This is a genomic window from Chryseobacterium sp. CFS2 (assembly GCF_036543225.1).
GTDB lineage: Bacteria > Bacteroidota > Bacteroidia > Flavobacteriales > Weeksellaceae > Chryseobacterium > Chryseobacterium culicis_A.
The window spans coordinates 230,687-346,029 of sequence record NZ_JAZHQU010000004.1 but is presented as its reverse complement, the minus strand read 5'-3'; the positions used below and the strand labels follow the sequence as shown (position 1 = coordinate 346,029).

At 37.6% G+C, this 115,343-nt stretch carries 97 protein-coding genes (2 of these 97 running past the window's edge); 41 read left to right on the top strand and 56 right to left on the bottom strand.

Annotated elements, in window-relative coordinates:
- Positions 1–860 carry the 5' portion of an L-glutamate gamma-semialdehyde dehydrogenase gene (pruA, locus tag ODR02_RS11455; RefSeq protein ID WP_209788591.1) on the bottom strand. The gene continues 766 nt to the left of window position 1, outside the view, so 860 of the gene's 1,626 nt are visible here — the first part of the coding sequence; its start codon is at positions 858–860; the stop codon falls past the left edge of the window.
- A gap of 406 nt (positions 861–1,266) precedes the next feature.
- On the opposite strand from pruA, the gene ODR02_RS11450 reads away from it, so the two are divergent.
- The 13 genes from ODR02_RS11450 to ODR02_RS11390 all read left to right on the top strand — a co-directional run bounded on the left by ODR02_RS11450 (position 1,267) and on the right by ODR02_RS11390 (position 13,108).
- Positions 1,267–1,632: a hypothetical protein gene (locus ODR02_RS11450; protein ID WP_105680949.1), complete on the top strand. Its 366-nt coding sequence runs from the start codon at positions 1,267–1,269 to the stop codon at positions 1,630–1,632.
- Positions 1,633–1,784: 152 nt separating this feature from the next.
- On the top strand, positions 1,785–2,087 hold the full coding sequence (gene ureA, locus ODR02_RS11445) for an urease subunit gamma (RefSeq protein WP_105680948.1): 303 nt from the start codon (positions 1,785–1,787) through the stop codon (positions 2,085–2,087).
- Between the two features lie 12 nt (positions 2,088–2,099).
- The gene (gene ureB / locus ODR02_RS11440) at positions 2,100–2,468 is read left to right on the top strand and encodes an urease subunit beta (RefSeq protein ID WP_047378418.1); all 369 of its coding nucleotides are present in this window, start codon (positions 2,100–2,102) and stop codon (positions 2,466–2,468) included.
- A 1-nt stretch (position 2,469) separates the two neighbouring features.
- Entirely contained in the window at positions 2,470–4,191 is a 1,722-nt protein-coding gene (gene ureC, locus ODR02_RS11435) for an urease subunit alpha (RefSeq protein ID WP_309512528.1), read from the top strand.
- 165 nt (positions 4,192–4,356) lie between these two features.
- Positions 4,357–5,004, top strand: a complete 648-nt coding sequence (locus ODR02_RS11430; RefSeq protein WP_309512527.1) for a hypothetical protein — start codon at positions 4,357–4,359, stop codon at positions 5,002–5,004.
- Positions 4,994–5,503 carry an urease accessory protein UreE gene (ureE, locus tag ODR02_RS11425; RefSeq protein WP_209788600.1) on the top strand — a complete coding sequence of 170 codons (510 nt, stop codon included), beginning with the start codon at positions 4,994–4,996 and terminating at the stop codon, positions 5,501–5,503. The genes ODR02_RS11430 and ureE overlap by 11 nt, the downstream gene beginning before the upstream one ends.
- A gap of 1 nt (position 5,504) precedes the next feature.
- Positions 5,505–6,194: an urease accessory protein UreF gene (locus ODR02_RS11420; protein WP_209788603.1), complete on the top strand. Its 690-nt coding sequence runs from the start codon at positions 5,505–5,507 to the stop codon at positions 6,192–6,194.
- 115 nt (positions 6,195–6,309) lie between these two features.
- Entirely contained in the window at positions 6,310–6,948 is a 639-nt protein-coding gene (gene ureG, locus ODR02_RS11415) for an urease accessory protein UreG (protein WP_105680942.1), read from the top strand.
- The gene (locus tag ODR02_RS11410; RefSeq protein ID WP_209788606.1) at positions 6,949–7,737 is read left to right on the top strand and encodes an urease accessory protein UreD; all 789 of its coding nucleotides are present in this window, start codon (positions 6,949–6,951) and stop codon (positions 7,735–7,737) included. It begins immediately after the preceding gene.
- Between the two features lie 65 nt (positions 7,738–7,802).
- A complete protein-coding gene (locus ODR02_RS11405) occupies positions 7,803–8,504 on the top strand; it encodes a hypothetical protein (protein WP_105680940.1) in 702 nt (233 codons plus the stop codon).
- A gap of 158 nt (positions 8,505–8,662) precedes the next feature.
- Complete coding sequence (locus ODR02_RS11400; protein WP_309512526.1) at positions 8,663–9,568, top strand: urea transporter; 906 nt, start codon at positions 8,663–8,665, stop codon at positions 9,566–9,568.
- A gap of 177 nt (positions 9,569–9,745) precedes the next feature.
- Entirely contained in the window at positions 9,746–11,992 is a 2,247-nt protein-coding gene (locus tag ODR02_RS11395) for a TonB-dependent receptor (RefSeq protein WP_309512525.1), read from the top strand.
- A 225-nt stretch (positions 11,993–12,217) separates the two neighbouring features.
- Entirely contained in the window at positions 12,218–13,108 is an 891-nt protein-coding gene (locus ODR02_RS11390; RefSeq protein WP_209788615.1) for an AraC family transcriptional regulator, read from the top strand.
- Between the two features lie 128 nt (positions 13,109–13,236).
- On the opposite strand, the gene ODR02_RS11385 is transcribed toward ODR02_RS11390, so the two are convergent.
- On the bottom strand, positions 13,237–14,343 hold the full coding sequence (locus tag ODR02_RS11385; RefSeq protein ID WP_309512524.1) for a DNA topoisomerase IB: 1,107 nt from the start codon (positions 14,341–14,343) through the stop codon (positions 13,237–13,239).
- A gap of 199 nt (positions 14,344–14,542) precedes the next feature.
- Entirely contained in the window at positions 14,543–14,980 is a 438-nt protein-coding gene (locus ODR02_RS11380) for a DUF6526 family protein (RefSeq protein ID WP_209788618.1), read from the bottom strand.
- 217 nt (positions 14,981–15,197) lie between these two features.
- Between ODR02_RS11380 and ODR02_RS11375 the strand changes: the two genes are divergently transcribed.
- From ODR02_RS11375 to ODR02_RS11360, 4 genes are all read left to right on the top strand, one after another.
- Positions 15,198–16,967, top strand: a complete 1,770-nt coding sequence (locus ODR02_RS11375; protein ID WP_209788620.1) for an aminopeptidase P family protein — start codon at positions 15,198–15,200, stop codon at positions 16,965–16,967.
- A gap of 558 nt (positions 16,968–17,525) precedes the next feature.
- A complete protein-coding gene (locus ODR02_RS11370) occupies positions 17,526–18,092 on the top strand; it encodes a Crp/Fnr family transcriptional regulator (protein ID WP_209788623.1) in 567 nt (188 codons plus the stop codon).
- 53 nt (positions 18,093–18,145) lie between these two features.
- The gene (locus ODR02_RS11365) at positions 18,146–19,168 is read left to right on the top strand and encodes a saccharopine dehydrogenase (RefSeq protein WP_309512523.1); all 1,023 of its coding nucleotides are present in this window, start codon (positions 18,146–18,148) and stop codon (positions 19,166–19,168) included.
- Positions 19,165–19,743, top strand: a complete 579-nt coding sequence (locus ODR02_RS11360; protein WP_209788628.1) for an NAD(P)H-dependent oxidoreductase — start codon at positions 19,165–19,167, stop codon at positions 19,741–19,743. Before ODR02_RS11365 ends, ODR02_RS11360 begins: the two co-directional genes overlap by 4 nt.
- A 105-nt stretch (positions 19,744–19,848) precedes the next feature.
- Here ODR02_RS11360 and ODR02_RS11355 read toward each other — a convergent pair whose 3' ends face one another.
- The 3 genes from ODR02_RS11355 to ODR02_RS11345 form a co-directional block, all read right to left on the bottom strand.
- A complete protein-coding gene (locus tag ODR02_RS11355) occupies positions 19,849–20,571 on the bottom strand; it encodes a siderophore-interacting protein (RefSeq protein ID WP_105680930.1) in 723 nt (240 codons plus the stop codon).
- An 87-nt stretch (positions 20,572–20,658) separates the two neighbouring features.
- The gene (locus tag ODR02_RS11350; RefSeq protein WP_209788630.1) at positions 20,659–21,522 is read right to left on the bottom strand and encodes a helix-turn-helix domain-containing protein; all 864 of its coding nucleotides are present in this window, start codon (positions 21,520–21,522) and stop codon (positions 20,659–20,661) included.
- Between the two features lie 175 nt (positions 21,523–21,697).
- The gene (locus tag ODR02_RS11345; protein ID WP_309512522.1) at positions 21,698–22,333 is read right to left on the bottom strand and encodes a LysE family translocator; all 636 of its coding nucleotides are present in this window, start codon (positions 22,331–22,333) and stop codon (positions 21,698–21,700) included.
- A gap of 207 nt (positions 22,334–22,540) precedes the next feature.
- On the opposite strand from ODR02_RS11345, the gene ODR02_RS11340 reads away from it, so the two are divergent.
- The 4 genes from ODR02_RS11340 (at position 22,541) to ODR02_RS11325 (ending at position 25,294) form a co-directional block, all read left to right on the top strand.
- Positions 22,541–23,254, top strand: a complete 714-nt coding sequence (locus tag ODR02_RS11340) for a hypothetical protein (RefSeq protein WP_209788635.1) — start codon at positions 22,541–22,543, stop codon at positions 23,252–23,254.
- Between the two features lie 94 nt (positions 23,255–23,348).
- Entirely contained in the window at positions 23,349–23,885 is a 537-nt protein-coding gene (locus ODR02_RS11335; protein WP_123864406.1) for a hypothetical protein, read from the top strand.
- Between the two features lie 113 nt (positions 23,886–23,998).
- Entirely contained in the window at positions 23,999–24,604 is a 606-nt protein-coding gene (locus tag ODR02_RS11330) for a sensor histidine kinase (RefSeq protein ID WP_209788637.1), read from the top strand.
- A gap of 9 nt (positions 24,605–24,613) precedes the next feature.
- A complete protein-coding gene (locus tag ODR02_RS11325; RefSeq protein WP_209788640.1) occupies positions 24,614–25,294 on the top strand; it encodes a response regulator transcription factor in 681 nt (226 codons plus the stop codon).
- A gap of 66 nt (positions 25,295–25,360) precedes the next feature.
- Here the strand turns inward: ODR02_RS11325 and ODR02_RS11320 are convergent, their stop codons facing one another.
- The 11 genes from ODR02_RS11320 to ODR02_RS11270 all read right to left on the bottom strand — a co-directional run bounded on the left by ODR02_RS11320 (position 25,361) and on the right by ODR02_RS11270 (position 29,885).
- On the bottom strand, positions 25,361–25,624 hold the full coding sequence (locus ODR02_RS11320) for a RebB family R body protein (RefSeq protein ID WP_047378387.1): 264 nt from the start codon (positions 25,622–25,624) through the stop codon (positions 25,361–25,363).
- Between the two features lie 82 nt (positions 25,625–25,706).
- Positions 25,707–25,964: a RebB family R body protein gene (locus tag ODR02_RS11315; protein ID WP_047421299.1), complete on the bottom strand. Its 258-nt coding sequence runs from the start codon at positions 25,962–25,964 to the stop codon at positions 25,707–25,709.
- 85 nt (positions 25,965–26,049) lie between these two features.
- Positions 26,050–26,307: a RebB family R body protein gene (locus tag ODR02_RS11310; RefSeq protein ID WP_309512521.1), complete on the bottom strand. Its 258-nt coding sequence runs from the start codon at positions 26,305–26,307 to the stop codon at positions 26,050–26,052.
- A 61-nt stretch (positions 26,308–26,368) separates the two neighbouring features.
- Entirely contained in the window at positions 26,369–26,626 is a 258-nt protein-coding gene (locus tag ODR02_RS11305) for a RebB family R body protein (protein WP_228421494.1), read from the bottom strand.
- A 78-nt stretch (positions 26,627–26,704) separates the two neighbouring features.
- Positions 26,705–26,962: a RebB family R body protein gene (locus ODR02_RS11300; protein ID WP_047378383.1), complete on the bottom strand. Its 258-nt coding sequence runs from the start codon at positions 26,960–26,962 to the stop codon at positions 26,705–26,707.
- 463 nt (positions 26,963–27,425) lie between these two features.
- Entirely contained in the window at positions 27,426–27,653 is a 228-nt protein-coding gene (locus ODR02_RS11295) for a hypothetical protein (protein WP_309512520.1), read from the bottom strand.
- A 19-nt stretch (positions 27,654–27,672) separates the two neighbouring features.
- Positions 27,673–28,056 (bottom strand): hypothetical protein, encoded by a 384-nt coding sequence (locus ODR02_RS11290; RefSeq protein WP_309512519.1) that lies wholly within the window; start codon positions 28,054–28,056, stop codon positions 27,673–27,675.
- A 29-nt stretch (positions 28,057–28,085) separates the two neighbouring features.
- Positions 28,086–28,913: a hypothetical protein gene (locus ODR02_RS11285; protein ID WP_309512518.1), complete on the bottom strand. Its 828-nt coding sequence runs from the start codon at positions 28,911–28,913 to the stop codon at positions 28,086–28,088.
- Positions 28,910–29,098, bottom strand: a complete 189-nt coding sequence (locus tag ODR02_RS11280) for a hypothetical protein (RefSeq protein WP_209788652.1) — start codon at positions 29,096–29,098, stop codon at positions 28,910–28,912. Before ODR02_RS11280 ends, ODR02_RS11285 begins: the two co-directional genes overlap by 4 nt.
- 38 nt (positions 29,099–29,136) lie before the next feature.
- Entirely contained in the window at positions 29,137–29,652 is a 516-nt protein-coding gene (locus tag ODR02_RS11275; RefSeq protein ID WP_309512517.1) for a hypothetical protein, read from the bottom strand.
- Positions 29,653–29,669: 17 nt separating this feature from the next.
- Positions 29,670–29,885 carry a RebB family R body protein gene (locus ODR02_RS11270; protein ID WP_047433885.1) on the bottom strand — a complete coding sequence of 72 codons (216 nt, stop codon included), beginning with the start codon at positions 29,883–29,885 and terminating at the stop codon, positions 29,670–29,672.
- Between the two features lie 579 nt (positions 29,886–30,464).
- Here ODR02_RS11270 and ODR02_RS11265 point away from each other — a divergent pair.
- Positions 30,465–31,922 carry a hypothetical protein gene (locus ODR02_RS11265; protein WP_309512516.1) on the top strand — a complete coding sequence of 486 codons (1,458 nt, stop codon included), beginning with the start codon at positions 30,465–30,467 and terminating at the stop codon, positions 31,920–31,922.
- Between the two features lie 92 nt (positions 31,923–32,014).
- Here the strand turns inward: ODR02_RS11265 and ODR02_RS11260 are convergent, their stop codons facing one another.
- Entirely contained in the window at positions 32,015–32,887 is an 873-nt protein-coding gene (locus ODR02_RS11260) for a type II CAAX endopeptidase family protein (RefSeq protein ID WP_309512515.1), read from the bottom strand.
- A 188-nt stretch (positions 32,888–33,075) separates the two neighbouring features.
- On the opposite strand from ODR02_RS11260, the gene ODR02_RS11255 reads away from it, so the two are divergent.
- From ODR02_RS11255 to ODR02_RS11245, 3 genes are all read left to right on the top strand, one after another.
- Entirely contained in the window at positions 33,076–33,648 is a 573-nt protein-coding gene (locus ODR02_RS11255) for a helix-turn-helix domain-containing protein (protein WP_309512514.1), read from the top strand.
- An 87-nt stretch (positions 33,649–33,735) separates the two neighbouring features.
- Entirely contained in the window at positions 33,736–35,223 is a 1,488-nt protein-coding gene (locus ODR02_RS11250; protein ID WP_309512513.1) for a serine hydrolase, read from the top strand.
- A gap of 90 nt (positions 35,224–35,313) precedes the next feature.
- On the top strand, positions 35,314–35,742 hold the full coding sequence (locus ODR02_RS11245; RefSeq protein WP_309512512.1) for a DUF3592 domain-containing protein: 429 nt from the start codon (positions 35,314–35,316) through the stop codon (positions 35,740–35,742).
- A 51-nt stretch (positions 35,743–35,793) separates the two neighbouring features.
- On the opposite strand, the gene ODR02_RS11240 is transcribed toward ODR02_RS11245, so the two are convergent.
- From ODR02_RS11240 to ODR02_RS11210, 7 genes are all read right to left on the bottom strand, one after another.
- On the bottom strand, positions 35,794–36,690 hold the full coding sequence (locus ODR02_RS11240; protein ID WP_309512511.1) for a cyclase family protein: 897 nt from the start codon (positions 36,688–36,690) through the stop codon (positions 35,794–35,796).
- 32 nt (positions 36,691–36,722) lie between these two features.
- Entirely contained in the window at positions 36,723–37,331 is a 609-nt protein-coding gene (locus ODR02_RS11235) for a Crp/Fnr family transcriptional regulator (RefSeq protein ID WP_309512510.1), read from the bottom strand.
- Positions 37,332–37,413: 82 nt separating this feature from the next.
- Positions 37,414–37,959, bottom strand: coding sequence for a hypothetical protein (locus tag ODR02_RS11230; RefSeq protein ID WP_309512509.1), 546 nt, complete (start codon positions 37,957–37,959; stop codon positions 37,414–37,416).
- A gap of 144 nt (positions 37,960–38,103) precedes the next feature.
- On the bottom strand, positions 38,104–39,672 hold the full coding sequence (locus ODR02_RS11225) for an ABC transporter permease/substrate-binding protein (RefSeq protein WP_309512508.1): 1,569 nt from the start codon (positions 39,670–39,672) through the stop codon (positions 38,104–38,106).
- The gene (locus ODR02_RS11220; protein ID WP_209788686.1) at positions 39,669–40,589 is read right to left on the bottom strand and encodes an ABC transporter ATP-binding protein; all 921 of its coding nucleotides are present in this window, start codon (positions 40,587–40,589) and stop codon (positions 39,669–39,671) included. Before ODR02_RS11220 ends, ODR02_RS11225 begins: the two co-directional genes overlap by 4 nt.
- A gap of 10 nt (positions 40,590–40,599) precedes the next feature.
- Positions 40,600–41,769, bottom strand: a complete 1,170-nt coding sequence (gene egtB / locus ODR02_RS11215) for an ergothioneine biosynthesis protein EgtB (protein ID WP_309512507.1) — start codon at positions 41,767–41,769, stop codon at positions 40,600–40,602.
- A gap of 86 nt (positions 41,770–41,855) precedes the next feature.
- Complete coding sequence (locus tag ODR02_RS11210) at positions 41,856–42,839, bottom strand: L-histidine N(alpha)-methyltransferase (protein ID WP_309512506.1); 984 nt, start codon at positions 42,837–42,839, stop codon at positions 41,856–41,858.
- Between the two features lie 115 nt (positions 42,840–42,954).
- Here ODR02_RS11210 and ODR02_RS11205 point away from each other — a divergent pair, with 115 nt between their 5' ends.
- Entirely contained in the window at positions 42,955–43,086 is a 132-nt protein-coding gene (locus ODR02_RS11205) for a hypothetical protein (protein ID WP_309512505.1), read from the top strand.
- A gap of 72 nt (positions 43,087–43,158) precedes the next feature.
- On the top strand, positions 43,159–44,208 hold the full coding sequence (locus ODR02_RS11200; RefSeq protein ID WP_309512504.1) for an alpha/beta fold hydrolase: 1,050 nt from the start codon (positions 43,159–43,161) through the stop codon (positions 44,206–44,208).
- A gap of 127 nt (positions 44,209–44,335) precedes the next feature.
- Here the strand turns inward: ODR02_RS11200 and ODR02_RS11195 are convergent, their stop codons facing one another.
- From ODR02_RS11195 to ODR02_RS11165, 7 genes are all read right to left on the bottom strand, one after another.
- On the bottom strand, positions 44,336–45,478 hold the full coding sequence (locus ODR02_RS11195; RefSeq protein ID WP_309512503.1) for a 1-acyl-sn-glycerol-3-phosphate acyltransferase: 1,143 nt from the start codon (positions 45,476–45,478) through the stop codon (positions 44,336–44,338).
- A gap of 498 nt (positions 45,479–45,976) precedes the next feature.
- Entirely contained in the window at positions 45,977–46,297 is a 321-nt protein-coding gene (locus tag ODR02_RS11190) for a GIY-YIG nuclease family protein (protein WP_309512502.1), read from the bottom strand.
- A gap of 847 nt (positions 46,298–47,144) precedes the next feature.
- Entirely contained in the window at positions 47,145–47,738 is a 594-nt protein-coding gene (locus tag ODR02_RS11185; RefSeq protein WP_309512501.1) for a suppressor of fused domain protein, read from the bottom strand.
- Positions 47,739–47,821: 83 nt separating this feature from the next.
- Positions 47,822–51,214: a DUF6443 domain-containing protein gene (locus ODR02_RS11180; protein ID WP_309512500.1), complete on the bottom strand. Its 3,393-nt coding sequence runs from the start codon at positions 51,212–51,214 to the stop codon at positions 47,822–47,824.
- A gap of 5 nt (positions 51,215–51,219) precedes the next feature.
- Entirely contained in the window at positions 51,220–54,648 is a 3,429-nt protein-coding gene (locus ODR02_RS11175; RefSeq protein ID WP_309512499.1) for a hypothetical protein, read from the bottom strand.
- A gap of 16 nt (positions 54,649–54,664) precedes the next feature.
- Positions 54,665–56,317 carry a T9SS type A sorting domain-containing protein gene (locus ODR02_RS11170; protein WP_309512498.1) on the bottom strand — a complete coding sequence of 551 codons (1,653 nt, stop codon included), beginning with the start codon at positions 56,315–56,317 and terminating at the stop codon, positions 54,665–54,667.
- A 1,815-nt stretch (positions 56,318–58,132) separates the two neighbouring features.
- Positions 58,133–58,642, bottom strand: coding sequence for a hypothetical protein (locus ODR02_RS11165; protein WP_309512497.1), 510 nt, complete (start codon positions 58,640–58,642; stop codon positions 58,133–58,135).
- Positions 58,643–58,942: 300 nt separating this feature from the next.
- On the opposite strand from ODR02_RS11165, the gene ODR02_RS11160 reads away from it, so the two are divergent.
- The 5 genes from ODR02_RS11160 to ODR02_RS11140 all read left to right on the top strand — a co-directional run bounded on the left by ODR02_RS11160 (position 58,943) and on the right by ODR02_RS11140 (position 64,345).
- A complete protein-coding gene (locus tag ODR02_RS11160) occupies positions 58,943–59,350 on the top strand; it encodes a helix-turn-helix domain-containing protein (RefSeq protein ID WP_309512496.1) in 408 nt (135 codons plus the stop codon).
- A 224-nt stretch (positions 59,351–59,574) separates the two neighbouring features.
- The gene (locus ODR02_RS11155; protein ID WP_309512495.1) at positions 59,575–60,486 is read left to right on the top strand and encodes a DNA adenine methylase; all 912 of its coding nucleotides are present in this window, start codon (positions 59,575–59,577) and stop codon (positions 60,484–60,486) included.
- 8 nt (positions 60,487–60,494) lie between these two features.
- A complete protein-coding gene (locus tag ODR02_RS11150) occupies positions 60,495–61,649 on the top strand; it encodes a metallophosphoesterase family protein (protein ID WP_309512494.1) in 1,155 nt (384 codons plus the stop codon).
- Positions 61,650–63,431 carry an ORC-CDC6 family AAA ATPase gene (locus ODR02_RS11145; RefSeq protein WP_309512493.1) on the top strand — a complete coding sequence of 594 codons (1,782 nt, stop codon included), beginning with the start codon at positions 61,650–61,652 and terminating at the stop codon, positions 63,429–63,431.
- A complete protein-coding gene (locus tag ODR02_RS11140) occupies positions 63,428–64,345 on the top strand; it encodes a hypothetical protein (protein ID WP_309512492.1) in 918 nt (305 codons plus the stop codon). Before ODR02_RS11145 ends, ODR02_RS11140 begins: the two co-directional genes overlap by 4 nt.
- Before the next feature lie 209 nt (positions 64,346–64,554).
- Here ODR02_RS11140 and ODR02_RS11135 read toward each other — a convergent pair whose 3' ends face one another.
- From ODR02_RS11135 to glsA, 15 genes are all read right to left on the bottom strand, one after another.
- The gene (locus ODR02_RS11135; protein ID WP_309512491.1) at positions 64,555–67,311 is read right to left on the bottom strand and encodes a COG1470 family protein; all 2,757 of its coding nucleotides are present in this window, start codon (positions 67,309–67,311) and stop codon (positions 64,555–64,557) included.
- Between the two features lie 41 nt (positions 67,312–67,352).
- Complete coding sequence (locus ODR02_RS11130; protein ID WP_309512490.1) at positions 67,353–68,381, bottom strand: hypothetical protein; 1,029 nt, start codon at positions 68,379–68,381, stop codon at positions 67,353–67,355.
- Positions 68,374–69,177: a fimbrial biogenesis chaperone gene (locus tag ODR02_RS11125; RefSeq protein WP_309512489.1), complete on the bottom strand. Its 804-nt coding sequence runs from the start codon at positions 69,175–69,177 to the stop codon at positions 68,374–68,376. The genes ODR02_RS11130 and ODR02_RS11125 overlap by 8 nt, the downstream gene beginning before the upstream one ends.
- A gap of 75 nt (positions 69,178–69,252) precedes the next feature.
- A complete protein-coding gene (locus ODR02_RS11120) occupies positions 69,253–69,777 on the bottom strand; it encodes a hypothetical protein (RefSeq protein ID WP_309512488.1) in 525 nt (174 codons plus the stop codon).
- Positions 69,778–70,092: 315 nt separating this feature from the next.
- Entirely contained in the window at positions 70,093–70,509 is a 417-nt protein-coding gene (locus ODR02_RS11115; protein WP_309512487.1) for a hypothetical protein, read from the bottom strand.
- Positions 70,510–70,555: 46 nt separating this feature from the next.
- The gene (locus ODR02_RS11110; protein ID WP_209788763.1) at positions 70,556–71,386 is read right to left on the bottom strand and encodes a helix-turn-helix domain-containing protein; all 831 of its coding nucleotides are present in this window, start codon (positions 71,384–71,386) and stop codon (positions 70,556–70,558) included.
- 207 nt (positions 71,387–71,593) lie between these two features.
- Positions 71,594–72,142 carry a hypothetical protein gene (locus tag ODR02_RS11105; RefSeq protein ID WP_309512486.1) on the bottom strand — a complete coding sequence of 183 codons (549 nt, stop codon included), beginning with the start codon at positions 72,140–72,142 and terminating at the stop codon, positions 71,594–71,596.
- Positions 72,139–73,392: a phthiocerol/phthiodiolone dimycocerosyl transferase family protein gene (locus ODR02_RS11100; protein ID WP_309512485.1), complete on the bottom strand. Its 1,254-nt coding sequence runs from the start codon at positions 73,390–73,392 to the stop codon at positions 72,139–72,141. The genes ODR02_RS11105 and ODR02_RS11100 overlap by 4 nt, the downstream gene beginning before the upstream one ends.
- The gene (locus tag ODR02_RS11095) at positions 73,389–74,660 is read right to left on the bottom strand and encodes a condensation domain-containing protein (protein WP_309512484.1); all 1,272 of its coding nucleotides are present in this window, start codon (positions 74,658–74,660) and stop codon (positions 73,389–73,391) included. The genes ODR02_RS11100 and ODR02_RS11095 overlap by 4 nt, the downstream gene beginning before the upstream one ends.
- Before the next feature lie 15 nt (positions 74,661–74,675).
- Positions 74,676–77,078: a glycosyltransferase gene (locus ODR02_RS11090; RefSeq protein WP_309512483.1), complete on the bottom strand. Its 2,403-nt coding sequence runs from the start codon at positions 77,076–77,078 to the stop codon at positions 74,676–74,678.
- Complete coding sequence (locus ODR02_RS11085) at positions 77,071–77,853, bottom strand: alpha/beta fold hydrolase (protein WP_149832975.1); 783 nt, start codon at positions 77,851–77,853, stop codon at positions 77,071–77,073. Before ODR02_RS11085 ends, ODR02_RS11090 begins: the two co-directional genes overlap by 8 nt.
- Complete coding sequence (locus tag ODR02_RS11080; protein WP_002977699.1) at positions 77,844–78,143, bottom strand: acyl carrier protein; 300 nt, start codon at positions 78,141–78,143, stop codon at positions 77,844–77,846. Before ODR02_RS11080 ends, ODR02_RS11085 begins: the two co-directional genes overlap by 10 nt.
- Entirely contained in the window at positions 78,131–82,387 is a 4,257-nt protein-coding gene (locus ODR02_RS11075) for a beta-ketoacyl synthase N-terminal-like domain-containing protein (protein ID WP_309512482.1), read from the bottom strand. Before ODR02_RS11075 ends, ODR02_RS11080 begins: the two co-directional genes overlap by 13 nt.
- Positions 82,388–82,406: 19 nt before the next feature.
- Positions 82,407–89,432, bottom strand: coding sequence for an SDR family NAD(P)-dependent oxidoreductase (locus tag ODR02_RS11070; protein WP_309512481.1), 7,026 nt, complete (start codon positions 89,430–89,432; stop codon positions 82,407–82,409).
- 946 nt (positions 89,433–90,378) lie between these two features.
- Positions 90,379–91,392: a glutaminase A gene (glsA, locus tag ODR02_RS11065; protein ID WP_209788806.1), complete on the bottom strand. Its 1,014-nt coding sequence runs from the start codon at positions 91,390–91,392 to the stop codon at positions 90,379–90,381.
- 532 nt (positions 91,393–91,924) lie between these two features.
- Here glsA and ODR02_RS11060 point away from each other — a divergent pair.
- The 3 genes from ODR02_RS11060 to ODR02_RS11050 all read left to right on the top strand — a co-directional run bounded on the left by ODR02_RS11060 (position 91,925) and on the right by ODR02_RS11050 (position 99,578).
- Positions 91,925–96,793, top strand: coding sequence for a PKD domain-containing protein (locus ODR02_RS11060; protein ID WP_309512480.1), 4,869 nt, complete (start codon positions 91,925–91,927; stop codon positions 96,791–96,793).
- A gap of 71 nt (positions 96,794–96,864) precedes the next feature.
- The gene (locus ODR02_RS11055; RefSeq protein ID WP_309512479.1) at positions 96,865–98,730 is read left to right on the top strand and encodes a T9SS type A sorting domain-containing protein; all 1,866 of its coding nucleotides are present in this window, start codon (positions 96,865–96,867) and stop codon (positions 98,728–98,730) included.
- A gap of 149 nt (positions 98,731–98,879) precedes the next feature.
- Positions 98,880–99,578 (top strand): DUF1826 domain-containing protein, encoded by a 699-nt coding sequence (locus ODR02_RS11050; RefSeq protein ID WP_309512478.1) that lies wholly within the window; start codon positions 98,880–98,882, stop codon positions 99,576–99,578.
- A 91-nt stretch (positions 99,579–99,669) separates the two neighbouring features.
- Here the strand turns inward: ODR02_RS11050 and ODR02_RS11045 are convergent, their stop codons facing one another.
- Positions 99,670–100,518: a sialate O-acetylesterase gene (locus ODR02_RS11045; RefSeq protein WP_309512477.1), complete on the bottom strand. Its 849-nt coding sequence runs from the start codon at positions 100,516–100,518 to the stop codon at positions 99,670–99,672.
- Positions 100,518–101,075, bottom strand: a complete 558-nt coding sequence (locus tag ODR02_RS11040) for a TetR/AcrR family transcriptional regulator (RefSeq protein WP_309512476.1) — start codon at positions 101,073–101,075, stop codon at positions 100,518–100,520. The genes ODR02_RS11045 and ODR02_RS11040 overlap by 1 nt, the downstream gene beginning before the upstream one ends.
- Positions 101,076–101,295: 220 nt before the next feature.
- On the opposite strand from ODR02_RS11040, the gene ODR02_RS11035 reads away from it, so the two are divergent.
- A complete protein-coding gene (locus tag ODR02_RS11035; protein WP_309512475.1) occupies positions 101,296–101,886 on the top strand; it encodes a DUF4840 domain-containing protein in 591 nt (196 codons plus the stop codon).
- Positions 101,887–101,945: 59 nt separating this feature from the next.
- Here the strand turns inward: ODR02_RS11035 and ODR02_RS11030 are convergent, their stop codons facing one another.
- Both ODR02_RS11030 and ODR02_RS11025 read right to left on the bottom strand, forming a co-directional pair.
- Positions 101,946–103,205, bottom strand: a complete 1,260-nt coding sequence (locus ODR02_RS11030) for a hypothetical protein (RefSeq protein WP_309512474.1) — start codon at positions 103,203–103,205, stop codon at positions 101,946–101,948.
- A gap of 231 nt (positions 103,206–103,436) precedes the next feature.
- Positions 103,437–103,856, bottom strand: coding sequence for a winged helix-turn-helix transcriptional regulator (locus ODR02_RS11025; RefSeq protein WP_309512473.1), 420 nt, complete (start codon positions 103,854–103,856; stop codon positions 103,437–103,439).
- Positions 103,857–103,939: 83 nt separating this feature from the next.
- Here ODR02_RS11025 and ODR02_RS11020 point away from each other — a divergent pair, with 83 nt between their 5' ends.
- Positions 103,940–104,548 carry an FMN-dependent NADH-azoreductase gene (locus ODR02_RS11020; RefSeq protein ID WP_309512472.1) on the top strand — a complete coding sequence of 203 codons (609 nt, stop codon included), beginning with the start codon at positions 103,940–103,942 and terminating at the stop codon, positions 104,546–104,548.
- A gap of 787 nt (positions 104,549–105,335) precedes the next feature.
- Entirely contained in the window at positions 105,336–106,337 is a 1,002-nt protein-coding gene (locus ODR02_RS11015) for a hypothetical protein (RefSeq protein ID WP_309512471.1), read from the top strand.
- Between the two features lie 36 nt (positions 106,338–106,373).
- Here the strand turns inward: ODR02_RS11015 and ODR02_RS11010 are convergent, their stop codons facing one another.
- From ODR02_RS11010 to mnmE, 4 genes are all read right to left on the bottom strand, one after another.
- Positions 106,374–107,783, bottom strand: coding sequence for a hypothetical protein (locus ODR02_RS11010; protein WP_309512470.1), 1,410 nt, complete (start codon positions 107,781–107,783; stop codon positions 106,374–106,376).
- Positions 107,784–107,806: 23 nt separating this feature from the next.
- Positions 107,807–109,117: a 5-methylcytosine restriction system specificity protein McrC gene (locus ODR02_RS11005; RefSeq protein ID WP_309512469.1), complete on the bottom strand. Its 1,311-nt coding sequence runs from the start codon at positions 109,115–109,117 to the stop codon at positions 107,807–107,809.
- Positions 109,114–111,099 carry an AAA family ATPase gene (locus ODR02_RS11000; RefSeq protein ID WP_309512468.1) on the bottom strand — a complete coding sequence of 662 codons (1,986 nt, stop codon included), beginning with the start codon at positions 111,097–111,099 and terminating at the stop codon, positions 109,114–109,116. The genes ODR02_RS11005 and ODR02_RS11000 overlap by 4 nt, the downstream gene beginning before the upstream one ends.
- 199 nt (positions 111,100–111,298) lie before the next feature.
- Entirely contained in the window at positions 111,299–112,684 is a 1,386-nt protein-coding gene (mnmE, locus tag ODR02_RS10995) for a tRNA uridine-5-carboxymethylaminomethyl(34) synthesis GTPase MnmE (protein WP_309512467.1), read from the bottom strand.
- Between the two features lie 427 nt (positions 112,685–113,111).
- On the opposite strand from mnmE, the gene ODR02_RS10990 reads away from it, so the two are divergent.
- Positions 113,112–114,113 (top strand): hypothetical protein, encoded by a 1,002-nt coding sequence (locus tag ODR02_RS10990; RefSeq protein ID WP_309512466.1) that lies wholly within the window; start codon positions 113,112–113,114, stop codon positions 114,111–114,113.
- 17 nt (positions 114,114–114,130) lie between these two features.
- Complete coding sequence (locus ODR02_RS10985; RefSeq protein WP_309512465.1) at positions 114,131–114,646, top strand: hypothetical protein; 516 nt, start codon at positions 114,131–114,133, stop codon at positions 114,644–114,646.
- Positions 114,647–114,721: 75 nt separating this feature from the next.
- Here ODR02_RS10985 and ODR02_RS10980 read toward each other — a convergent pair whose 3' ends face one another.
- The gene (locus ODR02_RS10980) at positions 114,722–115,192 is read right to left on the bottom strand and encodes an Lrp/AsnC family transcriptional regulator (RefSeq protein ID WP_309512464.1); all 471 of its coding nucleotides are present in this window, start codon (positions 115,190–115,192) and stop codon (positions 114,722–114,724) included.
- 142 nt (positions 115,193–115,334) lie between these two features.
- Between ODR02_RS10980 and ODR02_RS10975 the strand changes: the two genes are divergently transcribed.
- Positions 115,335–115,343, top strand: the beginning of a protein-coding gene (locus tag ODR02_RS10975) for an MFS transporter (protein WP_209788887.1). It continues 1,380 nt past the right edge of the window; the window shows 9 of its 1,389 coding nt (coding positions 1–9); its start codon is at positions 115,335–115,337; the stop codon falls past the right edge of the window.

Here is a 115,343-nt window from a genome sequence, read left to right as displayed (position 1 = left end):
TATGTTCTGTAGTTGTGGATATTGTCTCCGATCATTTTCCACATTCCCTGGAATACTTTTGTAGAACCTGTGAAGTGAAGACCTGCAAAATCACGGTGTGCCAATACTTTTTCAGCAGTTTCTTTTCCATCTGTAAAGATCATGTTGATAACACCTGCAGGAAGACCAGCTTCGATTAATACATCCATGATTACTTTTGCAGAATATACCTGCTTGTCAGAAGGTTTCCAAACCACTACGTTTCCTAACATTGCCATACAAGTCGGAAGGTTTCCGGAAATTGCTGTAAAGTTGAATGGAGTTACTGCAAAACAGAATCCTTCTAATGGTCTGTATTCCACGCGGTTCCAGATTCCATTGTCAGAAACTGGCTGCTCAGAATACATTTCTGTCATGAACTCAACGTTGAATCTTAAGAAGTCGATGAACTCACAAGCTGCATCAATTTCAGCCTGGTGTACATTTTTAGACTGTCCGATCATTGTTGCAGCGTTGATCACATCTCTGTAAGGACCAGCCAAAAGATCAGCTGCCTTTAAGAAAATTGCTGCACGCTGTTCCCAGCCTAGTTCATTCCATTCTTTTTTAGCTGCCAATGCCGCATTGATAGCGTCATCCACATGCTGCATACCACCCTGATAGTAGAATCCGAAATCATGAGCATGATCCTGTGGAGACTGAAGCTGTACTTTTGTATCCGTTTTTACTTCCTTTCCGTTGATGATCATTGGGATTTCTACCTTTTCAGCCCACATTTTTTTATAAGTGTCGATAAGGCTTTTAACTTCCGGAGATCCCGGTTCATAAGAATTTACCGGCTCGTTTACCGCTAATGGTACTTGCGAAATTGCTTTTGACATATTACGTTTTATTATTTTATTAAATTAAATAAGATGTGTATACAAATTTACGATAATTATAAGGAAAGAAAAAAATACCGCCTGCTTTTATGGAATAAACTTGATTGTTGAATAATCATTAATGGATAACGGTTTTTTAACATATGAAATTGAGAATACAAGATGTATTTATTCGATTTCTTAAATAGAAGGAAAAGATGAGATGAACAATCAGAATTATGGGAATGGGGACAATTAAATATTTGTCATAGTTTATAAATAGTGCTTATGTATTGTAAATAAGGGATTTATAGTGGAATGTTAAAAATACATAAAATTGCATTTGTTGCGATTTTGAACATTTTAAATAATTTTTTTGATAGCCTGGGTTTTAAGATTGTTCTAATTTTACACCATTATTAACAGTATGAAAAAAAGAGTCTTATTTTTCTCTTTTGTGATATTTTTCTCAGCGTTGTGTGCAGGTCTTTTTGCACATACAGGGAAAACTCAACCATACTCTGATATTCTTTCAAAAATTCATCTCCTTCAGCAGAAATCTGATCAGCAGACCCAGCCTGAAATGTATAGCTTTTCAGATGCACAGGATGTACAGGATTCCAACGACTGGGAGAAAGTGAAGTTTGACTATTCGATACTTGCACAGCAGTGGTTACACTATTTCTTTGCAGATTATACTTACAATACACGTGTTGCGGCCGTTCAAACCCGTATTTATATTACCGAACCAAGATACATTCTGTATCATTCCCTGCAGATAGCACGCTGCTAAATCTTTTAAAATTTTAATGATTCGTTATGATTTGTATTCATGTCAATACAAGTCCGTAAAAATCATTCCCATTTTACATTTCTGAACATTTCTATTTGCCTTTGCAGAAAGGCGAACGGGATTCTGTTTGTCCAATTTTAAATAAAAATATTATGCACTTAACACCGAGAGAAACGGAGAAGCTTATGCTATTTCTGGCAGGCGAGCTCGCTCTAAAAAGAAAGGCAAGAGGCCTTAAATTAAACTATCCGGAATCCATAGCACTCATCAGTCATTTTTTGCTTGAAGGAGCAAGAGATGGAAAAAAAGTAGCCGAATTGATGCAGGAAGGCGCTCATCTTCTTACTAAAGAGGATGTAATGCCTGGCGTGGCAGAAATGATCCACGATGTTCAGATTGAAGCCACTTTCCCGGATGGGACTAAACTTGTAACCGTACACAATCCAATCCGTTAATACCTACTGATTATGATACCAGGAGAAATTTTTGTAAAAGAAGGTACAATTATCTGTAATGAAGGCAGAGAAACTGTAAAAATAAAAGTAACAAATACAGGAGACCGTCCTATTCAGGTAGGTTCACACTTCCATTTTTTCGAAGTTAATAAAGCCATGAGTTTTGACCGTGAAAAAGCTTTCGGAAAGAGACTGAATATTGTAGCAAGTACTGCCGTTCGATTTGAGCCGGGAGAAGAAAAAGAAGTGGAATTGGTAGAAATAGGAGGAACTAAAAAAGCAATGGGTTTCAACAACCTTGTCGATGGGCAGGTGGATTCTGAAGAACAGAAAAAAGCAAGCCTTGCAAAAGTTGAAGAATTAAACTTTAAAAATCACTAAGATGAGCTTACACGTAGACAGAAAACAATACGCCAATATATTAGGTCCTACAGCCGGAGACAAAATCAGACTAGGGGATACTGAAATTATTATTGAAATTGAAAAAGATTTCACGCACTACGGAGACGAAGCCGTTTTCGGAGGAGGAAAAACAGTCCGTGACGGAATGGGACAGAATGTTACTGCTAAAAGAGACGAAGGTGTTTTGGATCTTTGTATCACTGGAGCCGTAATTATTGACCACTGGGGAATCGTAAAAGGGGATATCGGAATCAAAGACGGAAAAATTGTAGGAATCGGAAAAGCCGGTAACCCTGATACAATGGACGGAGTGACTCCCAATATGATTATCGGAGCTTCCACGGAAGTTCATGGTGGAAAAGGGTATATCGTAACAGCAGGAGGAATTGACACCCACATTCACTACATCTGCCCTCAGCAGATTGAAACATCCTTATACAGCGGAATCACAACAATGATTGGCGGAGGTACAGGTCCAAATGATGGAACGAATGCCACAACTGTTACTCCGGGAAGATTCAATATGCAGAAAATGCTTGAAGCCGCTGAAGAATATCCTATGAACCTTGGATTTTTCGGAAAAGGGAACTGCTCGGCAGAAGAACCTATTGAAGAGCAGGTAGAAGCAGGTGCTTTGGGAGTAAAAATCCACGAAGACTGGGGAGCAACTCCTGCAACCATTGATGCAGCCTTGAAAGTAGCGGATAAATATGACGTTCAGGTTGCCATCCACACCGATACTCTGAATGAAGGAGGATTTCTTGAAGATACCATGAGAGCAATCAACGGAAGGGTAATTCACACCTTCCACACAGAAGGAGCAGGTGGAGGTCATGCTCCGGATATCATTAAAGCGGCCATGTATCCAAACGTATTGCCGGCTTCTACAAACCCTACACGTCCTTACACGGTTAATACCATTGATGAGCATTTGGATATGCTGATGGTATGCCACCACTTGAGTAAAAATATTCCTGAAGATGTGGCGTTTGCAGACTCTCGTATCCGTCCTGAAACCATTGCCGCAGAAGATATCCTTCATGATATGGGTGTTTTCAGCATCATGAGTTCGGATTCCCAGGCGATGGGAAGACCCGGAGAAGTGATCACAAGAACCTGGCAGACGGCAAGTAAAATGAAGGAGCAGAGAGGTGATTTGGCTGAAGATAAGGACAGTGGAAACGATAACTACCGTGCAAAAAGATATGTAGCTAAATATACCATCAACCCAGCTATTGCACACGGTATTTCAGAATATGTAGGATCAATTGAAGAAGGGAAATTGGCAGATTTGGTCATCTGGAAACCTGCATTATTTGGAGCAAAGCCGGAAATGATTGTAAAAGGCGGATTTGTAATTGCTGCTAAAATGGGAGATCCGAATGCATCCATTCCTACGCCTCAGCCTATTATTTACAGAAATATGTTTGGAGCTCATGGAAAAGCTAAGTTTGGAACTTGTGCCAATTTTGTTTCTCAGATCTCTATCGACAACGGAACTATCGCTTCCTATAAATTAGAGAAAATGATTCTTCCGGTGAAAAACTGTAGAAATATTTCAAAAAAAGACCTTATCCATAACGATAAGACTCCTCTGATTGAAGTGAATCCTGAAAACTACAAAGTAACAGTAGATGGTGAGTACATCACTTGTGAACCGGCAGAAAAACTTCCTTTAACCCAGTTGTATTTCTTATTCTAAGATAAATTTAAAGTACAGTATCTGAAAGCGAAATTATTTGGTTCTGTCATTCTGACGAAGGAAGAATCTCGCAGGAATCCTTTCGTTCAGAATGACACTTTCAGGTACTCCTTTATCCCAGGTTTACTCACTGAATGTAAAATAATTATAGAACGAAGGTTAAAAATGAAATATTTAAATAAAACAGTTTTTTCTCTTGCTGTAGCCGGAATGTCTGTGCTTTCAGGAAATCTGGGCGCTCAGTTTCTTGGCGGACATAGGCTTAAAAGTGATGAAGAAGGACCCAAAGGGCAGTTTATGGTGTACGGTTCATTAGACTACTCTAAAATTACAACACCATCAAGCAGCAGCAGTACAGTTTCCAGCGCACCGCTTGGAGTGGGATACTTCATCAATAATAATGATCTTATTGGAGTCAACTATGCCTACTCACAGAATACGGTAGACCATAACGTTGTTTATAAGCAAAATGAGGCCGGTATCTGGTACAGTCCGTCAGTAATGCTTGGGAAATACTTTGTATTAATCGGGCAGGTGGATGCTCATTATGTTTGGGGACAGCAACTTTCAACGGCTGCTGATGCTATGCAGAACTTTAATGGATTCCGTCTTCGTGCCTATCCTTTGATCGGGATTTTGCTGGGTGGAGGCTGGGCATTGAAATTCAAATTTGCTGAGCTTTCAATGCTGCAAACCAAAATGAAAGAAGAAGGCTGGACAAAAAGCTATGTAGCAGGAATCAGCGGTTCAACATTCGGGGTAGGCATTTCCAAAAACTTAGACTTCAGAAAAAAATCTAAAAATGATAATTAATCAAATCATAGGCAATCTCTCTGAAAATTCTTCAGATAAAACCATAGACTATCTCGATTTGGAATGGTTTGAAACCACCAAAAGAATTCAACGTAAAAAAACCAGAAAAGGAACTGATATTGCGATCAAGTTTCTAAGAGAGGGACAGCGTTTGCGTGAAGGAGATATTCTTTTTGAGGATGCAGAAAAAATAATTGCAGTAAACGTTCTCGAAACAGAAGCGATTGTGATGTCGCCTGCTTCACTGTTAGAAATGGGTACCGTGTGCTATGAGATCGGAAACAAACACATTCCGCTTTTCATTCAGAATGATAAAGTATTGCTTCCTTTTGAAATGCCCATGTTCAGATGGCTGGAAGCAAGTGGTTTCAGACCGGAAAAACAATCTGTAAAACTGCTGAATCTTCTTAAATCGAATGTAGAACCTCATGGACATGGAAGTCTGGGCTCAACAATCTTTACAAAAATCCTAAAAATGGCCGCCCCAAAAGATGAATAATATGAACATAAACTTCCTGTCGGGACTGCTTCATCTTGCAGATCCTACACTTCCCATCGGAGGATATACCCATTCCAACGGACTTGAAACGTATGTTCAGGAAAGAATTGTACATAATGCAGATACGGCAAAAGAGTTTGTGCAGAATATGCTTCAGTACAATCTTAAATTCAATGATGGAGCTTTTGTAAAACTGGCTTATAAAGCTGCAGAAAAAGGAGATTTAGAAACATTGATACTTCTCGATAATGAATGCAATGCAATAAAATGCCCGAGAGAAATCCGCCAGGCCAGTCAGAAATTAGGGCTCAGACTGATTAAGATTTTCAAAAGACGGGAAAGTTTCCCTTTTATGGAGGCTTTTGAAAAAGCAGTTCAGCATAAAGAAGCCAATTCTCATTACTGTATTGTATTCGGAGTATATGCTTACTTAATGAAGATTCCTTTGTATGAAGCTCTTTTGGGATTCTATTACACCTCTGTTGCAGGAATGATTACCAATGCGGTAAAGCTCGTTCCTCTCGGACAGCTGGATGGACAAGATATTTTATTCTCACTATATCCCGTAATGGAAAAAACAGTATGGGAAACAATGGAAATGGACCGGGATATGGTGGGACTTTGCAACACTGCCTTTGATATCAGGTGTATGCAGCATGAAAGACTGTATTCAAGACTTTATATGTCCTAAAAGATAAAAGAGCAAATTGATGAATTGCCCTCTGCTGAGTGAAACACCTTTACGATCGTAAAATATTCTCAATCAAAAAAACTTAGCGCTCTTAGCGTTAAAAAAAATAAAAAAAATGGAAAATAGAAAATACATAAAAGTAGGAGTAGCAGGACCTGTAGGTTCAGGAAAAACTGCACTATTAGAACGTTTAAGCAGAAAATTATTCGGTAAGTATGACCTTGGAGTAATTACCAATGATATTTATACCAAAGAAGACGCTGAATTTATGGCGAAAAATAGCCTTCTTCCCCACGACAGAATTATCGGAGTAGAAACAGGTGGCTGCCCTCATACTGCTATCCGTGAAGATGCAAGTATGAACCTTGAAGCAGTAGATGAACTAGCAGCACGTTTCCCGGAAATTGAACTCGTTTTAATTGAAAGTGGAGGGGATAATCTTTCAGCGACATTCAGTCCCGATCTTGCTGATGTTACCATCTTTATTATCGATGTAGCGGAAGGAGAGAAAATTCCTAGAAAAGGAGGACCTGGTATCACAAGATCAGACCTTTTGATCATCAACAAAATAGATCTTGCCCCTTATGTAGGAGCCAGCCTTGAAGTGATGGAAAATGATGCCAGAAGAATGCGAAAAGGAAATCCTTTTGTATTCACCAATCTTAAAACAGATGAAGGATTAGATAAAGTAATCGGTTGGATCAAAAAATATGCTCTTTTAGAAGAAGTTGAAGAACCGAACTTAGTAAGATAAATGGATAGTCGTTTAAAAATTATTGCAGGATTCAAGGGAGGAGAATCCTATGTGAAAGACCTTTATGTCTCACTTCCTTTCAGAGTAGTTTCTGTAGGACAGCGAAAAAGTGACAAAAAGCTCTATCAGATGGTGATGAGCTCCTCTCCGGGAATTCTGGATGGTGATCATTACCATTTAGACGTTGCCATTGAAAAAGGAGCTGCCCTTCAGTTACAGTCACAATCCTATCAAAGGCTTTTCAATATGAAGGATGAAGCGCGTCAGGAACTGAATGTTTCAATGGAAGATGAAACTTCTTTTGCCTATGTTCCGCATCCTATCGTTCCGCACGAGGATTCCAACTTTAAAAGTAAAGCGAATATTCATATTGGGAAAAATAGTCAGATCATCATCAGCGAGATTATTACCTGTGGAAGAAAACATTATGGAGAAGTTTTTAAACTGAAACGTTTTCAGAATGTGATGGAAATCTACCACAACAATAAACTTGTTGTAAAAGATAATGTCCTGATCCAGCCTGATATGATCCCAATCAATAGCATCGGAAATCTCGAACAATATACCCACCAGGGAACCCTGATTTTTTACAGTACAAAAGAAAATGTAGATAAAACTGGATTGATTGAGGAGATTGTTGAAGCCGCAACACAGCATCATGAAGAAATGGAAGTGGGTGTTTCCGCTATGGAAGATAATGGTTTTGTAGTAAGAGCTTTGGGACATGGCGGAGAACTGATGTACAACTTTTTCCTTCATATTCAGGAAATCCTTTGGACACTCGAGTAAAAAAGGAGAGCCTTGTCAAGGTTCAAAACCTTGACAAGGCTCTCAGGTAAAAAAATAAATAAAAAATGGATAGTACAGTTTGGGCACTTCTTTTAAGTGCTGTTTCAATAAGCTTTATACATACAGCCTCGGGGCCCGATCATTACCTGCCTTTCATAGTGATCTCAAAATCCAAAAAATGGAGTGGAATGAAAACCGCAATATTAACGGTTGTCTGTGGATTCGGACATGTGCTGAGCTCTCTGATCTTGGGTTTTATCGGAGTTTTTCTCGGATGGCAGCTGAATAAAATTTCATGGTTTCAGGATATTAGAGGGAACTTTTCAGGATGGGCATTGCTGATCTTTGGAGGGGTTTATCTGGTATATGGTCTCATTCAGGCAATCAGAAACAAACCTCACAAACATTTTGATGTGATGGGGGATGATGTATATGTATACGAACATAATCACAGCGAAGTGGTAATGCCTCAAAAAAGAATAAAAGTAACTCCGCTTGTGCTTTTTATGATTTTCGTGATGGGCCCCAGTGAGCCTCTTATTCCTTTATTATTTTATTCAGGAGTAAAACATTCTATGTCTGAAATTGCTGTTCTGGTTATTTCTTTTACGGCAACTACGGTCCTGACAATGCTTGGAATGGTTCTTTTGGGACGTTATGGTTACTCAACATTATTCAACACTGAAAAACTGGAAAGGTATATGGGAGTGGTAAGTGGAGCAGTAGTAACCGTTTGCGGAGTTGGAATGGTCTTTCTTGGATGGTGATGAGGTTCGGGATTCTAATGAAGGGGTTTGTGGGTAAGAGTGAGTGAGAGCTTTAGGGTAAAGTCCCGCTTTCAGCTCCCAACTTCCAACCTCCTGCTATTAATTTCAAATCATCAATACATTTTACATTGTACAAAATACATTATACAAAAAAAACTATGGACGAATTTTTCAAAAAACTTCCCTTTATCGATAAGGTTTTAAAAGGAATCGGGCAGATTATGCTCCAGGAAAACAGATGGACCGGGCTTTTGTTTCTGATAGGAATTTTTATGGGAAGCTGGCAGTGTGGAGTGGCAGTACTGCTTTCCACAGCAACCGGAACTTTTACGGCGATGAAACTTAGCTATGCCAAATCTGAAATCAACGCAGGGCTTTACGGCTTCAGTGCAGCCCTTGTGGGAGTAGCATTGGCATTTTTGTTTCAGACAACATTCTTAATATGGATTCTTATCGTATTGGGAGGAGCGTTGGCAGCTGTTATTCAGCATTTCTTTATCCAAAAGAAAATTCCGGTGTTTACTTTTCCATTTATCATTATCACATGGGTATTGGTATTCACGCTGCATCATTTTACTCATATTCCGCCTTCTGCGATGTTGAGCAGTGAAGTTATTCCTACAGAATATGATGATTTTCTTGCTTGTACCAATGGTTTTGGGGAAGTAATATTTCAGGGAGGCATACTTTCAGGAATGATTTTCTTCCTGGCTGTTTTCATAAGTTCTCCGATAGCGGCTTTATATGGATTGGCAGCTTCTATATTGGGAGCCGGATTATCACAATTGAATGGAGAACCTATCAAAGAAATTCACATGGGATTATTTGGATTTAATGCCGTGCTTTCCGCAATTGTTTTCTCCGGAGTAAAGAAAACAGATGGTCTGTGGGTATTGATTGCCGTTCTTTTAACCATTGCTATTGATGATCTTTTAATTGATAATCACTGTCTGGATAGAGTGGGTGGTGTATTTACGTTCCCATTTGTAGCCGGAACCTGGATTACGCTTTTAATTCAGAAAGTATTTCTTAAAGCAAAAAAATTAAGGGTTAGAGAGTTTTAGAGTTGGAGGGTTTGAGAGTGAGACAGTTCAACGTTTAAAGTTCAAGGTTTAAAGTTTAAAGTTTAAAGTTTTTTTCACGATGATTGACCATTTACTTGCGAAGCAAAATTCACTATTGATATTCCTCTAACCTCTGGTTTCTAACTTCTAAAATTCAAATATAATTAAACTAAAAAAATGAAAATAACAAAAATAGCCGCAGTATTTCTGGTCATGGCATTCAGTGGAAAAATAATGGCGCAGGAAGCAGAAAAACAGTTGCTAATAAAAGATGCAGATGACAAATTTCCTATTGCAGATGCTTTGGTAAAATATGACCACGGAAACAGCCATACTCACACAGGAACAGACGGAACATTTGCCATTCCTGTAAAATCCCTTCCTGATACCCTTGTGATCAGCCGTCAGGGATACGATGAGGTAAAATGGGTGGTGGCCAATGATGAGGATAAAAATAAAGTTATTTTTTTACAGCATAAGCCTTTTCAGATTTCTGAAGTAGCCATTAATCACAGTTCGTTTTTATCCGCCATTACAAAGGTTGATCTGAACAAATTTCCGGTAAATTCCGCGCAGGATTTGTTGAGAAAAGTGCCGGGATTGTTTATTGCGCAGCATGCCGGAGGTGGAAAGGCTGAACAGCTTTTCCTAAGAGGATTTGATGCCGATCACGGTACCGATGTAAGCGTAAATGTAGACGGAATGCCGGTGAATATTGTCTCTCATGCCCATGGTCAGGGATATTCAGATTTACATTTTGTGATTCCTGAAACGGTTAATAATATTGATTTCGGAAAAGGAGCCTATTACATGGATCGTGGAGACTTTAATACAGCCGGATACGTAGATTTTCAGACGTACAATGGTTTGAAAAACAGTATGATTAAACTGGAAGGAGGTTCATTCAATTCAAAAAGAGTATTGGGAATGTTCAATATTCTGCATGATGATCTGGGCAGAAAAAATGCCTATATCGCAGCAGAGTACAATTATACAGACGGTCCTTTTGATGTAAAACAGAATTTTAACAGAGTCAATATCTTCGGAAAATACAACCAGTGGCTTACGGATAAAGACTATTTCAATATCCAGTTCTCAACATTTAATTCTTCCTGGAATGCTTCCGGACAAATTCCCGAACGCGCCGTAGATGATGGAATCATCGGACGATGGGGAAGTATTGATCCTACAGAAGGCGGAAAAACTTCCAGAACAAACCTTCAGATGAATTTTAAACACATTATTTCTCCTTCCGAACAGATTGATGCCATGGCTTTCTATTCAAAATATAATTTTAATCTGTATTCTGATTTTACCTTTAATTTAAAAGATAAAGAACATGGAGACGAGATTCAGCAGACGGACGGAAGAAATATTTACGGAGCTGAAGTAAAATACATCAAGACTTTTTCATTTGCCAACAGTTCTTTAAACTGGACTTCAGGAATTGGATTAAGAAATGATGATATTAATACCCTGCAGCTTAACCATGTGTATCACAGAGATCTTCTGTTAGACCGTTTGTCTGATGTAACAGGAACAGAAACCAATCTTCATGCTTATTCCGGACTGGTTTGGAAAACAGGGAAATGGACGATTAATCCGGCTTTGAGAGTAGATCATTTTATTTTTAATATGCACAACCTGCTGGATGTGGAACAATTGCCTTCCGGACAGTCAAAAGAAGCAACAAGACTGAGCCCTAAACTTAATTTCTCCTATGCCCAGAATGATAACGTAATGTGGTTCCTGAAAACAGGAATGGGCTTTCACTCCAATGACCTGAGAGTGGTAGTTCCCAATAAAAACGAAAATACACTTCCGTACTCTATTGGCGCAGACTTCGGAGTAAGATTACATCCGTTCAAATCATTAATTATTACTCCGGCATTATGGTATATGGATCTGCAGCAGGAATTTGTGTACGTAGGAGATGATGCCGTAGTAGAACCTTCCGGAAAATCAAGACGTTTCGGGGCCGATCTGGGAGTTCGTTTTCAGCCATTGGAAAACTTCTATCTGAATGCGGATATCAACTATTCCCACGCAAGATTTACTGAAGAAGAAAAAGGACAGGATTATGTACCGCTGGCTCCGGTAGTAACCAGTACAGGATCTGTAAACTGGGATTTCCTGCACGGATTTTCTTTAGGACTGCAGTACCGATATTTGGGAGCAAGACCTGCTGTGGAAGATAACAGCATCAGAACCAAAGCTTATTTTGTAAATGACCTGATGCTTTCTTATAACCGTCAGAAATGGGGCGCTAATGTGCAGCTGAACAACCTTTTCAATGTGAAATGGAACGAAGCTCAGTTTGCCACAGAAACCCAGCTGAAAGGAGAAGCAGAACCTATTACAGACCTTACGTATACTCCGGGAAGTCCTTTTGGAGTGAGAGTTGGAGTGTACTATAAATTCTGATGTATAATGTATAATGTATAATGTATAATGTATAATGTATAATGTATAATGTATAATGTATAATGTGGCGCGGGCAATTGTTTGTTGAATATTTTAAAATAAAAAAGTGACCGTTCAAATAATGCTACTCTTATACATTGTACATTTTACACCCGACATTGTACAAATTACAAAAACATCCAAATATTCAATTTTCAGTATTAAATTTGTAATAATCAATTCACTATGGAAGTACTATCCAATTTTCAATATAAAAAGCTTTTTCTCCCGAATATTACGGATAAGATATTAGCCAATAATGCTGATATACAGCTGTATCGGATAGAAAATTATCTTAAAGGTATTCTCATGCCGGTCATTCCGTACCGTACAACGTTCAATTTTATTATTTTCGTGACCAATGGACATATCAGACAGTATCTTGAAAATAAAGAATACCACGCTGAAAAAGGCGGTGTGATCTTTATTAAACAGGGAACCATCACGGCTACTGTTGAGTTATCAGACGATATTGAAGGTTTCTTCCTTGCCTATGAAAATAATATTCTGTCTGAACAGGAACTTCCTAAACATAAAAGCAGTATTTTTTTCATGACTCCTTTTTTGAATCTTGACAGCCTGACCTATGGAACGATTACCCAACTTCTCCCTATCATGGAGCAGGAACTATGGCTGAATAACCTCAATGTCAATGATGTTGTGGTTACCATGCTTCATCTTATTTTAATCAAGATGCTGAGTACAGATTCTGATACCCATCATAAATCTGCCACACGGCCAATGGAGCTGTCCCTTCAGTTCCGGGATCTTTTGTTCAAGTATCATGTAGGAGAAAAGAGAGTGGCTTTTTATGCTGATAAACTATCGGTAACGGAAAGTTATCTGAATAAATGTGTGAAAGGAGTTACTCAGAAGTCCCCAAAACAATGGATCAACGAGATTGATATCAATTACAGTAAAGCATTACTGCACTCCAGTAAAGACATTGCGGAGATAGCTTACGAATTGAATTTTCATACCGCCTCCCATTTTACACAGCTTTTCAAAAAAATTGCAGGCATTACGCCAAAGGAATATAGAGTTCAGTTTTTGAACAACAACAGGATTTCAATATAATTAGGCTGGAAGCTGGAAGCCAGATGCTGGAAGTATTGCAGTAACCTAATCAAAATAAGTTGAAAGTTCAGAATTTGATTTCAGGAATTTCAGAACTTCCATCTCCCTGCTTCCTTTCTTCCATCTTCTCACATTCTCTCGTTTTCAAGAATTTTCAGAACCAGCTTTTCCTCTTTTGTCAGATCGGCTTTTCCGTCATTTTCTTCAATAACTTCCAGCTCATCAAGATATTTTTTGATGGTATTGTTCTCGTAAAGATTGATGACTAATGGATGAACATAATATTTTCTACAGACAGCAGATGTATTTCCCAGATTTTCTGCAACGATATCCAGAGCTTCTTTTACTTTCTTTTTATACTGAGAATCATTTTCTGCATACCCGATTTCTTTAAAAGCAATCAGAGCACTTACTGTTCCTGACCATGTTCTGAAATCTTTTGCCGTAAAATCCTCACCGCTTATTTCTTTAATATAATCGTTTACCATTCCGGAATCTATTGAATGCCGGTTTCCCTCATCATCAAAATACTGGAAAAGTTCTTTTCCGGGAATATCCTTACATTTCTGAACCAACCTCGCCAGCCTTTTACTTTTAAGGTCGATTTGATGCATAATACCTTTCTTTCCTTTAAAAGAAAAAGAGATTTTCTGTCCGTTTACCTTTACATGTTTATCCTTTAAAGTGGTCAGGCCAAAAGAACCATACAGTTTTTCATAGACATTATTTCCAATACGGATATTGGTTCTTTGCATAAGGCTTACAATTAAGGCCAGGATTTTTCGTTTTTCAAAATTTCTCAGTGCCAGATCCTGTTCTATATGCAGCCGGATGTCCGGTAGCGCATACCCGAACTGAAGCATTCTGTAAAACTTGGTATGATTTCTTAAAGCGCTCCAAAGAGGATGGTAGCGGTATTGTTTTCTTTTTTTGACATCAAAGCCTGTTGCCTGAAGGTGTCCATTGTCAAGAGCACAGATCCATACATTTTCCCAGGCAGGTGGAATAACCAGACTTTTGATTCTGGTAATTTCTTCCTTATCTTTTATCTTTTTGCCGTCTTTATAATAGGAATATGTGTTTCCGGTTTTCTTACGGGTAATTCCGTCGGTTTCTGCATCGGTGGTATATACGAGATGTACCGCCTTTGCAGAAGCTTCCGGATCCTTCATTATTTTAACAATTTTTGAAGGCTTAAGGTGAGAAATGATCTCCAAATCTGTATTCTTCTCCATAAAACATGGTTAAGAGTTTTTACCCTTCGAAAAAATCAGTAAAAGAATCCCTACTATCACACAGACTAAGATTATTCCCCACCACATTCCTGCCTTAAAAATCGTTTCTACTGCTTCACAACTTGTTAGTGTCAACAAACTTAATATCGTAATACTATAAAAGCTCCATTTTTTCATAAGTATATATTTTGTGGGTGTGTTAGATTCTGAGTCGGTCAGCCCTCCATTTTTTTATAGACCTTTTAATTTCGTCTCCTGAGATGTTTTCATGAAGTGCTCTGTATAAAAGCTCTTTGAATTCATCATCATAGGTAAATCTCAAGGCAGCAATCTGGTCAAATCTCAGTTTTTCAGCAGTTTCATCAGATCTTTTATTGAAAATCTCGAAATAACGCTGCTTAAACTCCAGAATTACCATCCGGTTTTGAAGTCCCAGTGCATAATGCTGCCGTGTCATAAATGCCAGATAAAAAAGCAAAAAAATCACAACAGAAAAGAGTATCCAGACCAGCTGATTTCCAGGATCATCCCAGATTTTGTAAATTCCTAAAATCTCCAGTATAATAAGCAATGGAAGATAAATAAAATGATGTGGCGGATAAAATTTCCTGTGGTTATTGTAGTTTTGCTGTTTCATGAAGTAGAATGAAGCAATAATCCTTCCAAAAATTTATTATTTTGATAATGTGGTAGTTTTTTTTACTTGAAAATGGTTTTTTTTATTGAATATGTTTAAGGGTTTGATTTTTTTTTAGAGCCCATTAAAAATAACAGATTATTAAGCAAAATAGGCAGTAGATTTACCCTTCAGACATCAAATTTTTTGTAACTTTCGGTGGTTAAAAATAAAAATAATGACTTCAAAGGAAAAAGTTGCTGCACTTCGTGAAGAAATGCAGAAAAATAATGTTGATGCATTTATAGTATATTCTGCAGACCCGCATATGAGTGAATACCTTCCTGAAGAATGGCAGGAGAGAGCTTGGCTGTCTGGTTTCTTGGGTTCCGCTGGTTTTGTGGTGGTTACCAAGGATAAAGCCGGACTTTGGACAGACGGAAGATACTTTACTCAAGCCGCTATCGAGCTGGATGGTTCAGGAATCGACCTTTTCAAAGAGGGTATGGAAGGAACTCCCAATTATATCGACTGGATCATTTCAGAAATTCCTTCCGGCGGTAAAGTGGCGGTAAATGCTGTGGCAGCTTCCAATGCAAACTGGGAATTGCTTTCTCAAAAATTGAATTCAAAAAATATTACGCTGGTAGATTTTCCACTTTTAAAAGAAGTTTGGAAAGAAAGAGGAATTCCATCTGCCAATCCAATTTTTGTACATCCGGTAGAAAGAGCAGGGAAATCGGTATCCGATAAAATTTCTGCAATCCGTCAGAAAATGGAAGAACAGGAAGCTACCGTACATATTATCTCAAGCCTGGATGATGTTGCCTGGACACTGAACCTGAGAGGAAGTGATGTAGACAGCAATCCTGTATTTTTAGGATATATTGTGATTACTAAAAATGATGCGGTGCTGTTCACAGGATTAGAAAAAATGGAAGTGGCTGCAAGAAAACAAATGGATGATGCCTTTGTGAAAATGATGCCGTACGAAGAATTCTACAATTACCTGAAGACATTCAAAAATGAAAAAGTATTGGTTTCTCCAAACAGCAACCAGCAGATTTTCGAAACATTAAAGACAGACAATCAGTTTATCAAAGCTCCGGTTCCCGGAAATCTGATGAAAGCTCAGAAAAATGAAGCTGAGCTTGAAGGTTTCAGAACAGTAATGGTAAGAGATGGAGTAGCGATGGTGAAATTCCTTTACTGGTTAACTCACAACGCTGGAAAAGAAGCAATGAATGAATATTCTATCGGTGAAAAACTGAGAGGCTTCCGTGCTGAAGGAGAAAATTTTGTCGGAGAAAGCTTTGGATCTATCGTAGGATATAAAGATAACGGTGCAATCATGCATTATTCTGCCAAAAAAGAAGGAAGCAAAGACGTTACCAACGAGGAAACAATCCTTGTAGACTCAGGAGGTCAGTATCTTGAAGGAACTACAGATATTACGAGAACTTTTGCTTTAGGAACACCTTCAGAAGAGTTTAAAAGAAATTCAACATTGGTATTACAGGGATTGATCCGTTTATCCATGGTGAAATTCCCGAAAGGAACAAAAGGTGTACACCTTGATGCTATTGCAAGGCTTCCGTTATGGATGGAAGGTAAAGACTTCAACCACGGAACAGGACATGGGGTAGGAAGCTTCATGAATGTACACGAAGGACCACAAAATATCAGAAAAGACCTGAATCCTCAGGAACTTCTTCCTGGAATGGTTTGTTCAAACGAACCTGGATATTATCTGGAAGGTCATTATGGAATTCGCCATGAAAACCTGATCGCAGTAAAAGAAGCAGAAAAAACAATTCACGGAACATTCTATGAGTTTGAAACATTGACGTTCTGCCCATTCTTTAAAGACACTGTAGTGAAGGAAATTCTTTCAGAAAATGAAATTGCATGGCTGAATGGTTACCATAAAACCTGTGAAGAAAAGCTGGCTCCTCATTTAGATGGAGAAGTTAAAGAATGGTTCCTGCAATTGGTAAGCCCTCTTTAATAAAGATAAAGTTCAGGATGAAAAGTACATGATAATCATTACTTTACATTTTGAATTCTAAACAATAAACAGAAGAATTGTTAGATAAACCAAAGTCCTGTAAGGTATTTCCTGCAGGGCTTTTCTTTTTATACAACCGTATTTTTACGGATATAATTCTAGGGATTCCACTGATGGATAAAAACCGGGACTGGCTTATCTTTGTTATAACAAAACATCATTCATATCTTCATAAATAACTCAAGTAAATTCAAAACGGTATATCATCTCGTCCTGAGATGATTTTTTTTTGCTGTTAATTGAAGTTTATCAATATGCTCTCGCTTAAAAAGAGTCTGTCTCGGAAGTGTCATTCTGACGAAGGAAGAATCTTATTAATAACAATAAATATGAGATTCTTCACTACATTTCATTTCGTTCAGAATGACAAAAGCCAAACTATTTCACTTTTGAGACAGCCTCCGCCTTTACTTTTTTAAAATAGAATTCTATAAAAATCAAAACGCTGCGTTTACAAAGAAGTATTTTATTTATTTTCGCTGAAACTTATTTTATAGAATGGAACGTGAATATTTCCGAAGCTTTAATCTGTTTTCAGAAGATGAAATTGAAGAGTTCCTGAAATTTTCCGAGTTAAGACTCGTTAATAAAAATGATTATTTCATACAGGAAGGAGAACTTTGCAAAGAAGTAGGATTGGTGAAATCTGGTATTTTCCGTTCTTTTTATACTTCAGATGAAGGAAAAGACATGACCTATTGCTTCAGATTTCCCAATCATATGATTGCTGCCTATTCATCATTTGTTTCAGGTTGTCCCAGTAAAGAAAGTATGCAGGCTATTACCAATGCAGAACTGATTATTCTTAAAAAAGAAGCAGTAGATGAGTTGGTAAAGAACAGCATCAACTGGACGAAATTTTTGAAGATCATTGCAGAGCAGGAATATCTTGAACTTGAAACACGTTTTTTTCAGCTTCAGAGAGACAGCGCAGCGCAACGATATGAAACATTATTAAAGAATCATCCTGACTATATTCAGAATATTCCATTGCAGTATCTGTCTTCTTATCTGGGAATTACCCAACGCCATTTAAGCCGTATCAGAAAGGAAATTTCTTTTTAGACATTTGTCCTGCTCATTGAAATAGGAGCGCTCTACTTTTGTCAAAAAAAGTTATGGAGCAGAATATTTTAATTATCGGAGGAAATGGATTGGTAGGAAAAACGATTTCCCGCATTCTCAAATCAAGAAATCCTCATATCAATGTTTTTATTGGTGGAAGAAAAGGGGGAAAAACGGATAAAGACCTAAGGATTGATGTTACAGATCCTTCCTCTTTTAAGGTTATTGTAGAAAAAAAAATAAACCTCATCATTCTTTCTGTGAATGATAAAGAAGATCATATACTTCATTTCGCGATTACTCATCGAATAGATTATCTGGATATTACCAAACCTACTCCGGCTTTGGTAAAAGCTTATGCTATTGCCGGAAAAGCAGACGTGAACAGCAGAATTGTATTCAGTTCAGGATGGATGGGCGGAATTGTCCCGGGATTGGTGAATGCCCTTTCGGATTCAGGTGATATCAATGAAGTAAAACTCTTTGTATACTATTCTGTGAAGGATCTGGCAGGCGAGAGTTCGGCTCACTTTATGGCAGAAAATGTAGCGGTTCCTTTTGTGTATTATCAAAACGACAGGCCGGTTTCTATCAGACATTTTCTAGATACGGAAGCTTTTAATTTTTCCTTTGGAATTAGTAAGAGAAGTGCTTATAATTTTGATGTGCCTGATCTGTATATTCTTAATAAGGTGGAAAGAATTTCCGATGTGAGTGTGAAAATGACATATAATTCAAAATTCATTACCTGGTTGCTGGGCGCATTTCAATCCCTGAGGATCTACAATATTTTATCTTTAAAAGAGAGAAAAATGATTTTCGGTTCCAGTGGGAACGGAGATCAGTCTGTTTTTGAAATTGTTGTTGAAGATCCGTCCGGACAAAAGAAATTGAGCCTTCAGAGTTTAAAAGGACAGGCAGAACTAACTGCTTTATCGGCTGTTTTACACACAGAAGAGCTACTGAGAAACCCCCATGAAAATAAGGTGTACTTCAGCCATCAGCTGCACGACCCATTATCTTTAATGGCACAGCTTCATGCTTATGATTCAATTAATATTAATGTCACGCAATGAAAAAAATAGCAATTATCAACGGACATCCTAATAAAGATTCCTTCAATTTTGGTCTTGCGGAAGCATATCGGTTGGGAGCAGTAGAAACAGGTGCAGAAGTAAAAGAAATCGTCATAAGAGATTTAAATTTCAATCCCAATCTGCAGTTTGGATACCAGAAAAGAATGGAACTGGAGCCGGATTTGATGAAAGCCTGGGAAATTATTCAATGGGCAGATCATTTGGTTTGGGTACATCCCGTTTGGTGGGGCGGATTTCCAGCCTTGATGAAAGGATTCATAGACCGTCTTTTCTTACCGGGAATGGCTTATAAATACCGGGAGAATTCTGTCTGGTGGGATAAACTTTTAAAAGGTAAAACGGCACATATAATGACTACATTAGATCAGCCAGGTTGGTATTACCGTTTGTTTTTTGGAAGGCCCAGCGTAAATCAGCTTAAAAAATCCATACTGGAATATTGCGGCGTAAAACCTGTTAAACTAACTTATATCGGGATTATCCGGAATTCTAAAGATGAGCAGCGGGCTCAATGGTTGAGAAAAGTGAAAGAATTAGGGAAGAAACAGAAATAATTTAAATTTTAGGATGTAGTAATGATAACTTTATCCGGCAATAATCGGTTTTTATTACCGGATAAAGTTTCATTGTTAAAGTGAAAATATTGTTGTTGCTCCTTTTTACAGACCCTTTTTCCCTTCAATCCAATAGGCCTGGGATTTTATACACTTGGGAGAAACACCTCTGGCTTTAAGGAACTTCCTGATTAAAGACATTCTTCCTCCGTTTCCGGTAAGGTAGAACACGGCATCATCATTGTAAATGGCTTCTTTTTCTTCTCTCAGAAAGTCATTCAAAGCTTCGATCATTCTCATGGTATTGTTTTTAGGACTGTGATAGCCATATAAATTGAGTTTCTCAAGAGCGGAACATTCTTCCAGTTCATGAAGACAAATGAATGAAGAACCACATTCCTCCACAGCTTCTTTGAGGGAAAGAGAACTTCCCAAAGACGTTTCATCTCCCACAGAAAAATGAATTTTTGCATCAGGAGCAAAGAACTGTTTTCCTCTGGGCATTAAAAGTTTTACAGAATCTCCTTGAGTCAATTGGGTTACAAAATGGCTTCCGGCGGCAGAAATGTCATGCAGGTGAAATAAAATATCAAAAGTTCCTGCTTCCCTGTTGAAATTATAAGGAGAATAATTCCGGAAATCCCGGTCGTTAATTCTTATTCCTATGGCGTAGGCAGGTTCATAGGGAACTTCCTGTAAATCTGTTTCAAAACGTATACGGCAAAGGTCTTCCGTAATTTTTTCTATATGCGTAACAGTACATTCTTTAAATTTTGAGGACCAAACATTTTCTACTGTGTCATTGATCCATTTTGGTAGGCTTGGCATAAATCATTTTTATTGCAAAGGACGTTGCAAAATCAGAAAATACCGATAGCTGTTTCGGGGAATTAATTGGACTATTCGTGGTTTGTGTTATTGGTGTTGATTTCTGAATTCTGACGGAGATTGATCTTCCAGTTTGGAGAATAAACGGCTGAAGTAGGTGTGATCACTGTAGCCCAGCTCATAGGCTACTTCTTTTACGCTCAGATGAGTAAAGACCAGTAGTCTTTTCGCTTCAATTAAAATTTCCTGATGAATCCAGTGTTGTGCGGGTTTTCCTGTTACTTCACGAACCGCTTCGGTTAAATATCCTCTTGTAATATTTAAAATTTCTGCATATTCTGATGGACTTTTCAGGGTTTTAAAATCTCTTCGAACTAAACCTCTGAAGGCTCTTGACAGTTGCACAGATCGGCTTTCACCGGAAGCCTGAGACCTGTTTTTCTGGGAATACAGCAAAGCAAACATCCCAAGAAATGCATTCAGTAATGACTGAACCACCAGGAATCCCTCCTTAGATGAAAGCATCTCGTTGGTATAGGAAGTATGAAGGATACCGGCTGTAGTATTGAGTTTTTTAACCAGGTTTTTATCCAGAGCCAGCGGTTGAATTTCCCCCAGAGATTCATCAAAAAAAGTACGTACTGCATCAGGAACAAGCTCTGCTTTTACCGCGACAAACCATCCACAGACATCTTTCATTAAAAGTCCCTGATGTACCTGTCCAGGTAATACACAGAAAAGAGTGGAATCTTTGGCTTCAATCGTTTTAAAATCCACCATCATTCTTACATGTCCGCTTTCCATACAGGTAAAAATATAGTGACTGTCCCGGTGTATTCCTTTGTCCAAAAGAATATCCTCAGCTTCCTGAGTACTTTTATCCATTCTTTTGACATGGAACTGATGATGGGAAATACCGTTTAAATCATAAGTGGGAATGGTCTGTTTCATCTTTAAACCTGTTGTGATGAGGATAATACGCAATGGTAAAATTACGTATTTTCACGGTTTTATACCCCGAATATTAATCTCAAATTCGCGGTGCATAACCATGATGCTTTCTTCAAGTCAGATTTTATATGAATATACAACAGAATTCGGAACAGAAAGAAACCTGTTCCGGATTTTATTTTGCTTTAGAAAATGCCATTTTTATCGCCAGATAAGTCAGTACGCTGGCCATAAACCATTTCTGGACTTTTATCCAGAACGGATTATTGGAAAAGAATAAGGAAACTCTTGCAGCAGTTAAGACAATGATAAAATTAATGCTGAAGCTGATCAGAACCTGAATAACACCAAGCTCCAGGCTTTGTGTGAATACGGAACCATACTCAGGTTTGATGAACTGAGGGAAGAAAGACAGGTAAAAGACTGCCACTTTTGGATTCAGGACATTCGTTAAAAAACCAATGGTAAAAAGCTTTTTGGGACTGTCATGAGAACTGCTTTTATCAACATCAAAAATATTCCTGCCGTTGGGTTTGATCGCCTGATAGGCAAGATATAAAAGGTACAACGTTCCCGCTGCCTTAAGAACGGTATAAGCGAATGGTACGGCCAGTAAAACAGCGGTCAGACCAAAAGAAACCATGATGATATGGAATAAAAATCCGCATACTACTCCGGCTAATGAGATAAAACCAGACTTTTTCCCCTGTGTTATAGACTTCGAAATGAGGTAAATCATATTGGGACCGGGGCTGATCACTAAGATGAGTGCAGCCAGAATGAAAAATATAAGCTCGTGAAATGGAATCATACGGTGGTATTTATTTAAATGAGGTGTTTTCTGATGCAAAGATAGGAGGTGTTTCTCATTTAATTTTATGAAAAAAAGAAGAAATAGTCATTTTAACTTCATTATATTTTATTTTCCACTTGAATGTGATTTAAAAATAAATAGCAGTCTGTTTTTTTTGTAAATTTCAACACATAAAATAATTATCATTCACAAATAAATATTATCATGACTACTGAAAACATCTTTAAAGCCATCAGAAAATGGAAAAATCTTATTGATTCTTATAAAAACGGAATTGATACAAATGGTAAAGAAATTTTGAATTATTTGAATCAGGGAACCCACTTCAGTGTTTCAGGGGAAGAGATTGAACAATGGAAAAGAAATCTTGAAACCGCAGAACTGAAAATGATTCATGCTTATGTAGGGATTCATGAAGATCAGCTGAAATTTTTCCTGATTGATTCTAAAAGCGATAAAGATGCCAATTTCAGTACAATCATTACTAAAGATTTTTTACTTGAGTTCAATGAATCAAAAATAGAAAGCAGTAACGATATTGCAGTAAATGTTCCTCCAATCACATCAGAATCTGCTATTAACCGTAGTTTCCGATGGAATATGTTTAGTACGTCATGGCTGAAGGCTCAGAAAAAAGAGGATATCTTTCAGCTTATTTCCATTCCGTTTTCAGATTATGAAAAAATGGGAATTGCAGGCGGACAGACGTGTGCCAGTTTCTTTGGACTTACTGATGATTTAGAAAAAAAGGATACTGATTTTCCTTATCATATCGAAATTATTACCATGAAAAGTCTGGCGATTGATCATATGAGTGAAACCGCAGAAAATTATTCTACTCCAAGACCTCCTTTTACCATTATTGATACTCTTAATGATTATCAACTTTTGAAGGTAAGCACCAGTGTTTTCGTATAACAGTTTATCCCTGTACTTACAGATCATTATTAACCTGGTCTTATGTACAGGGCTGATTCTATTGATAAAAGAAAGGGGAAAAACGAAACTTCCTGTGATCATACTTCTTTCAGGAGAATTCATGCTGGAACTGACAGATTTGGCCGGAAGGCTGATGAAGTTAAATACTTTCAATACCTACAATTATACATTAAGCCAGTTTTTTGGTTTGATGATTCTTACGGTGATCTATAGCAATTATTATATCCAGCTTTCCCGTGAGCTGAGATGGATGATCTATTGTTATGCAATATTGGTGTTACTTACGAATGTGTTGTATGTACAAGGAGATACACAGATTACTTTTTATTCCAATATTATCACCAGTATTATTATTTGTAGTTATGCCTCCTCTTATTTTATGAAGATCATAAGGGAAGGTAGGACAGATAGGGATATGTTTATCGTTAATATCATTGTTTTCTTGTTTTTTTCTATCGAATGTCTCATATCTACTACCTATAATTTTTTAATCAGCAACCATCTGAACTGGGTAGCTCCAATCTGGCTTTTCAGAGGTTTCCTGCTATTGTTTTTTTATATTGCTTTTATTAATCTGGGATGTGGCGTTGGGAAAATCAGGATCAGATAGTTGTATGGATATGGATCGGAATTGGACTGTTTTTTTTAACAACATTATTCATTACATTATTGGTTATTAGTTATTTAAATAGTATTAAAAAAAATAAACAGAAGGTTTCCCGAATGGTTCGGAATACAAAAAATGAATATTGGGAGAGTATGCTGCTTTTACAGGAACAGGACAGGGAACGTCTGGCAGAAGAACTTCATGATAATATTATTTCACAGTTGAATCTTATCCGTTTAAACCTTAATGATAAAAAACCGGAAGAGCTTAATCGTGATTTAAAAAAATCTATGCAGCTGATACGCGAATTATCCCATAATCTTACCCCGCCTGATCTTGATGAGATTGAGCTGGAGGATTTAATTGCCGATTATCTTGATCAGGTCAATAAAAGCATAGAAGTCATTTTCCGGCATATTACGATAAGTACACCCATCAGTAATCCTGTAAAACTGAATCTTTTCAGAATCCTGCAGGAACTGATAACCAATATTTTAAAACATGCTGAAGCTACGAGAGTAGAGGTGTCCTTAAGAATCTCTCAGAATTATCTGATATTAACCATAGAAGATAACGGGCGCGGATTTATCATAGAAACCCATTCCGGAGGTATTGGTCTGAGGAATATTCAGTCAAGAGCACAAAAAATTAAAGCAATCTATAAACTTAAGACAGAACCCCAAAAAGGAACAAAATTTATAGCCTGTATGGCCATACAATAAAAAATAAACATGGAACATTCAAAAATTAAAATCGGAATTGTAGATGACGATCTGCTGTTTGTACAGCTTTTAAAAAATTATATTGAAAATAATGGTGACTACCAGGTTGTAATGACAGCTACAGGTGGACATCAGTTTCTCATACAGCAAAATTCCGGAACTATAGATATCCTGATTCTGGATCTGAGGATGACAAACGGTGACGGTCTGGAAGTAATGGCTGAACTCACCAAAAGAGAATCGGAAATAAAAATTATCGTTCTTTCCAGCTTCTACCGCCGCTCATTCATGGGACAAATGTTGAAAATGGGAGCCCATGCTTTTTTGCCTAAAGAAATTGAATTAGAAGAATTATTGGCTGTCATCAAAACCGTTCACCACACAGGACATTATTTTTCCAATGATCAAATTGATGTCATGAGAACTCAGCTTTCCAATAAACTCCCGGAATTTCATGCGTTTTCCAGGAATGAACTCACCGAAAGAGAAATAGATGTTCTGCGATTGGTTTGCCAGCAGCTCAGCACCAAGGAAATTGCTGATTCTCTTTTTATTTCTCCAAAAACCGTAGAAACGCATAAAACCAACCTGATGATCAAAACAGGCGTAAAAAATATGGCAGGACTGGTTATTTATGCCGTACAAAATAAGGTGATAGATCCTGATGAAATTGTGTTATTCGACAAGTAGTCTGTATCCAAAAAGAATCAGGGAGTACATGATGTACTCCCTGATCACAAGAAATCTAAAAACACACTATAATTTAGGATTCAATACTTTAGCAATAGAAACTGCATCTGCTACAGTGTCCAGGCTATAGATCTGCAAAATACCCTGAGTAGTGGCTGCCTGACCTAAAATATTTTGCTGGTTTTGTGCATTCACTGCATTTTCAAACATAATTCCTGTAGAATGTGCAGCTGATTGATATACGTTACTTAAAGCCATTGCAGGAGATTCTGCTACTACTTTTACGTTCGATTGCGTTACTGCGTCTGTGATTTGTTCGTTTACTGGCATAATGATTATTGTTTATTGGGGTTAAAAGTACCGGATTTTCCGGCTGTTTTGATAATAGTTTTAAAAGAGGTCCGCAAACGGATTATGGATTAAGGATTTTAGCCATAGAAACCGCATCAGCTATGGTATCCAGACTGTAGATCTGTGCAATACCTTGTGTAGTAGCTGCCTGGGTAACAATGTTCTGCTGGTTTTGTGCACTTACAGCGTTTTCAAACATAATTCCTGTAGAATGTGCTGCGGTCTGATATACGTTGCTTAAAGCTACTGCAGGAGATTCTGCAACTACCTTTACGTTCGACTGTGTTACTGCGTCTGTGATTTGTTCGTTTACTGGCATAATGATTATTGTTTAGTTGAGGTTAAAAACAACCGGATTTTCCGGTTGTTCGGATAATGAAATGTAAGCTGTTCGAAAAAATGGATTACGGATTAAGGATTTTAGCCATTGATACCGCATCTGCTATCGTATCCAGGCTGTAGATCTGAGTGATTCCCTGAGTAGTAGCTGCCTGGGTAATAATATTTTGTTGGTTTTGGGTATTTACTGCATTCTCAAACATGATTCCTGTAGAATGTGCAGCAGATTGATATACGTTGGCCAAAGCCATTGCTGGAGATTCTGCTACTACTTTTACGTTTGATTGCGTTACTGCGTCTGTGATTTTTTCGTTTACTGGCATAATGATTATTGTTTATTGGGTTAAAATAACCGGCTGTTCCGGCTTTATAGAATTGTTTTAATTAAGGTTTAAGAATTTTAGCAATAGAAATGGCATCAGCTATCGTATCCTTCGTGTAGATCTGGGAGATTCCCTGCGTAGTAGCTGCCTGCGTTACGATGTTATGCTGGTTTTGAGCGGTCATCGCATTTTCAAACATGATTCCTGTAGAATGTGCAGCAGATTGGTAAACGTTGGCTAAAGCCATTGCAGGAGATTCTGCTACTACCTTTACGTTCGACTGCGTTACTGCATCTGTGATTTGTTCATTAACTGGCATAATGATTATAGTTTATTAGGTTAAAAAACGACCGGATTTTCCGGCTGGGATGATTACTTTTTTCGAAAAAGTTAAAAACTACGGCTTAAGAATCTTAGCAATAGAAACAGCATCTGCTACCGTGTCCAGGCTATAGATCTGCAGAATACCCTGAGTAGTAGCTGCCTGACCTAAAATATTCTGTTGGTTCTGTGCGTTTACTGCATTTTCAAACATAATTCCTGTAGAATGGGCAGCAGATTGGTACACGTTGGCTAAAGCCATTGCAGGAGATTCTCCTACTACTTTCACGTTAGATTGCGTTACTGCGTCTGTGATTTGTTCATTAACTGGCATAATTGTAATTGTTTTTGTTGAGATCTGATCTCGGTTAATAATTATTTGAGGTAAACTAGTTTACTATTTGAGTTTTAAACTCACCACAGATCTTCAGATGAATACATTTCAAAGACATTGGTATAGACAGGTGATAGTTATGAATATTTAAATCTGAAGGGTGGCTCTGAATACAATGATTGAAAACCTCTCTGTAAAATCTGCGCGAGTTTAAAGCCTGTTTTTTCTGATAAAAGGATGCGGTCTTTATTTTTAATATCTGTCTTAAAAATAAATTTCTACTGCGGCTATGCTGACAATGCTGGATTCCTTTGGGCTAAAGATGGATTCTGAATGATTGTTTTGTACATTGGCAGCATCTGAAAGGCGGTGCAGGATAAATGTTGACCTGATTGTATATATTGAAGGCACCAGCTTTCATCTTTGCAGGAAACAGACCGCATCTGTAGTGATAAAACTGAAATTAGAAACGTTCTTTTCTAAATATCTCCAGTTCCTTTATTTTACTGTTTTTCGGACTCATTTTTTTTAAGCCCATGACATAGTTGCTCATGGCAGTCATATTATTTCGCTGTTGGTTCAAGGCAGAATTGATCTGCATTGCTCCCGTAGAATGTGCACTTACCTGTGTGGTGATCGCCTGAGGTACAGCGGTAGACATTCCTGTAATCATTGCATCGATTTCGTTCATGATATTGGTTTTTATTTTTTTAAGGACGGATATTGCCAAATCTGGCATTCAGTTTATTCATCCGGTCCATTATTTTGAGTTCTTTCTCCTTTACCTTTGCTGTAGAGGCCTCTTGAAGCCTTTTCAGCTGTTCTTCATAATTCATCACAGGAGTATCCGGTGGATCTGGTGTGACAGCCTGAACCTGGGCAGATTCCTGTTGTTTAACGGCTTCTTCCAGCTTTTCCAGCAGAGGAGCCAATGACTTCATCGTCTCTTTGATGGCTTTATCCCTGATATAATTGATGATTTCATCTTCATGTCTTAAAACAAAAGGCATGATTTCTTTTTCCACAACTTCAGGTTCCGATACAGGAATCGGAGGTTTATAGGCGGGAGCTTTCTTTCTGGTTCTTCTGCGCATACATATTGCTTTAAATGTTGTAAAAATTACTACAGCAGATAATTAATAAATGCAGACGCAGCCTTCCAGTCACGGTTGATTTCTTTCAATACATTATACCCTGTAATTTCCAATGCTACACATGCCGCAATAGTACTGGCAGATAACATTTCTTTCAGCTGGTGTGGAGGAAGTGTAAGGATATAATCATCCGGAATGATAAGAGATTTACCGGGTGGAGGCGTTTCGTTCACAACAATACTCAGGATTTCCTGGAAATAATGAGCAATCAGCTTGGAGGCCTGAAATTCCAGTTCCCTTTTTAAGGCTATTGTTTCCTCCTGAGTAGCCAGGTCAGAAATAGCAGCCACATCTACATCATGTACTGAATATTGTGCTTCACCTGTATCAGATGGAGTGATGGTAATATCTGCTTTAAGAATGCATTTTGATTTTTCAAGATTAACCGTTAGAAGTTTTGAATCATAATCAGGAACAGCAATGTCGCTTAAGGTGGTAAGAGGCATAATTCTGACATTACAATAAAATACCTTTGGATCATCCAGTTTGACCATAATCACGGCAATTCCCGTTGATTTATCTATAGGTTCCACCACAAAACACTGAAACTGATTGTATCTTTTACTATTTCTGTTGAGGCAGTTGACCAGTCTTACAGAGGGTTGTATATTAATATTGGATGTTTGAAGATTAAATACAAAACGCTCTGCATTGTTTTCTGTTCTTTTGGCATCTGCACTTTTGGTGTCAAAATAATCATTATCATGGTTTTTGACCAGGTAAAGTCGTTCATTTAAATCGTTTAAACTTTCTAGATTTAAAATTTTTGCGGGTTTAGTTACTGAGGAATAATTCATCTCTTATTTATTTTAATTTTTTCAATGATTTGGTTGATGATTGTTTTTTTCTTTGGCTTATCTTCAGGCTCTACTGAAGGAATTACTGCTTCTTTAATCTCTGGTTTTACAAGTGGCTGTGTCAGTTTTACTGACTTTAATACTAATTTTCCCCCATGATCAGCCGTGATAAAGCTTTTTCTCATACCTTCCTTTTCTGATGAGACTTCTTCCGAAACCGGATCTACTCGTTTTTTTTTTCAGAATCTTCAATCTCAGGGGAAACTTCCGTATAAGATGGGGGAGAAGGAAGTACTTCTGAGACTGGAATGGTATTCACATTATAAATAGTATTGGAAATTTTAGCCTTTACTTCAGCATATTCACTTACCATTTTGAATAAGTCCTTCATCATTTCATTACCTTTTCCTGCATTCTGGCCCTGAAGATTCTCGGCCATCTGAACGGAGGTTTCTTTACTTCCGGGAGCAGGCCCGAAAGTGGTTCCATACGTCAGTAAATTATTAGCTAGTCTGCTTAATGCAATCAAACCTACCTGTTCGAATCCTTTTAAAAAAGACTGTAAATCCTGAACCATCATTCCTGTAGACTGTTCTATCATTACTTTCGTTACTCCGGTCATTGGAGAAGCCTTAGGGGGAGCCAATACCTCACTGTTCACAAATACTACAGCTTTCTCCGCCGGAGTGGTAGCATTTGCTGCCTGGGATTGTTGGGTTTCACTGTTGTGTTCACTCATGATTGTAAGGTTTTAGATTATCCTTTTAAAATTTTAATGGCATCTGCAACAATCGCTGGGTTGAGCTGGTTCAAGTTCTGCTGATTCGTTACAGAATTCTGAATGGAAATTCCACTGGCATGGGTGGCCATCTGGTAAAGCATACTCATAGCCTGTGCGGGAGACTCACCAAGTACCGTAACATTCGTCTGTGTTACTGCATCTGTAGTCTGGGTGTTTACTGTATCTGCCATATTCTGGGTTTATTGGGTTACTATTGTTTTATGTTCAAGTATCTTTTTTCAAAGACTTTTCTTTCAACTCAACCTTTTTTTATTTTCCGGTTAAGCCTTCACTATGAGATTGTTGATCTCTTTTGTCTGATACAAATTTCATCAAACTCAATAAATCTTCATTAAGGGAAAAAACGGAATTTTAAAAAATAAGGGAATTCTCCTATGAGTGAAATTTTTTAAAAATGGATTGTATTTAAGAAATAGCAAAAACAGAAATAATCTATCTTAAAAGCCAGAAGCTGGAAGAATGAAGCCTGAAGTTACTATCCGGCCAATTACTTCTTTAAGGGTTTATTGAACAATGAAATTTTATAAAGTTGAATAAAAGAGGACGCTCTTCAATTGCGTTCATGAACTTCCTATCCCAGCCTCCAGCTTCCTCTCTGCTTCATGAAAATACATATGAATACATAAATACATCACCTGTGAATACGGGTAAACCCTTAGTTTTTGAAAATGGGTAGATCCCCTCTATAACGGCAGCAGGTTTACTTTGAAATTTGTCTGATAACCTATTCTAACATTTAAAATCATAATATGAATAATCAGAACAACGAAGAACCGGAAGTGAGACCTCCCTTTATAATAGTACAGCCGGGATATGCCACCGGAGATATGTTTGCCATTGCTGCAACATTGATTAATGATGAAAGATACCACGTATTGCTATCTACAACAATGGATGAATTTGAGAATGTAAATGATCCGTATGATAACAGCAAATCGATCAGAGAATTCTACAGGAATTCCGGAATAAGTGAAGACAGGATACATACTCATAGAGTTCCGGAAGTGAGAAGTCCCGGGTTGGCAAGTGAGCTGAAAAAAGAAGTAATAAACCTTTTAATACATTATCCTAATATTTCAAAAGGAGAAATAATCAGAAACTACTATAAACCTGTAGGGGAAGGAACCCAGTATATTGCGCAAAACTTTTCTGATGAGATGAGAAATAATCTGAGAAATGTCTGGGACATCAACGGAAGCCAGGATAATGCGATAGAAATATGGCTGCAAACGCAGGGGATCCCCACAAGCGGGAAAAATTTACTTATTTTATGGTCCCGTTTCAGCGGAAAAGGAGGTGATATTCACATAGAACATGATACTAGCTATTGGGGAATCAAGCAGATTGTGCATAGAGTGGCAGATATGTATGATGCCATCATTATTACCGGAGATAAGGGATACATAAAAGAAAGAGCAAAGAAATACGATGAAACAGCAGAGGAGATTAATAGATATTATGGCCCCAAAAAAGTATTCAATATTACAGAATTTTGGAAAGGAAACTCTTCCGAACTGAAAGCATGGGGAGGAAATACCCGTTTAGGCCAGTTTAAGTTGTATGATTATTTTCAGAGACATTTTCAAAATGTAAAACATCTGGGATTCAGAAGTGGTAACCTGGAAGTGATGGCGATGTTAGGATACACGGTTCGGTATATGGAAGAAAAGGGAAGTGAAAGTGGAGGCAGAATGACCATTTGGTTTAATAGAGGAGATGGTGAAACAGAAAAAGGAGGTAAAGCCACCGGATATGAAAGGCTTTTATTGGGTGAGCCTCCTACAAGATCCGGTAAATTTATTCAATATCAGATTCAGGAAATAAACACAGAGATCAGGGGAAGGAAACAACCATTTAAAGATCATATTGAAAGATTAAAAGAAAGCGGAGAAAATCCGCAAAGTCAGACTATCAAAAACCTTGAAAAAAAGATAAAAGAAATAGACGATGAAGGCGATGCGAGAAAGAAAAAGTATGCCGGATCCGACCTGTCTCCCTATCGCAAAGATCAAAAGCCTCCCGAACCTATTCTGAAAGAAGAAAAAAGCAACTACTCAGAAGGCTTTAATACTGATGATATGGATATTATTCTGAGATATCTGCAGCCCTTAGACTGGGTAGAAAGAGAAACAGGATACGAACGTAATATCCCGCAGCGAAAGAAAAGCTACGAAAAACTCCTGGAAAGTTTCGAAAAGATTGATTAAAATAAATATATCCTGCTCCAAAAGAAACGGCATTCTGAAGCTATTCAGAATGCCGTTTCTTATTTAAATTAAATACAAAAAATAACGGATGTTCAATCTGAAACTGCTGGAAGTTCTTTTCTCTTTCGCCAGAAGAAATAAGCAACAATAGCTGTAGCAATAGGCAGAGCAATCCCAAACTCATCAATATAATAATTGGTATTTCCTGTATCTACCGTAAGCGGTGTGAAAATAGACTGTATAAAAAGATTGTGGCTGGCATGTAAAATAACACCTGTCCATAAACTTCCGGATTTTAACCGTAACCAGGTAAAAATGAAACAGGCTGCAAATATCATCACCGTAAAACATAAAAAAGCCAGCCATTTGGGGCCGCCCGTATTATAATTGGAAAAAAGCAGCAGAGGATAATGATAGACAGACCATATCACACCCATCCAAAGAGAAGTCGCAGTATAAGAATTCATTTTGGCCAATTGAGGAGCCAGAAGACCGCGCCAGCCTATTTCTTCCCCTAATGCAGATCCTACCGAACGTACCATACCAAAGCTGCTCATCAGAATAATATATAGGATGATCGTCATGCCATCAGAAAGATTCCAGCCCATTCCTTTGCCCATTTCTGCTACAAATTCATGATTATAGAAACCGCCGGCTCCACTGATCCAGATGATGAGGTAAGGAACTAAACTGTAAAGAACAGGAATGCAGTAAGCCATGATCTGGTATTTCGTAAGTCCCCATTTCCAGCCCAGAGAAGAAATCGGGATATTTCGGATACGGCAGGTAAGAAATGCAGCAATAGCGGGACACCACATGACAATAGTGGCATAAGATATAATGCCGCCGCCAAGTTTTCCGGTACGGATACACATATAATAAACCGGGAGACAGAAAAGTAAGGTAAGAATCAGGTAAGTAGCAATATTCTTCCTGATTTCGGATTTGGATATTGTATTTTCCATAAACTGATCTGGTGTTGATGTTTATAAATGATTGAAAAATAGAAAGTTATTTTTAAATAAAAATACATTTATTTTTTATATGAATACCAATTTTTAGCATTAGCCCCTGTAAAGAAAATAGTTTCTGTTTTTTTAATAAGGGAAAGCTGTAAATTAGCCAAAATAATTTTTTTCGAATACTCTAAAAGATGTCCAAGCTAAAAGCCATAAGAGAACAAAAAAACCTGACGCAGGAGGAGCTGTCAGAAAAATCAAAGATTTCTGTAAGAACCATTCAAAGGATAGAATCCGGAACAGAACCTAAAGGACATACACTGAGAGCCCTGGCTCAGACTTTGGAAATAGACGAATCTTTATTATTGCAGGAAGAAGTTGTCATTTTCCCGGAAAATAATGAGGCAACAACAGAAGTTGCAGAAGAATCTGAAACAATCAATTATTCTTTGGTTAAAATGATCAATCTCTCCTCCTTATTATTTGTAATTGTACCCCCATTAAATATTTTGGCTCCCTTTCTGCTGATGTTTTTCATGAAACAGAGAAACACTCTTACTAAACAGATTATTTCGTTGCAGATGTTTTGGACTGCTATGGCGCCCATTGTATTTATGCTCGGTATCTTTTTAAAGCTCGGAAAAGAGTTTACCCTTATTCTGATGATCCTTATTGTATTATCCAACGTAGTAATGATCCTCCGGAATGCTGCTGAGATTGATCGTAAAAAGAAATTATATTTCAAGCTGAAATTCAGTATGTTATAATTTGTGTCGTGACTTTGTCGGGTTTTTGTCGGGTTCATTTTTATTTAAAAAACGAAATGAAATTGAATCTTTGTCAAAAAAATAACAATGACAAAGCTTACTCAGTTTTTCCTTCCTTTTTGCACTCTATTCTTTAGCATACACCAGGCGCAACTCAAAAATACAGATTCCCTTTATAAAACCATTATGTCGAAAGACAGCCTGTTTTTTTCAGCAGGCTACAATACCTGCAACATAAAAAAAATGGAAAATCTGTTAAGCGATACGTTTGAATTTTATCACGATAAAGGCGGTTTTGAAAACCGGAAGAAATTCATCATTGATTTTAAAAACGGATTATGCAAATCTCCCGAAACGTATCAGCTAAAAAGAGTTCTGGTGGAGAAAAGTACTGAAATTTATCCCATGTATAAAGATGGAAAAATATATGCTGCTATTCAGAATGGAGATCATCTGTTCTACGAAAACACCGGAAATCACGTTGAAAAATTAGTTGGAGAAGCAAAGTTTACCCACCTCTGGATGCTGGAAAATGATGAATGGAAACTTAAAAATTCATTGAGTTTTAATCACCATCCGAAGCAGACTACAGATAGTGAAACCCTATTTGATAACGATCGTTCCATGGAAAGCTGGCTGAAAGAAAATAATATTCCTGCGCTGGGGTTAGGAATTATTGAAGGAGGAAAACTTCAGCAGGCAAAAGTTTTTGGAGATTATAAAAAAGGAATGCCAGCTCCCCGCAATGCCTATTTTAATGTAGCATCTCTTACCAAACCTGTCACAGCAATGGTCACTTTACGTCTGATAAGTTCAGGACAATGGAAACTGGACGAACCCTTAGATACTTATTGGACAGATCCTGATATTGCCAGCGATCCGAGGCATAAAAAACTCACCACCAGAATGATCCTGACCCATCAGACCGGTTTTCCCAACTGGAGATGGATGAATACAGATAAAAAACTGAATTTTCAATTTGATCCCGGTACAAAATACCAATACTCAGGAGAAGGTTTTGAATACCTTCGGAAAGTATTAGAAAAGAAGTTTGGGAAATCGCTGGAAAAGCTTGCCGGAGAATTGATTTTTAAACCTCTCAAAATGATTGATACAAGCTATATCTGGGATCAAAGCATGGATGCATCAAGATTTGTAACAGGATACAATGAAAAAGGAGAAGCTTACCCCATAGAAAAAATTAAAATGGCTAATGCTGCCGATGATCTCCATACTACGGTAGAAGATTACGGGAATTTTATGGTCAGTGTCATGAAAAAGAAAAATCTGAAGCCAGAGGTTTTTCAGGAAATGATCAAAAAACAGGTAAAAACAAAAGAGAACAAGTATTTCGGATTAGGTTTTGAAATATATGACCTTGGAAATGGGGATTATGCATTGGCTCACGGCGGGACGGATCATGGCACCCATTGTATTGCTATTGTAGTGCCTAATTCAGGTAAAGGAATTGTGATATTTACCAATGTTGATGACGGTTACAAAATATATGAAAAACTGGTTGTCCACTATCTGGGAGAACAGGGAAAGAAGATTGTGGACATAGAAACCAGATAACTGCTCCTACAATGAAAATCTTTGTATATTTAGAGTATCAATCTGAAAATAAATACAATAGATAAATATTTGTTTCCGGAATGCAATACTATGAACAGAAAAAAAACGAAAGCTATGTGGCAATATTATTTTATCCTTGGAGCAGGAGTGATTCTGTTTGTTGCAGCATTGCTGAGCCTCAAAAGCACACTCTTATTCTTAAAGAAAGCCGAAAAGGCAACGGCAACCGTTACCTCACTTCGGGAATTTGAATCGGATGGAGTAGTCTTCAGCCCTCTCTTTACCTTCCGTACCCAAAATAATATTGAATATACCTATGAACTGCCTGAAGGAACCAATCCTTCAGCGTGGTCGGTAGGGGAAACGGAGACGGTTATCTATGATCCGGATGATCCTTCTTCGGTAGAATTATATACGTATTTCAGAATTTTTGCCTGGCCATTAATCCTGATCTCAATAGCACTGCCATTATTGGTGGTAGGAGCCGGATATTTTATCGCAGCTCAGTTTTTAAAATAACCGTAAATCTGCATTTCATTCATCTTAAGTGGTCTTGTAGTAATTCAGTTTTTATAAAGTAGGTTTTACGGAAGCAAATGCTCTTACCGGAAACGTTCCTGCGCCCTTGAATTTGGGTGGAGCAGCAGTAAAGGTAAACCCTTTTTCAGGAAGTTGATCCAGATGGCAAAGATGCTCCACTATTAATATTTCGGCGCCTAAAAGAATGGTATGTACGGGTCGGCTTCTGCCTGTTGTATCATCGATATTATGAGAGTCAATTCCAACAAGCTTTACCTGGCAGTCTTTAAGATATTCCGCTGCACTTTGTGTAAGATAAGGATGATTTTCATAATACATTTCGGTATTCCAGTGGATATCCCATCCGGTATGAATAAGGATGGCTTTATTTCTGATATCCAGATTTCTAAAATATTGTTCTGTAATCTCTAGGGTCTCTGAATAAGGAATCCGGATAACGATTGCCTCTAATTCAGCCAGCTTTTCCAGTTCCGTTTCAGCAGTGTCTTTTCCGTTTTCAAACCTATGGAAAGGACAATCAATATAGGTTCCTGTGTTGGTAACCATTTCAATCTTACCAATTTGAAACTCCGTACCTTCCTCGTACAATTTTTGAGATGCTGTCCTGCTCAGGTAATCACAGATGTGAGGCGCCGGAAGTCCTTTATAAGTAATAAGACCATCTTCAATGGCATGGCTCAGATCAATCAGCTGTTCTGCAGCGGGGACTTTTTTTACGGCCTTTCTTTTATGAGGTTCAGTAATGATCTTTTTATTCAGAATATTCACTTTGCCAGCCATAAGAAGCCTGAGGTCATCAACAATATAATCAATCAGTTCCTGGTCTGTAATAAAGTCTCCTGTAATATCAAGCCTGAATTCTTCTCCTTTAAGGCTTCCTCCGTTAGTAAAATATACTTCAAAATCAAATTGTACTCTTTTGTCCATTATTAAAATATTTAAGACAAAAGTGAAGAAAATCAGATCATATCTGCTTGATTTAAATCAATTGGTCGTATTTTTTTACTTCTGATCCTGCTTAATGTTTCAGGACTCATCCCAAGATAGGAAGCAATATGGAAAAGCGGAATTCTGCTTTCTGAATAAGGAAACTGTTCAAGAAAATACAGATACCGTTCATAAGAGTCATGAAGCAGGAAAGAACTTTCACGACGGCATTTTTTGATAAATTCTTTGGTAAGGATTTCATTCATGAGCTGATGCCACTTCGGTTCCTTTAAAAGACGGTCTAATAATGATTTTGGAATGATGATAATTTCAGATTCTTCCAGAGTATAAAAATTGAGGCGAGTCTTTTCACCAGTCAGAAAACTTGTCAGGGCTGTAAAGAAATCATTTTCAAAGAAAAATTCGGTATTGATTTCACGGTGATCTTTTATATAAAAACTTCTGATAATTCCTTTTTGAAGAAAAAAAAGATGATCAGCGGTTGAACTTTCTTTGATGACGGAGCTGTTGCTGTTTACCTCCAGAATTTTCACTTCGGCCAGGATCATTTGTTTCTCCTGCTCAGTAAGATCAAACAAAGGATATATTGCCGTTTCGAAGAAAGGAGTAAGATCATGCATAGCGCTGAAGTTTTTAACTGTAAACAAAACTACAGATTATAGAATAAAAAAAGGGATACATAAAAGCATCCCTGTTATATTGTTATTTTACTTTTTCCAGAAGATATAATTTAGCTCCGGAAAAACCTAATTTCGGCATCAGATTGCCTTCCAGAACCATAGTTTTATTAGTAACATCAATAACTGAAATATAGTTGTTGGAATTGTATTCTATATAATTTTCCTTTTCTTTCGTTGATGGATTTTTTCCAAATTCCATAGAATATTTCACCCAATCCTCATCCTGCGTACTGCAATGTACCGGTTTGAATTTAGATTTTTTAGCCTTGAAAACAATCTGGTCAAAACCTTCCGTACATTCTGAGGTAAATGAGCCGTCAGGATTCTGATCTTTCGAAAAGTCTTCAAAAGAACCACGGTATACACCTACTACTTTCCAGGTGCCATCCACGCGGTCTTCGTCTATTTTTCCTTTCGCTTTGCTTACCGCCCAGCTGATTCCGTTTACGGTTCCTTTTACCGCTTTATAGCTTAAGCTTACCGCTCCGGATACTACTTTTGTAGCCGTTCTTACCACACATGAATGGAGAACAAATACAACCGAAGCCAGCAATATTATTTTCTTCATTTTGTCAAATTTTGTCAATTTTTTTCAGATACGAAGATAGGGTTTTTGGAAAAACTGATGGATTTCAAAAGACTTTTCCTGCTGTTTTTTTTATAAAAATGAGATATATTCCTGATTCAAGCTATCCGGATCATCAATGGAAATTTAGTTTCCATCAAAATAATGGGTAAGATCAGATATACTTTTGATATGAAGCTCTTCAGCCTGCTTTCTCCGCATCATCAGAGCATAAGCATTGTTAAACCCAAGTGGTTTCAGCCATTGAATTCCATATTGTTTTTCAAACTCGGTATTCACATATTCATAGGTTGCAGCGGGACTTTTGGACACATTGCTGATGGTCTCTGTGGAAGGTTTTAAAAGCACCAGAAGCCCTGTTCCCGTATATTCAGGATAGAAATCTATGGCATCATTCATTAAGGCATCAAAACATATTTTTGTTCCTCCTAAACCTGTTTTAGTTTCCACTTTATAATCTGTGTATCCTTCAATAAGCAGGGTATATATTTCTGCGAGAATATATTGTTCCCCAAAGATTTTTGAACCAATTCTCACAGTTCCGGAATTTCTTTTTCCTGGGCTTTTATACAGATTATTTCTGATCAGAAATTCCTTTGCAATCTTTTCCGGGGTTTGATGGAGATGATCAGCTCTGTAATTCAGATCCGTCATGATAGAATCATTGAACTTTCCAGCCAGTAGGTTTAAGGTGTTTTCCAATTCCGGAAATTTTTTCAGAGTCTTGGTCTTGATGATGGGAGCAGCATAATAAGGCGGAAATATTTTTTTATCATCATTCAGGACATACAGATCATACGCTTTGATTCTTCCGTCTGTAGAATATCCGCTGATCAGATCCAGTTCATTCTCATAAGCAGCCTTATACATTATCGCATCACTTACCACAAGGGGATTCACATTCAGTCCATATACCGAACGAAGCCCGATATCACCATCCTGTCTTCCCATAAATTCCGGTGTAAAACCAGCCTTAATCGTCCGGTGTGACACAAAAGTCAGAAGATATCCTATTCCCAGAATAATAAAGATAACAGGAAGAATATATTTCAGCTTTTGAAAGAACCGGTAACCTGATTTCTGGATCATGGCAATAACCTGGTCCAGAAAAACAGCTAATAATGCTGCCGGAATGGCTCCGGCAAGAATCATATTCGTATTGTTGAGTGAAATTCCTCCAAAGATAAACTCTCCCAAACCACCTGCTGCCACAAATGATGCCAGAGTAGCCACTCCTACATTAATTACAGCAGCGGTCCTGATACCGGCAATGATAACCGGCATGGCCAAAGGAAGTTTAACCTTAAAAAGAAGTTGGTTTCTGTTCATTCCCATAGCCTTGGCTGCCTCAATGACTGCCGGATCTACACCCATAATTCCAGTGTAGGTATTCCGGATAATGGGAAGAAGAGCATAGATCAATAAAGCAGCAATGGCTGGCTTCGGACCAATCCCGAAAACAGGAATCATAAATCCAAGCAAGGCAATACTCGGAATGGTCTGTAAAATACCTGCGGTACCCAGCACCGGGCTGGAAAGTTTCTTTTTTCTTGAAATCAGGATACCTAATGGCACTCCAACAATGATGGCCAGAAGCAAAGACAAAAAGGTAAGCCCAAGATGCTGAATGATCTGGGTAGTAAGCTTTTCGTGCTGTTCCGCAATAAATTGCCAAAGACTCTGTTGCTGTGTCATACCATCTGTGATTTTCTATACTGATTAAACGCTCTGATCACTTGTTCATATACTTCAGCGTTTTGATGATCGGAACTCAACTGCTGTAAAATATCCCACACACTTGTACTGCCCGTACCATTTGGTCTGTGGTATACATTTTCTGGTGTAAGAAAAGGACTGATGTGGTGTAATGATGTTACTTTATACTCTAATAAAAGACGGTTTTTGGCAAAAAAATCACGCACAAAGTCATTTTCAGGGTGGTAAAGCATTTCTCCGGGAGTACCGGTCTGTATAATTTTTCCCTGATCCATCAGGCATATCCGGTGGCCCAGCTCAAAGGCCTCCTGTACATCATGGGTAACCAATATGATAGTTTTACTTTTAAGTTCTTCCAGCGATTTAAATTCCGAATGAATGTCAGCCTTAGTAATGGTATCAAGCGCTCCAAAAGGTTCGTCCATCAGCAAAACGGGATTATCTGCAATCAATGCTCTTGCAATACCCACACGCTGCTGTTGTCCGCCGCTCAACTCGTGGGGAAATCGGGAAAGTATCTCTTCGGAAAGGTGGAGTTTGGCCAAAAGCTCATCCGTTTTTCTTTCTGTCTTCTTTTTGTCCCATTTCAACAGCTCAGGAACCACCGCAATATTCTGCTGAATGGTATAATGGGGAAATAACCCCGAATGCTGCATGACAAAACCAATTCCCATTCTCAGTTCCTCAGCTTTCTGATCACGGATATTTTTGCCATCTATAAAAATATTTCCGGAATCTGCTTCTATGAGACGGTTGATCATCTTAAGTGTGGTTGTTTTCCCGCACCCGCTGGTTCCCAAAAGAACAAGGATTTCCTGATCAAATGCCTGAAAAGAAATTTGATCTACTGCTTTTTTTCCGTTAAAACTTTTTGAAATTGATTCTACTGTGATCATCGGTAAAAAATTACTGGGCAAGTCTGATTCCTGTGAACTGCCATTTTAAATTAGGCTGAAAAAAATTGCGGTAGGTATTTCTGCTGTGTCCCGGAGGTGTGGCTTCCGAAGCTCCTCTTAAAACCATTTGATTGATCATGAACTTTCCGTTATATTCACCTACTGCTCCTGCTTCTTTCTTAAAATGAGGGTAGGGCAGATAAGCAGAATTCGTCCATTCCCAGCGTGTTCCCCAGTCAAAATAAATGGAAGCCGTTTCCCATTCTTCCTCGGTGGGCAGACGCATTCCTTTCCAGGAAGCAAAAGCAGAGGCTTCATAGAAATTAACGTGGCACAATGGAGCATCAGGGTTTATTTCCTGCAATCCGTTGAGGGTATAATACATCCATTTGTTTTCGATATAATGCCAGTACAGTGGAGATTTTGCAGCATTCTGTTTCACCCAGTCCCATCCTTCAGCATGCCAGTATCTGAAATCTTCATATCCGCCTGCTTTCATAAATTCTAAATATTCACTATTGGTGACGAGACGGTTGGCAATTTTAAAGTCTGGAAGATATACTTTATGCCTTCCTAATTCATTATCAAAGCAAAACCCTTCTCCTTTAAATCCAATTTCATAGATGCCTTCAGAAAACCTTAACATTTCCAGATCTCCGGGGTTCTTTTGTCCGGATTTTTCTTTTGTATAAGCAGGGAAAAGCGGATTATGTCCTAAAATATATTTAATGTCAGTAACTAATAGCTCCTGGTGCTGCTGCTCATGGTTAAGCCCCAGTTCCAAAAGAGGTTCAAGAGCTTCTGTCAGAAATGAGCTTTGAAGAAAAACCTCCATATGCTCATCTACATATTTTCTGTATTGATACACCTCTGAAACAGAAGGACGGCTGAGATTTCCACGGTCGGTCCGGATCACCCGTGCCCCGATAGTTTCATAGTAGCTGTTGAAAACAAAATTATATTGGGGATCAAAAACCTTGTAATCCGGGAAATGTGGGGTAAGAATGAAGGTTTCAAAAAACCAGGTGGTATGACCAAGATGCCATTTCGGGGGGCTTACATCTACAATCGGCTGTACTACATAATCTTCGATTTCCAGCGGAGCACAGATTTCTTCAGAACGTCTGCGGATGTCCTTATACTTTTTAGTAAAATCTTTTGTGGTGATCTCTGGTGTCATGTCTTTTAGTTTTTAATGATTGATGTTCAATGAAAGAAGTCTATTTTATTTCACTTTTACATAGGCGTGATGTGTATCCTCTTTTTTTATTTGACCTGCCAGACTGAATCTACAAACCATTTTTTAGAATCGTTGATAGTTCCTGCGATGGCAAATCCTGATTGTTGGGCTAAATCCATGATTTTTTCAGAAGAAAATTTTTGCGAAATCTCCATATCAATCCATTCGTTTTCTTCAAAAGAAATCCTTGTATTGTCAATAGTCACTTCCTGGCTGATAAGGCTTATCAGAAAACTTCTGCAGGCTCCGCTAACCGGATCATAGGTCTGGTAATGCTGAAATTGTTTCAGATCAAAATTACCGCCCAGTTCATTGTTGATGCGGGTAAGAAGATTAAGGTTAAAAGAAGCGGTAATTCCTTCTTTGTCATTATAAGCTTCCAGAATAATGTGTGGATTTTTCATTAAGTCAAATCCTATCAATACACGATCTTTCGGAGATAAATTTTTATTCAGATGCAGACAGAAACCTTCAGCCTCTTCCAGAGTCATATTCCCGATATTACTTCCTAAAAATAGAACAACTTTTCTCCTGTCCGATAAGGAAGCTGCTTTTTGAAGCATTTCAAAATAATCTCCTTCCAGACAGGTTATTTTGATTTCCGGAAACTGGCTGCTCAGTTTTTGATGAAGTATGGAAAGAATATTTCCTGAGATATCAATCGGCATATAAGTAAAGTTAATCCCTTTCCGGATCAGCTGTTCAAGTAAATAGGTGGATTTCATGGCGTCACCTGCACCCAATTCAATCAGATCAAAAGGTTCGTCTCCGGGAATAAGCAGATCAATAAGTTCATCTGTTTTATTTTTGAAAATATCCAGCTCACAACGGGTCAGATAATAGGAAGGCATGGCCATGATTTTCTGAAAAAGATGATCGCCGATCTTATCGTAAAAATATTTTGAAGATAATTTTTTAGGAGTATTGCTAAGGCCGTTCAAAATATCTGAACGGAATTGATCAACAGCATTCTTTGCAGTCTTAGATTGCGGGTCTAACTGTACATTCATAAGTCTTATTTTGTGTGATTTGTAGATTATTGCAATTATCCTGCCTTTACAACATGAATTCTTTGAATATATCTAATTAAATATAAACAATTTTACTTTTAATAGAATGATTATCATGATGTTTTTACCAGATGTGGTACTTTTTTATCCATCAGGAATCCTTTCTTTTGAAAATAAAACCAATGAAGAAGAGCAGGGAAGCTGTCTGGTTTACCGTCCGAAAATCAGTTTTCGCCGTTCAATATGACCTGTTCAACATATTTACCCTTATTTTAAGCGATGCTTTACCCTAATTTTACCCTCATAAAACATCACTATTATGAATACTACATTGAACTTCAGTAAAAAAGTACAGGCCATTTTATCCTTGGTCATTTTTATAGGAATGGGATTATTATCTCTTAAAGCACAGACTTACACGAATGGCGACAAAGATCTTGAAAACACTGCTGTAAGAGCTGCTTTCCAGAATACAAAGAAAATCAGAGCCGGGCTGCTGGATGTAGGCTATGCAGAAGTAGGGCCTGAAAACGGAAAACCTGTGATCCTTCTTCACGGATGGCCTTATGATATCCATAGTTTTGAACAGTCTTCGGCTATTCTTGCTGAAAAAGGGTACCGCGTTTTAGTGCCTTACTTAAGAGGCTACGGAACCACTACCTTTGTGTCTCCGGATACCAAACGCAACGGCCAGCAGAGCGCAGTTGCACTGGATATCATTGCTTTTATGGATGCCCTGAAAATTGATAAAGCCATCATTGGCGGTTTCGACTGGGGAGCCAGAACTGCTGATATCATGGCAGCCCTGTGGCCTGAACGCTGTTCCGGACTGGTAGCTGTAAGCGGATATTTAATAGGAAGCCCAAAAGCAAATGAAAAGCCTTTACCTCCAAATGCTGAACTTTTATGGTGGTATCAGTATTATTTCTCCACAGAAAGAGGGTATAAAGGATATAAAGCCAACACTACGGCATTTAATAAACTGATATGGAAAACCGCTTCACCAAAATGGGCTTTTGATGATACTACTTATGAACGCTCTGCCCAGGCATTCAATAACCCTGATCATGTTGATATTGTGATTCACAATTACCGCTGGCGTCTGGGATTAGCGAAAGGTGAAAAACAATATGATGCACTTGAAGCCAGACTGGCAAAATCTCCTTCTATCAAAGTTCCAACTGTTACCCTGGAAGGTGATGCCAACGGAGCTGCGTTTCCTGCACCGGAAAGTTATGCCTCCAGATTTACAGGCAAATATGCACACCATACTCTAACAGGCGGAATTGGCCACAATCTACCACAGGAAGCTCCGAAAGCATTTGCAGAGGCTATCATAGAAGTAGATTCCATGTCATCATCCCAATAAAAAATTACAGAATTTCAAGAATAGCAACCCTTTTATTGGTCAGCTGATATGAATTTTCGTTCGTATTCTCAATAAAATAAAACCACTACTCAATAGCAGTGGTTTTTTAATTTTATCTGATTGTTAATTATTCTTCAGGGTTTTCCTGGATCTTCAGTTTATTGACCAGAGGGTTTGCATACATCGCCAGGAAATACTCCTTAGAAACAGGATCTGACGGATCAATACGCATTTCAAGTCTGCGGGCAAATAACTGTTTTTCCTGTTCCGTATATTCGGAAGCATAGGTATGAGTGTTGTGAAGCAGGTCGTAAGCGATATACTTGGTAGGCCAAAGCTTATAATTGCTGATGATAGAACGGTCAATTACCTGTGCAATAGCCTGCAGTTGTTTATTTTTATTGTCAATGGTAGCTGCAATTTCATCCAGTTCTCTATCTAATACCTCACCTGCGTGGATATGGATGCGTTTCTTTTGCCCCAGAATTCCGCTGATGATATTGGTAAAATCTTCATTTTTCCCTTTAATGTATTCCTCATCTCTGTGCTGTGCCAGCAGCTGAGGCATCTTTAACGAATCTGTGGGATCATATTCATAGGAAATAGAAACCGGAACGATCTTTAATGTTTTAAAATAATCTGTCAGAGACTGGTCTCCGGAAGCCATGGCAAGCATTTTCAAAACTCCCTGCTGGGTGGAATCGTTACCGTTTTTGGTACGGCCTTCACGCTGTGCAATCCATACAGAACGGTTTTCCTGAGACAGCTGTTCTTTAATATACTCAGACATGGTTTGTGAACTTGTTAGCTGCTCACGAAGTGGCAGACCTCTTTGTACCAGAAAATTTCGGTTCAGTTTAGCCAGTACATTTAAGAACTTTTTGCGAACAAGATTATCACCGATTGCTGAAGCTGTCATCACATAACCGCCTTCCAGCAATACGAGATTAAGCAATGAAGTATCCAGAACGATATCTCTGTGGTTCGAGATGAAAAGGTAAGGGGTATTCTTATCCAGCTTATCAAAGCCTGAAGTCGTTAAGCCGTCAGAACTTTTTGCAAGGATTTGGCGAACGGCATAGGCTACAAACTGATGTTGAAAATCACTGATAGAATGAATATTCTTAAACTGTTCCAGCCAAACCTGCTCATCCGTATCAGGAAAAGTGAAATTCATGAAGGCTTTCATCATCGGATCACGGGCTATACTCTGTAATCTCTCATTTACTTCCTGATCATTGAAATACCGGATTTCATCAAACTTAGACATGCGGTTGGGTAAAAATTAAAACTTTTTGCAAAAGAACGAAAATTTATTGGGGCATGGGGTATAATGGGTGTTAAAGTATTATGAAGGGCGTAGGAGTTCAGAGAAATTACCTATAGAAGTTGATCAAGTTTTATCATTTGCCATTATGAATAGGTGCGTAACCTTGTCATTCCGTAGGAATCTATACTGCCACTTTGATCTGCAGGAGAAATTTGAGAGAAATAAGCTTGGTTTGTTGTAGTGATAAAACATTCATCTGGTTTTAGCCCAAACTTCAGTAGATTGTTTAGATTCCTACGGAATGACAACTATGTGGGTAGGGAAGTGTATTGTTAGAATTGTAAATGTTGAATAATTAACTAATACAGATTATATACATGATGTCTTTGTCATTCCGTAGGAATCTAGCCAAAGTTATTATATAAAGAATGTTTTATTGTAGGAAATTGGTTTCCTGTGGAATGACAATATTAGTATTTTGATATAAAATGGTTTATGTTAACGCCAATTTTCAAACAAGTAATTCAAAAATTCTAGATTAGGATTGATTGTCCTTATAAGTTCAAGTTTTTTAATTCTTGACCAGTTTTTAATTTCTTTTTCTCTTTCAATGGCATAATGAATCCAGTCATATTTCTCATAATAAATCAAAAATTCAAGATTATATCTTGCCGTGAAGCTACTGCGATTTTGCTTTGTTTTGTGTTGATACAATCTTCTGTGGAGGTTTTCTGTAACCCCTGTATAAAGTACTTTTCTATTTTTATTAGTAAGAATATAGATATAGTAGGTGTATCTTTCTTTTGGAAATTCAATCATTTGTGTGTTTATTTTTCAAAAGTTACAAAAAATATATTTTCGATTCTTGTCAGTCCGTAGGAATCCAGACACTTTGATCTACATTAGGAATTTAGAGGAATAAGCTTGGTTTGTTGTAATGATAAACATTCATCTGGTTTTAGCCCAAACATCAATAGATTGTTGAGATTCCTACGGAATGACAAGCTATGTGGGTAGGGAAGTGTATTGTTGAATTGTACATATTGAATAATTAATTAATACAGATTATATACATGGTGCCTTTGTCATTCCGTAGGAATCTAGCCTACCACTTAGATTTGTAGTAAGAATTTGAGAGAAATAAGCTTGGTTTGTTGTAATGATAAAACATTCATCATATTTTAGCCCAAACTTCAGTAAATTGTTGAGATTCCTACGGAATGACAAGCTGTGTGGGCAAGGTAAGTGCATTGTTAGAATTGTACATATTGAATAATTAATTAATACGGATCCTACCTGCGTCTTTGTCATTCCGTAGGAATCTAGACTGCCACTTTGATCTGCAGTAGAAATTTGAGAGAAATAAGCTTGGTTTGTTGTAGTGATAAAAGCATTCCCTTGCTGGCGCGAGCGTCCCGCTCGTGTCCATAAACAAAATTATTAAGTTTGTATATAAATATTCTAAGAATTCAATTACAGACTGAAGCAAAGCTGTGTATCATCCAAAGTTTAAAAGTAGTAAAACTTATAGTATATAAACAACCCTTACATTCTTGCAAGGGTTGTTATTTATTCTACTGTGGACACGAGCGAGACGCTCGCGCCAGCGGGGGCCACACAAAAGGATTCATGTGGCAATTTGAATTTTGCTACTAAAATAAAACTCTTAAATAGCTGATTTTCTATTAATATCAAATATATCAATATCTTTTTCCTGAAATATATCTTCTAATGCAGATGTACCATTTTCCATTTTATATTCGAGTTCTTTATCAGAAATAGGAATACACAAAAGCCAATGTACTGTTTTCGTTTCAAGTTTTAGTGGTTGTAATTTTTCCTCCCATAAAAATGGTGATGTAAACATAATATGTTTCATTTCAGAAGTCTCAAAGTACATTTCAACAATTCTCATAAATACTGAACCTGGTTGGCATTCCCACCCATTATTAGTAATATAAAATCCTGCTGTGGATAGAATATTTGACAACATTTTGAATTCTCTGTATCCACCAATTAAAAGCTCTATTGGAATGTCTTTAAAGCTATTATTATTCATTTCAATTTTATTGGGGTGATCAGATACTCCTATCGTACCACAAATTTTTATTCTAGGATAAAGAGGATCATCACAGGTGAAAATATCGATAAAATTCTTTTTTTCTTTGTCATAATGACGATCAATTATTTTATTAATACCAACAATATTTGTAATATAGTTAGAAAGTTTTTTGTTTTCTTCAGAAGCTTGTTGAGACATAATTTTTTTTTTAAATGTAATTATATTTTATATTAATCCCTTCTGAAATCATTAGGATTGAAAAGCAACCAATCATATTAATTTTATTTTTTTTCATATTTATGACTTCTATTCGCTGATTTTGATTCTGGTTGATAATTTTTAGGGTTTTTATATTCTTTTAAAAACTCTTCCTTTGTTATCTTTCCACTCATATATTTTTCATGTAATGTCCTATATTCTTGTCCTGGTAGGTGTCCCATATCCCATGATCTGGGTTTTATTGCCTTATCCCAAGTTAACTCTTCACCTGTATTTGGATCATGAACTTTACCATCTTTTTTTGCAGATTCCCAAACTTCATCTACCTGACCTTTTCCATAAGATGGACGGCTTTTACTGTAAGGTTTTTTTGCTACTTTTGCTTCTACTTTCGCTGCAGCTTTTGCTTCTGCCTTTGCTTCTGCTTTTAATACTGAGGCTGCCGCTTTAACTTCTACTTTTGCCTGTGGAACAAGATTTAATGCTAATAATTTACCAGCTTGAGTTCTATCAGCAGGATCACCATCCAAATCACGACCGGTAGCTAATGTATAAAGTTCTTCAACCGGGGTCACCAATTTTATAACAGCCATGAAAGCTGCACTATTGGCCTCCTGATTCTCTTTCTCTGCCCTCCATTGGACACCACCTTTTTGTCGCATGAGTTCCCTGAAACGGAAATCTTCACCTTCTAAGCCCTCAAGCTCAACATTATCAACAACTCTATTCTCTGAGAAATTATAATGCGACTGATAAGCATACTTTTCACTCAGCGGATCTACATTAAAGAACCTTCCCATTGCAGCATCATAGTTTCTCCATCGGTAAGAACTCCACTTGGTATCCATCTGGTTTTCCTGTCCCTGAGAAGAGTATCTGTACGATGGATTTACTGTACTGGTCGTATTGAGATCTCCGCCAAACTCTAACCCAAAAGGATAATATTGGGTGGTTCTGTCTACTTTAACGTTTCCGGAAGCATCCTTATAATACGCAACTCTGATGTTTCCTTGATGATCTGTATAGTTGTAAATATACAGATTTTTAACAAAGTCATAATACCCTTCTGAGGTAGGAACAAAGCTTAATATATCATCAGTATATTGAAATCCATCCAGATAATCGGTTTTGCTGATGGTTTCAAGCTGTCCTCTTCCTAGTCCATAGGTGTAGATCTTTCTTAATTTAGTTCCCTGAGCATTATATAGGTATTTTGTGTTAACATTAAATGTATTGTTCCCATCATGAGTATTGTATAATTTATTAAACTTTATGTAATTGGGAAGATTAAGGTAATTATAGTCTATCTGCAACATTCCTCTATCTTCATGGCTGATCATATTGCCATTACTGTCATACGGAATTACAGTTGATATAGAAGCCGGATAGCCCCCATAATTACTTGAAGCATCACTTACTGTGTTAACCCTGTTCCCAGTGTAAGTATAAGTAAGATCATCCAGCAGCTGTGCTCCAAAATTTTGTAGCAACCTGTTTCTTCTAAGACTTTGGATATTCCCGTTGAGATCATAGGTAAGTGCTTCATTATAATAATTGTTCTGTGGAACGGTGGCATTGGGTTCAGAATAAATTCCGTTTTTTAAGCGATCTAATCCATCATACTGATAATTATACCTTCTGAATGTTCCGGTATCTGCACTTGACCAGTCTATTTCTGCAATATTCCCATTGTATTTCCCTGTAGACACCGTAGAATACGCGGGATTATGGTATTTCAGCTCATAGGCAAAGAGCTTTCCGTTCAGGTTGGCAGGATCATTCACTTTCGTAATCCATCCACGGATATTGTAGGTTTGATCTATCGACTGTAAAGGAATACCTGTGGTATTTCCTGTTTTTTTATTGATAAGCTGTCCAAGATCGTTGTAGGTATTTTCTGCCAGCAATTCTTCTGTTTGGCTGTTCACCTTGTGATAGTGTTTCAGCAGTCTTTTCTGGTCATCATATACAAACCTTTCCTGGATGGTAACCTCAGCATCGGAAGGCCCTTTTTTGTGATAGGTATAGCTTTCATCCAAAGCCCCGGAAAAATCAAGCCTGAATTCCTTTTTCGTATATCCACCCAGGTGATTCCAACTTTTCTCTGCTACTTTTTCCCCTTTGGTGTTATAATAGAAATAGGTTTTGGTCCAGTTATCATCCTCAATATTTTTTACATAAGATGCTGTGGGCAGCCCTTGGGTAATGGCTCCTCCGTTCAGAGCTTTGTCTTCATTAATTATATATTGATCGAGAATTTTTGCAGGTGGAAACTCTTTAGTATCCCTTGGATAAGAGTCGTAGTAATTAACCGTTAAAAGTGTCGTAAAGCCGGATAGGAAATTATTGGTGTAATAGACGATGAAGCCATTTTTATCAAATCCATTCGCTGTCTGGTTTTCACTGACCACCTGAGAAGCAAGCTGGCTTTGCATGGCTGCTCTTTCTCCACCTGCCATAAGTCCGGTATAGACAACACGGCCAAAAGCATCATACTTGGTCAACAGCCATTGCCCTTTATTTTTCAGGTTGACATCCTGGGTAAGCACCGGACGGTCAGAAGCATCATATACTACAGATTCCCAATCATCCCTTCCCGGCAGTCTTTTTTCCACCTGCCTGTACTGGCCGTCGTAGCGGTATTGGTAGCAGAGGCTGTTTAGAATATCAGTGGTAACCACATTGTTATTTTGCTCAATCTTTTTTACTGCTAAAGCAGGAATGACGAATGCCCTTTGCCCGTATTCATTGTAGACATAGTAGGTGTCAATATTTTGGGTTCCATCTGTTCTGCGTACAAGAACAGTCTCACCACGTCCATTTTGAAACTCAATAACAGGTGTTCCGTCTTCATCAGTAACCGTACTTTTGTATAATGTCCCTGCAGCATAAAACTCACTGCCTGGTACTATGGATACAGATGAAATGGTTTTATGATCTGCTCCAGATGTAGCCGTGGTTGTACTCGTGATAAATTTCTTTACCTCTGAGCCAAGGTTCACTTCATAGGTAAGCTTTTGTGTATGTCCACTTGCCATTTTCCAGGGGTCACCAGGCTGAGCCACTTGCTTTAGCCTGTCTAAGGGAGAATTCTCCATCTCCTTTTCCGTATAGGCATTGGCTGTTCCGTAGTAAGAATTAGCCGCAGTTTCATTGGTAATCCCGGTATGGATGGCTGAATTGAGGCTACTAGCCGGAACTGGAAGAATATCCTTTACCTGCCTTCCGAAGGCATCATAAGTAATGGGAGTTACCAGGTCTTTTCCTGTTGTGGTCGCTTTTACGCTGACAATCTGCTTGGGTCTTCCCAATCCATCGAAATAGGTAACGGTCTCTGTTTTCTTACTGCAGTCACCACTCAGGCAGGTTTTGGACTGTATATAGTTTTCTGTGGTACTTTGTGCGTAGGTCAACATCGCTGTAAACAGCAGACCTAAGAGTTGTATTTTTTTCATTTGGTTTACGGCTTATATTTATACTTAAATTCTTTCACCATTTTATAGCTATAGGTTCCGGTATTATCTCTTTCCCTTACCTGAACCTGTTTCAGTCGGCTGGAATTATCATAGATATAGAGTTCTCTTTTTCCTGACGGCGGGGTTATGGTGGTTACCCCTACCAAAGGATCATAGGTATATTTGGTGGTCATTCCCACAGGCTGAAAGGCATCAAGAGCCAGTAATAACTCAGCTTCTTTGGTGGGATCTGCTGCATCTTCATTGGATTTCGTTACGATAGTATTTATCATTCCTTCGATTTGACTATAGGTAGAGCCTACAACTTTGGCAATTGGTTTGGTCTTGTTATAACCCCAGACAATACTTACCGGAGTACCGTCTTTCTCCCTGTACTGGAGAATGTTTCCCTTTTCATCATATTTTTCATAGGTAACCTCCTTTGAGGAAATAGCGGGGCTTAATGCATCATAAGAATATTCAGCTAATGGAAGCATTAAATTTCCCGTAGTTGCATGGGGCAAAGCGGTAGGATAAACCGTTTCTTCACGGGAGATCACTTTGGTGATATTATTTGCCGTTTGCTGTGTTTGGCTTTCTAAAGGGATGCCCACCATATTTTTATCAATCATCAGCTGGTTGTTTTTTTCATGGGCGTACTGATAGGTCTTTTCTGTTGTAGACAAATCCGGAAATATGGTTTTCTGCGAAGTTATCTGGGTATGTTTAGGATTATTATAGAAATACTGGGTTTCCGTTTTCATGGCATTTCCGTTGAGATAATCTGTTGTTTTCTGGGACTTCAGATACTCAAAACGCGAAATGTTTTTATACTGCATAATATCAAGATTGTCCAGTTGATCAGCAAACGCAATGACTTCTCCAACACTTTTCCCATAACAAATATCTTTATACGTGATAGTTTGGTTATTTGCCCCTATGGCATGGCAGTTTTTATTTCCATCTGTAGTTGTATAGAAATGAGAATGGTTGGCACTGCAGTAGGTGTAATCATAGGTTCTCGCAACATCCTCTGCCGTGCAGGTTCTTGTTACATTTTGTGTTACCGGATGATCATAATTTTTTCTGATCGAAAAACCATCTACCTGATACTTGCGGTTGTTATCCTCTTCATAGTTCATTTCTACAGTCCGAACCAGGTTATTTCCGCTGTCCAGATATTGGGTCAGTTTCTCTTTTCCGTTATTCCAGCCTAAATTGGTCAGGACAGAGTTTCTGATGTTTTTTCCATATAGCACTTTACCGAAATCATCAGCGTCTGTGGAATAATGGTGGATGATATTTGATTTTCCTTCAACAATCTCCTGAACGGTCTTGTAGAAAACATTGGGATGAGTAGCGAAGAGTTGATTGATATTCGTTGACGTTATGGTGTAGTACGGAAACCGCTCTACGCCTGTAGGGACATTCCCACCATTATTGCCCGGATTAGGTGTCGTATTGCAGGTCATTGTATAATCCAACTGCTCTTCAAACTCTGGAGTTCTCAGTACAATCGCTTCCGTGGTCTGTTCACCAAGATCATGGTAAACGAACTTTCTGGTTGTAGCGACTCCGTTTTCTGTGGTATCTACAATTTTAGCAATTCTTAACCCTCCAATGGGCTCTTCTTTGTCTCCTCTTACTTCCAGTGCTTCCGTATAAGTTGCTGATGCCTCCGCCTGTACGCATACAAAAAGGGTACTGAGCGACAGGGTAAGCATTTCGTTTTTGGGAATCATGGCATAATAGGCATAAGGTGCTGGAAGGGTAAGGGAAGTGGTTGGACTTGTCAGCATACCGCTTTGTGTTTTTTGATAAAGGGTGACACTTTGCCCATTCGCCCGTTTAAGCTGGGCAACAGCACGGTGTTTACCCGGAACTTCCCATTGGGCATCGCAGGCATCACTATTGAACCATGCTCCTCCGCCTATGGTAATTTCTTCATCTTTTACAGACATAAATGTAGTGGAGTTCGTTCCCTGCGGGCCACTGCTTCCTTTCTGTGCTCCAATCTGAACTCCATTCTTCTTTTCAGGGATAAGGACTACACCCTTTTCCACCACTGTATTGTTTTCGTAGAAAAATTCTGAAAAGCCTTTAGTGGGATACGTAATTTTTTGCAGTATTCCGATAGAGGTTTTAAAAGGGACAACACCTCTTGCAGAAGATTGATAACCGCTCCAACTCATAATTTTGGGGATATAGGGAATCAGATTAGAGTTACTTTCAATTCCATTGAAATATCCCCAATCATCCCTGCCAAATGAAAGCCTGGGTGGGAACTGGTCGGGCTGGTTATACTGAAAACTGTACGAACTGCCCGATATATTGTCAGAAACAGAATTCAGAAACAATCGGTTATTAGCGGTGAGGGTATAGTTTAAAGTAACATCATTGATCATGCTGTTATTCACTTTTTTGGTGATCTTTTGTAATCGTTTGTAGTCCGAACTTCCTCCCGACTGAAAGTAATCAAATATAATTTCGCCCTGAGAAGGATTATTGCTGTAGATTCTTTTAATCTGCTTGCCATTAACCGTCTGGTTGTGGCTGATCAATTCGCTGACTTGAGGATACCTTATAAATGTGGGGTTTCCACAGGAAGAAAACATTGGCCCACTGTTGGGACTGGTATAGGATAAAGTCTGAGACTGGCTCATGGTAGCTGTATATCCACCCTCTACATTTTCGATAAATACAATTTCTCCGCTGGAAGTATCTTCAATTTTTGTCAGATACCAGGCTGTTGTAGAAATGCTGATCAAAGAATGTCCCGCACCTGAGGTGCGGTTGGAGGTAGATTCTTTATCCGTAAAATAATACTTGATACCATCATCCGTGGTAATGGTAAATGAATCCCCACCGCTTTTTCCTTCAATGATGATGTCTTTTTGAGAATAGATGACAGGAATTCCCTTCTTGTCAAAAATAAACTTGATTTGCATTCCCCCGAAACTGGCCATATATAAATCCTGTTCCGTGTCTACGTTATCATTAGAAGCATCCTGAAAAAATTGCATGGCTAAAGGATTATTAGCCCCTATATCATCAAAATTGGTGGGTATAGAGACATTCGTGAGATTGCTTTCATCCGGAAGATCGCGAATGATTCGGGTGATTACGCCTCCGGAAGTAAGCGTCCAGCCCAATCCTGTAGAGCCATTCATATCGTCTACTTTTATCCCATTGGAAAAATAATTAAGTCTGATGGGAATGTTGATATTTTCAGTGGCAAAGGATGTTATAGGGATGTCTACATTGGCGTTCCCTGTAAAAAGGCTTACCGGAAGGTTTCCAAATGCTCCCAGTTTATAGGACTCCGAAGAAGGAGGAATGATATTAGGAAGTGTTGATTGCTTGCTGCCCGTAGTTTGTGCTAATGCAGTCCCAAGGGATAAACAGAAAAATAAACTGCTTATATTTTTTTTCATGATTGTGTTTTTATTGTTATTTTTTAATTAGCTTGGCATTCGCCGTTTTGTTGGTATCAGTTTTTATTGTTACCAGATAGGCTCCCTGAACCAAAGCCTGGGTATTGATTTTCGTTACTCTGTTCTTGGTTTTTATACTTTGAAGTTGTCTTCCACTCATATCATACAATAAAATATCAGCCTCGTTAAAATCGAAGCCAATTTCTACGTAAGCATAGTCTGAAACAGGGTTTGGATAAATTTTGATGTCGTATTTTTCAATGAGCTGATCCACTTGTTGATCACCCAGTTTTACAATCTTCCAGTTTTCTTTCCCCAGTTCTTCTGCACTGGTTCCGGCCAGAATAATAGAGCCATCCCGATTCAACTTTAAGTCAGAAAGTCTTTCCTCTTTTTGTCTCGATTCTCCACTCACATGTTTTCTCCATTCTTCGTTCCCTAACTGGTCAATGTACAGTAGCCAAAATGTTTCATCATCCTTTTCTATTCTTCCTTCTGCCTGAGTATACCCTCCCAGCAATATTCCTTTGGTAAAGTCCTGATTCTTGGTTCTTGCATCCTGGCTCTGAATCACACTCATTCCCATCAGCACATCACGGTTGCCAAAGTTGTAGGCTTTCTGCCATTGCTCTTCGCCCCTGTCGTTCAGCGCGATCAGCCAGAGATCTGTTCCTTCTTCCAGGCCTACCGTTTTATTCCCTGATCTTTCTGATCTGGATTCACCCCCAATGACAAAGCCATTTGAAGTCAACGCCAGGGTTCTGATATGATCATCTGCTTTCCCTCCAAAGTTCTTTTCCCATTCTATTTTTCCATTTTTGTCGAGTTTGACAATCCAATAGTCGCCTTCACCGAAGCTGTCGCTTTGCTTTGAGGTTGCAGATAACAGGTTATGGGTTGCAGGTCTGTCAGACGGAATATTAGTGTTGGTCGTTGATTGCTGATTATTTGTCTTAACAGATGAGCTTCTTGAATAAATTCCGAGTAATGCTCCGCCGTCACGGGTTGGAATCATTTTTTCTACCTCATCTAACCCTTTTCCCCCTAGAATTAATTGGGATAATTCTTTTCCGTCTTTGTCCAATCTTGTTATTAAGACATCTTTTGAACCATATCCTTTCATTTTGGAGTCCTGGGCGGAGATGAAGGATCCGGCTATAAAAAATCCTAAATCTGTGGTTTGAATCACTGCTCTGGCTTCTTCATCGGAAGAACTTCCCAGAGTTTTCTGCCATAATTCGTCGCCAAATTCATTGATTCTGATCAGCCAGATATCCGAGCCTCCTTTGGAATCTTCTTTTTTATCCAGTCCTTTTCCTGAATACGATGTTCCGGCTAATAAAAATCCGCCATCCTGGGTGGTGACGGTTGCGGATAAATAATCATGGTTGAATCCTGAGAAATATTTCTCCCAGACTTCCTGTCCCTGCTGGTTCAGTTTTACCAGGTGAAAATCGTAACCGTTGTTCTGTTTACTTCCAGCCTCCAGCTTCCCGCTTCCTGACTGTATAGAACTTCCGGTGATCAGATACTGCTGATCGATGGTGGTAGTGACCTGGCTGAGAAAATTCTGAGTGGAGGATTTGAGGTCTTTCTGCCACACTACTTCCTGAGCGGATATGCTCAGAATTGTGCATAAGGTGAATGCACTGAGATAATTTTTTGTCATAAGCTTGTGTTATTTACATGTCAAAATTATTATTAATGCATGGAATAAATCATCCGTAAAAACCCCATATTTCAATGATGGTTTTTTATGATATGCTATTTTACCCCGATAGAATGTGCCTTTTCATATGTTTTGTTTCTATATTAAATTATCTTAATGTATCATATTGTAATTTATGTGCATAAAATTGAGCTTCAATGTGTATACATTAAACTGATTTTGAGTATTTTAAAAGGTGTTGAAGAATATCCGCCGAATGGATGTAACTGACTAAAAAAATTATAGTTATTGCTTTTTACCCCTAATGGGCCGATGGTAAAAATCTGACCTATTTGTATGAATGTTACTTTGGTATATGCAAAAATATTCTCGTGAAGCAATAGCATGTCTTGTATTATTTAAAGACATCTGCTTTTTTATGACTATTAAATTTTTAAAAGAGAAATTATTGGAAGCAGCCATACTATTACACCTCTTCGTCCTCTGCTTACAGAAATAAAAGAATTTTTAATAAAAATGACCTTTAAAAACGGCTTTACCCTCTTCACAAGTCCCTCCAGCCACTTCAATAAGCCTCCGGAGGGACTTCCGAACGGTCTCCACCCCCTTCATGAAGGGGCTATACCCCCTTGGGTAAGGGGGTAGACGGACTTGGATAAGGGGCTCCAGGGACTTCTGAAGAGGCTCCAGACCGTTATATAAGGGGCTCGGGACGGTTGCTATACTGTCTGGAGAGGGTTGGGAAGAGGGTAGAGGCGGTAAAATGCTATTGTAAAAAGTCATTTCACTATCCATACAGCTTCATCAGTAGCGCAGCTACTCTTCTTTGCTTCCTCAAATCATCCATTATAGCTAATAGAACTTTGCGTTTTAAAAAAAATCTAATCAGAAATTTGTTTGAAACGCAAAGTCGCAAAGTTTTTTAGGCTTACTATATTTTTAAGACGCAAGAACATTTCGGCTTCGCTCAATGCGAGGTTTTCAACCAGGAAATTACAGTAAAGTATCAAAAATTTTATCGGAGATAAAATCCTTGCGCCTTAAAAAGCATCCTTATGATAAGAGCTTGCGCCTTTGCGATTTCCAACCATTTTTAGCAACTCTTAAAATCTGTGAGTGAGGATAATGTGTAGTATTTATTTTGTTTGAAACGCAAAGGCGCAAAGTTTTTAAGCTTACTGCATTTTTAAGGCGCAAGAACATTTCGACTTCGCTCAATGCAAGGTTTTCAACCAGGAAATTATAATAAACTATCAGAAATTTTATCGGAGATAAAATCCTTGCGCCTTAAAAGCATCCTTATGATAATAGCTTGCGCCTTTGCGATTTCCAACCATTTTTAGTACATCTTAAAATCTATGAGTGAGGATAATGTGTGCTATTTATTTTGTTTGAAACGCAAAGTCGCAAAGTTTTTTAGGCTTACTGTATTTTTAGGACGCAAGAACATTTCGACTTCGCTCAATGTGAGGTTTTCAACCAGGAAATTATAGTAAAGTATCAGAAATTTTATCGGAGATAAAATCCTTGCGCCTTAAAAAGCATCCTTATGATAATAGCTTGCGCCTTTGCGATTTCCAACCATTTTTAGCAACTCTTAAAATCTGTAAGGGAGTATAATATGTAGTATTTATTTTATTTGAAACGCAAAGGCGCAAAGTTTTTAGGCTTACTATATTTTTAAGGCGCAAAAACATTTCGACTTTGATCAATGTGAGATTTCCAACCAAAAAATCGGCAGATGAATAATCACAAAAAAAGCACGTTTTCACGTGCTCATGTGGAGAGAAGATGTATTTGCTTTAGTACTATTGACTAAGAGGGAGTATTAGGATCTGTGGAAGATGGAGGAGTTTGAATTTGCTGAGGAGTTTGTGTGGTTACAAAAAACTGTCTCATATCATCATAAATGACATTGGTTCCCGGTACATTCTCTTCAGAAAGGAATCTGATATTCCTGTAAAAGCTGATCGAGTTGTGATAATTGTCGTGATCCAGCAATACTTTGGTATCTGAAAGCTGTTCTGCTAAGGAATCCATCTGCTGCAGTCTTTGTTCAATCTGTTCTCTGGCGGTATAATCTTTGTCGAATTCTGCTTTATCCAGGAAGGGAGGAACATATTGCGTATACTGTTCCATGTAGATTTTGGCTTTATTCACGAAGAGTTTGTTCTGTTCTGCAATTCTTCCGTATTGCTGTCTCTGATCCGGAGTAAGATTGATGGTTTTTCCTGTAAGTACAGACTGAATGTCCTGAATCGCTTTGTCAATGGTTTCCAAATCTGTTTTTGAAAAGCTTACACTGATTAAATTGTCTAGTGCCATAATATTGTGTTTTTTTGGTTGTTTGTTGAATCAAATATAGCGAGTGCAGGGCATAGAAAAATAGGGTCTTGTAAGATTTTCAGAGCGTGTTCATCAGAAAATGAAAACGGGATAATGGGGTTTGTTTTTTCTGGGTTTTTAAAGAAAAAAAGAGGGTGTTAAAACGGAAATGGCGAAATAGGATAGGAGACCCGTTTCACAGGATCATCATGAAGAACAGAGATTGTAATTAAGCTGTTTTTTAAGCACCGTTTTTATAAATATTTTTCTATATTTAAACCTCATAAATGTTGAATTATCATGGAACATAAAATACATCAGGGACGCAATGTAAAACGATTCAGAGAAATGCTGGGCATCAAGCAGGAAGCATTGGCTCTTGACCTTGGGGACGACTGGAACCAGAAGAAAATTTCTCTGCTGGAACAGAAAGAAATTATTGAAGACCCTTTACTGAAAAGAATTTCTGAAGTATTGAAAATTCCGGTGGAAGCGTTTCAGAATTTTGATGAGGAGCAGGCGGTGAATATTATTTCTAATACGTTTGGTGATAACGCTTGTGTTGGAAACCCAAATTCAACGTTCAACTTCAGTCCAATTGATGAAATAAAGAAGTTACATGAAGAAAAGATGGAACTTTATGAAAGGATGCTTAAGGAGAAGGATGAGATGATGGAGAGGTTGGAGAAGTTGATTGAGAAGGGATAACTTAAGATAAATAAAAAGGTTCAGCATTTGCTGAACCTTTTTTTAGTTAAAATTTTCGTATTTATTATCAATACCATTTTTATAGTCGCTTTTCAATAACAAATGTTATTACAATATGTTTATAAGTTTTATGATATTCATATTTAAAGAAATCCCTTTTGGTAGTTGTTTAGAATTAGGTTTATTAAAAAAAAACGTTAAATTAGGCATTTAAAATAATGTAAATGATAGCTAAGCCATTTTTAAAATGGGCAGGAGGTAAAAGAAAGCTTCTCAAAGAGATAAGTAATTTACTCCCGGATAACATTGATAGTTCAACAATTTATATTGAGCCCTTCGTAGGTGGAGGGTCTGTTTTATTTTGGATACTTTCTAATTATAAAAATATTGGAAAAGTAATAATAAATGATATTAATAATGATTTAATGAATACTTATAGGGTTGTTGCAAATAATCCTAAAGAACTAATTGAGATTCTAAAGACGTTTCAGAATGAATATTATTTATTAGATGAAGCAGAAGAAAGAAAAAAATATTATTACAATAAAAGAAATCTTTTTAACTTAAGAAATCAAGAAAATACTTTGCATGCTGCGTTATTTATTTTTTTGAATAGAACATGTTTTAATGGCTTGTATAGGGTAAATAAAAAAAATGAATTTAATGTTCCGATAGGAAGTTACATTAAGCCATTAATATGTGATGAGACTAATATAAATGAAGCTAGTAAAGCATTACGAAATGTCATTATCTTAAATGGTGATTATTATGATACAATAAGATACATAAATAACAATAAAAATTGTCTTTTTTATTTGGATCCCCCTTATAAACCATTAAGCAAGACAGCTAATTTCAATAAATATTCAAACTTTATTTTTGATGATTCTGAGCAAGAAAGATTAAAGGGTTTTTGTGACTTATTAAGCGAAAAAAAGATAAATTGGATACTTAGTAATTCTGATTTAAAAAATTACAATAAGGACAATATTTTTTTTGACCTACTTTATAAAGAGTTTAAAATTAATAGGGTAAGTGCTAGTAGAGTAATTAATAATAATTCTAAAGATAAAATAATAAAAGAACTTTTAATAACCAATGAAATTACTGAACAACATAAAGTTTTTATACAGTAAAGTTAGATATGGAGCATAAAATACGTTTGGCAATTGTTAGTGATTTGCACTGTCATCCTGAAGCGAATTCGTTTAAAGAAAATGACAGTTATCTCTTTACAAACTCTTTAAGAAAAAATGATCATCCAATTGAAAGTCTCGAAAGACAATTAAGAGATGTTGAAGCTGACTTAATAATTGCTCCGGGCGACTTTACAAATAAGGCTGATAGACAGGGGTTTATTTCTGGCTGGAATTATGTAACTGAGATAAAAGATATTCTCAAAGCTCAAGATATTGTTGCTACATTAGGTAATCATGATGTAGATTCAGGGAATAATTATTCAAATTATTCTTTAGAAATAGCAAAAGGTATAAGAAGAAACTTTCCACTTAAAGATGATCGTCAAAGAGACGAATTTTGGTCAAAAGGTTGTACTTTTTATGAACATGATTGTTGTAGGATTTTAGTTATTAATAGCTGTCATTTTCATTATAGTAGAGCTGCAGCCGGAGGAGGAAAAGTTGATGATGATATGTTAAACTATATAGATCTATATTTAGAAGATAATCAAGATAATAAAATTTTGGTTGCTTTAGTACATCATCATCCAATTCTGCATGACAGACAAAAATTAGGAGAGTTTGATTTAATTGTTAATGGGAGTGAGTTATTAACTAAGTTAGCTAAGTATAAATTTGATTTACTTATTCACGGGCATAAGCATGATCCTTTATTACGCTATTGTACACCTACTGGAACTTCTTACAGATTGCCAATATTTTCCTCAGGTAGTTTTGCAGCGTTAAGTAATAATCTATGGTGTGGCTCTCGAAATTTTTTTCATATTCTTGAAATAAATAAGAATGATAATGCAGTTAATTGTCAAATAAATTCTTGGACTTATTTTCCTCAAAATGGATGGAAATATATTTATGACGAAAGTGCATATCCACCCTATTCAGGTTTCGGAAATACAAAAAAAATAAAGGTTATAGCAGAAGAAATTTTCGAAAAAATGACTAATCCTATTATGGATTGGGAAGAAATTCAAATACTTGTTCCGGAGGTTAAATATCTTATTCCGATAGAAATGGATCAATTATATGATGAATTAAAGAGTAAGAAAGTATATTTAGATAAAGTTATTGGGAATTTCCCTGAAAAAATTTTTAAAATTTAGATGATGAATAGTTTCAGTACATATAATGCTAGATATCTAGAACCAGAACAAGTAGCAGAGAAATTTATTTTATCTGAAAGCTTTCTGACACTAGTAAAAAATCATCATTCAATTATTTTAGGTGCGAGAGGATGTGGGAAAACAGCAGCAATGAAAATGTTAACATTACCAGCATTATATAATTGGAAAAATGTAGGGGCTAAAAAAATAAGAGAAAGTATTCCATTTTATGCAATATATATTTCAACAGACATATATTGGGATGCAAAAAATAAATCTTACGAAAAACAATTAGAGGATTTCGGAGATTTTTTTGATAAAATATCACGATTTTCTGTAAATAGTAACGTATTTATTGCAACGTGTAATACTTTTCTTAATATCCTAAAGTTTGAAATTTCTGATGCTAATCCTTTGGCAGAAATAGAACTATCTACTGTTCTTATAGATCGTTGGAGGTTGAAGGATGTAGCCCCACAACTGGTATTGGTAAGGGAAGCTTTATTAAAAAGAATTGATGATGTTAATCAGCAAATAAGATATTGTATCTATAATGATATTCAAACTATACCTGATGAAGATTTTTTTTATTTAGATTTCGATTCATCATTATCTTATATTTTTGATGCTTTCAAAAGAATATATCCACAACTAACCGATAAAAAATGGGCATTATGCTTTGACGAATTAGAGTTTGCTCCTAAGTGGTTACAGGAAAGTTTATATAAATCGTTAAGAAGTAGAAATGACCAAAGGGTTTTATATAAAATTAGTTCAAGTCCAATATTGCCAAAAGAACTAGAGTCTATTTTCATGGGGAATTATTCTGCTAGTGCAGGGAATGATTTTGACTGTATTAAAATGTGGGCAACAGGGAATGAAGAAAATTTTGCCATTGAAATCATTGAATCAATTCTCAGAGATAATAAAATTTCAGAAAAAGCGAAATCATATTTTGGTAAGAATAATCTTTATCTAGATGATAAAGTTGAATCATATGGAGATGGAAGTGAATATATAGAAGAAATTAAGAGTCTTGCCAATATTGATGAATCTTTTGTGAAATACTTAAAATATAATGAGATTAATCCGCTAGTTCCAACTCCCAAATCAAATAGGCAGAAAGCTTCAATTTTTAGAAAAATAAAGCCAATTGTTTATTTTAGAAACCAATTTATAAAAGAGAACCAATTAAAGAGCGGTTTAGAATTAAGAACTAGAAAGAAAAATGTTGACTTATATAACGGAATCGAGATTTTATCTAAAATATGTGAGGGTAATCCAAGATGGTTAATTGGTCTTACTAATTCTATTATAGAGAAAAGCGGCGAAAATAATAGAGCTCTTCAACGTGTACAATATGATGAAATAATAAATACATCTAATAGGTTTATAAATTCCATTGAAAACATTGCAATAGAATTAAAAGATAATAATATTTCTATTAGACAATTTATAAATAGAATTGGTTTATATTTTAATGAGGAATTATTAGGCGAGGAATTTAAGCCAGAGCCTGGCTCTACATTTAGAGTTGATGTAAATAATCCAGATTATCTTACTATTTTGGAAAAAGGACTATTTCAAGGTGCGTTTATATTAGTAGAAAATGAACAGGACAGTTTTGATTTCGATGTTTTAGGAAAGCGTTTAAAATTATCATATTTATATTATCCAAAATTTAGGTTGCCTATAAGAAAAAGTAAAGAGATTTCTCTTAGAAAAATTCTCACAAATGGACAATATAATAATACCGTTAACCTATTTAATCTAGACGAATGAACTTAAAATATGGTAAACAGATTGAAATAGAAAGTATTTATGAAAATAATTTTGATCTGTTTTTATTTGCTAATAATATTGAAAAGCGAAAACTGGAAGCTTATAATGCTATAAAAAAAAACAATCTATTAAAAAGAACAATAGCTTTAAACTATTGTGATAGTACAGAGTCACTAATCCAGAATGATTCTATTGAAAATATTAGAGTGGATGATCTTATTAGTATTAGAAAAATAATTAGAGATACTATTTTGAATAGTAAAAATGATGAGCTCAATATTTTTGTTGACTATTCTTGTATGACCAAACCGTGGTATTATACAATACTAAGTTATCTTTCGGAAAAGAATATTGAAAATAAAACTATAAATTGTTATTTTAGTTACACTCCATCGATTTATTCAGAACCTTTGCCCCCTAAGCAAAATACTAAAATTGAGCCAGTGGAGGGAAGCTATAAAATTCCTAATAATAAACCTAAGGCACTAATTGTGTGTTTAGGATATGAACAAAATAAAGCGCAAGGTATTATAGATCAGTTAGAGCCTAAATTAACCTACCTATATTATACAGACCCTTCAATAGACTCAAAATTTGTTACTTCTGTTAAAGAGAATAATAAGGATATTTTAAAGGAAATAAAAGATGAATTTGTATTTACTTATCCATTTAATGATATAAAGTTTTTAGAAAAGCAACTTACATCATTATATTATCATTTAAGAGAGGATTATAATATTATCATTGCACCGCTGGGGCCAAAGCCTTTTACCTTTGTTGCTATGATATTATCAATTATATTTCCGGAAATAGAAGTGTGGAGAGTAGATTCTGGCTTAGATTTAAATAGATATACAAGGGAATCATTTGACCCTCCAAAATTTATATTAAATAAGATTGTTTTTCAACAATAATATTATATTTAGAATTAGAGAAAATATAAATTTAAAGCTTTGCATTCTGATTTGTTAATGTAAAGCTTTTGCATTTGTTTAGTATGTAATCTAAATCCTCCTACACGCCCACCTCCTCAAATTCTACACCAGCAAATGTACAAACACCATAGATGAAATCCCAGCTTTATACCACAACCATTGCGTAGTATCCATTATAATTCTAACATTTAACCCCCAAACTTCTTCACCCTAATCGCCTTCTCCCTTACCTTAATCACAAAAGGTTCTAGTTTTACTATTTTCCCGGCTTCCACTTTGAAGGTATCAGTAGAGCGTTCACAATAGGTATTGGCAGGCAGGGAGTTTTTGTTCAGTTCAATCCTGTAATTTCCGGAGGGTAGGAAGGAGGCAAATTCTCCGTTGTCATCGGTGATGATATGATGTACCAACTGTTCGTTACGGTAAATATTGAACAGGATACCTCCTGTTTTTGGGGTGAAATCTACTGCGGTTTTGGAATCAAAATCATAGGTTACTTTTCCCTGGGTAGTTCCGTTTTGATGAAGGGGAATCTCAAAAGAGTAGTGGTGTTTGTGTACGGTAAATTCGGTTTCATCGTAATACCAGCCTTGCTGGATCACCTGTTTCAGGGCATACTTTCCGTAAGGGATAGAACGGTAGCTGATAGAACCTGAAGGGTCGGTTTTAAATGAAATATTGTTGAGCATAATGAGGTAGCCTGCTGCTTCTTTGTCGCCTTCATCATAGATATTGTTTTCGTTCAGGTCATAATAGACAAATGCTTTGATATCACCCTTTTTACCAGGATCAAGGGTGCTATTTCTAAGGTTGACGGTCACTCCGGCTTCAACGGTCAAAAGATTATTGGTAAAACTTCCTGCCGTATAACTGAAGTAGGAAGAATTCAGATACAGGGCATATCTTTCCCTTGAATATTTCAGATTCATAAACCCTGAAGGTGATTTTCCGTACAGAACATCATCGGTATAAGAAACTCCTGTGGTCACATTCAGCTTATGGTCGAAGAAGTTTTTATTGACAAAAGCAGAAAGCGAAAGCTTTTTGTAGGGAGTGCTTTGGTTCATCATTTTTGAAAAAGCATACTCGGAAAGAAAATAGCTTCCATGCTGATAAATACCGTTCACCGTAAGCCATTTGTAGCCATAGGTTCCGCTTACCTTCATCTGGAACTGCTGTTTGTCGTTGTCCGGATATTGCACCCATCCTGTCTCCATGCTCAGGATAGAGGTATGCTGTTTATCAGGGCTCAGCCAGGTAAGATATTCCGTAAAACGTTGTGCTTTGAGTTGTTTCGTATTCTCGTAAGGCTGGGCATTGAAAAAATTATTGTAAGAGTTGGAATTTTCTTCCTGATACTGATAGCCGAGTCCCATCCCGAAATTCCCTTTTTTAGGGAAATTGATTCCTGTATCCAGTCTTATGTTGCTTGAATTCAAAGTGTTGTCGTAAAAGTAGAACTTAGGCGAAAAATGGGAAGCCATGATATTGGCATACACATAATGGTCTTTGAAAATCATCGTGGAAAAATTCTGCTGGATCTGTAAAATTCCTCTTCTGTTTCCGGGATAATAATCGGTGCTGTAGAAATAATTTCCGTTCAGATTGACCTTTTTTATCATTCCTGAATACTGGGATTCCAAAGCGAGAGAAGGTTTGGAAGGCTGGTTATTTTCGTAAAAACTCAGTCCGCCGTACACTTTTGTATTTATTTTCCAGTCTTTCCCGAAGGCGTGCTGAAGGTCTGTTCCGGCCACATGATGTCTGGCCTTTTCATAAGGATCATCCCTGAAAATATATGTTCCGGAGATATTGCGGGAAGCATTTTGAGCTCCAAGAGTTCCTCTGGTGTAAAATCCATAACCATATTTCAGAAATGAATTCCTTTCGATCAGGCTATAGGTCTGATCTACAAAACCTGCTTCAATTTTTGTGTCCTTATCCGGAGAAGTGTAGGCATATTCCAGCCCTCTTCCAAACAGGGAAAGTTCGAGCATTTTGTTGATGTTTCCGATGGTGAATTCACTGTTTTCGCGGCGATAGGTCAGATAGGTATTGTTGACAATAGGATCGCTCTGATTCGTCATTGTATAGATATTTCCCCGGATGAAAATATATCCTGACGGAAGATTGAATCCTCCTGAACCTACCAATTGATACATATCCAGATTTTCCCCGGCATGTCTGTAGCTTGCCGTGATGCTGTTCCTGGTGAAATTTGAGAAAGCGGTAGATTCAAGATCTTCATAACGCTGTACCGAAGAAACATTCTGTACAGTTACTGAGGTATTGCCGAATATTTCTCTATCCGGCTCCCTGAAACCTGCAATATTGACGGAAAGCTGGTTGCCCCGCGATCGTATTCTGGATGGCAGAAAACGAAATACAAACACCGAATCCGTCTGCACGCTGATACTTCCTTTTTTCTCTATGAAAGCATTTCCTTGTTCTGCTTCGGGAATTTTAAATACAACTGTTACCTTCTGTTTTCTGTTGCCCAGATTGGAAACTCTTGCTCTGACCTCTACTGAATCAGTGGCTTTATTCATATAGATCACCGGATTTTCTGCCGTGATGCGCATTGCATTATTTTCTGTGACCGTATACAGGATTTCTTTTTCTGCCGCTGTTTTATTCTGCGGGTCCGAAAGCCGGAACGTAAGTCGGGCATCTCCTGAAACGGCATTGTTGCTGACCACAATTTTTACAGGTAAAAAAAGGTGTTCCCCGGATTTCATTTCGACCTGAAGCTGGTTTCCTGAAATATTTCTGAAACCTTTAGGAATCGTGATGTTTACTTTTCCTTTGAAATCATTTGTGCTTTGATTGTCAAGAACGATGATCAGATCCAAAATCCCTGCTTTATCTGTTCTGGATTCATTGCGGATATCAAGACTTACTCCGGAATTGCTTTGTGCCGGAATCCATATCTGAAACGAAATCAAAAAAATGAAAAAGATTTTTTTGAACAGGTCTTGAAGCATGGTTATTGGGGGATAATCTCGTATTGAAGGGTGGTGGAATATTCTTCTGATTTGGCATTAATCAGTCTTTCATCATTAGCTTTGGTGGAATATCTGATATCGTAATACAGGCTTGAATTTCCTGTAGAGCCTCCTGTCGCAATAAGCTGCGGAGAAGCACTCAGCAAGATAGGATATACGTTACCAGTGTTTCCCGAAACGGGAATGAGATTCATTTTTACGGTTTCTAAAGGAATAAAATTTCCTGCCGGAGAGCTGAACTGCCCCTGAAGAGAATGTAATTTGATCTGATAATTGGTATTGCTTTTTACAATCAGTCCATTAGAATAGGTGACACTTACTCCGTTTACATAATCTGACATGCTTTTGAATTCCAGTGATCCGTTGACTGCTTTTGCTGAAAACTGAAGCGACATTTCGGGTACATCAGTCGGAGTTCCGCTGAGTGGTCCGATGTGAATCTGAAAATTATGATCAGCTCTGCCGATAATATTATTGTACTGGTCATACGCCGTAAACTGTACCGGAACATTAAATCTGGTCCAGGAAGGATAGCTTCCCAGATAAGATCCTCCCATAACGGTCAGGCTGTATTTTACCTGCAGGTTATAGTAGCCGTTGGGCTGTGGCGGCTGATTGTACAGCGCTGCATTGGACTGCGGAATTAAAAAGACTTCCTGGTTGGCCTGAAGAAAAGTATTCAGCGGCATTCCGATCTGTGGAATCGTGGGTACAGGTCCCGGATAAGCTTGTCCTGAAGTGGAAACGGGCTGAAATGATATTTTGTTGGCAGGCATCGTATAGTTTCCTTCAGTAGAAGTGATAGGCTGTTTCAGCCTCATGGATATTTTCCAGTACGGAATATTAAACGCTCCATTACCAGCCAGAGTAAAGGTATAGGCATCAGGATTGGTATTTCCGCTGTAAGAATTAATCTGCAGATAGCTGTTTACCCATGAGTTGTAATTGACCTGTGAGAAGCAGTTCAGAGAAACGAACAGAAAGAAGCAGAAGAAAATTTTACTATTCATAGCTGAAACTTAATTCTCCTAATTCAAGATTGTTGTTGTCTCCGTAATCAATCATAACGGAAGCGGTATACTTTCCTTTTTCAAGGCTTGCCGGAATAGGGATATTCATTTCCCTTTTGTTTCCGGGCATGGTGTAAAAGATAACGGGATCCAGCGATACTTTTTTTCCGGTTTGGGTATTCACAAAGTCGGTGTATATTTTTCCGTCTCCCCATACGTCACCCTGATTTTCAAAAAAGAGGTTGATGGTATGGGTTGTTTTTCCATATACCAGATTCTGGATTTCAAGTTTTTTGGTTTTGGCTGCAGGCAGCTTATGGAATAATTTGATTCCTGAGCGGATGCTTACTTTGATATTCGCTCCTTTATGATCCACATCATCTACCGGATTCATCTGGCTTACGTACAGAACGGCCGTATGGGTAGCCAGCTGGTCTGAAAGAGCATTCGGAGCAGTAAGAGTTACCTCAATATCTTTTTTTTCTCCGGGAGCCAGGGTAAAGTAATTCTCTTCTTTTTTGACCGAAACCCAACTTGCGCAGGAAGTGGGAAGCGTATTGGCGGGATACGTTATATTCTCACCTTTGCCGTCATACTCCCAGTCTCCCAAACTTATGGCAAGATCCAGAGAATTCTTAGCACTTACATTCGTTACCGTTATGGTCTGGGTATTACTGTTTCCGTTTCCCGACTCAAAGTACAGTCTTGGCGGTGAAACCGAAACTCCTGTTTGTGCATATCCGTGAAAAGAGGATAGGAAAAGAAGACTGAAAAGGAGAAGAGAAAGTCTGCTCATGATGGAGATTAGTTTTTAAGTGTTGATAAAGTGTTGGGGTAGGTACAACACTTTATCATTACAAAATGATAGCTATTATTGAGAAATAATGGTATACGTAAGTTCAGTAGTGTATACTGTAGGATCCTGTCCGGCAATATAATTGTTCAGGTACTTATTATCTCCGGCTCCTGTGTATTCAATGTTGATTTTTTTGTCTACTCCTCCGGTAGAAGAAGTTACCAAAGTAGCTTCGTTAGTTGATAATTGTACACTCTGAGCATATTGAGCACCGTTTACAGCGTCAGAACCTGCGCTTGCTTTAATCTGGATGGTGTTAGCCTGGATGCTTTTACCTCCATACTCTAATGCATCGTTACCACCTCTTACTTTTACCTGGAATCCTCCTGTGCTGTAAATGCTTAAATGATCTGCGTTTACAGAAGATACACCATTGGCATAGTCATCTTTAGTAAGGTAGTCTAAATTAACGACTTTTTGAGCGTTGTTAACAACAAGAGTCTGAATAGGTTTAAGTCTCACGTTAAGGGTTACATTCTTTTGTGCTTGTAATGTAGAGAATCCCAGGATAGCAAAAGATGCTAAGATAAAATTTTTCATAAGGTTAAGGATGTTTTTTTTGTATTAATTGTTTTTAAAATTGCGGATGCAAAGGTAAATACAAAGAACATCAGGGCCTTTGTGAAAAGATACTTATTATTTGTGAATTTTTACAAACAGATTAGCGCACAGGAATAAATACCTTTTATGAATAATTACATAAAAAGTATCATTTAAATACTGATAAAATCACCATAAAGCAAATTTAATGTTTTATTAATCTTAAACACTAAACTTACTTAATACAAAGGGAATGAATAAATTGCAAAAGTATTATTCGTTGCATAGTTATTTTTATAGGCCTTGCTTAATTTTTTACTGAGAAATTAGAGTTAATATTAAAAAATTACGCTCATCACTCGGATTAGTGGCTAAATTTTTTATTGCATTTTTAATCTCATGATTGATGGGATATCTCTTCTGAACCACTCCTTTATGATGGCTGATAAGATGATATTCATCAGATCTTTCCCGGTTGCTTTCGGAATGTCCGATTGTATCACGATATTCATTATATTGTGCATTCAGCTGAAACCCTGACGGACTTGAGATGGTCACAGACTGAACTTCCCGGGAGGAAGACTCATTCCCATCGTCCGAAAATCCTGAGCCAATGGCAAGCATCTGTACCGGATAAAGCCTTACGTTAAGCCTTAAACCGTCTGCTGCCTGTGCAAATGATTTTGTAAAAGCAAAATATAACAAAATGAATAAAATGTACTTTGCAAGCATATAACCTATATTTTTCCCCAAAAGGTTACTTATGTAAATATACAAATTATTTCATTTCTGAGGGATTTTTTCCTGTATGTTTTTTGATGAAATTGGTAAAGTTTCCTTCATTGCTGAAACCCAGCTCATAAGAGATTTCAGAGATGGTAGCGTTTGAAAAGGCCAGTGCTTTTTTGCACTCGGTAATCAGCTTTTCAATGATGATATGTTTGGCTGTTTTTCCCAGTACATATTCTGTCATCTCGGTCAGTTTTCTTGAGGAGATATTCAATTCTCCTGCATAGTAGGCCACCTTTTTTGCTTTTTTATAATCTCTTTGTAAAAGCACTTTGAAGCGGTTCACATAATACATATAGTTGAATTTGATATCTTTTTTGATATCTTCAGTGGGAATATGAAAAAATGCGTCCAGCATCAACCTTTCTATGGCATTGTGGGCAGCAGATATATAGAGACTTTCATCCTTTTTCCGGAAACTTTCCATCCGTTCCAGAAATATGACCCTCATCTGTTCTATATTGTTGAATGGCGCTATAAATATTTCAGAATTATAATTGTAAAAAAGCTGTGAATTGATAAAAAGGCTGTCCTTGGTTGATCTTTCATAAAAACTGGATGAAAAAGCAATGGAATAGACATCTGACCTTTTGGTCTCCCCAAAAACGATTTTCTTTTGTGGTCCTACGAAGGCTATATTTCCCTTTTTTAATGAATACGGAACATTTTCTACCGTTAACTGGATGTCTTCAAGAATAATATAAATACAAAAATAGTCTAATGTGCTGAATTCTCTTCTGTAATTATTTCTGGTAATAATATAATCTAAACGATTGATACTGAATCCTATATTTTTTAACTGATCCGTGATTTTGTACATACATTATTGCTCATTCTGCCCAAGAAAAATTCTGGAAAATTATTGATATAAATATAAAAAATTTATCAAATATTGAGTTTTAAAGAAAAAAATTAAGTTGATCGAGATGTTAAAATCCCGGATGACTTGGCAATCACCCGGGAATATTCAGTATTTTTGATTCGTAATGAAATGAAATACAGTGCTGTAAGTTTGTTTGGCCGTGGGTTATGTGTTGATGTCTGCGGGCAGAGGCCTTACTCTGGACATCCACCTTCTCAATCTCCACACGGGCAGATACACAAAAATCACGGACAGCACTCCTGCCAATATACCCACCACTACAGCCATGGCGGTAGCATCCAGTTTATAATCTTTGGAAAAATTGTACTGTCCGATAAAGAGCAGGGATAGTACAAGCAACCCTGTAATCAAACCATGTAAGATGCTTAGCCTGGTCATCAGTTTTTTAATATTCAGCTGTTCATCTACCGTAAACTCTATCGCTTCCTGACTGGCGGCATCCGTTACTCTTTTAATAATATCAATGGTAAGAACAACGGGAAGAAAAATAGCCATAGGCAGGGTAAGACGGGCCAGATTTTGAGTTCCCGAAAAAAAATGGGTGTACCCTAATTCTTTGAAGCTGGCGTAGGCGATAATGAAATTAAAAAACACATTCGGAAGGACATAGTAAATCGTACGCTTGATGAGAAAGCGTTTCAGGGTAGTTTTCTTAATGAGTTTCGGCTTCGGCGGCTTTATTTTAAATTTCATAGAGAGGTGGTCAATAGCTCGATGGCTTTATCTTTTATCTGATGGGCTTCCTCTTTGGGAAGAAAATTTTCATTGGACATAAAGGTGAAGTCCATCTGCTGGTTGTACGTACTGGTGACTAAGGTATTTGAGTTCAGCCATGGGAAAGCCACAGTAGGACTGAATACTGTTTCCAGGTTGAAATTTTTATAATCATTCGGGATGTTGACCTTTCCCATATTGGATAAGGTTACATCATGTCCGCCTTCGCTGGATTTCAGCATATGGATCATGCGTTCCACGATGGGATGCATATGTTCGCCCATCCAGAGGAGTTCACGGGCTTCCATTTTACTGATTTTCTCAATAAGATTCCTTTTGATTTCTTTGGCATTGCTCATCACATTCTTGTTGTCTTTCTTCACGGAAAGCTCTACCGTTGGAGCGAAAGCAAATAAATGATCTTCTTTAATTTCCGGAATAAAATGACGCACATCTACAGGACTGATCACCTTGCCTTTGGCACGGTCTCCCTGAACATCACGGAATGCCAGCATCACAGAAGAGCACAGTAAAGCATGTACAGAGATTCCGTTGGCTTTACATTTTTCAGTGATCAGCCGGGTTTCTTCCGGTGTCATTTTCCAGTGAATCGCGTAGTTTTTTCCTATGTTTCTCTTTTTACTTTTTCGTTGGATTGCAAAGAAAATTTTGGCAAACAGCAGATAAAGACTGGCTTTATATTTTTTAATTCCCGTATTAAAATCTGAAGGAAGAAAATCATCAACAGATTCAAAAGCAACATAAGGAATTAAAGGAGCATAAGGATTATCCAGTAAACTCAAAAGCTCACGCATTAAAGTTACTCCCGTAGTTCCGTCAGAAATACAGTGAGGCATGATCCAAAGGATTTCGGAAGTGTTCTGTCCTTTTACCCAGACTACTTCCGCCAGTGGTTTTTTAGGAGTTTCAAAAAGCTGGAACCATCCTTTTTCAGATTCTTTGAACCAATCCTCATCCGTTTTTCGCTCTACAATACGAAGCGGAATGGGTTCGATATCTCTTTGTCCCATAAAGAAAGGATAGCGTCCGTTGTTATGATCAATGTTAGCTCGCAGCATCGGGTGTTTCTGCTGAATTCTTACTAAAGCTGTTTTAAAATTTTCTTCGGGAATCTCCCCGTTGATTCTTGCTGTATAAACACAGTTTAAAGGCGTTTCAGGATCTACATACATGATCCTTTCCACCATCATTAAAGGTCTTTTGATCATGATACTGCCATTTGTTTCAGTTGTGAATGTATAATCTGCATCACCTCATCACGGACTGCCAGAGCATCGGTGTAAGGCAAATATCCTTCGCTTCCCATGAATGAAAAATCCATTTTTCCACGGTAAGTAGAGACTACAAGAGTCGTTGTATTTCCTAATGGACCAATAACTGACGGACTGAAAATCGTCTCCACCGTAAACTCTTTGTATTCATGAGGAATCTGTATGCGTCCCAGATTGGAAAACATACAGTCATTGGATGACTTTCCGTTTTTTAACAGCCTGGTAAAATTCTTCAGTGCATCATGCCCGGACTCCATCACCATCATCGTGATGTAAGGATTCAGCTTTGAAGTCTTTTGTTCCACAGATTTCTGCATTGTCCTTAGATTGTCCTCAAAACTTAGCTTCTCATCAGAAGAAACCACAATCATCAGCCCGAAAGCGAAAATATGATCTTCTTTGATCTGGTTGGCAAACCTTCTGATATCTACCGGACAGGAAACCTTGTTGAAGGATTTTTCTCCTCTTACTTTTTTAAATGCCTGCAATACGGATGCACTCAAAAATGTATTGACGGTCACTTCATGAGATTTACAGTAATTAATCAACTCTTTGCTCAGGGTTTCATCCAGTTTCCAGTGGATCAGATAGTCATTCTGTCTTTCCACCGCTTTTTTACCTACGGGAATCCATTTGATTGCGGTAGCGGCCAGTCTTCCGATAAACTTAGCTTTCAGTTTCTGCCTGCGGCTGTTCAGAATATTGGAGGGAACAACATCCTGAATGCCTAAGATGGGATTTTCAGTTCCAATATCGGCAACCGGATTATCCAGTACCAGAAGAAATTCTTTTAAAAAAGCCATTGCAGAACCACCATCGCATAAGCAATGATGGAACGCAAAAAGCATGTCAGAAACGTTTTCCCCTTTGATCCATACAAACCGGATCAGAGGTAATTTTTCGTAATTAAAAATGGTGTTCCATTCTCTCCTGGATTCTTCCTGCCATTGATCTTCACTTTGTCGGGTGATGATTCTTACGGGAATAGAAATAGGTTTTTCAGGAACATTAAACCATGGAATATTTTTTTCATCATGGCTGATCAATGCTTTCAGCCATGGATGTTTATTTTGAATTTGAGCCAGAGCCTGCTGGATCTCTTTTAAGGTAAAAGTACCTCTCAGTCTGAACGGAATGACCGCGTTAAAGGGTTCTGTACCGTCTCCCAATAACATGCGTTCACCAAATAACAATTTTCTTTTCATGTGTTGATTCATAGGCTATACAGAAGCTAATATTGAATGTTCCTGCACAAAATTTTCTAACAGTTCTACCGCTTTATCGTTCCCTCCGGCAAGGGTAAATGTGTTTCGGACTTCCTGAGCGGCGGCTCTGTATTTCGGATTTTCCAATAATTCAAAAGCAGTTTCACGAAGAGCATCTACACGAAGCCTTTTATATCGGATACTGATTCCGCAACCTGCCTGCTCAATCAGTTTTGCAATATGGAAATGATCATAAGCAATAGGAGTGATTAACATCGGTAATCCGTTTCGGAAAGTGTCGTTTACAGTATTGAAACCACCGTGGCAGATCACCATATCCATTCTCTGCATCACTGCAGATTGAGGCACGAAGCTGTTCACGATGAAGTTATCCGGCCATTCTTCAAAGATTTCCGGTGGAGTAGCGGCAATCACCGTAACCGGCTGGTCTTTAAATGCAGCGATAATCTTTTCGAAGAAAGCTTTTCTGATATCTACCAGCAGCGTTCCCAATGATACAAATATCTTTGGAGTGGTGGAAGCGTTCAGCTTATCCCAGTCGAATGGGGCATCATTCGGACGGCCTTTTACCGGACCTACAAATTTCATATGAGATGGAACCGTTTCAAAACCAGCGAAAGCCTGTGATGTAAACACCATATTCAGTTTGTGAGAATGAATGTAAATACCTTCTTCATGAATGCCTACTTCTTTTTGAAGATCTTTGATTAAGTTCTGCTGCCATTCCCAGATTTTTGGAGCACTTTTTTCCGTATCTCCCATCACATCCGGTGGCACCGGAGTAGTGGTTACACAAGGAATATTATGTTTGTGAGCGAAAAGAGCTCCTCCGAAAGTGATACAGTCGTTCACAATAACATCCGGCATCCAGCTTTCTGTCAGTCTGGTAAGTCCCGGCATCATCATTTTAGCAAAAGGAACATAGGTTTCTTCCAGTGCCAGTTTCATGACTTCAGGTCCGGAACATGCGGGCCCGTCATCCTGTCTTTTCAGAATGCGGGCAATTTCCTCCTGATACGGAATAAGATCTTCTTCAGGATAGAAATAAGAACCTCCTTCAGGAATATGTTTGTTGTCTAAAGGCGTAATTCCGAACCATTTTACTTCGTGGCCGCGGGCAATTAAACTTGCTCCCACACTTAAAGTAGGGCTCACGTGTCCGAAGAACGGGGGAACTACAAATAAAAACTTAGACGGTTTTTCAGGTTTTGAAGCCTTCAATATCGCTTGCTCCAATAAGTTGGCTGCCGTAGCAGAGCCTCCTGCTTTCACAAAAGATTGTCCGACTTTCTGAGCTGCTTCTTTGTAGCTCGGATTGTTCAGGATTTGCTGTACAGCTTCTCTCAGGTGATTTCCTTTAAATCTGTTAAAATTAAGACGTTCACCAGCTTCTGTACGTACAACACGTCCGGCAACATGTGACTGGTCATAGGCAATCGGGATCACGACCAAAGGAATACCGTGTGATAGTGTTTCGGATACGGTATTGTGACCGCCATGGCATACCACACCGTCAAGATGAGGTAAAAGATCCAATTGCGGAACCTGCTGATAGACCATAAAGTTATCCGGCCACTGTTCGAAAAGCTGTGGATCAGAAACGACTATAACGGTTAAATCTTCATCTTTAAAGGCATCAATGACCTTTTGGAAGAAAGCTTTTTTATGATCATGATCGAAGGTAGTACCGATACTTACCAGGATCTTTTTGTTGTTTTTGCTTTTCAACTTTTCCCAGTCGAATTCACATGAAACACGTCTTTCGGTAAGAACGGGACCTGTGAACTGATATTGGGAAGGCAGATCATCCATTTCCCCAAAGAAATAATTGGAAGTAAGAACAAGCGTTAATAGGTCTGAGGTTGCCAGAGAGCGTTCTTCCTGGAAACCGAGTTCTTTCTGTAAATCTAGGATCTGATTCACTTCCCACTCGTGTACTTTTGGAAGCTCATTCATGATTTTAATGGCTGCCGGAGCGGTAACGGAAGTGGCATAAGGGATTCCAAGAGTTTTAGCGGCAACAGGGGCAGCAAATAACTGATGGTCTCCGATGATCAAATCAGGCTGATATGTTTTCAGTAAAGCAATAATTCCGTTATAGCAATGTCTGTTCAGCGGGATAAGAACCTCTTCGTACAGGAACTTAACGCTGTCTATACCATACACTACTTTTTTTGAAATTATATCGAGATACTGTTCACTTTCTTTCTTTTCTTCGTCGGTCTGATCGTATTGGATCAGTAATAATTTTCCTCCCTCGGGAAGTTTAGCCTCTAACGTTGGGTCGAGGCTGATCCAGGCTACTTCATGTCCTCTTTCCAGCAGGGTAGCACCGATGCTTAGGGTAGGGTTGACATGTCCTGTTAATGGTGGAACTATAAATGCAAATTTAGCCATGGTTTTGTGTTAAAATTTTAGATAAAAATTGAGCGATTGTTTCAGCGATGAGCTGAGGTTCCTGGATAGGAATATTGTGATCGCCCGGAATTAATTCAAGTTCAGACTGGCTGATTTGAGACTGAAGCCACTCACCGGTAGGTCTGCAGTTGGAGTCAGCGCCATAAAGCAATAAAGTGGAAGTTTCCAATCCCTTGAAGTCAGCTTCACCAAGGAAATGTTTTTCCCTGATCATATCTGCTTTAATGGTGGTCTGATTAAACAGAAATTCATACATACGATGGTTCTTTTCCATTTGTCTTTTACCCATCTGTACTTTGGTAGTGTCTGTAAAATTGGCGACATAGTGCTCAAGAAATTCTTTGCTATATTCATCAATGATGTTACGGGCTTTTTCATCCTGAGGATCCGGAGCTTCCATCACCACGAGCTGATTCACGCGGTCAGGATATTCTAAAGCTGTTTTCAGTGCAATAAGACCTCCGAAACTATAGCCTACAAGATGTACTTTTTCCAGTTGAAGGTGATCTATTAAACCTATTAAATCGGATGACATGTTGTCAAGATCGTACCCATCCAAAAAGCGTTCACTCATACCGTGGCTTTTCAGATCGTACATCACCACATGGAAATGCTTCGCCAGCACAGGGGCAATATTAAAATAATAAATGGACAGGTTACTGAACATACCGTGGATGAGTACCACGGTTTGTTCGGCTCCTTTGTTGAGTTCCTGTATATGAACTTGTCTGTTATTGACAGTGATTATTGGCATTCGTAGATATAATTGATGATCATACTAAGGTCAAGATTAATAAGCTGGTCAAGATCCATAGAAGATAACCAACCTGTAAAGTCGATCTGATCGCCAAAATGCGCTTTGATTTTTTCTGAGAAAGAAACAATCTCGATGCTGTCCATTTCAAGATCTTTGGTGAATGAACTTTCAGGAGTAATATCCATTTCTTCTACAAATTCAGCCCCAATCACTTCAGTAATAAAACCTTTTAATAAAGTAAAAAGTTCTTCGTGGTTCATTTTTAATGTTGCGTTTACAGTGTCCATCCGATAATATAATTTTTATGTTTAATAGTTTTGATTTCAATGTTGTTGATCCACAGGTGATCGTCTTTTATCATTTCGACTTCGAAGGCTTTAGGATTTCCTTTCAGTCCTGTTCCCAGGAACTTTCCGTAGGCTTCCTTGGCTACCCAGAAACGGGTGGTCCATTCGGCCTGATCTCTGTCTTTTAATAAGGCTAATTCTTTGTCGGTAAATACCATGTCGTAGAATCCTGAGCTGCGTTCTTCCATCAGTTCCATATCAATTCCTACAGATTTTCCATATCTCGCGATTCCTACGGCTTCTTTGCCTTTATGAGCTAGAGAAATATGAATATCTTCTGTAAAATCACTGATGAGGTAAGGTTTTCCTACTTCATCGGAACGAATTTCAAACGTGATCGGGAAGCAGGCATGATTTTTTTCCTGACGAAGAAGGTTTCTTACAGCATCTTTCACGGCTACACGGCTTACCATCCAGTTTTTCTTTTTGTTGGGTAATAACTGCTGGTGATGCTGTTTTTCCGTCTGGTTGAAATATCTTTTCAGGATAAAATCCCATGAAGCCACTCTGGTGTACGCCTGATGGAAAAAGAATACTTCAGGAGCAATCTCTTCCGAAAGCCTGTTGTGAAGCGGTGACATGGAAACATTCCATAACGGAGCATCTATTTCCAGTCTTCTGTTCTGCCAGCCGGTAATGGCGCACCATACTTTTCCGTCTCTTGTCAGGATGATATCTGCAATGGCAAATTCATCATTAAGCTCCGTCAGCATACAGGTGCATTCAAAAATACCTTCCTGGTCATGCATATCGCCGAAGAATTCAATATCTCTGATCTTTACAGGGAATGCAATACGGTCTTTCACCAAAGTAAGCTGCAGCCAAAGTCCGAATAACTGTCCTGCATTGTCCAATAGAGAACCTTTACCGCCGTTTCCTTTTATTTTTCCGATAATTCCTTTGTCTCCAACGGCTGAAACTTCAGTGATTCCCTGGTATTTGTCTCCATGGAACATGTGCATGTCATAGATTTCTTCAGGAGTTCTTTCGATAGGCAAAAGATTACCGATGGAAAGATTGAAGGCTGGTGTTGGAACCGAAGCGGATTTTAAAATTACTTCTGCGTTGGCAAAGTTTTCAATATCGAGATAAGCGTGGTTGGGTGATCGCCATTCTCCTTTTACGGTTTTTTCGAAAGGTTTGGCAACATTCATCCATTGGAATACACTTACATTCATGATTTTATGAACCAGTGTTCCCGGAATTTCGGCTTCTGCAATTTCTGCGAGCTGCTCAAAGATCATGGTCATCGGAATGACCGGTTCCATATCTGCGACATGAGCCCAACCTTTAGGCTGTCTCAACAGGCTGTGGTCAATCAGGTAAGGATGACTTTCAAGCGTTACATATAAGTCTTTTGAGAAGGTTGTACTTCTTGGTGCTTTTGGAGCAATAGGAGCTGCCTGAGCTACAGGACGTTGGATTGTAATCTCCGGACGGTTTTGGAATAAAGTCAATACTTCTTCCTGCATACGGATCATATCGGCAACGTTGTCTTGGAATGCCTGTACCAGCGGATGACCGCTTTTGGTGGCAATAGCTGAAGCAGTTGCGGTATATTGTTTTGGTGTCTCAAAGGATTGAGCCAACGCTTTCACTTCTTTAAAATTACGGATGATAGGTGAACCTAATTCCAGCTTAATTCCTTTTCCTGATGCTCTCTTCGTATGATTCTGAATCTCTAAAAAGTCAAGCGCAATGGTTTTCCCTTCTACAAATAATGAAGCGACTACACGTTGTAACTGTGCTAATGCAGAGCGGGTAGGAACACTGGAAGCAATAGTACTGAAGGCTTTTCCTTTTAAGGTATCATCAATAAATCCGATCAATCCTCCTGTACCCACCTGAATGAATACTCTGACTCCTTCTTCGTATAATGTATCGGTCAGCTCACGGAAACGAACAGGCTGAACCAAATGCTCTGCACTCAGTTTTCTGATCGCTGCCTGATCTGAAGGATAAGGTTCTAAGGTTGTGGCTGACCACAATGGGATTTTGGTCTGCTGGAACTGCGCTTTTTCCATTCCCGCCAGGATTACATCCAGTTTATCAGCAATAAAAGGAGAGTGGAATCCTGATTGGAACGGTAGCACCTGATGGAAAATCTGTTTTGCCTTTAACAAAGGAACCAATTCATCCAGAGCAGCATTGCTTCCGCAAAGAATGACCTGATTAGGGCAGTTGTCATTGGAAACATAGAGGTTTGAAATTTTAGTAATAAAAGGTTTTATAACGTCAATTCCTGCTCCTATAGCGATGAACTTGGAATCTTTTAATTCAAATGTTTCAGGGTGAAGTACATCGATTAATGCTTTTACAGAATTGGCTTCTGCTAATTCGGACGAATATCCTGCCAGCCATTCTCCTAAACTGTGTCCGGCATTCATATCGGGAATAATTCCCAGTTTTTTCAATGAATTATCAAGGATACTGCAGTTGTTGAAGATGTTTAAAGCATCGGTTAGAAGACCTTCACCTTCCGTTTCAATAGGAGCTGTCAATCCAAAATAACGGCTAACCGTTTCTACCTCACCTTTTGCAAGACCATCCAGTCCAGGGAATACAAAGGCTACTTTACCGCCATCTTTTAATAATGGAGTAGAAGTATACCAGATGTCCTGCTTGTTTTTCCAGATGATATTTTTGGAAACAATTTTAATGGCTTTTTCTATTCTTGCAGGCGTTGGGTCGAATATAGCAACTCTGAAATCTCCTTCAGCAATGGCGGTTTCATTATTTTGTAATGCGTAAAGCAATTCTTCGTGCGTAGGTCTGGCTAATATCAGTACGTGGTCTTTTTTCGGCATATCATAGCCTTCCAGAACAACGTGTGCATTAATTCCTCCAAATCCGAAAGCATTTACTGCTGCCACTTTTGGAAGTCCTGTTTTTGACCAGTTTTTGGCTTCCTGTACCGGTTCAAACCTTGTATTCTGCATCTCCGAGGTTGGATTTTCACAATATAAGGTTGGCGGCAAAGTATCATGGTGTAAAGCCAGACAGGTTTTAATTAATCCTGCAATTCCGGCTGCCGGCATGGCATGCCCGATATTGGACTTTACAGATCCGATACCCGCTGCCGGAGCGGTTTCTTCTTTTCCGAAGAACTGAGCTAAGGTCTGAAGTTCTGTTTTATCTCCAAGGGGTGTTCCTGTGCCATGAGCTTCAAGATATCCCACTTTATTTTTATCTAAATCAGCATTGATCCATGCCTGTTCCAAAGCTTTTAACTGACCTTTCACAGCCGGGCTCATTACGCTGGTTCCGGTACCGTCACTGCTTACCCCAACTCCTTTGATCACCGCATAGATTTTATCCTGATCACGAACGGCATCTTCCAATCTTTTTAAGACTACAAAACCACAACCTTCACCAATCAGTAATCCGTCAGCATCCATACTAAATGGCTTGATCTGCTGCTGGCGGGACATGGCTCCCAACTGAGCAAAAATACTCCAGAAAGCAGCGTTCTGTCCTGTGTGGACTCCTCCTGCGATCATGATATCGGAACGGCCTCTCTGAAGTTCCTGCACGGCATGATCTACAGCAATTAATGCAGAAGCACAAGCGGCATCTACAGTGAATGCGGCTCCTCCTAAATTGAAACGGTTGGCAACAAGAGAAGCAACGAGATTGGGAATTAATCCCATGGCGGTATCGGCTGCAAAACGTCCTTTACGCTGTTGGAAAGCATGTTTTACTTTTTCAATGTCTGCAGAAGAAACATGAGGCAGCAATTCCTGCAGTAACGAAGAAATCTGTTCTCCGGTTCTTACAATTTCAATAGCGCGGGTGGCTCCTGGACCGGTATAATTCCCTTTACCGATGATGATTCCCGTTTTTTCAAGAGAAATGTTCTTTTGAAATACGCCGGCATCTTCCAGGGCTTTCTGCACCAGATCAAGGGTAAGCAAATGGTCAGGTTCCGTTCCTTCAACGGCTAATGGCAAGATACCAAATGCTGTAGGATCGAAAGTATAATCAGGGATAAATCCTCCACGCTGACAGTAAAAACGGTCAACGGGACTTGTGGCATCACTGAAATGAACAGGATCTATCCGGTCTGCCGGAGCGAGCTCGGTAGAATCGACTTTATTGACAATATTCTGCCAAAAAGTGTTGGCATCCTGTGCCCCGGGAAAGACACATGATAGACCAATTACAGCAACATCTGTTTTTTTCATATTGAGTTTATGCAGTGTTTTACCAATTATTTCCTGACATGATCAGCACCTGGCTTTCCGTTCCGTATTTGATTTCGTTAAGGAAGATTTCTTTCCCTTCATCCAATGGAATCATAGAAATACCTCTGCGTTCATATTCTGATTCAAGGGTGGAAGAAACCATTCCGGCACCTTTCCAAGGTCCCCAGTTGATAGAGATCACTTTTCCTTTTAATCTTTTATTTAAAGCATTGGCGTAATCATCCAGTACACTGTTGGCAGCAGCATAATCTGTCTGACCTTTGTTGCCGTATACGGAAGCAATACTTGAGAACAATACTACAAACTGGCAGTCTGTGCGAAGTTGTTCAGCCAATACACGCAGGGGTTTTACTTTGGTATCAAATACACGTCCGAAAGAGCTTGTCGTCTTTTGTTTGAATAGTTTGTCTTCTAAAAGACCTGCTCCATGGATGACTCCGTCCAAACGGTTATATTTTTCATAGATACTGCTGATCAGATTACTTAATCCTTCTTCGTCGCAAAGGTCTAATGATTGGTAAATAATGGTATTTCCAAGGTTTTCCATATCACGGATGGTACGCAGAATCTGATTGTTTTTGAAAATCTTTGTGGTTTCCTTTTCTATTTCTGCAGGAGATGTGAATTGACCTGATTTGATTAAGAAGCTTCTGATTTCTTCTTTGGTTTTCATTCCTTCAAAGTCTTTAGCCGAAAGTTCATTTCTTGGGTCAGCAGATCTTCCTACCAGAATATAAGTACACGGATAAGCCTGAGACATATGCTTCACCAATTCAGCCGTGATTCCTTGAGCACCTCCCAATACCAGGATTACAGATTTTTTATCCAATTGAATATGCGCTTCATTCAGACTTGTTGATAATGGAGAAGGGATAATATCTACTTTGTGTCGCTGGTCATTTTTGTAAATGATTTCGGCAGGTTTATCGTTGGTCAAAATCTCTTTTAAAGTAATCTCAGCAATCTGATCTACTTCCTGAGGAGTACTTAGGCTGATCAGTCTGCAAGTGGTATTGTCAAATTCTCTTGCTAAACTTTTGAAAAGTCCCGGATATCCCTGGTGGTGGCGTAATACGGTTACATCAGAAATTTCCTGAAGATGTGCAGGAATATCAGAGATCAGATATACCCATTTTGCTTTATCAAAATCCAGCTTTTTGATCAGATCTACATGGTCGATAATGCTTGGTTTATCAACTGTTGAGAACAGGTCCAGCATAATTAATCCATCAACATTTGAAAGATCTTTTTCTGAGTCTACCAATTCTACGATGGCTCCATGTTTTTCCAGTGCTTCCCTGATCGCTGAGGTTTGCTTGCTGTCATCCTGAGTGATGGCAAAACGTTTTCCCTGCAATACTTCTGTATTTTGTACTAAAGAAGCATCGGTTGGAGTAATATCAAAGCGAAGTCGGGATAATACATTTTGAGCTGGCTCTGCAATGTCTGTTGCTTTTACTTCCTGAGCTGCTTCATTGGTTTCCCCATTCATTTCGCTGATCCAGCTTGCCAGACCACGAAGGGTTTTAATGGCAGCCAGTTTTTCCATAACATCGTCTGCCTGTTCAAGGTTTTGGCCAAAACCAATTTTGGTTTTAAGATCACCGATGATTTCCATACGTTTAATGGAATCAATACTCAGGTCAGCTTCCAGATCAAGATCAAGACCTAACATTTCTTTTGGATAACCTGTTTTTTCACTTACAATAGTTAAAATGGCATTCTGAAGATCTTCAAGAGAGAATGCCGGCTGTGTCTGTGATTTTGAAACTGATGATTCAGCTGCTGTTTCGATTTTTTCTGAGGCAGTTGTTGTATCTGCTCCCGAGAATTCTGTAAGCCATGAAACAAGGCCGCTTAACGTTTTTATTCCGGCTAATTGTTCCATAACGGTATCTTCACTGGTGTTTCCGTTGCCCAGAGTTCCCAATTCATTACGAAGTGTTCCGATAATTTCTACTCTTTTAATAGAGTCAATACTTAAATCAGCTTCAAGATCCATTTCCATACCCAGCATTTCCTGTGGATATCCTGTTTTATCACTTACCACCTGAAGTAATAAGGATTTGATATCTCTTGACGGAGCTTGTTTTACAGGAACCACAGCTACAGGTTTTTCCTGATGAACAGGCTGATCCGGAATGGCAGATATAGGTTGATGTGCAGGAGCTGGTATTGGTGAATGGTATACAGGAGCAGGGAATGCCTGAGGATTCTGTCCCATAAAGGAAAGCATCACATCACGCTGTGCCTGTATCATTAATTTCATGCTGTTTAAATATTCCTGCAGCATACGTTCAGCAGTAGACTGAGCTTCAGTTGCAGGTGCCTGTGGGTTATTCGTAAAATTGTTCATGGGAATAGGGTTTATTAGTGGCAACGCACCATTAGATGGCAGATTACCAGTAGTTGGATGGGCAGTTTGCCCGTTAACACGCCAGATAGCAGGGCTTTTCTTGTAAAGCTCAGGTTGGTTGATATCAATAACCTTAACGCTTCTGCCATCAAAAAGTTTATTAATATTGAAGCTGCGGCCTGTTCCTAAATATTGAGCCAGCATGCAAAGCAGATGACTGAATTTATTACGGCTGTTGTCTTCAACGTATAAGGTAAGCTGATCTTTTTCCAGGCAGGATTTGGCCAGTCCGGTAAGTACTTTTCCTGGTCCTACTTCAATGAAGATCCTTGCCCCATCATTATACATGGCCTGAAGCTGTTCTACAAACCTTACAGGCTTTACCAGATGATCAGTAAGTCTTTCTTTTATTTCTGAAGGATTCGCTGGATATACTTCTGCCGTGGTATTGGACCACACAGGAATCTGCATTTCCTGGAAAGGAACGTCTTTCAAGACTTCAGCATATAAATCCTTGGATTTTGCCAATAATGGACTGTGGAAAGCACATGCTACTTCCAGTTTTTTAGCAGAAATACCTTCCTGTTTAAGAACCTCCAGTAATGTATTAATCGCTTCTGTACTTCCTGCAATGACACATTGGGTAGGAGCGTTGAAGTTCACAGGGTAGCATCCTTCTACTTTAGCAATAATGGGCTGTAAACGTTCTGCTGTAGCACTTGCAGCCAGCATTGAACCAGGATCTCCACCTTCCACAGAATCTAAAATAGACTGCGCTCTCTGAACACTTAAGTCAACCAGTTTATCTTCTCCAAATACTCCGGCAAAGCATAAAGCCGGTATTTCACCATAGCTGTGGCCTGCCAGCATATCCGGAATAATACCCAATGATTCCAGGAATTTAGCCAGTGCAAGGTCTACAATTCCTAAAAGAGGTTGTGCTAAACGGGTATCTTTAATGGTTTCTTTTTGTTGTTTTAAGTCAGCCTCATTAAAAGTCTTAGATGGGAAAACGACTTTTTCAAGTTCAGGATACTCATCGATGATCTTACGCATAGCAGGGAAAACGACGAATAAATCACGAGCCATATTGATTCTCTGGCTGCCTTGTCCAGGGAATGTGAACGCTACTTTACCTTCTTTTTTATTTACAGTAAAAGTATCTTTTGTCTCAATCCCTAGCAGTACTAGCTCAAGCTTCATCATTAAGTCTTCAACTGTATCCGCTACAATACTGAACTGAATTGGTTTTTCCGAACTGATGCTTAAGCTATACGCAATATCTTTTAATGGAATACCATCATTAATTTCTAATAAAGCCTTAATCTGGCCTGACTGCCCTTTGGCTTCTTCATACGTATCTCCACGGAACACAAATAGTTCTGAAGGCCACGACTGCATTGCGATTGAATTATCCTGCTTAGGATGGTTGGCAATAACCGTATGGAAGTTCGTTCCTCCAAATCCGAAAGCACTGATTCCGGCATAACGGTTCTTCTCGCTCCATAGTCCACTTTCTGCATGGAAAGCAAATGGGCTGGTTTCTGCATTATAATAAGCATTAGGCTGCTGAAGGTGAAGGGTAGGTGGTTTTACTCCGTGATATACAGCCAGGGAAGCCTTGATTAATCCTGCTAATCCTGCCGCACATTTTGTATGTCCGATCTGTGTTTTTACAGAACCTAAATGAGTCTGTCCGGGTAAAGCTCCTGAACGGCTGAATAAATTAGTTAAGGCACTTAATTCAGTTTTGTCCCCTACAACGGTTCCTGTACCATGAGCTTCCACTAAACCTACGGAAGCAGCACTGATACCAGCCTGGGAATAAGCACGTTCTAATGCTCTTACCTGACCTATTTGTCTAGGAGCCGTCAATCCCAATGCTTTTCCGTCACTGGATCCGCCAACTCCTTTGATCACTGAATAAATACGGTCACCATCGCGTACTGCATCTTCATATCTTTTTAAAACAAGAATGGCAATACCTTCTCCAAGAGCAATACCGTCTGCCTCGCCATCGAAAGTAGCACACCTTCCTTTTCTGGATAAAGCATGCGTACTGGAGAACATCAGATAATCATTGATTCCGTTGTGTAAATCGGCTCCTCCGGCAAGAACCATATCCGATTTACCTAATACAAGTTCCTGGCAAGCCAAATCAATAGCGGCCAAAGAAGAAGCACAAGCTGCATCTACGGTAAAGTTTCTGCCCCCAAGATCCAGTCGGTTTGTAATTCTACCAGCGATAACATTGGCAAGAATACCCGGGAATGAGTCTTCTGTGGTATGTGGGAAGGCTTCTTTTACTTCTTCATGAAGTTCTCCGAAAACCTGTTTATAGTATCCTCTGAAACTATAGCTGTTGGCAAGGTCATTACCTCCTTCAGCTCCGATAATTACAGAGATATTTTCTCTATTGATGTGTTTTTCACCATATCCTGCATCTTCCATTGCACGTTTTGCGACCAATAAGGTCAACAATTGTGTAGGTTCAATCGCTGCAAGAGACTGTGGCGGAATTCCGAATGCCAGTGGATCGAAATCAATTTTAGGAATAAATCCTCCCCATTTGGAATGGGATACATCCGGTCCGTCAGAATCGGGATGGTAATATAATTCTTTATTCCATCTTTCATCCGGTACTTCAGTAACACTATCTTTTCCTAAAATAATATTTCTCCAGTATTCATCCAGATTTTTAGCGCCCGGGAAGATACATTCCATCCCTACGATAGCGATGTCCAGAGGTTTTTCTGTAGAAACCGGTTCCTCTGATAATGCAGCATCCTGAATATATGCGTAATTGTCTACAACACTTTGATGCAGGGCTGCCAATGAGATTACACGATTATGCATCGTAGCAACCTGTCCTATCATGTACATTCCTAAATCAAGTTGATCATCTTTAGGAATATTGACCAGTTTGTCGCCTTGGCGTTCAATACCTTTGGCGGCAATACGCAGACGGCCTACATTTAGTTTTTCAAGCTGTTCCCAGACTTGTTTCTTATCCATTCCGGCAGCAAGAAGTTTTGCTTTTTCTGTATTGAAATGGTAGGCAAATGCAGTGTTTAAACAACGTGTTTCATGTCCCGGAGCTGTTTCCAGTAAAACGGTATCTTTTGCCTGCATAGCTTGAGACTGGAACTCTTCCTGAATAGCTCCGGTTTGTACAGCCTCATGAGTATACAGATAGGCAGTACCCATCAATACTCCAATTTTTACTCCTCTTGCAGCCAATGGTGCAGCCATGATGGAAACAAATGCCGTTGAAAATGCATTATGAATTCCTCCTGCAAAAAAGACACTGATGTTCTCAGGATGGTCTTCTTTTAAAATACGTTCAATTTGTTTTTCCCAAAGTACTGTACTTGAAAGTGGTCCTACATGTCCTCCGCATTCACGTCCTTCGAAAATGAAGTTTTTAGCGCCTTCTTTCAGGAAAATATCCAGAAGAGCAGGAGAAGGAACGTGTAGGAATGATTTTATTCCGGCCTTTTCAAATACTTTGGCCTGAGCAGGTCTTCCTCCGGCGATTAAAACTACGGGAGGTTTTGCCTCTAATATATAGGAGGTCTGTTCATCTCTTAATTCCTGTGGTGCGAATCCTAAAATTCCTACACCCCATGTTTTTTCACCAGCAAGTTTTTTGGTGTCCATTACCAAAGACTTCGCGGATTCTCCTTTTAATAATGACAAAGCAACAAAAGGTAAAGCTCCGGCATCTGCAACTGCATTGGCAAATGATGGGACATCACTTACACGGGTCATTGGCCCCTGAGCAATAGGGTATTGTAATCCCAGTTCCTGAGCTAAAGAGTTGCCTTTATCAATGACATTCAGTGCTTTTGCCTGCTTCAGGTGTCCATACATGGCTTCTTTAAATCCGAAAATCAGTTTTTTCAGTGTTTTGAAGTCTTCATACAGGTCAATTCCAAGCGAAATGTCTTGTCCCATTGGGATGTAACATGTGCTAAGGTCAAAACCGGTAAAATATTGTTTCAGCTCTTCAGCGGTTACGTTTTCAGATAAAGCCGGTGAATTGGGTCTTACCAATACACGATGGTTCGCGATCACCTTAGTTTCTGTACCATTCAGTTTTGAGCATACTTCTTTCAGATCCTTAGGAACGGAACTTTCCGGGAACAATGCCAGCTGGCTGTCCAGTATAACTCCGGTTGCTCCCAGAGCTTTTGCTGCGGCTGCGGTATGGAGACCTATTCCTCCCTGTACCCACACCGGAATGCTCTGGATTTCCTTGATCACACGCTGGAATAATACAAACGTAGATTCATAGCCTACTAATCCGCCAGCTTCATTTCCTTTGATAATAATTCCTTGTGCTCCCGCCTGTTCAGCTTGTCTAGCTTCTTCTAAACTGGTTACCTGATAAATAACAGGTACATTGAGTGGCTTAGACATTCCGAATGGTAGGATCGCAAATCGTACTTTTTCCGGAATTTGAAGAGTAGTGAATTTGTCGTTAGAAAAATAAATACCATACGATGGTACGTCTATCTGGTCAAGTTGATGTAACGCTTCCTGGGCTTTCGTTAGCTCATTTCCTAAACTTAGAACGGGAAGTGCACCTGCCTGATGCAGTTTAGATATGAGGTTAACGTCCGGCTTTTCAAAAGGCGTCAATCCAATAATGGTTAGTTTTTTCATGGCGTGTTAATTGAATTATTGAATGATAGCAAGAGTTCCATAACAGAATGCAAGGTCTTTCGATCGTAAGACCATTACTCTTTGCTACGATATAGTAAAAATTATTTTTATTAAATCGTTAACAATAGGTGTTGTTTTGTAGTAATTATTTAATAATCTATCGGTATTGGATAGATTTTGGGTTGTGGTAGTTATATCCGGCTTTTCAAAAGACATCAGCCTGATTTTGGTCAAGTTTTTCATAGCATTTACGGTATAGAAATGATTAATGATAACTCATAGCAAAACATCAATGTTATTCATATAAATAACAATTTTTTGATATGATGAAATAAAAATAATAAAACTATAATATATCTTCAATTATAAACGTTATTTGATAATGATTTTTTAACATTAAAATATCAATTATTCAAATACTATTAAAGTATATTTATTGTTTCCTTATTCTTAGAAACATGGCCGGTACAATCTTATAAATTTTAACTATAAATATTTATAGTTAAAAAAATGTTAAGCAAATATAGGAATAAAAAATAAAATATTTCAAAAACAAGAGATTTGTTTTTAGGTATATTACAAAAAGATAATATACAATGAATAGGGTTCTGAAATGTAAGAATTACCTTTATCAATCTGATAAAATGGCAAGGCGAATTTAAATAAAATTAATCAATATAATGTGATTTAATTTGAATTATTTGTGAATTTTTTCTATCTTTTTGATAAATAAACAGATAGGTATTTTTAAGAATAATTTAAATATCTTTCCGAAATTCATAAAAAAACAGTAAGTATCTGATATACTTACTGTTTTTGAATCGGTTGATTGTTGAGTTTTTTTGAACGAATAAGGCTTTTAAAGATGATCTCGGATCAATTATATTAAAATACCTTTTATTGAATCAAATATCTGGTGAGCTGCTTATATAAAGAACGGTAGGAATTAAAATATACTTAACCCATACTGCTTTGCCAGATCTAAAATCATATGATATCCGGCCAGTGAATTTCCATGCTGATCTAAAGCAGGGCTGAATACTCCGATTCCTATTTTTCCGGGAACACTTACGGTAATTCCGCCTCCTACGCCGGATTTGCTAGGTAAGCCTACTGTTCTGGAATATTCGCCACTGAATTCATACATTCCGGCTGTCAGCATCTGTGATTCTACCAGTTTCGCCATATCTGCATTTTTATAGGTGGAATCTCCGTCGAATCTTACACATTGGTTGGCAAAGAAGTAGCCTATTTTTGCAAGATCTTCAGCAGTAAGTTCAATGGAACACTGCTTGAAATAGTTGTCCAGCTGGTCTTCATTTCCTGAAATCAGTCCGCTGTTTTTCATGATGTAAAACATACCGCGGTTACGGTGTCCTGTTGATTTTTCTGATTCATAAACTGATTTATTATAATCTATTGATGAATTTTTGGTAATATATCTTACCATATCCAGTATTTTAAGGAATGGTTTCTCGCCATCTCCTGAGATCAGTGAAGTGGTAAGAATAGCCCCGGCATTCATCATTGGATTAAGAGGTTTCCCTGTCGTTTCAAGGTTTGAAAAGTGGTTGAAAGGTTTATCTGATCCAAAGTATCCCATTTTATCAAAAATATGAGCTTCTCCTTTTTCGTTTACAGCAACCATTAATGATATAATTTTAGAAATACTCTGCATGGTAAATTTCTTACTTATATCACCGGTGTTGAATACTTTCCCGTTTTTATCTACCACTGAAAAAGCGATTGCTTTAGCATCCATTTTTCCCAGTTCCGGAATGTAATCTGCTACTTTTCCCTGGGTGTAATATGTTCTGTTTTTTTCCAGGATGGTATTTAATGTTTTTTCTGAAAGAGTTGAGAGGTCTGCTGTTTTCTGTGCATAAACGATTGTGTTTAAGGAAAGAAAAGCGGCAGTGCAGATTCCTTTTGCAGAAAATAAAAAGCTGTTGTTTTTCATAGAGAAGATCTTCAAATAAAATGTTTATGATAAGCCTTAAAAAACAAAGATATAGTTTTTTAATCTTGTCAGCAATTCTCCTTTATCATGCCTGAGAATATCATTGTGGTTTTGGGCTGGCCGCATTGATACAGGAAGACTGAGGCTGTTAAAATGCATGGCAAGTTATTTAAGAATAATGAATAGACAGGCAGTTTTATTTTTAGCTTTTTTAATGTGATTAATTTTAATTCAAAATCAGTTTTATTAGTAAAAAATAAACAAATTGTTCTTTTTGGTTATATATTTTGGGATTTAATACATTAAAATTTAGAATTTTATTTGGTTTAAAATGGGCTGTAGCTATAAAAATTAAGAAAGGGCGGATTTTTTTTGCATAACTAATAGAGTAGTGAAATAACATATAAGTATGAATTTATCTATATTGTTGGAATTCAGTTATAAAATTATGTTATTTTTTCACTATTAAATGATTATTGTATTGAATTTTTTATTAATTTGACAAAAAATTAATAACACTTTTTTAATAACTATGAAAAACAACACCTATTTTGGTAGGCAGCACATCTTCAGATGGCTCCTGCTATGTTGGCTTTTGGTACCATGGGTACTACAAGCTCAAGCTCGAATTACATGGACCGCTCAGGTCGGATGCCAGGAATTCCGTGGCGAGAAAGATGATCAGGTCCCTGATAACGGAACCACCTTTTCCTACATCAATTCATCCCAATGTCTGCGCGTCTGCGAGGCATCAAATGTCACCTATGAGGTGCAGGGACCTAATGTTTCTGCCGTACAATGGACAGTCTCCGGAGGAACGGTAGCTACTTCAGGGCCCGCGAATACCATAGCCAATGTGGGCTGGGGATCAGCAGGTAACGGATCTTTACAGGCTGTCATCACCTACAATGATGGAACTGTTGAAACACAGACGATCTGTATTGTGAAGATTAACAGACCGATCGCTAAATTTGAATTACTGAACTTAGGTGATACGGTATGTAGAAATACAACGATTTATTTTGACAATCTTTCTGAACAGAACGGAGGGTCGGATATCATCAATTACTTCTGGGATTTTGGCGATGGTACAACTTCCACCGCTTTTGAACCCTCTCATTTGTATGCTAATCCTGGAAATTATACCATCCAATTAACGGTAACCAACAAGTGTGGCTGCCAGGATAAAATTAAAAAACAGATCAAGGTATTAAAAGCAGATCCTGTACAGATCAATTGTGCTTCCGTAGTATGTGAAGGAAGTACTGAGAAATACAGTGCACAGGATGGATGTAACAAAGGACAATGGAAAGTTATTGGTGGATCAATTATCAACAATAACGGTAACGAAATCGAAGTAGTATGGGATCAGGTAGATCCGCTTGACGGCTTCGGGTACGTAATGTATATGTCTGATTGTGCTTGTCCTGAGTGGACGACAATTAAAATTCCTGTAGTTTTAAAGAATGCAAAAGTTAAAGGACAGGAAGTAATATGTACTGGAAGACAGTACACATATTCAATTCCTCAATGGCCTACAACGAAAGTTCAATGGAATGTATCGGGGCCTGCAGGAGGTTTGCTGACCAATACACAACAGAGAAATGAAGTTGTTTTCTCAGCCAGTCAGCCGGGTACTTATCACCTTACTGCTAATTATTTCAATACTTTATTGACATGTGAAGGGCAGGCATCTATTGATATCATCGTAGAGGCACCGGTAGTGATAAGTGGAGGCGTAGATGAAATCTGTGCAGGAACAAGCCAGGGATTTACGGCTTCTCCTAACGTGCCTGTTATCTGGAAAGTAACCACAGGAAGTTCTACTTATACTTCTCCTGTAATGACGGGAATATTCAACTACAACTTTGCGACAGCAGGAACGTATACTATTACAGCTACTAAGCAAGGTGGAGGTTGTGAAAGTAATGCAAGAATTATTAAGGTATTACCAATTCCACAGGCTCCTAACGGAACAATCTCCGGAGAAACAAAAGTATGCCCTGGAAAACCTTATGTTTATACAATCAGCTCAGTGGATTCGGGAATGGTACCGGTTTGGAGTGTTACCAACGGAACCATTCAGGGAAGTAATGCGGGACCTTCTGTAACGGTTATATTTAACGCTGGTGCTACATCATATACAGTGTCTGCACAGAATAAATCGATCAGTAGTGCAGCATGTCTTTCGGCTCCAAAATCGTTCAATGTAACGAAACTGGATCTTAGCACAATTGTTATTAATCCAAATTCAGGACCTTTCTGTCCGAGCAGCACTCAAACTTTCAGTGCTAATCTGAATGGAATTGTTCCGGATTTTATGGAATGGTCATTTGCAAGTTCCAACTTTGGAAGTGTTATCGGAGGACAGGGTACTGCTAATATTACAGTTAACTTCAATGAGATTTCTTCAACCAGTACTACGGACCTGGTTTTAAAAATAGTAAAGTGTGGTGTGACGAAAATTATCACTATGCCGGTATCTTTAATCACCCTTCCGGTAGTGAGTTTCACAAATGTTGGTGGAATTTGTTTAGGGTCAAACCTTACTTTCACAGTTAACCAGGGAACCATTACCTCAGCAACGAATGTAACTTTCACATTCCCTGGCGGAACGTATACTACAGCCTTCAACCCTAGTGGGATTTACAGCTTCCCGAATAACGGATATATCCAGAACAATTCAGGAAATAATGTTTCTCAAACGGTTGTTGTAACGTATACAGGTACGAACGGATGTAATTATAAACCTACCGCAAGTGCTAACTTTATTGTATACCCTGAAACGATTATTACTGTTTCTCCGGTATATAATATTGCAGTTTGTGATCCTACAACAATGACACCGTATACCATTACGGCTAACAGTTCTACAGGACTTACAAATATTCTTTCGTGGCAATGGTATAAAAATAATACAATCATACCGGGCGCAACTACCAACTCATATACTATTTCAGGAGCAGGTGCTTTTGGAACTTATAGAGTACAGGCTGTAGATATTAACGGTTGTGTGGTTTCTTCACAAAACATTAATGTAACTCAGTCTTGCCCAAGCAGTGGAAACTGTACGGCAAACCCTCAGATTAACTTCGTTCCGGCATGGTCAGCTTGTAACAATATTACAGTTTCAGGTTTAACCTATAATGGAGTTCCGGACGAAATCCAATGGTTGTCTGATCCTATGCTTACGTTAGTTTCTGGTCAGGGAACAGCTTCACCGGTGTATCAGACTAATCTTGCAGGTGCACACATTGTTTTTGTACGTCTGAGATACGGTTCATGCTGGTACAGTAAAGGAGTAGAAGTAAGAAAGAATTATGAGCCTAAATTCAATATCAGTACAGTGTGTAGCGGAAACGGATACAGTGTAACGCTTTTCAACACTTCTACAATATTTGAAATTAATCCGGGATCTATTACGTATACATTTACTTCGCCGGGACAGCCTACTCAAACAGGGCAATCTGCTACTTATAATCTGGCACCAGGTACTTATACCTTTACGATGACAGTGTCTGCACCTGGGAAACCAACGTGTACCACTACGCAGACTATTACATTAGCTCCGATTCCTAATACATCATTCCTGGTTCCGGCCTGGTTATGTGCACGTTCGCCTATTACGTTCAGTCCAATAACCTATGTTCCGGGAAATACATATACCTGGATCTTTGATGGTACATCGTATATTACGACAGGGTCAGATGCTACGATAACGTATAATACTGCAGGAACAAAAACCATTCAGCTGAAAATTAGAACTCCTCAGGGATGTGAATATCTTTCTGCTGTCATTGGTGTGAATGTGAAAGAGGCAACTCTTGATGGTGATATAGCGCCTCCTGTTCTTGTAGCATGTATTGGAAGTGCTCCTAATATCGTATTTACCAGTACGCTTGGATCTCCTAGCCAGTATATCTGGATGAATGGTTCTCAGCCTGTATCAGGAGCGCCAAACTCTCCTGTGTTCACGCCAACACAATCTGGTAACTACTGGCCGGTGCTGGTATCATCAGATGGATGTAGAACAAGCATTATGAGTACTAAAGCGATCCCTGTGACACTTAAAAATCCTCCATATGTTAACATATCCGGAGTGGCTAATATCTGTGAAGGATCTTCAACAGTCCTTACTGGTATTGTAACGGATAATACATTGGAATATCAATGGAAAAAAGGAAATTCAATCGTTGTACCATGGACTTCTGCTCCTTATCCAATTGCTCTAAGTACAGGGCCATTAACGGCAGGTACGTATGTTTATACTCTGGAAGTAAGAACTCCGGGTACATCAGGATGTACAAGCAGTAAAAGCTTTACGGTAACGGTAAATAGTCCGCCAGCCCCAATTTCGGTAACCTATAATATGGTAAACTGCCAGCCTTATCAGGTTGTGTTAACAGCATCAGGTCCATCTGCAGGAGTTTACAATTGGAGTAACGGAATGACAGGTCAGTCTATTACGGTAAATGAAGGGGGTGCTTATCAGGTTATTTACACTGCACCAAGCGGATGTAAAGTAGTAGGCAATACTCAGGTTCCATTAAGCCTTGAGAGTCTGATGTGGGTGTTCCCAACAGGATGTTATGATGAATGTCTTAGAAAGAATTATGTTTTAGGACCTAAAGGAATCTTTGATCATCATGAGTGGCAGTTGTTCGGAAATAATATCCAGAGCGGAAACAATGATTATATCTATCCGTTGTATATTAATGCTCCGGGAACATATCAGCTTCAGATCGATCATTTGGGATGCCAGTTTACTTCGGGAACCATGAATTACTATCCAGGTAAAGAATGTGGATTCGAAACAGAATGTAAGCTGGAAGCAAATATCAAAGACATGAAATGGGCTGGAGATCACTATAAAGTATATGGTATGATCTACAATGGCGGAAGCCAGCCTATAAGCCTTACTGTTTCAAGTCTTAATGGATTTGGAGTTTATATTCCTTCCATTATTACTATTCCGGCAGGTGGTGTATATGATATGAACGCTAATCCGTTGGCATTCTATCCAAACTCAAGCTTCCAGGGTACTGATGAGATCTTATTCTCAAATGAAACATGTAAGTTTACTACCAAAGCGGTAGATCCTAACTGGATGGGTATGAGAAGTGCAGGAAGAAATGTAATGGCTGCTTCAGTTTCTTCTCTGAAAATGATACCAAATCCTGCGAAGGAAAAAGTGAAAATCTCGTATAATACAGGTAATGAAAAATTACTGGCAAAACAGATTACAGTTTTTGATGCCATGGGCAATGTCAAATTCCGTAAGGAACTGAAAACGGCTTCCGGAGAGGTAGACGTAGAAGTTACAAGCTGGCTGCAAGGTGTTTATATCGTTATTGTACAAACGGGAGATACATCATTACAAGGAAAACTAATTAAAAATTAGTAGCTTATAAAGCAGTGTTCTCTTCGGAGAGCACTGTTTTTTTATAGTATGTGATAATTAAATGAATTTTTATGATACAACTAAAAAACAAACTGTGGGGATTACTGCTGATATTACCAGGATTATCTTTTAGTCAGAATTATCAATGGCAATGGGGAAAACAGGCAGGAGGGCTGACAGGTTCTGCTGATCCGGGGTTTCATTATGTCTTTGATGAATCCATAAGGGATATTGTAGTAGATGACAATAATAACACCTACTATCTTGCCACAATGCGTGAACAGGGACAAAACCTGAATGGTACTTCTGTAACCAATTACGGACTGAGTGATCTTTTTCTGTTCTCTGCAGACTGTGCAGGAAATATAAGATGGTCCAGGCCAATAGGAGGTTCAGGAGACGGAGAAAATGCATGGCATATTAAAGTGGATAATAACGGTGGATTGTACGTTATGGCTACCATTTATAACAATTCATATATCGGAGATCCAAATGCGGTTCCCGTACATTTTGATGATACCCACACACAACCTCTGTATACCTATTATGACCAGACAACAGAGCCTGCGCACAAAGCTGCTTTTCTGTTGAAATATAATACTTCGGACGGTACACTGGCATGGAGTAAGCCTTTACAGGGAGATGTTAACTATTTTTCCCGCATGTGCGATGTGCAGATGATGTATATGGATTCTGCCAAAAATATTCATGCTGTAATGGGTTTCAGAGCAGGAACACATTTAAACGGATTAATTACGGTGCCTTCAACCTTTACGTCAACTTATCAGTATTATGCGGTTAAGTTCAATTATGATGGTGGAAATATGACTCCAGTTGCTCCTTTGCTTCTTCCTATCACAGGAAATGCAATAAATATTGTGGGAAGAGAGGGAAAAGTGAATGTTGTCTATGATGAAGGTTTGAATCGTTATTACATTGCAGGTAAAAGGATGGATCCCGGTTTCAGCAATCTGGTTGATCTTTCCTACAATAATGTTCCATTTACGAAAGCGGCTTATGTGTTTGCTTTTGATGGTACTACCGGAGCTGAGGTATGGCGAAAAGAACTTAATAATGGTACCACAAGTACGGATGATGAAATTCATTCCATTATAAAAGATCCGGTGACTTCAGATATTTATATTTCAGGACGTTATTTTAACGGAATAACAGTGCCTGCAACTTTCGGAAGCTATACTTTTCCTCTGAGAAACTATGTTGAAGCCGTTCCTTTTGTTATGAAGATGAATGCAGCAGGTACAGTACAATGGGCAAGAACTCCGGACGGAATGTCTGGCCTTCAGTTTGGCTATCGTTTTACCAAAGGAACAATTGCCATTAATGGAAACGAAATAGCATTTGCCAAAGGAAGCTGGTCTGATATCTGGGGAAGCTATGCCATGGTGCGCCCTGATGGAGATCGGTCAGATCCTTTATTGGTGAGACTTAACAAAGATACCGGAGATGTTTTGGGAACAGGAGAGATTCGCAGTAACTATTATGTTATCGATGAATTTACGGCAGTGGCCGCAGATAAAGATGGTAATTATGTAGTAGGAGGTTTTTTTCATGATCAATTATTTACGGAGGCCAATGATAATGTCAATACAATGGCTGTTAATGTAGCAGGAGGGAAATCTCAGTCTTTTTTTACAAAATTTGCTAAATCAGCGTGCAGCCAGATGTCTGTAGAAGAAACTGCTGCTCAGGCAGGAATACAGTTATACCCAAATCCGGTTCAGGAGGTGCTCAATATCAGAAGCAGAGAGCCTTTGGTTTCTTATGAGATTTTTGGGGCCACGGGACAACTGGTAAAACAGGGAACTTTGAATATGATGCAGGAACAGATTGTAGTATCTTCTCTTCAGACAGGAGTATATTACGTTAAACTTAAAACCAAATCTTCAACAGTAACGGAAAAAATATTGAAGAAGTAAAAAACAAAACTGAAAACTAATAACCTTATATATAAAACAGTGTTCTCCAAAAGAGGGCGCTGTTTTTTATCGTAGCTGGTTGATGGAATTGAATAACCTATTCCGTATTTTTGCACAGAATTAAATGGCTAAACTGTTTTTTCCAAAATATGAACAATATGTTTTCTGATAATCGTCAAATTGGGGTGGTTTCTTCCTTTTCTGAACTTGTAAATACCCATTTTCAGGGAGTGATGAATGCCATTTGCTGGCATCGAAATATGGCGGGTGATTTTAAAGAAATTGTGGCAAAGCTTCAGTTAAAAGATAATATCACCGAAGTTACCAGTGAAGATCTTTTAGCACTGCAACTATCAGAAGAAGGCAGTATCGCAAGGGAAATTATTTTAAATGATTTACAGTTACTGACAGATTTTGGAGCATCTCCGGTTCTTAATTTACTGAAATGTTATGAACGTGACGAAGAACTTGGTTTTATTTCAACAGATGTATACTCATATCATGTAGACCGTTCTCCCGTAGGAACAGATACTTTTCTATGTACTTATCACGGAGCAGCAAGCGACATCATAGCCAATGATGAGGTTGAACAGAAAATTTTAATTCCTGAAATCCGGGAACAGCTCAAAACATTACACGACGGTCCGGAAGAAGAATTTGAAGACTTCCTGAAAGAGTATTTCTTTGATCTTCATTATCAGCCTAAACCTGATGCAAAGCCTGTCAATTTGGGTGTTGGCCATCTTTGGCGGATTGCTGTAGATCATCCTGAGCAATCAGCCTTACCTTGTGTTCACAGAGCACCTGTTGAAAATGATGGAGCATACAGGTTGCTGTTGATTTGTTAGATTATATTTTGAGTAAAATCAATTGATTGAATAAAAAAATCCAATATCGTAAAGATGTTGGATTTTTTATGACTGATTATAAAGCGCTCTTTTACTCGTGGCTGATCGCTTTTAGTTCGTTTAAGTAATCTTTACTTTCAATATTCCCGACTGCAAATTCGTGTTCCAGCAGTTTGATTTTTTCTGTCTTAGTGTAAGATCGCTTATAGATGTTTTCCAGTATGCTTTCCTCATCAGGCAAAGGATTGAAGATGTTTTTCAGATCCCGATACGCATGATAATACCTGATTCCCAGTAATCTTTGTGAATGCGCATTGAAATGTACACCGTCAGGATTGGCAGTAAGGTCTTTTGCGGTGGCAAAATAACAGTTTTCATGAGTCTGCACAAACTGTTCCAATTGCTGGTTGACTAAAGGATAATGGATGAAATACTGCCCAAATATTCCATGGGATAGATAATCGCCTAAGCCGCCAATGATAAGAGGAATTTCAGGACTGTTTAATTCTTTACGCAGCGCCTCAATAATTTCAGAAAACTTTTCCTGATACTTTTCTGCCTTTTCAGGAGAGCAGTCACTCTCACCCTGATGCCATAAGATTCCTTTGATTTCGCTTGTTCGTTGGGCAAGTCTGGCTTGTGATATAGCGTTTTCAAATAAAGCACCATCCACAGCCCAGTCATCAAGACTGGTGCCTCCGTCAGCACATGGAATTAATCCAATTTCATTCTGCGCATTATCAAGTCTCCAGGAAGCAGCAAATGAAGCAGCAAGCCCGACACCCGAACTTGGACGGTCATAATTTATCGGTTCTGACATGATTTGCCATAATCCGTTTCTCAGCATTTTAATATGTTCGTCAAAAATAGGAGGGACTTCCTTTGCGTAGCCGCGTCCAGCCATATTGGACTGGCCTATCATTAAAAAAGAATGTATCATTATTGTTTATTTAATTGCAAGCCTATGCTTCTGCTAAATGAATTCCAGGCTAGTTTCTTTATTTCATTGGGAGCAATATCTCCGGATCTGTAAGCGGTGATGGTTGCAGTGATTGTATTTGTAAAAAGAATTTTTATCCAGACTAATGGTAACTGGCTGTCTATCAATTCTTCTTTTTGTAGTTTTTCAATTGTACTGAACAGCTCATTTCTTACTTTTAAATATTCCTTACCTGTTTCGGTTTTATAGGTAGGTTCAATTTCATTCAGTTTTATCAAAAAAGCATACTTTGTTCCGCTCTCAATTCCTGCATATAATAAGTTTTCAAGCTGTACCAGCGGATCTGTGGAACTGTTACAAGCTTTAATAGCTGCATTTTCCCAGGCTTGCATCATATTTTTGTTACAGGCTTCCAGTAATTCGTTCCGGTTTTTGAAATAGCGGTGCAATGTTCTTCTGTTAAGATTACAATGTTCTGCAATCTCTTCAAATGTTGCCGAAAAGTTTTCATTGAAGACCGTTATGGCTGTATCAATAATTTTTTGTTGAGTACTCATTATTTTTTATTGGCTCAAATTTACGACAAATGTCTCAATATTGAGACATTTGTTTTAGGTGTCATGATTAATAGAAATCGGTATTGAAAATAATATACAGTAAATCAGGCAATTGAATTTATTTTTTTAAATCCCAAGCAAGGATATGGAATTTCTGTATTTATATAGATGAGTACTCAGTAAAATATTTTTTTAATCAAAATAATTAATTAAAATCAAAATGAAAAAATTCATTCATGTAAAATTGATATCTATGCTTGTGATCTTACTGGCTATTCCTTTTGCTCTGGCAAGCTGCAGTAATGATGATGAATCTCCTAAACCTAATCCTGTGACCATCAGTTTTGATGATCTTAATGGTGAATACACAGGAAAAGCAAGTGTATCCCAGGGAACTGTGAATGGAGAAACAGCGGTTGCTTTTACGGCCAAGAAAAACCTGATTTCCTATTCAGAATTTCCAATGAAAGAAATTATTTACTCTGTAATTTCTGATCCTGTGAAAGCCAATCAAGCCTTAACAGCCATTGGGAAAATAAAATATGACCTGGATTATACAGCAGTTTTATACCAGCAAAAAAAGGAAATAGAACTTAATCTTCTTCCTAAAGAATTAACGGTTCAGGTTCCTATTGATGGGGTAAACAAGAAAGTTGTCATAACATTTACAGCTTCTAAAAAAGGATTGTTTACCAAACAGAGCACGCAAAATATGAATTTTGAACTGCTTGCGAGTAAAATAACCGTTGAAGGAACAGCTGTAAATCCTTTCAACCCTATAAAATATAATTTTCAAATGCTGAAGAAGTAGTCGCAGGATTAAATATTGTACAGATGCACTTACAGAAGTGCATCTGTTTTATTTCTTAATTACCATTTGATTCTTATTTTGGGAACTACTTTTTTTATTTCTTTGGCTACATTAGTTCCTGCTTTCCCCAGTTCATTACTTATGTTTCTGACCACTTTTACGGCTTCATGATTTTTTCCGGGACCGTATTGTAAATCATGAACGGTCGTATTCCATGTTTTAACGATATCATTCGTAGGTCCGAACTGATTTTTTAAGGCATCTCCAATTTGATTTAATCCTTTAACGATCGTATTATTCTTTCCAAAACATCCATGATCTCCACCTACACCGTTTGTTAAACATTTGCTTAATTCACGGTAGGTCAATTGGCCGCCTGCACAACCTGCAAATGCATAAGGCTGACCTCCGGTACTTACAGCGCATTCCACTGCTATTTGTGCTTCCGTATTCAGATTAAGCTTACCTGCACCGTAGCACACAGCAGTTCCCATAAAGGTTACCTGACCACTGCTGGCCTGATCTTTAAAGCAGGAAACTAATTGTTTTAACTCCGGATTATTTACTTTATCAGCGAAACAAAGCGGATACATTTCGTAATTATTGCCATATTCTTTATAGCATTTCATCATATCCTGGGTAATCTGTCTTTCTTTTGAACCTCCCAATATACTGAGCATACAAAGACTTTGTTCCTCAGGGGTTTCTGAGTTTTTGGCGCACTTATAAATTTCAAGTTCTTTTTTACCAGCCATATTTGTTACCATACAATCCCCGAATTCCAGCTGATTGATTGTTCCGTCAGGATTCATGGTGTTTTTATAACAGTCTACAGCCGTTTGTTCGCTTGTCATCATGACGTCCCCGAAAGGTTTTTGTTCATCCACAATTTGTGTAGGTAAGGGTCTCAATCCGTCAGCGGTTTCAATTCCTATTTGATTATCGTAAGTTGGTTTTGGCAGGAACATCACAGGTCGGGGAGGGACAGGAATCGTGGAATAGCCTACAATCCGGTATCCCAATCGGTAATCCAATTCGATAATATTTCTATCAAAATCAAGAAAAAATGCCTTTTGATAAGGAACTGCTGAAGGCAAACACAGATAATTAATTCCGGTTTGGTCATATACTGCCTGGCCTGCATTTCCCGGATTTCCATTCTGAACAATTACTCCCGTGTTATACATGGTAAAAGACTGACCGTAAGTTGTCAAAACCATTTGCCCGATAGGATAAACCTGAGCAAAGAGGATAGCGCAGAAACCCATAAGTGAAGCGAATACACTTAAAATGGATAGTTTTTTAATAATTGTGTTCATGGTACTTATTTTTGATAAAGTTACCTCTGTAAACAAATACTAAAACATTACCCTTTTTCGCTATTTTTCAAAGCAAACAATTAAATAAAGGGAATTAAATTACTTCCGGTTAAAAAAATAAACTGCAGTGATCATTGTTGCTTAAAGACCAAAGAAGAATTCCTGAACTGAGCGTTTCTGAAACTGAAATGTACTAGGAGTAGTGAGGGTAAAGAGTCAACCTGTAAATTCCTATTTTGAAGAAATAATTTTGTTTTGTTCATTCGTGGTTTCGGTAACCTTACTTTTTTCTATAGGTGTACGAGTTGTCCCAAAAATATGTCTTCGATGATTCTCGCCCCAATCCTGTAATGAAGTCACTACCTGATCTAGTGTACTGGTATAATCTGTGGGGAAATATTCAATAATAACGGGATAGCTCTCCGTTACGATCCGTTCAATCAGTCCGTTCTGTTCCAGTTCCTTTAATTCCTTTGCCAGGACTTTTGGTGTCAGCTTTGGAATGCTTTTTCGTATTTCTGTAAAGCGTCTGTTTCCTGCATTCACGGAAATGATAATCTGCAATTTCCACTTTCCGCTGATGATGTCCAGGGTGTCCCGAATGGGTCTAAGTGCCTGCAGGCATTCTTTATGATCATGTTGTTCTTCCATGTTGCTTTCCTTTAGGTAACTGCTATACTTTGGAATGTGAATTTACAATAATTTTGTCCCTGTCAAAAACAAAAAATTTAGAAATGGCAAATATTTTAAATATCAAAACAAGCATCAGCGGTGAAGATTCGGTAAGCAGCAAACTGTCACAGGCTGTAATTGAACATTTATTGGCAAAAGATAATTTGAGCAAGGTTGTTGTTCGTGACCTGGCTAATGATATCATTCCGCACATGGAACTTGCACACTTCAATGCCTTCAATGTAAGAGACGAAGAAAAAAATGAACAGGAAAGAGAAGTTTCAAGGTTCTCAGATCAGGCAATAAAGGAAATCCAGGAAGCAGATATTATTGTGATTGGTGTTCCGTTTTACAATTTTGGGATTCCTTCAACATTGAAATCATGGATTGATCATATTTCTATTGCAGGGAAAACATTCTCTTACTCCGATGGCACGCTCAAAGGTCTTCTTGAAAATAAAAAAGTATACCTGAATTTTGCGGTAGGAGGAGTCTATGATAATGGAATCGTAGAGAATATGGAAAAATACCTGAGGACATTTTTTGAATTTATAGGAATCACCGATGTGGAAGTTTTCAAAACAGAAGGTACAGTGATACCGGAACTCAGGGAAGCGAGTTTTCTGAAAGCTGTAGAAGATATTGAAACAGCCATCACTCAGGCCTCATAAATATGACAGCTACTTATCTTAAAATACAGATAGGTAGCTGTTAGCTTATTGTAAAGATGTATGCAGGATTAGCAATTATTTTTTTTCGTGATTAATACTGTTTTAGGATGATTAATAGAAATTAAGGTTTTATTTTCCGATACAGTATCTAAAGAAGTGTTTATAATGGTGGTTAACACAATACAAGGTGTACAAAAGTGGTACACGGTTAAGATGCTGCAACATCTTTTTTTTCTACATTTTTTGCGAGAATATCACCTACTTAATTAGCTGTAATGTAAAAGTTTATTACTTTATACAAAAAAAATGATAGCAAAATTTGTACTACTTTTGTATATTAGTGAGGTTATAAATAATTAAAAATCAGGTGTTTAAAAATTTTCAATTGTAACTGTAACTGTAATAATTAATACATTTTGCCTGTACACCCCATTTTTCATCTAGTTTCTAAACTAAAACAAGTTGGGAATTTTAACAAATGTAGCTCAAATTTTATATTAAAATGTTTTAATTAATTATACCTAATAATTCTCTGTTGGATTTACTAACTGCAAAATATTTTGATAAATTTGATCATTTACTAATTGCAAAATTGGAATGCGTTTAACATTTTAATTAAATAATCAATTAAAAAGAGTTTAACCAGTAGGATACGGATTTTGACCTGATTGTTGAAAAAAAAGTTAAACAAATTTATAATTATTCTGAAACAGCTTATATTGCATAATGGTTTTGAAAATATTGTATATAATTAAAGAACCGGATTTGAAAAATCAAACTAATTATTATGAACAGCTACTCTCATTATTTCAGAAATTCATTTGCCGAAATTTATACTATAATTGGTTCTTCTGAAACTCTACCCAAAAATGCTCCTGATTTAAGAATTTGCAGATTTTGTGGAAAAAATGAAGACAATGTAACTTTTAAAAAAGTAGCACACGCTTGTCCTGAATTATTAGGACAAAATAACCTTGTGATTTACGATGAATGTGATTCATGTAATGAAAAGTTTAGCAAATATGAGAGTCATTTATCAAAATTTTTCTTACCATACTTATCTGTTGTAGGAGTTAAAGGAAAAAAGAAAATTCCTAATTTTCAAGCAAGGAAAGATAATGATGATGAAAAAACAAGAACATCTGTAAAATACGCAGGTGACGGAAAAATAAACCTTTTTTTAAGCTCCTTGGATGACTATAAAGTAGATATCGAAAACAAAACAATGTCTATACGTTTTAGAAATCCTGCGATAAAACCTATATACATCTATAAATCATTGCTTAAAGTTGCTCTTTCTTTTCTTCCTCAAATTAAAATACAGAAATATCAACTACTTTTCGATTGGTTGCAGAATGATAATGAAGAAATAGTTTTTTTCTCAACATTATTCATTACAAAACTAACACGTAAAAAATTTGCCAAACCTTGTGTTCAATTATACGAAGCAAATAAAATCTTTACAGATAAGGGTTTTCATCCTGAATTAACTATGGTTATAAATTTTGCTAATATTGTAGCCCAAATATATTTGCCTTTATCAGCATCTTTCGATTATCCTAAGTCAAATGGAAAATCTCCAACACTTGAGTTATATCCTGCATTTCATTACAATATGGACTCTGAAAAATATGAAAACATTACACCTGATACTCCTATTACTGTAAATTACAAGTTTGAAAGTATCGATTTACACTCCCAAGAAAATAGCATTAGAGATGAAGTACTAAACTTCACTTTCGAATCAGGAGATTTTAATATAGAAAAAAATCCCACTGATTTTCTTTAGTCTAAAAGATAATATTGCTATATAAATTTGATTTTTTCAATGAATAAGAATCTCTAAACAATAACAATTTCCGCCATTATTAAAAGCGATTCCAAGGATTAATTCTATATTTTCAAATGTCCATTTTCTGATAATATTGTCTTTTGGATCATCTTTTTCAGAATTATAATATCCTTTATTTTCTACATCTACACCAAACAACTTGACAAGTTTATCTGTTAATAGTTTTGCCTCTCTAAACATAATAAAGTTAGCATTTGAGTGGCGTTGACAATATAATTTTAAAGAACCTTTACTATTACTAATCCTATTAAAGTAATTAAAAAACTTATGATGATTTTTTAAAATCATATCATTTTCGATATTGGAGTTAGTACTATTTCTTAAAATCAAACTATTTTTTATTTCATAATCTAAAGTTTTAAAAAAAGACTTTACATCATTTTCTTCTTGTTGCAAGAATATCGTTCTATTATTCAGAAACTCTTCAGTTGTAAAAATTTTTGTCTGTATTTCGAAAAACTTATAAGTGATGTAAGCTTTTGTTGCTAATCCTTTATCATCAGTAACTAAAACATCTGAAAAAGATGCATACCAAGCGTGATTTGCATCTGTATGAATGCTTTCTAGAGCTTGCGATTTTCTTAATGGTTTATCTTTCGTAACATTATGTAATTCCAAAGAATTGAAAAAAAGAACAAATTTGTCATAGTCATTATAATCTTTGACAGCCTCAAAAGTTTGTTTCATTAAGTCTGTAAAACTTTGACCTCCGAAATTTTCTTTAAACTTTTCATCAAATTGATCCTTCCATTTTTCGAAACTGTATTTATCACTACTTACATACTCTTCCATCATTTTTTTTAACCCAATCACTTCTTGTCGATCTGTTAAGAGATTATTCCCAAATTTTAAAAAATGCTCCATCATTGATCCTACGGTAAGGTTTTCATTACTCGGTAAATATCTTTCAGAAAGTTCTTTTTCTTTTCCTGTTAGATCAGGTGGTTTAAGATTCGGAATAGGAATATTTAATAGATTATGAAATAGATCTTTTGCAATTTTTGAAAACTCGTCTTCGTCTTCTCCCTCAATAGTTGGAAAAAGGCTATCTATTAAATTATCATCTGGATTGAGGAAATTTTTTGCAATACTAAAATCAGTATCATAAAAGGATTGGGTTGGTTTTGCTAATAAACAATTTGTCTCTTTTTTGATTGCATCATAATCGAAATAATGATCTTTAACATAATGTTCCAACAAAAGTAAATCCTCTTGCCAAAATGAGCTGTCAGAGTTTGATAAATCTTGATGATGTGCGTGAGAATAGGTGAAAATAAGGATGTCTTTAAGTTCATCCATCAACTCCTTTAATGGAATTTTGAAGTTTCTTTTACCCTCTTTTATTGAAGAATAAATATTTTTATCACAGTAGATTCTTAGCATAATTATAAAGATTTCTTATTTTCTTAATTTACTTTTAAGGTTGGTAATTCAATACCAATTTTGTAAAATTGCACATAATTATCTTCAGTTTCCCCTCTAAAATTGGCGTTTGCAAAATCCTTTCTTCCTGCACCTTGATCCGAATATATGATTAGACAATCAATAACTTGATTGTAATTATCTTCCTTGTGTAATTCTTTATAAACAGATTTCATTCGCGCATAACCGCTTACCTGTCGAATATCTTCCTTGCTGATTTCACCTTTTCTATAATGAGGTTTATACTTCGCATCAACTATCATTTGATAATTTTCCAATTTGGAATCTATTATAAAATCAAGTTCTTGATAATTTGTTTTAAATAAATATTTAACATCATTTTTTAAAGGAAAACGTTCTTTCAACTTTCCATAAACATATAGCTCAAACAATTTACTCATATCAATCCAAAAGGGCGGTGTGTTTATTGTCTTCTCTTGTGTAATAGAGACATTGTAACCAAAGCGCTTTAAGATCAATTTAGACAAATGAATGGCTTCCTTGTACTCCTTATAAAAAACATTTGTTTTAGTGTTTTTCACATCATAAAGACTTACTTCTTCAGATACGTATTGAAAAGCTGGATTGATATAATTAAAAATTTCTGTAGTATAATTGTCGGTTTGTAAATTTTTGATTGTAGGTAAATAGCGTTCTACGAAAGCCAAAGCCTTTTTTAACAAGCGATTTTCTAATCCATTGAAACCAAATTCATCATAGCTGCAAAAAGTATGTAATGGTTTATTCTTTACCAAATTTTGCTTGATTGTTCGACTTACCAAAACTTTCCCCTTTACTTTTGAATGTAAATTGTTTTCAACTTTATAATAAGATTTTTTCAATCCTTTTCGAACGATTTGTTTTACCAAAGTTAAAAATTGCACTATTAGTAAAGGAGTTAGCAAATCTTCTTGTTGAGTAATAGCAATTGTAGGTTTATCCCATTTTATTTCAAATAGTTCTACAGTGTGTTTAGAAACTTCTTCATGCTTCAATGCCGAAAACAACATCTGCAAATAATCGGTTTCGTTGTCAGAATAATCATTAAGTTTAGGCTGTATATAAATAGCTTTTTTTTTCTCAATTATCCAGTCGACTCCTACGAAATAAGAATTGGCAATTGCGTGGGTTTTTGTTTCGTTATCGGAATAAATACGAAAGCAATCTATTTTTTCATTTCTAGACTTTCGGTAAAACTGTTTAGAATAATCTTCATTGAAAGATAAATCACCTTCAAAATCATATTCTCTTTTTAAAGCTCGCCCATTGTAATGCTCATAAATACGGGTAATCATAAATTCTGAATTTCAGCTAAAGCATTTTCACTTAATATACCATCTTTAACGTATTCATTTAATAACGGTATTATCTCAAATTCTAATTTTACTTCCAGTTGTTTTTCAGTTTCTGCTAAAAAATAACTATGTCCCAGCTGTACCTCTTTTGCTTTAAAATCTGACTGTAAATAAACAGTTTTCGTTTCATCTTCGTTAAACAAATCTGCAACCTTACTAAATAATGATTTCGCTTTTGCATTTACTGCAGAATCTTTTACCACATTATCTATTGCATCTGAGGTTGGAGGAACGTCAACGAAAGCAAAACGCCTCTTAATAGCATAATCAATATGTCCGACACTTCGATCTGCGGTATTCATTGTTCCTATGATATAAAGATTATCTGGCAAAAGGATTAATCTGTCTGGCTCTTCTTCATTTTCTGAAATATCATAAAGACTTTCTACAGAAGCCTCTTTTTTATTATCTTTTTCGTGATTATATCTATATTCGAGCGCATAAATTAATTCGCCTAAAACTGATGGTAAATTAGCTCTGTTAATTTCATCAACAATTAGAATATATTTTCCTTTTGGATTGTCAAATGCTTCCTCAGCAAACTCCGCTAATATTCGATTCTCAACTTTATAATTAACATCTCCCTTTTCATTTGTTTTTGCAGAAATACCCCTCACAAAATCCTCATAACTATATGCGGGATGAAATTGGATTATTTTATATTTCCCTTCAACTATCAATTCATTGTTTTCTAACTTTACTTCCTTTTTAATACTAAAATTATTGAACAGGAAGTACATTAATTCGTTATTAGTGATATCAGAATTAAATTTTGTTTTTTTTTCTAAAAATATTTCCTGTAATCTTATATTTTTTTGAATATAACTAAGTTCCTCTGTTTTTTCACCTATAAGCTTCAGAACATTTGTTAACGGTTTTTCATTATTAATTGGGAAGTATTTGTCTGGAAAATAAGAATTTAAAACTTTTAGAACAAACCCTTTTCCAATGCGATATTCAATTCCATTTGTGTGTCTTTCATTGATAATATCATCTAATAATTCAGCCATTTTATTCATAGCCTCTTCATCGTCTTCAATATCTTTAAGGAAACCGCTTTTTACATATTTTTGTTCATCGTTTTTCCAATAAATTTTTCCCTTGTTTGCTTGCCCATTGTACTGTCCTGTTTCAGTTAAAACATATTCTAACCAATAACAGAAACCGTCTTTGCCATCAGTTCCTAAAGCATAATTTTCTAATGGTAAGTTTTTAAGTTCCTCTTTTTTAAACTTTTCTTGAAATTCACCTAATGAATCTTTTATTTTAGCACGTAGTTCTAATCTTGACTCATCAGGTTTGTAGGTTTTGAAATAATTGTCAATAAGATCAATTGGACTTTCTATTTTATTAACTTTCGCCATTTCTTCTGCCATCATTTTTGCCATTCTCGTTTTCCCGGTTCCTGGTGGACCTTGTAAAATGATTTGTTTTTTATATTCGAGTAAGTCTATTTTATCTTGCATAATTGATACCTCTTTTTGTTTTTGAATTTCCCCTTGTATGAGTTTGTATAGCTCTGTTTGATCATTAATTTTTGAAATCTTCTCTAAAGAAAACTGTTCTTCAAGAGGTTTTACAGTTCCATATTGACTACCACCTAAAGTGGCATTCTTCATACCTTTAATTTCGGGACCGATTCCTGGTTTTAAAGTATCATGAAAAAACCATTCTTCCACAGGAGCAAATAAATTCCATTCTTCGTCAGAAGATTTTTTAATATCAAGTGCTTCCCCATAAGCTACAAATTGACCTCTGTACTTAAGTATAAGAATGTCATTTTTCTTAATATTTTGATAATCTCCTTTTTGTGGAGTATTCTCGTGAAGAATAAAAGCTTTGTTTTCAATGATTTTAGAAAGGTTTTTTTCATCATAACCTTTACCTTCTTCACCAACGCTACAAGAGTAAAATTTTCTCATTTTTATAAATTTATTTAAATAGTGCTTTTCTTTTACACTCTTCTAGAAAAGGTTTCTTGATAAAATTACAATCCGCATATGTAGAAATATCGCATTGATTGATATTTAAATTATACCAATCTTCTTTAGATATAGAAAACCCTACCAATTTCGATGCATTTTTATAGCCATCTTCGATGAAATCAAAGAAAAAGCTAAATTACTTTCCAATACAAAACTTAGAAAAAATATTCCCCAGTACTTCATCATTCGTCACTTCTCCGGAAATTTCTCCAAGATGTTCCAGGGCGTTTCTCAATTCATAAGCCAGTAATTCCGTTGAGATCTGGAAAGAAATAGCTTCTTTTACCTTATGAACGGCATCCAGAGACTTTCTTAAGGCTTCGAAATGACGTTGGTTGGTAATAACAACATTATTTTCTTCAGACTTTAACTGCTCAACATACGATGAAAGTTCATTCTTAAGATCCTGAATATTTTGATTTTCAACTGCTGAGATCTTAATAAAATCAAATTCGTGGGAAATGGCATTTCTGAAAATATCTTCTACCGTTTCGTATTTGGTAGGAGTCACTTCATCAATTTTTGTTGCACAGATAATCAGCTTCAGATCTTCTCTCAATAGGGATTGGATCATTTCAATATCTTCCGAGAAATCTTCAGTAGCAGCATCGGCCAGATACACTAAAATATTGGCGTTTTCTACCTTTTCTTTTGCTTTTTTTACTCCGATAGCTTCAATTTCATCCACTGTTTCACGAAGTCCTGCGGTATCAATCAATCGGAAAGCATGTCCTTTAATATGAAGAATTTCCTCAATGGTATCTCTTGTTGTTCCTGCAATATTACTTACAATCGCTCTTTCTTCCTTTAAAAGAGAGTTCAGCAGCGTAGATTTTCCGGCATTCGGTTTTCCGATGATGGCTACAGCGGTTCCGTTCTTAATGGCATTTCCGTATTGGAAACTCTCAATCAGAGAATTTAATTTTAATTCAATTTTATCCAATAATCCACTCAGTGCACTTCTGTCTGCAAACTCTACATCTTCTTCAGCAAAATCCAGTTCCAGCTCAATCAGGGAAACAAAATTTAAAAGATCAGTTCTTAATACAGATATTTCATTGGTAATTCCCCCTTTCAGCTGGTTGATCGCAACTTTTCTCGAAGCTTCATTATCAGAAGCAATCACATCAGCAATAGCTTCCGCCTGGGAAAGGTCAATTCTTCCATTGATAAAGGCACGAAGGGTAAATTCTCCCGCCTTAGCCATTCTCGCTCCGTTTTTGATCAGCGTTTCAAGAATACGTTTTCCGATATGTGGAGACCCGTGAAAAGCAATCTCCACAGAATTTTCAGTGGTGAAACTTTTTGGAGCCAGGAAGATTGAAAGCATTACCTCATCAATAGCTTCCTCCTCATCCATAAAATAACCGTAATGAATGGTGTGGGATTTCTGTTTTTCCAGTTGTTTTGCCGGAAAACTTTTCTGAACTACAGATAAAGCCTCATTTCCTGAAACTCGGATGATGCCCAAAGCACCTATTCCATTGGCAGTAGCCAGTGCACATATCGTATCGTTATTCATGCTGCAAATTTACGGTTTTTAATGTGAATTTGCATGGAGGTCTGCTATTCAGATTATCTATTGTTGTATTCAGTTAAAAACAGCGGAATTATTTCTATTAAACATAATATGAAAACACGATTTTAAATATAAAAATTTGAAAAATAATTCTGTTGAATATAAGCAGAATTAAAAAGGTATAGTTTGTTGTGGTGTAACATTTATAAGTGTTTTTTAATAACATTAACAATGATGGATGCTGGTTAAATATCATATCCATCTGAAAAAATTAAACAGTTGTTTGGTGTGTTAATTGTTGTTAGTCGGTCGATAATGTTGAAAGTTTAAATTTTTATTATTAAAACAGTAATAATTTGTTAAAGTATTATAAATGTATATGAATAACCTATTTTTTTTAAATATTAATAAAAAAATTATTTTTTTATTAATGCTTGCTTTTAGCGCTGTGGCTTATGCGCAGTGCATTCCTTATACAGGGCAGGCGATGACCAGTGGAAATACGTATTGTCTTAACGGAAATCTTAATGTAAGTACCAATATCAGTATCCCGAACGGAGCGACACTTATTATTCAGTCCGGGCAGCTGCATTCCAATAGTATTCAGGTTGATGGCGTATTGGAAATTGCTGACGGAGCAAGTGTTCAGTCTACAGGAACCGTGAAAGTAGGAACTTTCGGATCTCAGAAAAATTCAAAAATTAAACTGGGAACCAAATCTTTTCTATCGCTTGTAGGATCGGTCGTTCAGGAAGATCCAACCTTTGGAGGCTTTTATCCCGGAACAACTTCTGTTATTGAAATGGGAACAAGCAGTGTGGTCGAAATTTGTGGAACATTTACCCAGCAATCCACCACATATCCTTCTGTTGAATATGTAGGTATTCCTACCGGGAGAGCGTACTGTATTGCAAAAGCGGATGTAAGTGGTGGAGGTGGAGCTTCCATCATCAGCGATGACAGTCAGATCGTAGCTATTGTAATGGGATCGGTGACAGGATTAGGAATGGGAAATTCCAGTTTCTGCGGCCCCAATGCAACAAAAGCCATGTGTCCTTCTCTTTGGCCAGAAGGATTGTCTGAAGATAAATCAAGTTGTGGAAATGCACCTGTGATTATTGATGAGATTGACGGATTTTGTACAAAACCCGGCATTTCCGGTACACCAGATGGATTTACTAAATTCGGAATTACCATACAGCAGAAAAACAATGCATGGCCGGAAAATGTACCGAATGGATTTTTGGCTATGGAATCAAAAAACAAAGGTTTTGTCATTACCAGAGTTCAGCACGTAAGCCAGACTCCACAGCCTGGAGATGCCATCGCAGAACCGAAAGAAGGAATGCTTCTGTATGATATTCAGGATAAATGTGTAAAGCTTTATAACGGGACCGAATGGAAATGTGTACAAAGAAGCTGTAATGATTAAACCGATAAATAGATCGTATGAAAAATATAAAAAATATAGGGATAGCAATAGCTTTGGTTATTTTTAACTCGTTTTTTGCTCAGGTAGCTATTGGCAAACAGGTGATAGATGGAAACAGTACGGTGTTAGACTTTGATAACGTATCAGGGAATACAAAAGGCTTAATTCTTCCCGCTACTTCAGGATTTCCCACAGGATCTTTGGCAAACGGAACATTCATCTTTGATGTCACAGATAACAAAGTAAAAGTCTATGAAAATGAAGTCTGGAAATCTTTATCAGATGCCGGAAATTCAAATGCGGTTATTGTCAACAATTCTGCTGAGTCAGGGAAAGGAGTAATTATGGGAGAAGCCACAAGTTCTGCTGATGGAGTTTTGGTGCTGGAATCTCAAAATAAAGCGATGATTCTTCCTAAAATAACATCACCCCATCTTAATGTGAAAAATCCTTATCCGGGAATGATCTGTTATGATACAGCCAGCAAAACACTGGCCATATTTGATGGGTCGGTCTGGAATTACTGGAAATAAACACAGGCAGAGTAATCTGTCTTAAAATAATAGAAAGCAGCTGTATTTTATGCAGTTGCTTTTTTATTTCCCATGTTAAACAATCTGGTTACTTTCCTTGATGCTGTTCATGACAAAAATACTTTTAGTCTGACCAATTCCTTCGATTTCAGATAATTTGTTCACAAAAAATTCATGAAATTCATCCATATTGGGAGCCAAGATTTTCAGCATAAAATCAAAATCTCCGCTGATATTGTAAAACTCTACAACTTCCTTCAGCTTGCCCACTTCCTCAATGAATTTTCCCGCTGTTTTTTTATTATGGACATTTAAGGCAATCATACAGATCACCATCATTCCTTTATTGACCTTTTTACGGTCTACTACAGCAGTATATTCTTTAATAATTCCTTGTTTTTCCATACGTTTAATACGTTCATGCGTAGGAGTAGGACTCAGGTTGATTCTTGCCGACATATCTCGGACACTCATCTTAGCGTCTTTCTGAAGAAGTCTAAGAATTGATAAGTCTTTTTCATCAGGGATATAATTTTCACTTGCCATTTTGTTCTGTTTTTATAGGTTTTACTTGGTGTTTCAGGTTTTTTGTTCTTTTAAATATTTTAAATATTTAATATTGTTCCAAATTTAAGGTTAAATTTTTAAATACGTTCTGTTAATTTTAATTTTGCAGGAAATTTGAAACATGGATACA

Coding starts and splice junctions, on each gene's coding strand:
- ODR02_RS11450 (WP_105680949.1), top strand. CDS start 1,267: ATGAAAAAAAGAGTCTTATTTTTCTCTTTTGTGATATTTTTCTCAGCG.
- ureA (WP_105680948.1), top strand. CDS start 1,785: ATGCACTTAACACCGAGAGAAACGGAGAAGCTTATGCTATTTCTGGCA.
- ureB (WP_047378418.1), top strand. CDS start 2,100: ATGATACCAGGAGAAATTTTTGTAAAAGAAGGTACAATTATCTGTAAT.
- ureC (WP_309512528.1), top strand. CDS start 2,470: ATGAGCTTACACGTAGACAGAAAACAATACGCCAATATATTAGGTCCT.
- ODR02_RS11430 (WP_309512527.1), top strand. CDS start 4,357: ATGAAATATTTAAATAAAACAGTTTTTTCTCTTGCTGTAGCCGGAATG.
- ureE (WP_209788600.1), top strand. CDS start 4,994: ATGATAATTAATCAAATCATAGGCAATCTCTCTGAAAATTCTTCAGAT.
- ODR02_RS11420 (WP_209788603.1), top strand. CDS start 5,505: ATGAACATAAACTTCCTGTCGGGACTGCTTCATCTTGCAGATCCTACA.
- ureG (WP_105680942.1), top strand. CDS start 6,310: ATGGAAAATAGAAAATACATAAAAGTAGGAGTAGCAGGACCTGTAGGT.
- ODR02_RS11410 (WP_209788606.1), top strand. CDS start 6,949: ATGGATAGTCGTTTAAAAATTATTGCAGGATTCAAGGGAGGAGAATCC.
- ODR02_RS11405 (WP_105680940.1), top strand. CDS start 7,803: ATGGATAGTACAGTTTGGGCACTTCTTTTAAGTGCTGTTTCAATAAGC.
- ODR02_RS11400 (WP_309512526.1), top strand. CDS start 8,663: ATGGACGAATTTTTCAAAAAACTTCCCTTTATCGATAAGGTTTTAAAA.
- ODR02_RS11395 (WP_309512525.1), top strand. CDS start 9,746: ATGAAAATAACAAAAATAGCCGCAGTATTTCTGGTCATGGCATTCAGT.
- ODR02_RS11390 (WP_209788615.1), top strand. CDS start 12,218: ATGGAAGTACTATCCAATTTTCAATATAAAAAGCTTTTTCTCCCGAAT.
- ODR02_RS11385 (WP_309512524.1), bottom strand. CDS start 14,343: ATGGAGAAGAATACAGATTTGGAGATCATTTCTCACCTTAAGCCTTCA.
- ODR02_RS11380 (WP_209788618.1), bottom strand. CDS start 14,980: ATGAAACAGCAAAACTACAATAACCACAGGAAATTTTATCCGCCACAT.
- ODR02_RS11375 (WP_209788620.1), top strand. CDS start 15,198: ATGACTTCAAAGGAAAAAGTTGCTGCACTTCGTGAAGAAATGCAGAAA.
- ODR02_RS11370 (WP_209788623.1), top strand. CDS start 17,526: ATGGAACGTGAATATTTCCGAAGCTTTAATCTGTTTTCAGAAGATGAA.
- ODR02_RS11365 (WP_309512523.1), top strand. CDS start 18,146: ATGGAGCAGAATATTTTAATTATCGGAGGAAATGGATTGGTAGGAAAA.
- ODR02_RS11360 (WP_209788628.1), top strand. CDS start 19,165: ATGAAAAAAATAGCAATTATCAACGGACATCCTAATAAAGATTCCTTC.
- ODR02_RS11355 (WP_105680930.1), bottom strand. CDS start 20,571: ATGCCAAGCCTACCAAAATGGATCAATGACACAGTAGAAAATGTTTGG.
- ODR02_RS11350 (WP_209788630.1), bottom strand. CDS start 21,522: ATGAAACAGACCATTCCCACTTATGATTTAAACGGTATTTCCCATCAT.
- ODR02_RS11345 (WP_309512522.1), bottom strand. CDS start 22,333: ATGATTCCATTTCACGAGCTTATATTTTTCATTCTGGCTGCACTCATC.
- ODR02_RS11340 (WP_209788635.1), top strand. CDS start 22,541: ATGACTACTGAAAACATCTTTAAAGCCATCAGAAAATGGAAAAATCTT.
- ODR02_RS11330 (WP_209788637.1), top strand. CDS start 23,999: ATGGTTCGGAATACAAAAAATGAATATTGGGAGAGTATGCTGCTTTTA.
- ODR02_RS11325 (WP_209788640.1), top strand. CDS start 24,614: ATGGAACATTCAAAAATTAAAATCGGAATTGTAGATGACGATCTGCTG.
- ODR02_RS11320 (WP_047378387.1), bottom strand. CDS start 25,624: ATGCCAGTAAACGAACAAATCACAGACGCAGTAACGCAATCGAACGTA.
- ODR02_RS11315 (WP_047421299.1), bottom strand. CDS start 25,964: ATGCCAGTAAACGAACAAATCACAGACGCAGTAACACAGTCGAACGTA.
- ODR02_RS11310 (WP_309512521.1), bottom strand. CDS start 26,307: ATGCCAGTAAACGAAAAAATCACAGACGCAGTAACGCAATCAAACGTA.
- ODR02_RS11305 (WP_228421494.1), bottom strand. CDS start 26,626: ATGCCAGTTAATGAACAAATCACAGATGCAGTAACGCAGTCGAACGTA.
- ODR02_RS11300 (WP_047378383.1), bottom strand. CDS start 26,962: ATGCCAGTTAATGAACAAATCACAGACGCAGTAACGCAATCTAACGTG.
- ODR02_RS11295 (WP_309512520.1), bottom strand. CDS start 27,653: ATGAACGAAATCGATGCAATGATTACAGGAATGTCTACCGCTGTACCT.
- ODR02_RS11290 (WP_309512519.1), bottom strand. CDS start 28,056: ATGCGCAGAAGAACCAGAAAGAAAGCTCCCGCCTATAAACCTCCGATT.
- ODR02_RS11285 (WP_309512518.1), bottom strand. CDS start 28,913: ATGAATTATTCCTCAGTAACTAAACCCGCAAAAATTTTAAATCTAGAA.
- ODR02_RS11280 (WP_209788652.1), bottom strand. CDS start 29,098: ATGAGAAAAAGCTTTATCACGGCTGATCATGGGGGAAAATTAGTATTA.
- ODR02_RS11275 (WP_309512517.1), bottom strand. CDS start 29,652: ATGAGTGAACACAACAGTGAAACCCAACAATCCCAGGCAGCAAATGCT.
- ODR02_RS11270 (WP_047433885.1), bottom strand. CDS start 29,885: ATGGCAGATACAGTAAACACCCAGACTACAGATGCAGTAACACAGACG.
- ODR02_RS11265 (WP_309512516.1), top strand. CDS start 30,465: ATGAATAATCAGAACAACGAAGAACCGGAAGTGAGACCTCCCTTTATA.
- ODR02_RS11260 (WP_309512515.1), bottom strand. CDS start 32,887: ATGGAAAATACAATATCCAAATCCGAAATCAGGAAGAATATTGCTACT.
- ODR02_RS11255 (WP_309512514.1), top strand. CDS start 33,076: ATGTCCAAGCTAAAAGCCATAAGAGAACAAAAAAACCTGACGCAGGAG.
- ODR02_RS11250 (WP_309512513.1), top strand. CDS start 33,736: ATGACAAAGCTTACTCAGTTTTTCCTTCCTTTTTGCACTCTATTCTTT.
- ODR02_RS11245 (WP_309512512.1), top strand. CDS start 35,314: ATGAACAGAAAAAAAACGAAAGCTATGTGGCAATATTATTTTATCCTT.
- ODR02_RS11240 (WP_309512511.1), bottom strand. CDS start 36,690: ATGGACAAAAGAGTACAATTTGATTTTGAAGTATATTTTACTAACGGA.
- ODR02_RS11235 (WP_309512510.1), bottom strand. CDS start 37,331: ATGCATGATCTTACTCCTTTCTTCGAAACGGCAATATATCCTTTGTTT.
- ODR02_RS11230 (WP_309512509.1), bottom strand. CDS start 37,959: ATGAAGAAAATAATATTGCTGGCTTCGGTTGTATTTGTTCTCCATTCA.
- ODR02_RS11225 (WP_309512508.1), bottom strand. CDS start 39,672: ATGACACAGCAACAGAGTCTTTGGCAATTTATTGCGGAACAGCACGAA.
- ODR02_RS11220 (WP_209788686.1), bottom strand. CDS start 40,589: ATGATCACAGTAGAATCAATTTCAAAAAGTTTTAACGGAAAAAAAGCA.
- egtB (WP_309512507.1), bottom strand. CDS start 41,769: ATGACACCAGAGATCACCACAAAAGATTTTACTAAAAAGTATAAGGAC.
- ODR02_RS11210 (WP_309512506.1), bottom strand. CDS start 42,839: ATGAATGTACAGTTAGACCCGCAATCTAAGACTGCAAAGAATGCTGTT.
- ODR02_RS11205 (WP_309512505.1), top strand. CDS start 42,955: ATGATGTTTTTACCAGATGTGGTACTTTTTTATCCATCAGGAATCCTT.
- ODR02_RS11200 (WP_309512504.1), top strand. CDS start 43,159: ATGAATACTACATTGAACTTCAGTAAAAAAGTACAGGCCATTTTATCC.
- ODR02_RS11195 (WP_309512503.1), bottom strand. CDS start 45,478: ATGTCTAAGTTTGATGAAATCCGGTATTTCAATGATCAGGAAGTAAAT.
- ODR02_RS11190 (WP_309512502.1), bottom strand. CDS start 46,297: ATGATTGAATTTCCAAAAGAAAGATACACCTACTATATCTATATTCTT.
- ODR02_RS11185 (WP_309512501.1), bottom strand. CDS start 47,738: ATGTCTCAACAAGCTTCTGAAGAAAACAAAAAACTTTCTAACTATATT.
- ODR02_RS11180 (WP_309512500.1), bottom strand. CDS start 51,214: ATGAAAAAAATACAACTCTTAGGTCTGCTGTTTACAGCGATGTTGACC.
- ODR02_RS11175 (WP_309512499.1), bottom strand. CDS start 54,648: ATGAAAAAAAATATAAGCAGTTTATTTTTCTGTTTATCCCTTGGGACT.
- ODR02_RS11170 (WP_309512498.1), bottom strand. CDS start 56,317: ATGACAAAAAATTATCTCAGTGCATTCACCTTATGCACAATTCTGAGC.
- ODR02_RS11165 (WP_309512497.1), bottom strand. CDS start 58,642: ATGGCACTAGACAATTTAATCAGTGTAAGCTTTTCAAAAACAGATTTG.
- ODR02_RS11160 (WP_309512496.1), top strand. CDS start 58,943: ATGGAACATAAAATACATCAGGGACGCAATGTAAAACGATTCAGAGAA.
- ODR02_RS11155 (WP_309512495.1), top strand. CDS start 59,575: ATGATAGCTAAGCCATTTTTAAAATGGGCAGGAGGTAAAAGAAAGCTT.
- ODR02_RS11150 (WP_309512494.1), top strand. CDS start 60,495: ATGGAGCATAAAATACGTTTGGCAATTGTTAGTGATTTGCACTGTCAT.
- ODR02_RS11145 (WP_309512493.1), top strand. CDS start 61,650: ATGATGAATAGTTTCAGTACATATAATGCTAGATATCTAGAACCAGAA.
- ODR02_RS11140 (WP_309512492.1), top strand. CDS start 63,428: ATGAACTTAAAATATGGTAAACAGATTGAAATAGAAAGTATTTATGAA.
- ODR02_RS11130 (WP_309512490.1), bottom strand. CDS start 68,381: ATGAATAGTAAAATTTTCTTCTGCTTCTTTCTGTTCGTTTCTCTGAAC.
- ODR02_RS11125 (WP_309512489.1), bottom strand. CDS start 69,177: ATGAGCAGACTTTCTCTTCTCCTTTTCAGTCTTCTTTTCCTATCCTCT.
- ODR02_RS11120 (WP_309512488.1), bottom strand. CDS start 69,777: ATGAAAAATTTTATCTTAGCATCTTTTGCTATCCTGGGATTCTCTACA.
- ODR02_RS11115 (WP_309512487.1), bottom strand. CDS start 70,509: ATGCTTGCAAAGTACATTTTATTCATTTTGTTATATTTTGCTTTTACA.
- ODR02_RS11110 (WP_209788763.1), bottom strand. CDS start 71,386: ATGTACAAAATCACGGATCAGTTAAAAAATATAGGATTCAGTATCAAT.
- ODR02_RS11105 (WP_309512486.1), bottom strand. CDS start 72,142: ATGAAATTTAAAATAAAGCCGCCGAAGCCGAAACTCATTAAGAAAACT.
- ODR02_RS11100 (WP_309512485.1), bottom strand. CDS start 73,392: ATGATCAAAAGACCTTTAATGATGGTGGAAAGGATCATGTATGTAGAT.
- ODR02_RS11095 (WP_309512484.1), bottom strand. CDS start 74,660: ATGAAAAGAAAATTGTTATTTGGTGAACGCATGTTATTGGGAGACGGT.
- ODR02_RS11090 (WP_309512483.1), bottom strand. CDS start 77,078: ATGGCTAAATTTGCATTTATAGTTCCACCATTAACAGGACATGTCAAC.
- ODR02_RS11085 (WP_149832975.1), bottom strand. CDS start 77,853: ATGCCAATAATCACTGTCAATAACAGACAAGTTCATATACAGGAACTC.
- ODR02_RS11080 (WP_002977699.1), bottom strand. CDS start 78,143: ATGGACACTGTAAACGCAACATTAAAAATGAACCACGAAGAACTTTTT.
- ODR02_RS11075 (WP_309512482.1), bottom strand. CDS start 82,387: ATGAAAAAAACAGATGTTGCTGTAATTGGTCTATCATGTGTCTTTCCC.
- ODR02_RS11070 (WP_309512481.1), bottom strand. CDS start 89,432: ATGAAAAAACTAACCATTATTGGATTGACGCCTTTTGAAAAGCCGGAC.
- glsA (WP_209788806.1), bottom strand. CDS start 91,392: ATGAAAAACAACAGCTTTTTATTTTCTGCAAAAGGAATCTGCACTGCC.
- ODR02_RS11060 (WP_309512480.1), top strand. CDS start 91,925: ATGAAAAACAACACCTATTTTGGTAGGCAGCACATCTTCAGATGGCTC.
- ODR02_RS11055 (WP_309512479.1), top strand. CDS start 96,865: ATGATACAACTAAAAAACAAACTGTGGGGATTACTGCTGATATTACCA.
- ODR02_RS11050 (WP_309512478.1), top strand. CDS start 98,880: ATGAACAATATGTTTTCTGATAATCGTCAAATTGGGGTGGTTTCTTCC.
- ODR02_RS11045 (WP_309512477.1), bottom strand. CDS start 100,518: ATGATACATTCTTTTTTAATGATAGGCCAGTCCAATATGGCTGGACGC.
- ODR02_RS11040 (WP_309512476.1), bottom strand. CDS start 101,075: ATGAGTACTCAACAAAAAATTATTGATACAGCCATAACGGTCTTCAAT.
- ODR02_RS11035 (WP_309512475.1), top strand. CDS start 101,296: ATGAAAAAATTCATTCATGTAAAATTGATATCTATGCTTGTGATCTTA.
- ODR02_RS11030 (WP_309512474.1), bottom strand. CDS start 103,205: ATGAACACAATTATTAAAAAACTATCCATTTTAAGTGTATTCGCTTCA.
- ODR02_RS11025 (WP_309512473.1), bottom strand. CDS start 103,856: ATGGAAGAACAACATGATCATAAAGAATGCCTGCAGGCACTTAGACCC.
- ODR02_RS11020 (WP_309512472.1), top strand. CDS start 103,940: ATGGCAAATATTTTAAATATCAAAACAAGCATCAGCGGTGAAGATTCG.
- ODR02_RS11015 (WP_309512471.1), top strand. CDS start 105,336: ATGAACAGCTACTCTCATTATTTCAGAAATTCATTTGCCGAAATTTAT.
- ODR02_RS11010 (WP_309512470.1), bottom strand. CDS start 107,783: ATGCTAAGAATCTACTGTGATAAAAATATTTATTCTTCAATAAAAGAG.
- ODR02_RS11005 (WP_309512469.1), bottom strand. CDS start 109,117: ATGATTACCCGTATTTATGAGCATTACAATGGGCGAGCTTTAAAAAGA.
- ODR02_RS11000 (WP_309512468.1), bottom strand. CDS start 111,099: ATGAGAAAATTTTACTCTTGTAGCGTTGGTGAAGAAGGTAAAGGTTAT.
- mnmE (WP_309512467.1), bottom strand. CDS start 112,684: ATGAATAACGATACGATATGTGCACTGGCTACTGCCAATGGAATAGGT.
- ODR02_RS10990 (WP_309512466.1), top strand. CDS start 113,112: ATGCTTGCTTTTAGCGCTGTGGCTTATGCGCAGTGCATTCCTTATACA.
- ODR02_RS10985 (WP_309512465.1), top strand. CDS start 114,131: ATGAAAAATATAAAAAATATAGGGATAGCAATAGCTTTGGTTATTTTT.
- ODR02_RS10980 (WP_309512464.1), bottom strand. CDS start 115,192: ATGGCAAGTGAAAATTATATCCCTGATGAAAAAGACTTATCAATTCTT.